97 protein-coding genes, 2 tRNA genes, 1 other RNA gene and 1 riboswitch (2 of these 101 running past the window's edge) are annotated in these 114480 nt (G+C 71.1%); of the genes, 66 read left to right on the plus strand and 34 right to left on the minus strand.

What is annotated here, in order from left to right:
• Positions 1-557, minus strand: the start of a protein-coding gene (locus tag ACZ4S3_RS17685) for an FHA domain-containing protein (protein WP_467935539.1). The gene continues 2764 nt to the left of window position 1, outside the view; 557 of the gene's 3321 nt are visible here — the first part of the coding sequence; the start codon lies at positions 555-557; its stop codon lies off the left edge, out of view.
• Between the two features lie 481 nt (positions 558-1038).
• Here ACZ4S3_RS17685 and ACZ4S3_RS17690 point away from each other — a divergent pair, with 481 nt between their 5' ends.
• The 4 genes from ACZ4S3_RS17690 to ACZ4S3_RS17705 all read left to right on the plus strand — a co-directional run bounded on the left by ACZ4S3_RS17690 (position 1039) and on the right by ACZ4S3_RS17705 (position 6622).
• Positions 1039-2706 (plus strand): serine/threonine-protein kinase, encoded by a 1668-nt coding sequence (locus tag ACZ4S3_RS17690; RefSeq protein ID WP_467934396.1) that lies wholly within the window; start codon positions 1039-1041, stop codon positions 2704-2706.
• A gap of 190 nt (positions 2707-2896) precedes the next feature.
• Positions 2897-4204, plus strand: coding sequence for a serine/threonine-protein kinase (locus ACZ4S3_RS17695; protein WP_467934400.1), 1308 nt, complete (start codon positions 2897-2899; stop codon positions 4202-4204).
• Between the two features lie 100 nt (positions 4205-4304).
• Positions 4305-5411, plus strand: a complete 1107-nt coding sequence (gene prfB, locus ACZ4S3_RS17700; protein ID WP_467934405.1) for a peptide chain release factor 2 — start codon at positions 4305-4307, stop codon at positions 5409-5411.
• Between the two features lie 320 nt (positions 5412-5731).
• Positions 5732-6622, plus strand: coding sequence for an LPXTG cell wall anchor domain-containing protein (locus ACZ4S3_RS17705; RefSeq protein ID WP_467934409.1), 891 nt, complete (start codon positions 5732-5734; stop codon positions 6620-6622).
• A 215-nt stretch (positions 6623-6837) separates the two neighbouring features.
• Here ACZ4S3_RS17705 and ACZ4S3_RS17710 read toward each other — a convergent pair whose 3' ends face one another.
• Positions 6838-7029: a hypothetical protein gene (locus ACZ4S3_RS17710; RefSeq protein ID WP_467934411.1), complete on the minus strand. Its 192-nt coding sequence runs from the start codon at positions 7027-7029 to the stop codon at positions 6838-6840.
• Positions 7030-7301: 272 nt separating this feature from the next.
• On the opposite strand from ACZ4S3_RS17710, the gene ftsE reads away from it, so the two are divergent.
• From ftsE to ssrA, 5 genes are all read left to right on the plus strand, one after another.
• Entirely contained in the window at positions 7302-7991 is a 690-nt protein-coding gene (gene ftsE, locus ACZ4S3_RS17715) for a cell division ATP-binding protein FtsE (RefSeq protein WP_030069385.1), read from the plus strand.
• 9 nt (positions 7992-8000) lie between these two features.
• A complete protein-coding gene (gene ftsX, locus ACZ4S3_RS17720; RefSeq protein WP_467934417.1) occupies positions 8001-8912 on the plus strand; it encodes a permease-like cell division protein FtsX in 912 nt (303 codons plus the stop codon).
• Positions 8913-8980: 68 nt separating this feature from the next.
• Positions 8981-10180: a S41 family peptidase gene (locus tag ACZ4S3_RS17725; protein WP_467934420.1), complete on the plus strand. Its 1200-nt coding sequence runs from the start codon at positions 8981-8983 to the stop codon at positions 10178-10180.
• Positions 10181-10198: 18 nt separating this feature from the next.
• A complete protein-coding gene (gene smpB / locus ACZ4S3_RS17730; protein WP_467934424.1) occupies positions 10199-10696 on the plus strand; it encodes an SsrA-binding protein SmpB in 498 nt (165 codons plus the stop codon).
• 277 nt (positions 10697-10973) lie between these two features.
• Positions 10974-11343: a transfer-messenger RNA gene (gene ssrA, locus ACZ4S3_RS17735) on the plus strand.
• 1117 nt (positions 11344-12460) lie between these two features.
• Here ssrA and ACZ4S3_RS17740 read toward each other — a convergent pair.
• Positions 12461-14203: an MFS transporter gene (locus ACZ4S3_RS17740; RefSeq protein ID WP_467934428.1), complete on the minus strand. Its 1743-nt coding sequence runs from the start codon at positions 14201-14203 to the stop codon at positions 12461-12463.
• 103 nt (positions 14204-14306) lie between these two features.
• On the opposite strand from ACZ4S3_RS17740, the gene ACZ4S3_RS17745 reads away from it, so the two are divergent.
• From ACZ4S3_RS17745 to ACZ4S3_RS17760, 4 genes are all read left to right on the plus strand, one after another.
• Entirely contained in the window at positions 14307-15305 is a 999-nt protein-coding gene (locus ACZ4S3_RS17745) for a LysR family transcriptional regulator (protein ID WP_467934432.1), read from the plus strand.
• Positions 15306-15496: 191 nt separating this feature from the next.
• Positions 15497-16033, plus strand: coding sequence for a DUF4232 domain-containing protein (locus tag ACZ4S3_RS17750; protein WP_467934436.1), 537 nt, complete (start codon positions 15497-15499; stop codon positions 16031-16033).
• Positions 16034-16290: 257 nt separating this feature from the next.
• Positions 16291-17709, plus strand: coding sequence for a nitrate/nitrite transporter (locus ACZ4S3_RS17755; RefSeq protein WP_467934440.1), 1419 nt, complete (start codon positions 16291-16293; stop codon positions 17707-17709).
• Between the two features lie 218 nt (positions 17710-17927).
• On the plus strand, positions 17928-19094 hold the full coding sequence (locus ACZ4S3_RS17760) for a uroporphyrinogen-III synthase (protein ID WP_467934445.1): 1167 nt from the start codon (positions 17928-17930) through the stop codon (positions 19092-19094).
• A gap of 256 nt (positions 19095-19350) precedes the next feature.
• Here the strand turns inward: ACZ4S3_RS17760 and ACZ4S3_RS17765 are convergent, their stop codons facing one another.
• Positions 19351-20130, minus strand: coding sequence for a class I SAM-dependent methyltransferase (locus ACZ4S3_RS17765; RefSeq protein WP_467934448.1), 780 nt, complete (start codon positions 20128-20130; stop codon positions 19351-19353).
• Positions 20131-20373: 243 nt separating this feature from the next.
• Between ACZ4S3_RS17765 and ACZ4S3_RS17770 the strand changes: the two genes are divergently transcribed.
• The 6 genes from ACZ4S3_RS17770 (at position 20374) to ACZ4S3_RS17795 (ending at position 27765) form a co-directional block, all read left to right on the plus strand.
• Positions 20374-20985, plus strand: coding sequence for a CGNR zinc finger domain-containing protein (locus ACZ4S3_RS17770; RefSeq protein ID WP_467934451.1), 612 nt, complete (start codon positions 20374-20376; stop codon positions 20983-20985).
• Between the two features lie 262 nt (positions 20986-21247).
• On the plus strand, positions 21248-21787 hold the full coding sequence (locus tag ACZ4S3_RS17775; RefSeq protein ID WP_467934455.1) for a sigma-70 family RNA polymerase sigma factor: 540 nt from the start codon (positions 21248-21250) through the stop codon (positions 21785-21787).
• Positions 21784-22530 (plus strand): zf-HC2 domain-containing protein, encoded by a 747-nt coding sequence (locus ACZ4S3_RS17780; RefSeq protein ID WP_467934456.1) that lies wholly within the window; start codon positions 21784-21786, stop codon positions 22528-22530. The genes ACZ4S3_RS17775 and ACZ4S3_RS17780 overlap by 4 nt, the downstream gene beginning before the upstream one ends.
• Positions 22531-22741: 211 nt before the next feature.
• Positions 22742-25267 (plus strand): HelD family protein, encoded by a 2526-nt coding sequence (locus ACZ4S3_RS17785; protein WP_467934460.1) that lies wholly within the window; start codon positions 22742-22744, stop codon positions 25265-25267.
• Positions 25268-25745: 478 nt separating this feature from the next.
• Positions 25746-27179: an NAD-dependent malic enzyme gene (locus ACZ4S3_RS17790; protein WP_467934463.1), complete on the plus strand. Its 1434-nt coding sequence runs from the start codon at positions 25746-25748 to the stop codon at positions 27177-27179.
• A 304-nt stretch (positions 27180-27483) separates the two neighbouring features.
• A complete protein-coding gene (locus ACZ4S3_RS17795) occupies positions 27484-27765 on the plus strand; it encodes an HU family DNA-binding protein (RefSeq protein ID WP_030069353.1) in 282 nt (93 codons plus the stop codon).
• Positions 27766-27927: 162 nt separating this feature from the next.
• On the opposite strand, the gene ACZ4S3_RS17800 is transcribed toward ACZ4S3_RS17795, so the two are convergent.
• The 3 genes from ACZ4S3_RS17800 to murA all read right to left on the minus strand — a co-directional run bounded on the left by ACZ4S3_RS17800 (position 27928) and on the right by murA (position 31356).
• Positions 27928-28599 carry an HAD family hydrolase gene (locus tag ACZ4S3_RS17800; protein ID WP_467934468.1) on the minus strand — a complete coding sequence of 224 codons (672 nt, stop codon included), beginning with the start codon at positions 28597-28599 and terminating at the stop codon, positions 27928-27930.
• A 190-nt stretch (positions 28600-28789) separates the two neighbouring features.
• Positions 28790-29530, minus strand: a complete 741-nt coding sequence (locus ACZ4S3_RS17805) for a GntR family transcriptional regulator (RefSeq protein WP_467934470.1) — start codon at positions 29528-29530, stop codon at positions 28790-28792.
• Between the two features lie 458 nt (positions 29531-29988).
• A complete protein-coding gene (gene murA / locus ACZ4S3_RS17810; protein WP_467934474.1) occupies positions 29989-31356 on the minus strand; it encodes a UDP-N-acetylglucosamine 1-carboxyvinyltransferase in 1368 nt (455 codons plus the stop codon).
• A 296-nt stretch (positions 31357-31652) separates the two neighbouring features.
• Here murA and ACZ4S3_RS17815 point away from each other — a divergent pair, with 296 nt between their 5' ends.
• Both ACZ4S3_RS17815 and ACZ4S3_RS17820 read left to right on the plus strand, forming a co-directional pair.
• Positions 31653-32321 carry a YqgE/AlgH family protein gene (locus ACZ4S3_RS17815; protein WP_467934477.1) on the plus strand — a complete coding sequence of 223 codons (669 nt, stop codon included), beginning with the start codon at positions 31653-31655 and terminating at the stop codon, positions 32319-32321.
• A gap of 161 nt (positions 32322-32482) precedes the next feature.
• Positions 32483-33163 (plus strand): hypothetical protein, encoded by a 681-nt coding sequence (locus tag ACZ4S3_RS17820; RefSeq protein ID WP_467934481.1) that lies wholly within the window; start codon positions 32483-32485, stop codon positions 33161-33163.
• On the opposite strand, the gene ACZ4S3_RS17825 is transcribed toward ACZ4S3_RS17820, so the two are convergent.
• Positions 33061-34089, minus strand: a complete 1029-nt coding sequence (locus ACZ4S3_RS17825; protein ID WP_467935543.1) for a LysR family transcriptional regulator — start codon at positions 34087-34089, stop codon at positions 33061-33063. The two genes, ACZ4S3_RS17820 and ACZ4S3_RS17825, sit on opposite strands and share 103 nt — an antisense overlap.
• Positions 34090-34325: 236 nt before the next feature.
• Here ACZ4S3_RS17825 and ACZ4S3_RS17830 point away from each other — a divergent pair, with 236 nt between their 5' ends.
• From ACZ4S3_RS17830 to ACZ4S3_RS17865, 8 genes are all read left to right on the plus strand, one after another.
• The gene (locus ACZ4S3_RS17830; RefSeq protein ID WP_467934484.1) at positions 34326-35507 is read left to right on the plus strand and encodes an MFS transporter; all 1182 of its coding nucleotides are present in this window, start codon (positions 34326-34328) and stop codon (positions 35505-35507) included.
• On the plus strand, positions 35494-35787 hold the full coding sequence (locus tag ACZ4S3_RS17835; RefSeq protein WP_026169910.1) for a DUF3039 domain-containing protein: 294 nt from the start codon (positions 35494-35496) through the stop codon (positions 35785-35787). The genes ACZ4S3_RS17830 and ACZ4S3_RS17835 overlap by 14 nt, the downstream gene beginning before the upstream one ends.
• Positions 35788-35926: 139 nt before the next feature.
• Positions 35927-37579, plus strand: coding sequence for a beta-N-acetylhexosaminidase (locus ACZ4S3_RS17840; protein ID WP_467935546.1), 1653 nt, complete (start codon positions 35927-35929; stop codon positions 37577-37579).
• Between the two features lie 304 nt (positions 37580-37883).
• Positions 37884-38780 carry an FAD binding domain-containing protein gene (locus ACZ4S3_RS17845; protein WP_467934488.1) on the plus strand — a complete coding sequence of 299 codons (897 nt, stop codon included), beginning with the start codon at positions 37884-37886 and terminating at the stop codon, positions 38778-38780.
• 100 nt (positions 38781-38880) lie between these two features.
• Positions 38881-41049, plus strand: a complete 2169-nt coding sequence (locus tag ACZ4S3_RS17850; protein WP_467934491.1) for a 2Fe-2S iron-sulfur cluster-binding protein — start codon at positions 38881-38883, stop codon at positions 41047-41049.
• Positions 41046-43382: a xanthine dehydrogenase family protein molybdopterin-binding subunit gene (locus ACZ4S3_RS17855; protein WP_467934495.1), complete on the plus strand. Its 2337-nt coding sequence runs from the start codon at positions 41046-41048 to the stop codon at positions 43380-43382. Before ACZ4S3_RS17850 ends, ACZ4S3_RS17855 begins: the two co-directional genes overlap by 4 nt.
• A gap of 395 nt (positions 43383-43777) precedes the next feature.
• On the plus strand, positions 43778-45817 hold the full coding sequence (locus tag ACZ4S3_RS17860) for an ATP-binding protein (RefSeq protein ID WP_467934499.1): 2040 nt from the start codon (positions 43778-43780) through the stop codon (positions 45815-45817).
• On the plus strand, positions 45808-47352 hold the full coding sequence (locus tag ACZ4S3_RS17865) for a type 1 periplasmic-binding domain-containing protein (RefSeq protein WP_467934503.1): 1545 nt from the start codon (positions 45808-45810) through the stop codon (positions 47350-47352). Before ACZ4S3_RS17860 ends, ACZ4S3_RS17865 begins: the two co-directional genes overlap by 10 nt.
• 1107 nt (positions 47353-48459) lie before the next feature.
• Here ACZ4S3_RS17865 and ACZ4S3_RS17870 read toward each other — a convergent pair.
• The 3 genes from ACZ4S3_RS17870 to ACZ4S3_RS17880 all read right to left on the minus strand — a co-directional run bounded on the left by ACZ4S3_RS17870 (position 48460) and on the right by ACZ4S3_RS17880 (position 51399).
• Positions 48460-48534: transfer RNA gene (locus tag ACZ4S3_RS17870), tRNA-Cys, on the minus strand.
• A gap of 144 nt (positions 48535-48678) precedes the next feature.
• Positions 48679-50319 (minus strand): hypothetical protein, encoded by a 1641-nt coding sequence (locus tag ACZ4S3_RS17875; RefSeq protein ID WP_467934507.1) that lies wholly within the window; start codon positions 50317-50319, stop codon positions 48679-48681.
• A gap of 216 nt (positions 50320-50535) precedes the next feature.
• Complete coding sequence (locus ACZ4S3_RS17880) at positions 50536-51399, minus strand: alpha/beta fold hydrolase (protein ID WP_467934511.1); 864 nt, start codon at positions 51397-51399, stop codon at positions 50536-50538.
• 169 nt (positions 51400-51568) lie between these two features.
• Here ACZ4S3_RS17880 and ACZ4S3_RS17885 point away from each other — a divergent pair, with 169 nt between their 5' ends.
• The 4 genes from ACZ4S3_RS17885 (at position 51569) to ACZ4S3_RS17900 (ending at position 57316) form a co-directional block, all read left to right on the plus strand.
• A complete protein-coding gene (locus ACZ4S3_RS17885) occupies positions 51569-53071 on the plus strand; it encodes an MFS transporter (protein WP_467934515.1) in 1503 nt (500 codons plus the stop codon).
• A gap of 566 nt (positions 53072-53637) precedes the next feature.
• Entirely contained in the window at positions 53638-55434 is a 1797-nt protein-coding gene (locus ACZ4S3_RS17890) for a DEAD/DEAH box helicase (RefSeq protein ID WP_467934519.1), read from the plus strand.
• A gap of 345 nt (positions 55435-55779) precedes the next feature.
• Positions 55780-56421, plus strand: coding sequence for an IclR family transcriptional regulator (locus ACZ4S3_RS17895; protein ID WP_467934522.1), 642 nt, complete (start codon positions 55780-55782; stop codon positions 56419-56421).
• A 115-nt stretch (positions 56422-56536) separates the two neighbouring features.
• Positions 56537-57316, plus strand: a complete 780-nt coding sequence (locus ACZ4S3_RS17900; RefSeq protein ID WP_467934526.1) for a S16 family serine protease — start codon at positions 56537-56539, stop codon at positions 57314-57316.
• Positions 57317-57418: 102 nt separating this feature from the next.
• Here ACZ4S3_RS17900 and ACZ4S3_RS17905 read toward each other — a convergent pair whose 3' ends face one another.
• From ACZ4S3_RS17905 to ACZ4S3_RS17925, 5 genes are read right to left on the minus strand one after another with little or no spacing between them, the layout of a single operon-like run.
• Entirely contained in the window at positions 57419-58429 is a 1011-nt protein-coding gene (locus ACZ4S3_RS17905) for a glycine betaine ABC transporter substrate-binding protein (protein WP_467934530.1), read from the minus strand.
• A complete protein-coding gene (locus tag ACZ4S3_RS17910; protein WP_467934534.1) occupies positions 58429-59322 on the minus strand; it encodes an ABC transporter permease in 894 nt (297 codons plus the stop codon). Before ACZ4S3_RS17910 ends, ACZ4S3_RS17905 begins: the two co-directional genes overlap by 1 nt.
• The gene (locus tag ACZ4S3_RS17915) at positions 59319-60608 is read right to left on the minus strand and encodes a betaine/proline/choline family ABC transporter ATP-binding protein (protein WP_467934538.1); all 1290 of its coding nucleotides are present in this window, start codon (positions 60606-60608) and stop codon (positions 59319-59321) included. Before ACZ4S3_RS17915 ends, ACZ4S3_RS17910 begins: the two co-directional genes overlap by 4 nt.
• Positions 60601-61248 carry an ABC transporter permease gene (locus tag ACZ4S3_RS17920; protein ID WP_467934542.1) on the minus strand — a complete coding sequence of 216 codons (648 nt, stop codon included), beginning with the start codon at positions 61246-61248 and terminating at the stop codon, positions 60601-60603. Before ACZ4S3_RS17920 ends, ACZ4S3_RS17915 begins: the two co-directional genes overlap by 8 nt.
• Before the next feature lie 16 nt (positions 61249-61264).
• Positions 61265-61732, minus strand: a complete 468-nt coding sequence (locus ACZ4S3_RS17925; protein WP_401469561.1) for an Lrp/AsnC family transcriptional regulator — start codon at positions 61730-61732, stop codon at positions 61265-61267.
• Between the two features lie 129 nt (positions 61733-61861).
• Here ACZ4S3_RS17925 and hppD point away from each other — a divergent pair, with 129 nt between their 5' ends.
• The 4 genes from hppD (at position 61862) to ACZ4S3_RS17945 (ending at position 66420) form a co-directional block, all read left to right on the plus strand.
• Positions 61862-63016, plus strand: a complete 1155-nt coding sequence (gene hppD / locus ACZ4S3_RS17930; RefSeq protein WP_467934548.1) for a 4-hydroxyphenylpyruvate dioxygenase — start codon at positions 61862-61864, stop codon at positions 63014-63016.
• Positions 63017-63117: 101 nt separating this feature from the next.
• Entirely contained in the window at positions 63118-64482 is a 1365-nt protein-coding gene (locus ACZ4S3_RS17935; RefSeq protein WP_467934552.1) for an FAD-binding oxidoreductase, read from the plus strand.
• Positions 64483-64589: 107 nt separating this feature from the next.
• Positions 64590-64880, plus strand: coding sequence for a hypothetical protein (locus ACZ4S3_RS17940; protein ID WP_467934555.1), 291 nt, complete (start codon positions 64590-64592; stop codon positions 64878-64880).
• A gap of 73 nt (positions 64881-64953) precedes the next feature.
• Positions 64954-66420, plus strand: coding sequence for a dihydrolipoyl dehydrogenase family protein (locus ACZ4S3_RS17945; RefSeq protein ID WP_467934558.1), 1467 nt, complete (start codon positions 64954-64956; stop codon positions 66418-66420).
• 18 nt (positions 66421-66438) lie between these two features.
• Here the strand turns inward: ACZ4S3_RS17945 and ACZ4S3_RS17950 are convergent, their stop codons facing one another.
• Entirely contained in the window at positions 66439-66912 is a 474-nt protein-coding gene (locus ACZ4S3_RS17950; protein WP_467934562.1) for an SsgA family sporulation/cell division regulator, read from the minus strand.
• Between the two features lie 239 nt (positions 66913-67151).
• Here ACZ4S3_RS17950 and ACZ4S3_RS17955 point away from each other — a divergent pair, with 239 nt between their 5' ends.
• The gene (locus tag ACZ4S3_RS17955; RefSeq protein WP_467934566.1) at positions 67152-68774 is read left to right on the plus strand and encodes an RDD family protein; all 1623 of its coding nucleotides are present in this window, start codon (positions 67152-67154) and stop codon (positions 68772-68774) included.
• A gap of 144 nt (positions 68775-68918) precedes the next feature.
• On the plus strand, positions 68919-69650 hold the full coding sequence (locus ACZ4S3_RS17960) for an RDD family protein (RefSeq protein ID WP_467934571.1): 732 nt from the start codon (positions 68919-68921) through the stop codon (positions 69648-69650).
• Positions 69651-69666: 16 nt separating this feature from the next.
• Here ACZ4S3_RS17960 and ACZ4S3_RS17965 read toward each other — a convergent pair whose 3' ends face one another.
• Positions 69667-69951 (minus strand): hypothetical protein, encoded by a 285-nt coding sequence (locus ACZ4S3_RS17965; protein ID WP_467934574.1) that lies wholly within the window; start codon positions 69949-69951, stop codon positions 69667-69669.
• Positions 69952-70380: 429 nt separating this feature from the next.
• Here ACZ4S3_RS17965 and ACZ4S3_RS17970 point away from each other — a divergent pair, with 429 nt between their 5' ends.
• On the plus strand, positions 70381-72771 hold the full coding sequence (locus tag ACZ4S3_RS17970; RefSeq protein ID WP_467934578.1) for an immune inhibitor A domain-containing protein: 2391 nt from the start codon (positions 70381-70383) through the stop codon (positions 72769-72771).
• A 122-nt stretch (positions 72772-72893) separates the two neighbouring features.
• Positions 72894-73256 (plus strand): hypothetical protein, encoded by a 363-nt coding sequence (locus tag ACZ4S3_RS17975; RefSeq protein ID WP_467935549.1) that lies wholly within the window; start codon positions 72894-72896, stop codon positions 73254-73256.
• A 46-nt stretch (positions 73257-73302) separates the two neighbouring features.
• On the opposite strand, the gene ACZ4S3_RS17980 is transcribed toward ACZ4S3_RS17975, so the two are convergent.
• Together ACZ4S3_RS17980 and ACZ4S3_RS17985 are read right to left on the minus strand one after the other, a co-directional pair.
• The gene (locus ACZ4S3_RS17980) at positions 73303-73899 is read right to left on the minus strand and encodes an isochorismatase family protein (protein WP_467934580.1); all 597 of its coding nucleotides are present in this window, start codon (positions 73897-73899) and stop codon (positions 73303-73305) included.
• Between the two features lie 109 nt (positions 73900-74008).
• Positions 74009-75337, minus strand: coding sequence for a nicotinate phosphoribosyltransferase (locus ACZ4S3_RS17985; protein ID WP_467934584.1), 1329 nt, complete (start codon positions 75335-75337; stop codon positions 74009-74011).
• Between the two features lie 109 nt (positions 75338-75446).
• On the opposite strand from ACZ4S3_RS17985, the gene clpS reads away from it, so the two are divergent.
• From clpS to ACZ4S3_RS18025, 8 genes are all read left to right on the plus strand, one after another.
• On the plus strand, positions 75447-75755 hold the full coding sequence (gene clpS / locus ACZ4S3_RS17990; RefSeq protein ID WP_467934588.1) for an ATP-dependent Clp protease adapter ClpS: 309 nt from the start codon (positions 75447-75449) through the stop codon (positions 75753-75755).
• Positions 75755-76345 carry a DUF2017 domain-containing protein gene (locus tag ACZ4S3_RS17995; protein WP_467934591.1) on the plus strand — a complete coding sequence of 197 codons (591 nt, stop codon included), beginning with the start codon at positions 75755-75757 and terminating at the stop codon, positions 76343-76345. Before clpS ends, ACZ4S3_RS17995 begins: the two co-directional genes overlap by 1 nt.
• A 404-nt stretch (positions 76346-76749) precedes the next feature.
• Positions 76750-78180, plus strand: a complete 1431-nt coding sequence (locus ACZ4S3_RS18000) for an amino acid permease (protein WP_467934595.1) — start codon at positions 76750-76752, stop codon at positions 78178-78180.
• 127 nt (positions 78181-78307) lie between these two features.
• Positions 78308-78733 (plus strand): M67 family metallopeptidase, encoded by a 426-nt coding sequence (locus ACZ4S3_RS18005; RefSeq protein WP_467934599.1) that lies wholly within the window; start codon positions 78308-78310, stop codon positions 78731-78733.
• A 108-nt stretch (positions 78734-78841) separates the two neighbouring features.
• A complete protein-coding gene (locus tag ACZ4S3_RS18010) occupies positions 78842-79015 on the plus strand; it encodes a putative leader peptide (protein ID WP_107426016.1) in 174 nt (57 codons plus the stop codon).
• Positions 79016-79154: 139 nt separating this feature from the next.
• A complete protein-coding gene (locus ACZ4S3_RS18015) occupies positions 79155-79433 on the plus strand; it encodes a MoaD/ThiS family protein (RefSeq protein WP_467934605.1) in 279 nt (92 codons plus the stop codon).
• 2 nt (positions 79434-79435) lie between these two features.
• Positions 79436-80386 carry a PLP-dependent cysteine synthase family protein gene (locus ACZ4S3_RS18020; protein ID WP_467934608.1) on the plus strand — a complete coding sequence of 317 codons (951 nt, stop codon included), beginning with the start codon at positions 79436-79438 and terminating at the stop codon, positions 80384-80386.
• Between the two features lie 419 nt (positions 80387-80805).
• Positions 80806-81558, plus strand: a complete 753-nt coding sequence (locus ACZ4S3_RS18025) for an MBL fold metallo-hydrolase (RefSeq protein ID WP_467934612.1) — start codon at positions 80806-80808, stop codon at positions 81556-81558.
• 180 nt (positions 81559-81738) lie between these two features.
• Here ACZ4S3_RS18025 and ACZ4S3_RS18030 read toward each other — a convergent pair whose 3' ends face one another.
• Both ACZ4S3_RS18030 and ACZ4S3_RS18035 read right to left on the minus strand, forming a co-directional pair.
• The gene (locus ACZ4S3_RS18030) at positions 81739-82992 is read right to left on the minus strand and encodes a PTS transporter subunit EIIC (protein ID WP_467934617.1); all 1254 of its coding nucleotides are present in this window, start codon (positions 82990-82992) and stop codon (positions 81739-81741) included.
• A gap of 225 nt (positions 82993-83217) precedes the next feature.
• Positions 83218-84543 carry a PTS transporter subunit EIIC gene (locus tag ACZ4S3_RS18035; protein ID WP_467935550.1) on the minus strand — a complete coding sequence of 442 codons (1326 nt, stop codon included), beginning with the start codon at positions 84541-84543 and terminating at the stop codon, positions 83218-83220.
• A gap of 289 nt (positions 84544-84832) precedes the next feature.
• Between ACZ4S3_RS18035 and ACZ4S3_RS18040 the strand changes: the two genes are divergently transcribed.
• The 4 genes from ACZ4S3_RS18040 (at position 84833) to rdgB (ending at position 87290) form a co-directional block, all read left to right on the plus strand.
• Complete coding sequence (locus ACZ4S3_RS18040; protein WP_467934621.1) at positions 84833-85072, plus strand: PTS sugar transporter subunit IIB; 240 nt, start codon at positions 84833-84835, stop codon at positions 85070-85072.
• 138 nt (positions 85073-85210) lie between these two features.
• Positions 85211-85942: a ribonuclease PH gene (gene rph, locus ACZ4S3_RS18045; protein ID WP_467934625.1), complete on the plus strand. Its 732-nt coding sequence runs from the start codon at positions 85211-85213 to the stop codon at positions 85940-85942.
• A 148-nt stretch (positions 85943-86090) separates the two neighbouring features.
• On the plus strand, positions 86091-86501 hold the full coding sequence (locus ACZ4S3_RS18050; protein ID WP_467934629.1) for a hypothetical protein: 411 nt from the start codon (positions 86091-86093) through the stop codon (positions 86499-86501).
• A gap of 153 nt (positions 86502-86654) precedes the next feature.
• Complete coding sequence (gene rdgB, locus ACZ4S3_RS18055; protein WP_467934632.1) at positions 86655-87290, plus strand: RdgB/HAM1 family non-canonical purine NTP pyrophosphatase; 636 nt, start codon at positions 86655-86657, stop codon at positions 87288-87290.
• Positions 87291-87342: 52 nt separating this feature from the next.
• On the opposite strand, the gene ACZ4S3_RS18060 is transcribed toward rdgB, so the two are convergent.
• The 3 genes from ACZ4S3_RS18060 to ACZ4S3_RS18070 all read right to left on the minus strand — a co-directional run bounded on the left by ACZ4S3_RS18060 (position 87343) and on the right by ACZ4S3_RS18070 (position 90088).
• Positions 87343-87424, minus strand: a tRNA-Leu gene (locus ACZ4S3_RS18060).
• 11 nt (positions 87425-87435) lie between these two features.
• Complete coding sequence (locus tag ACZ4S3_RS18065; RefSeq protein WP_467934636.1) at positions 87436-88251, minus strand: HNH endonuclease signature motif containing protein; 816 nt, start codon at positions 88249-88251, stop codon at positions 87436-87438.
• A gap of 301 nt (positions 88252-88552) precedes the next feature.
• Positions 88553-90088 (minus strand): MFS transporter, encoded by a 1536-nt coding sequence (locus ACZ4S3_RS18070; protein ID WP_467934640.1) that lies wholly within the window; start codon positions 90086-90088, stop codon positions 88553-88555.
• A gap of 497 nt (positions 90089-90585) precedes the next feature.
• Between ACZ4S3_RS18070 and ACZ4S3_RS18075 the strand changes: the two genes are divergently transcribed.
• Together ACZ4S3_RS18075 and ACZ4S3_RS18080 are read left to right on the plus strand one after the other, a co-directional pair.
• Entirely contained in the window at positions 90586-91092 is a 507-nt protein-coding gene (locus ACZ4S3_RS18075) for a hypothetical protein (RefSeq protein ID WP_467934642.1), read from the plus strand.
• Complete coding sequence (locus tag ACZ4S3_RS18080; RefSeq protein ID WP_467934645.1) at positions 91092-92351, plus strand: sensor histidine kinase; 1260 nt, start codon at positions 91092-91094, stop codon at positions 92349-92351. The genes ACZ4S3_RS18075 and ACZ4S3_RS18080 overlap by 1 nt, the downstream gene beginning before the upstream one ends.
• A 51-nt stretch (positions 92352-92402) precedes the next feature.
• Here ACZ4S3_RS18080 and bcp read toward each other — a convergent pair whose 3' ends face one another.
• Positions 92403-92870 carry a thioredoxin-dependent thiol peroxidase gene (gene bcp / locus ACZ4S3_RS18085; RefSeq protein ID WP_467934649.1) on the minus strand — a complete coding sequence of 156 codons (468 nt, stop codon included), beginning with the start codon at positions 92868-92870 and terminating at the stop codon, positions 92403-92405.
• 236 nt (positions 92871-93106) lie between these two features.
• Here bcp and ACZ4S3_RS18090 point away from each other — a divergent pair, with 236 nt between their 5' ends.
• The 3 genes from ACZ4S3_RS18090 to ACZ4S3_RS18100 all read left to right on the plus strand — a co-directional run bounded on the left by ACZ4S3_RS18090 (position 93107) and on the right by ACZ4S3_RS18100 (position 94366).
• Positions 93107-93427 (plus strand): DUF3618 domain-containing protein, encoded by a 321-nt coding sequence (locus ACZ4S3_RS18090; protein ID WP_467934653.1) that lies wholly within the window; start codon positions 93107-93109, stop codon positions 93425-93427.
• 72 nt (positions 93428-93499) lie between these two features.
• Positions 93500-93865, plus strand: a complete 366-nt coding sequence (locus ACZ4S3_RS18095) for a GroES family chaperonin (protein WP_467934656.1) — start codon at positions 93500-93502, stop codon at positions 93863-93865.
• 90 nt (positions 93866-93955) lie between these two features.
• Positions 93956-94014, plus strand: a riboswitch (guanidine-III (ykkC-III) riboswitch).
• A gap of 31 nt (positions 94015-94045) precedes the next feature.
• Complete coding sequence (locus ACZ4S3_RS18100) at positions 94046-94366, plus strand: DMT family transporter (RefSeq protein ID WP_467934660.1); 321 nt, start codon at positions 94046-94048, stop codon at positions 94364-94366.
• A 21-nt stretch (positions 94367-94387) separates the two neighbouring features.
• Here ACZ4S3_RS18100 and ACZ4S3_RS18105 read toward each other — a convergent pair whose 3' ends face one another.
• Positions 94388-96631 carry a transglycosylase domain-containing protein gene (locus ACZ4S3_RS18105; protein WP_467934663.1) on the minus strand — a complete coding sequence of 748 codons (2244 nt, stop codon included), beginning with the start codon at positions 96629-96631 and terminating at the stop codon, positions 94388-94390.
• A gap of 297 nt (positions 96632-96928) precedes the next feature.
• Between ACZ4S3_RS18105 and ACZ4S3_RS18110 the strand changes: the two genes are divergently transcribed.
• Genes ACZ4S3_RS18110 through ACZ4S3_RS18125 form a run of 4 tightly spaced genes read left to right on the plus strand, consistent with a single transcriptional unit; the run spans position 96929 to position 100239 of the window.
• The gene (locus tag ACZ4S3_RS18110; RefSeq protein ID WP_467934667.1) at positions 96929-97726 is read left to right on the plus strand and encodes an ABC transporter permease; all 798 of its coding nucleotides are present in this window, start codon (positions 96929-96931) and stop codon (positions 97724-97726) included.
• A gap of 58 nt (positions 97727-97784) precedes the next feature.
• Complete coding sequence (locus tag ACZ4S3_RS18115; protein ID WP_467935555.1) at positions 97785-98549, plus strand: ABC transporter permease; 765 nt, start codon at positions 97785-97787, stop codon at positions 98547-98549.
• Between the two features lie 10 nt (positions 98550-98559).
• Positions 98560-99552: an ABC transporter ATP-binding protein gene (locus tag ACZ4S3_RS18120; RefSeq protein WP_467934671.1), complete on the plus strand. Its 993-nt coding sequence runs from the start codon at positions 98560-98562 to the stop codon at positions 99550-99552.
• 9 nt (positions 99553-99561) lie between these two features.
• Positions 99562-100239 carry a DUF1707 SHOCT-like domain-containing protein gene (locus ACZ4S3_RS18125; protein ID WP_467934675.1) on the plus strand — a complete coding sequence of 226 codons (678 nt, stop codon included), beginning with the start codon at positions 99562-99564 and terminating at the stop codon, positions 100237-100239.
• 13 nt (positions 100240-100252) lie between these two features.
• On the opposite strand, the gene ACZ4S3_RS18130 is transcribed toward ACZ4S3_RS18125, so the two are convergent.
• Positions 100253-101563: an SGNH/GDSL hydrolase family protein gene (locus ACZ4S3_RS18130; protein ID WP_467934679.1), complete on the minus strand. Its 1311-nt coding sequence runs from the start codon at positions 101561-101563 to the stop codon at positions 100253-100255.
• Between the two features lie 248 nt (positions 101564-101811).
• On the opposite strand from ACZ4S3_RS18130, the gene ACZ4S3_RS18135 reads away from it, so the two are divergent.
• The 3 genes from ACZ4S3_RS18135 (at position 101812) to ACZ4S3_RS18145 (ending at position 105358) form a co-directional block, all read left to right on the plus strand.
• Entirely contained in the window at positions 101812-103149 is a 1338-nt protein-coding gene (locus ACZ4S3_RS18135; RefSeq protein WP_467934681.1) for a DUF445 domain-containing protein, read from the plus strand.
• Positions 103150-103673: 524 nt separating this feature from the next.
• Positions 103674-103853 (plus strand): DUF3311 domain-containing protein, encoded by a 180-nt coding sequence (locus tag ACZ4S3_RS18140; protein WP_467935558.1) that lies wholly within the window; start codon positions 103674-103676, stop codon positions 103851-103853.
• Positions 103850-105358: a sodium:solute symporter family protein gene (locus ACZ4S3_RS18145; protein ID WP_467934686.1), complete on the plus strand. Its 1509-nt coding sequence runs from the start codon at positions 103850-103852 to the stop codon at positions 105356-105358. The genes ACZ4S3_RS18140 and ACZ4S3_RS18145 overlap by 4 nt, the downstream gene beginning before the upstream one ends.
• On the opposite strand, the gene ACZ4S3_RS18150 is transcribed toward ACZ4S3_RS18145, so the two are convergent.
• The 3 genes from ACZ4S3_RS18150 to ACZ4S3_RS18160 form a co-directional block, all read right to left on the minus strand.
• Positions 105342-106307, minus strand: coding sequence for an SCO0930 family lipoprotein (locus ACZ4S3_RS18150; RefSeq protein ID WP_467934689.1), 966 nt, complete (start codon positions 106305-106307; stop codon positions 105342-105344). The genes ACZ4S3_RS18145 and ACZ4S3_RS18150 overlap by 17 nt on opposite strands.
• Positions 106308-106428: 121 nt before the next feature.
• Positions 106429-107967 carry an NADH-ubiquinone oxidoreductase-F iron-sulfur binding region domain-containing protein gene (locus ACZ4S3_RS18155; protein WP_467934694.1) on the minus strand — a complete coding sequence of 513 codons (1539 nt, stop codon included), beginning with the start codon at positions 107965-107967 and terminating at the stop codon, positions 106429-106431.
• A 47-nt stretch (positions 107968-108014) separates the two neighbouring features.
• Complete coding sequence (locus ACZ4S3_RS18160) at positions 108015-108800, minus strand: hypothetical protein (protein WP_467934699.1); 786 nt, start codon at positions 108798-108800, stop codon at positions 108015-108017.
• 596 nt (positions 108801-109396) lie between these two features.
• Between ACZ4S3_RS18160 and ACZ4S3_RS18165 the strand changes: the two genes are divergently transcribed.
• Positions 109397-110197 (plus strand): PucR family transcriptional regulator, encoded by an 801-nt coding sequence (locus tag ACZ4S3_RS18165; RefSeq protein ID WP_467934702.1) that lies wholly within the window; start codon positions 109397-109399, stop codon positions 110195-110197.
• Positions 110198-111040: 843 nt separating this feature from the next.
• On the opposite strand, the gene ACZ4S3_RS18170 is transcribed toward ACZ4S3_RS18165, so the two are convergent.
• The 3 genes from ACZ4S3_RS18170 to ACZ4S3_RS18180 form a co-directional block, all read right to left on the minus strand.
• Positions 111041-112489: a DUF1996 domain-containing protein gene (locus ACZ4S3_RS18170; protein WP_467935563.1), complete on the minus strand. Its 1449-nt coding sequence runs from the start codon at positions 112487-112489 to the stop codon at positions 111041-111043.
• Positions 112490-112587: 98 nt separating this feature from the next.
• Complete coding sequence (locus tag ACZ4S3_RS18175; RefSeq protein WP_467934705.1) at positions 112588-113235, minus strand: DUF4142 domain-containing protein; 648 nt, start codon at positions 113233-113235, stop codon at positions 112588-112590.
• 183 nt (positions 113236-113418) lie between these two features.
• Positions 113419-114480, minus strand: partial view of an AMP-dependent synthetase/ligase gene (locus ACZ4S3_RS18180; protein WP_467934709.1) — the 3' portion only. It continues 963 nt past the right edge of the window; 1062 of the gene's 2025 nt are visible here — the last part of the coding sequence; its start codon lies off the right edge, out of view — the gene reads right to left on this strand; it ends in the stop codon at positions 113419-113421.

A 114480-nucleotide genomic window follows, 5' to 3' on the forward strand; every position in this document is an offset into this window, starting at 1 on the left:
GCGCCGGGCCGCAGCGGGGCGGGCTGTTCGCCCAGCTCGACGCCGTCGACGGCGGTGCCGTTGGTGGAGCGCAGGTCGGCGACGTACACCGAGCCGTCCGGCTCGACCGTCACTGCGCAGTGCAGCCGGGAGACGTCCGGGTCGTCCAGGGGGACGTCCGCGTCGGCGGAGCGGCCGATACGGATCTGGCCGCCGTGCAGCAGATGGACGCCACCGGCATCCGGCCCCGAGACGACGCGCAGCCGTGCGGAGCCGTGCGGCAGGCCGTGTGCCGGGGCGGGCCCGGGGCCCTGGAGGGCGAGTACCGCGCCGTCGATCAGCGGCGGCTCGCCGATCGCCGCGCGCTGGGGGTCGAGCCGCTCATTTCCCGCGTACAGCACCACGGGGCCGCTGCCGCCCGCACCGCCGCCCACATCCGCGCCCGAGCCGGCCACGGAGGCCGCGAGGGAGCCCGCCACCGACGCCAGGGCGGTCCCGGCAGGGGCCGTCACAAGCACGTCGCAGGCCCGTGTGGTGTGGCCGCTGCGCGGCCCGAGGACGGTCAGCCGGATCTGCATCGCCGTCAACGGTCCCTTCTGCCGGGAATCCGGCAGGGGCTCCGTCACCCCCCACCGCGCCCGAGCACGTCGGCACGTACAAGTCCCAAGTGCACGTCGCGACGGAGACCGCGCGCCCCCACCACCGCGTGCTGGGTGCATCCTCGCACCTGCCACTGACAACACGCCCGCCGACCGCCGCTTGGTGATCTTGATTGGTCTTCTAAGGGCGAAAAAGTGCCGGGTTGCGCGCGGTGAACGGCCTGATTTCGATCGCCGCGGTCAGCTGCCGGCGCGGCCGGGACCCTGCGCCGCCCCTCCCGCGCTTCCCCCGGCGGGCGTCCGATGGCAACCATCCGCCCCGAACGCGCGTCTTCCCCACAAGCCTCGTCCGGCGGCCGAGCCGTGGATTGTGCCCGACGGCCTACAGTGGGTCGGACGGGCCGCGAGCTGACCCAGCGGGCCAGGCAAGAGATCCCCACACGACCAGGGAGCGCATGACGTGCGGCCGGTAGGCAGCAAGTACCTGCTCGAGGAGCCGCTGGGACGCGGCGCCACGGGCACCGTCTGGCGTGCCCGCCAGCGGGAGGCGGCGGGCGCCGAGGCCGCCGTGGCCGGCGAGCCCGGCGAGACCGTCGCGATCAAGGTCCTCAAGGAGGAGCTGGCGAACGATGCGGATGTGGTGATGCGCTTCCTGCGGGAGCGCTCCGTCCTGCTGCGGCTCACCCACCCCAACATCGTCCGCACCCGCGACCTCGTCGTGGAGGGCGATCTGCTCGCCCTGGTCATGGACCTGGTCGACGGCCCCGACCTGCACCGCTACCTGCGAGACAACGGCCCCTTCAGCCCGGTGGCCGCCTCCCTGCTCACCGCGCAGATCGCCGACGCCCTGGCGGCCAGCCACGCCGACGGCGTCGTCCACCGCGACCTCAAGCCCGCCAACGTCCTGCTCGCCGGCTCCGACGGCAGCAGCGAGATGCACCCGATGCTGACCGACTTCGGCATCGCGCGCCTCGCCGACTCCCCGGGCCTGACCCGCACCCACGAATTCGTCGGCACCCCCGCCTATGTGGCGCCGGAGTCCGCCGAGGGCCGCCCGCAGACCTCCGCCGTGGACATCTACGGCGCCGGAATCCTGCTGTACGAGCTGGTCACCGGCCGTCCGCCGTTCGCCGGATCGACCGCCCTCGAGGTGCTGCACCGCCACCTGAGCGAGGAGCCGCGCCGCCCCAGCACGCTGCCCGAGCCGCTGTGGACGGTCATCGAACGCTGTCTGCGCAAGCGCCCCGAGGAGCGGCCGAGCGCCGAGAACCTCGCCCGTGCGCTGCGCACCGTGGCGGCCGGTGTCGGCGTGCACGCCACCCCGGCCGCGGCCGAGGCCGCACTCGGCGTCGCCGCGCTGCTCGCCCCCGACCCGGCGCCCGCCACGGTCCCCGGTACGGGCACCGGCGGTCCGGGCACCGGTGACGCCGACCCCACCCAGGTCCTCCCGTCCAACGCCGGCTCGTACGACCCGGCGGCGGCCACCAGCGTGCTGCCCTCCACCGGGGCAGCGGGCTATCCGGGAGGCCAAGGGGGCCAGGGCTACGGCCAGGGAGGCGCCGACCCCACGCGCGCGATGCCCCCGATGCCCATGGGTGCCCCCGCAGGCGGCCCCCAGGAGCCCGAGGGACCGCATCCCTGGGAGTCCCAGCTGCGCGCCGCCCGCGACCGCAACGAACAGACCCAGGTGCAGTACCTGGACCCGGGCGACGACCCGCTGCGCCGCCGCCCCCAGCGCCGCCCGGCGGACCCCCAGCAGCCCCCGCCGCCGCAGTACCGCCGGCAGGAGCCGCCGCCGTACGCCCAGCAGCAGCGCCCGGCCCCGCAGCGGCGCCAGGAGCCGCCGCCGGAGCGATACGAGCCGCAGCGCCGGCCCGACCCGGAGCCCCGGCCCCGCCGCGAGCCGCGCCCGCGCAGCGCCAATCCGATGAAGATTCCCGGCCTGGGCTGCCTCAAGGGCTGCCTGTTCGCCCTGCTCATACTGTTCGTCGCGAGCTGGCTGATCTGGGAGCTGACCCCGCTCCAGGAGTGGATCGGTACCACCAAGGGCTTCTTCGCCCAGATCGGGGACATCTTCACGACCGTGAAGAACTTCGTCGACGGACTGGGCAACAGCAGCGGGACCTGACCCGGCTCCGGTCCCGGCCCGGCCCTGCCGTTGCCCACCTTGGGGATTTGTCGACTTCTGACGGGCAATTTCGCGCACAGAAGTGAAGGTTGCGGCTGTCGGGGGCACTGAACCCCTTGGCACCCGCGTAGCTTTGACGCCAACTTCAGTCCCCGCAGGACGCTCGGGGGCCCGACACGTCGGAGCAGTTTTGGCACGGAAGATCGGCAGCCGGTACACCGCTCACCAGATCCTGGGACGCGGCAGTGCCGGCACGGTATGGCTGGGCGAGGGTCCCGAAGGGGCCGTGGCCATCAAGCTGTTGCGTGAGGATCTCGCCTCCGACCAGGAGCTCGTCGGCCGCTTCGTGCAGGAGCGTACGGCGCTGCTGAGCCTGGAACACCCGCATGTCGTCGGCGTCCGCGATCTCGTCGTCGACGGCAACGACCTGGCGCTGGTCATGGACCTCGTACGGGGTACGGACCTGCGCACCCGCCTGGAGCGCGAGCGCCGGCTGGCCCCGGAGGCCGCCGTCGCCATCGCCGCCGACGTCGCCGACGGCCTCGCCGCCGCGCACGCCGCCCGGATCGTGCACCGCGACGTCAAGCCCGAGAACGTCCTCCTGGACATGCAGGGCGCCCTCGGCCCCGGTGGCGCGCACCCCGCGCTGCTCACCGACTTCGGCATCGCCCGCCTGGTGGACCTGCCGCGCAGAACCCTCCCCCAGCCGCCGGCCGGGGGGACCCCCGTCTCGCTTCGCTCGACCAAGGTCATCGGCACCCCCGACTACCTCGCCCCCGAGATCATCGAAGGCCTCCCGCCGCGCGCCTCCGTCGACGTCTACGCCCTGGCGACCGTCCTGTACGAGCTGCTCGCCGGCTTCACCCCGTTCGGCGGCGGGCACCCCGGGGCCGTACTGCGCCGCCATGTCACCGAGAGCGTCGCCCCCCTGCCCGGCATCCCCGACGAACTGTGGCAGCTGCTGCTCCAGTGCCTGGCCAAGGCGCCCGCCTCCCGGCTGCGCGCCCCCGAGCTGGCCGCCCGGCTGCGCGAGCTGCTCCCGGGCCTGGCCGGCATTCCGCCGCTGGACATCGACGAGCCCGACAGCGAACAGCCGGAGGACGACCCGGAGGGCGCGGCCGCCACCGGGGCCCGCGACTACCCGCAGGCCGCCCAAGCCGAGGACACCCCGCCGCGCGGCGCCGTCCCGCTGGTCCAGGGCGCCGCGCCGGACTCCAACCGGGACACCCACACCAGCATGCGGGTCCCCGGCCCGGACGAGCTCGCGGGCGGCGCCCACGGCACCGCCCGTACGCCCAGGGTCGCCGGCGAGCGGCGGGCCGGCTCGGCCCGGCACCGCTCCTCCGCGGAGGCGCTGCGCCGCCGCCGGATCAAACTCGGCGCGGTCGCCGCCGCGGTGCTCGCCGCGGCCGGCCTCGGCGGCTGGCTGGCCTCGGGCGACGACGAGCCGGGCGACGCCGGTCCGGGCATCCACCAGCCGGCCCCCGACGCCCCCTGAGCCCCACCGGCCCCGCCCGGCCCCCGTTCGCCGGGCCCCGGGCGGGGCCGAGCCACACCGGCCGCGACACACTGTCGGCGGTAGCCGTTAGGCTGGGTGCGTGGCAGTCGTCGATGTATCCGAAGAGCTGAAGTCCCTCTCCTCGACCATGGGGTCGATCGAGGCCGTCCTGGACCTCGACAAGATGAGGGCCGATATCGCCGTGCTCGAGGAGCAGGCCGCGGCGCCGTCCCTGTGGGACGACGTGGAGAACGCACAGAAGATCACCAGCCAGCTGTCCTACCTCCAGGGCCAGCTGCGCCGGGCCGAGGAGCTGCGCGGCCGGGTCGACGACGTCGAGGTGCTCTTCGAGCTGGCCGAGGCCGAGGACGACGAGGACGCCCGAGGCGAGGCCGAGGCGGAGCTGGCGTCCGTCCGCAAGGCGGTGGACGAGCTCGAGGTGCGCACGCTGCTGTCGGGCGAGTACGACGCCCGCGAGGCGCTGGTCAACATCCGCGCCGAGGCCGGTGGCGTGGACGCCGCCGACTTCGCCGAGAAGCTCCAGCGGATGTATCTGCGCTGGGCCGAGCGCCACGGCTACAAGACCGAGCTGTACGAGACCTCGTACGCCGAAGAGGCCGGCATCAAGTCGACGACCTTCGCCGTCCAGATTCCGTACGCCTACGGCACCCTCTCGGTCGAGCAGGGCACGCACCGCCTGGTGCGTATCTCGCCGTTCGACAACCAGGGCCGCCGCCAGACCTCCTTCGCGGGCGTCGAGGTGCTGCCGGTCGTCGAGAAGACCGACCACGTCGAGATCGACGACTCGGACCTGCGGGTGGACGTCTACCGCTCCTCCGGCCCCGGTGGCCAGGGCGTCAACACCACGGACTCCGCGGTCCGTCTGACGCACCTCCCCACCGGCATCGTCGTCTCCTGCCAGAACGAACGCTCGCAGATCCAGAACAAGGCCTCCGCGATGAACGTCCTCCAGGCCAAGCTCCTTGAGCGCCGCCGCCAGGAGGAGCAGGCCAAGATGGACGCCCTCAAGGGCGACGGCGGCAACTCCTGGGGCAACCAGATGCGTTCGTACGTCCTGCACCCGTACCAGATGGTCAAGGACCTGCGTACCGAGTTCGAGGTCGGCAACCCCAGCTCCGTCCTGGACGGCGACATCGACGGCTTCCTGGAGGCCGGCATCCGCTGGCGCAAGCAGCAGGAGAAGTAGCCGCTTCGGCCCTTTTGCGACCCGGACAACTGCCTCCCTCGGGGAGGCAGTTGTTTTTCGCTTCAGCGGTTTGGTCACAGTCGTATGTCCATGTACCGCCCAACTCTCAGCAATTCGGGCATCGGGCCTTTATTCGACCTTGACGATGTTGGCGGAACTGGGAAGGGTGGGCGCGGCATGCGTATGTCTGGGGCGCGTGTATGAACGGGGAGATGAGTGGCCTGCCCGCTGTACGGGCCGTGACTCGGGTACCCCCATCGGCTAGTCGCCCCGTACAGCGTTGCTCCAATGACGAGTTCAGCTACTGGGGGTAGCAGTACATGACGAAGAAGACGCGGCTGCGCGTAGCGCGCATTGCGGCGGGTGCGGTGATCGCGGCGGGTGCGTCGCTCACCGCGGCCGGCGCCGCCTCTGCGGCCGAAACCGGCCAGAACCAGAGTGCCGGTGACAACTGCAGCCCGCTCGACCCGCTGCACTGGTTCTGCGACGAGACTGGCGGTGGCGACTCCACCGGAGGCTCCACCGGCGGCGACTCCACCGGTGGCGACACCGGCGGTGACGACTCGACCGGCGGCGCGCTCGGCGGTCTGGTCGACGGCGGCCAGTCCGGCGGCCAGGACACCGGCGGCACCGACACCGGCGGCACCGACACGGGTGGCACCGACACGGGTGGCACCGACACGGGTGGCACCGACACGGGTGGCACCGACAACGGCGGCACCGACAACGGCGGCCAGGACAATGGCGGCCAGGACGGCGGCCACGACAACGGTGGCCAGAACGGCGGCCAGAACAGCGGCGGCCAGAACGGCGGCCAGGACACCGGCGGTCACAGCACCGGCGGCCAGAACACCGGTGGCCAGAATGGTGGCCAGAACAGCGGCGGCCAGAACGGCGGCCAGAACAGCGGCGGCCAGGGCACCGGCGGTCACACCACCGGCGGCGGCAACGGTGGTGGCGACAGCACCGGCACCGGCACCGACAACGAAGGCTCCAAGCCGATCGAGCAGCCGGGCCAGGGCAAGGAGGGGATGTCCGACACCCCCGGTCAGCCCAAGCAGCAGGCCAAGGGCGGAGAGCTGGCCGAGACCGGTTCCTCCGGCACGACCTTCCTGCTGATCGGCGCGGCAACCATGATCGCGGGCGGTGTCGGCTTCCGCCTGCTGCCCCGTCTGATCAACAAGAACGGTGGCGGCGCGGCCGCGGCCTGACGCTGACACGGCAGACAACGAAGGGCCCGGAGTGCAGCCAGCACTCCGGGCCCTTCGGGCGTTCTCGGAAGCACACCGCTCTCGCATCGGTACGCACATGGGTGATCACACTCGGTGACGTAACGCAACCCGGCCCGCCGCCCCTGTGGCGCCCCGTCCCCGCCGCCGCGCACCCGCCCTCAGGCGGCCCGTATGGCCCAGACGGCCCGGATGGCTCAGACGGCCTGGTGGAGCAGCACCGCGACCGCGATCAGCGCGATCAGCAGGGCCGCCAGAGCCACGGGGCTGAGCTGGCCGAATATGCTGTCTTGCTGCTGAAGCCGTTCCCGGCTCGCCCGGCACACAGGGCAGCGGCCCTCACTCACAGGGGCCGCGCAATTGGCGCACACCAATCGGTCGTACGTCATGCGACCTCCTTCTTCACTGCGCCAACGCACCGGAGGGCGCATTGGTTCCCCCTACCACTGTGCCAGCTTCCCGGCGGAACGGCGCGCCCCGCGGAATGCCGCTCCTCCTGCCTGCCCAGATGCCGAGAATGTCCGGCTAGATGCCGTGAATAAACGCACCAACCCCCTACGGCGACTGCGCCGCATCACGAGGTTCGCGTATGGTCACGCACACCGACGGGAGCCGCAACACGGCAACCCGTGCCCCTACCCAGGTCGACCGTGGTGCATCAGTGATCCGATTCGACAACGTCTCCAAGACCTACCCGAAGCAGAACCGCCCCGCACTCAGGGATGTCTCCCTGGAGATCGAGCGCGGCGAGTTCGTCTTCCTGGTGGGCTCCTCGGGCTCCGGTAAGTCCACCTTCCTGCGCCTGCTCCTGCGCGAGGAGCGCGCCAGCCATGGCGCCGTGCACGTACTGGGGAAGGACCTCGCGAAGCTGTCCAACTGGAAGGTGCCGCAGATGCGGCGCCAGGTGGGCACCGTCTTCCAGGACTTCCGGCTGCTCCCCAACAAGACGGTGGGGCAGAACGTTGCCTTCGCCCTCGAGGTCATCGGCAAACCGCGCGGACAGATCCGCAAGACGGTGCCCGAAGTCCTCGAACTCGTCGGCCTCGGCGGCAAAGAGGACCGTATGCCCGGTGAGCTCTCCGGCGGTGAGCAGCAGCGCGTCGCCATCGCGCGGGCCTTCGTCAACCGCCCGATGCTGCTCATCGCGGACGAGCCCACCGGAAACCTCGACCCGCAGACCTCCGTCGGCATCATGAAACTGCTGGACCGGATCAACCGGACCGGTACGACGGTGGTCATGGCCACCCACGACCAGCAGATCGTCGACCAGATGCGCAAGCGGGTCATGGAACTCGAGAAGGGCCGGCTCGTACGCGACCAGTCGCGCGGCGTGTACGGCTACCAGCACTGAAAGGACGCCATGCGCGCCCAGTTCGTCCTGTCGGAGATCGGCGTCGGTCTCCGCCGTAACCTCACGATGACCGTCGCCGTCATCGTCTCCGTAGCCCTGTCACTGGGCCTGTTCGGCGCCTCGCTGCTGATGCGCGACCAGGTCAGCACGATGAAGGGCTACTGGTACGACAAGGTCAACGTCTCCATCTTCTTCTGCAACAAGAACGACGCCGACACGGGTGCCAACTGCGCCAAGGGCGCCGCCACCCAGCAGCAGAAGGACGACATACTGGCCGAGCTGCACAAGCTGCCGATCGTGCAGAACGTGCAGCACGAGACCAGCGACCAGGCCTATACGCACTACAAGGAGCAGTTCGGCGACACGCCCGTCGCCGGGCTGGTCACGCCCGACCAGCTGCCGGAGTCCTTCCGGGTCAAGCTCAAGGACCCCACGAAGTACGACGTCATCAAGTCGGCGTTCTCCGAGCGGCCCGGCGTCCAGGAGGTGCAGGACCAACGCGACACCGTTGAGCCGCTGTTCAACCTCCTCAACGGCATGAATATCGCCGCGCTGTGCGTGATGGGGCTGATGCTCGTCGTTGCCCTGATGCTGATCGTCAACACCGTCCGGGTGTCGGCGTTCAGCAGGCGGCGGGAGACCGGGATCATGCGCCTGGTGGGCGCGTCCAGCTTCTACATCCAGATGCCCTTCATCCTGGAGGCCGCCATCGCGGGCCTGCTCGGCGCCGCCTTCGCGTGTGTGCTGATCGTCGGCGGCAAGGCCGTCCTCATCAACAACTGGCTGGCACAGAAGATCCAGGTGATCAACTTCATCGGCTGGGACTCGGTGGCACAGGTACTGCCGCTGGTCTTGCTGATCGGGCTGCTGATGCCCGCGCTCGCCGCGTTCTTCGCGCTGCGCAAGTACCTCAAGGTGTGAGCTTTGCCAAGGGGCGCCGTACGGTCAACTCGCCGTACGGCGCCCCTTTGTCGCCTAGACTCACCGGCATGTCGGGCCCGTGTTCGTACGACCGGCCCCGCCGCATTCGCCGCGGGGCAGCCCTGACGTTGATCTTCGCGAGTGTGCTCGCCACCGGGGTGGCGACCGGCACGTGGAGCGACCGGGCCGAGGGCGCCGTGGAGCGACCCGGCGCCGCCCGTCCGTTCACCGCCGCGGACCGCCCCCGCAGCCATACCGCTGACCGCGCGGCCGTCGAACGCGCCGCGGCCAAGGCCATGGAGGACGGCAAGTCCGGCTCACAGGCCGCCGCCGACGTCGTCAGCCGCAGCGGCGACCGCTGGTCGACGATCTACACCCCCGGCGAGTTCAAGGACTTCCAGCAGCAGTTGAACGGCTCCTACGTCGGCGTCGGCCTGTGGGTACGGCAGGCCGACGGCGGCCGGATCCAGGTCTCCCTGGTCCAGCCCGGCAGCCCCGCCGCGCGGGCCGGGATCGCCGTCGGCGACGGGCTGCGCGCCATCGACGGCCGGGCCGTCCAGGGCAGGCCCGTCACCGAGATCGTCGCCCGGCTGCGCGGCGAGCCCGCCCAGGGCGCCGGCACCCCCGTGGAGCTGGACCTGCGGCGTGGCACCCGCCACTGGAGCACGACCCTGCACCGCACCCGCCTGAGAACCCAGAACGTCACCGTCGGCCGGCCGGCCGGTCCGCACGGCCCGACCCGCATCAAGGTCGCCGCGTTCTCCCAGGGCACCGGCGAAGCGGTCCGCCGGGCGGTGCGCCGCGTCTCCCCGCACCGCGGCCTGCTCCTCGATCTGCGCGGCAACACCGGCGGCCTGGTTACCGAGGCCGTCTCCTCCGCTTCCGCCTTCCTGGACGGCGGCCTGGTCGCCACGTACGACGTCCGCGGCAGCCAGCGCGCCCTCTATGCCGACCGCGGCGGAAACACCCGCATCCCCCTCGTCGTCCTCGTCGACGGCGGCACGATGAGCGCCGGTGAACTGCTGGCCGGTGCCCTCCAGGACCGGGGCCGGGCGATCGTCGTCGGCTCACCGACTTTCGGCAAGGGCTCCGTCCAGATGCCCAGCCGGCTCCCCGACGGCTCGGTCGCCGAACTCACCGTCGGCCACTACCGCACCCCCTCGGGCCGCGCCGTCGACGGCCAGGGCATCACCCCCGACCTGGTGGCCGAGGACGGCGCGGAAAAACGGGCCCGCACAGTATTGAGTGGCCTCGGCACCGGGGCGTAGTGCGAAAATGGCCGCACTATGGCTAAGCAAAAGGGCAAGGACAAGGATCCCGGGCGCAAGCTCGTGGCGCAGAACAAGAAGGCGCGGCACGACTACCACATTCTGGACACCTATGAGTGTGGCCTGGTGCTGACCGGCACCGAGGTGAAGTCACTGCGGCAGGGCAGGGCGTCGCTGGTGGACGGATTCGTCCAGATCGACCGCAATGAGGCGTGGCTGCACAACGTCCACATCCCCGAATACGCCCAGGGGACCTGGACCAACCACAGCGCCCGCCGTAAGCGGAAGCTGCTGCTGCACCGCGTCGAGATCGACAAGCTGGAATCCAAGACCCAGGAGAGCGGCCACACGATCGTGCCGCTGGTCCTCTACTTCAAGGACGGCCGGGCCAAGGTCGAGATCGCACTGGCCAGGGGCAAGAAGGAATACGACAAGCGCCAGACCCTCCGCGAACAGCAGGACCGCCGCGAGTCGGACCGTGCCGTCTCCGCGGCCCGCCGACGCCAGCGGGCGTGACCCGCCGATGGGCCTGACCGGCCGGCCCTGGCGGGCGGCGCTGCGACGGTGCTGGAACGGCCCGGTGATGGCCCAGCGACGGCCCAGCGACGGCCCAGTGATGGTCCTGCCGGGAATACGCTGGCAACGCCCTGCGTTCTTCCCGTACGATGGCTTCGCACCCTACGAGGTGCAGGCATCACCCGGTAACAACTGGTATCGCCCGGTAGGCCGCTGTGTAGGTATAGGCGGCGCTATATAGGCGATATCGCTTGCTATCACCTTGATAAAACAACATGGGGATGATCGGTTTCGACAGCGGATGTCGAATCAGGGGAAGCGAGTCGAGGAAGCGGCAATGATCTCGTTAACCATATGTCGCAAACAATAATCGCCAATACCAAGCGCGATTCCTTCGCCCTCGCTGCCTAAGTAGCGACTTGCGAAGTGTCAGCCCGGGGCTGTTCCCGACCCGGATCCTGGCATCAGCTAGGGGACTAAACTTCTGATCCCGGTCACGGGGTTCAGGAGGAAATCAAACAGTGGCTGAGCCCGTCGGAGACTTGTTCGCGTGATCTCCGGGGCTGAGAAAATCGCAGCGAACTGCACTCGGAGAAGCCCTGATGCTGCACCGTTGGACGCGGGTTCGATTCCCGCCATCTCCACTCATCCCATGTAAGCCGCTGCCCCGCGAGATCCTCGCGGGGCAGCGGCTTTTTGTTTGCCTCGACGCAGCTCGACGGCTCGGCGGTGTCAACCCTGGGGTTGAGACCTCTGGGTTGATGTGCCCGACCGGGACTTCCCTCACACTGAGTTACATGATCGAGCTGAGAGAGTACGGAAAGTCATCAAGCCTTGCGGTCGGTTTTGGCGTGGGCCTCGGCCTGGCCGGCGCCGGGAGTCTGGTCGCGCAGCCGGGCGGCTGTGCTGGTCAGGGCGAATGCAGCGCCGGTACGTCGCCACAACCTCCGTGGCTCCGTTCCCAGTCCTGGTCCACGTCCTGTTCCACCTCCTGGTCCACGCCCTGTCCCGCGTGCTGTTTCATGACGGGCCACCCGGAGACGCGACCGAGAGCCGGGCCCCGACGGGATGTGCGCCGTGCGCATTCGGCGAATTTCTGGCAGCGAACGCGAGCATGTTTCCACCCTCTTCGATATCGGGCGTCGATACCGGGCGTCGATACCGGGCGTCGATATCTGATGTCGATATCTGATGTCGATATCGGGCGAATGAAGGGGATTCCCCAGTGGGTCACCCCGGAAAGTCCGCAGCCATCGGATGCAGTGCCGCGTAACTGCCGGGAAGCGCGGGGTGTGGTGCTTGCCCCTGGAGGTGGACTGTGAGGCCTGGCTGGACGCTTTGGGTCACTCTCCTCCATCTGCATCCCGATCTCCTGCATCACGACGAGCGCGGATGGCGACGGTGGGACACGGAGTTTCCTGACTCCCGGAGCATCGGGCTGTTCGTGCTGATCGTGCTGGTGTGCGGGCGTCCTTCTCGATGGCCGCGTTTCGCGTGGTTGGTCAGCCGATGCTGATTGACAGCGGCGGGGCCGATCGGCGCGGGGTTCTGCGTGGCGGCAGGGAACGGAGAGGGCCGTGCCGGCGGCGGGGGACGGCTGCCGGCAGTCATGAGGGCGGGCTGGGGAGTTGGTGTCCGAGCTGTGTCACGGGGCGGGGACCGGGAGAGCGAGGGAGGGGGCGGTTGGGTGCGGCCGGCGGCCGGCGGCCGATGGGCGGGAGGCGGTGGCGGTTCGGAGTGGAGGGAAGAGGTGTACGGAATCGGTCAGGTGGGGTCGGTGAGGCTGGTCGGGTGATGAGGGCGGGTGGTGAGCAGGGTGGCGGTGAGGGCGAGGGCGGCGGCTGTGGCGGGTACCGCGTAGGCGAGGCCCAGGCCTAGAGCGGGAACGGGGCCCTGGTCCGGTGCGGAGAGGTGGTCCACGGTCCAGCCGCCTGCTGCCGAACCGGCGGCGATTCCGCTCAGCAGGGCTGTGACGGCCAGGGTCATACCTTCGTTCAACCGGGCTGCTGGGGTGTGGGATTGGATCAGGCCCATGCCGGTGGCCATGGTCGGAGCGGTGGCCATCCCCGCCAGTAGGAGGGCGCAGGTCAGCGTTGTCAGGCTTCCCGTCGAGGCGGCGAGAAGGGGGAGCAGCATCAGGGCTGCCATGGCGCCGACACAGCCGAGGAAGCGGCGTGCGGGTTGCCCGGTCGGGCGGAGCAGGCCGTAAAGGAGGCCCGCGGCGCAGGAGCCGGCCGCCTGGAGGGCGAGCATGCCGCCCGCCGCGGTCCGGGCGCCGTGGTGGTCGGCGTAGGCGATGGTGACGACCTCCAGGGAGCCGAAGATCGCGCCGGTGGCGAGGAAGGTGAGGAGGAGAGGCGGCAGGCCGGGCAGGCGGAGCAGGGAACGGGCGCGGGGGGTGGTGGGGGCGGGCGTTGCGGTGGTGGCGGTGGTGGTGGTGGTGGAGACGGGCGCGGTGGCGGTGGGGGTGGGCGAGGGGGAGGGGGAAGGGGAGACCGGGTGGTGGAGGGCGCGGTTGGCGATGGGGGGCTCCGTCTTGCGCTGAGCTGTGAAGAGCAGGACGCCAGTGAGGAGGAGTGTCGCCGCTATTGCGGTGCCGGCCTCCGGGAAGAGGGTGGTGCACAGGAAGGTGGCGAGGACGGGGCCGAGCATGAAGCAGAGTTCGTCTGCGGACTGTTCGAAGGAGTTGGCGGTGTGCAGGGCGGCGGGGTCGTCGCGGAAGAGGTGGACCCAGCGGGCGCGGGACATTCCGCCGGTGTTGGGGGTGGTGGCGGTGGCGGCGTACGAGGCGAAGAGGGTCCAGGTGGGCGCTCCGTAGTGGACGCAGAGGAGGAGGGAGAGGGAGCCGAGTACGGCTAGGGCGGTGGCCGGGACGGCGATGCGGGCTTGGCCGTGCCGGTCGATCAGGCGGGCGGTCAGCGGGCCGACCAGCGCCGTTGCCGCCAGGCCGGTCGCGGTGACGGCTCCGGCCAGCGCGTAGGAGCCGCGTGATCCGGCGATCATCAGGACTGCGCTGACGCTGAGCATTCCCATCGGGAGGCGGGCCAGCAGGTTGGCGGCGGTGAAGGCGCGGGTGCCGGGGTGAGAGAACAGCCGGCGGTACGGGGCGAGGGGACGGAAGCGGGCCGGGCGGCGGCGGACGGCGTCGCCGAGGGGTGGTTCGGGGGCGGTGGGCTGAGCCTGGCTGTCGGTGGGCTGAGCCTGGCTGTTCGGGGGCGGCGTGGGGGAGAGGGGCTGGGCCTCGCCGGCTGGGGGCGGTGCGAGGTCGACGGGCTGAGGCCGACTGTCGGGCTGAGGCCAGCTGTCGGGGGGCGGTGCGGGAGTGGGGGGCTGCGCCTCGTTGGTTGTGGGCCGTGCGGAAGCCGTGAGGCGTGGGGGAGTGGCGGGCGGTGCGCTCTCTGCGGGCCGTGCGGGAGCCGTGGGGCGTGCCCTGACGGTCCGTCGTGCAGGGGTAGTTGGCCGTACCGGAGGAGCAGTTACCGGGCGGGAGGCGAGGAAGAGGATCATGTCTCTACGGTCGTGGGCCGGCCCCGGTGGCGTCCAACACCTGGTCGGCGGCCATTCACGCGGCTGGGTTGTTAATGGGTGGTGTGGCTGGGAGGCTGACGCGATGCCGTACGACATAGAGCCTCGGCTGCTGCGGGCGTTCGTCACCGTTGCCGATGAGCTCCACTTCACCCGGGCCGCGGCCCGCCTCTACGTCGCCCAGCAGGCGCTAAGCCGCGATATCCGGCGCCTGGAGCGGGAGTTGGGTGCCGATCTGTTCGTTCGGACCACGCGGCAGGTGGCGCTGACGGCGGAGGGTGAGCGGCTGCTCCCGTATGCGCGGCGGGTGTTGAGTGCGCACGATGAGCTGGTCGCCGCGTTCCGGGGAGCCGGCGAGCGGCCGCTGCTGGTGGATGTCGCGGTGCCGATCGGGACGGCGTACCGGGTGCTGGAGGAGGCACGGGAGCGGGTGCCGGAGAGCTGTGAGCTGGTTGCCCGTTTTCACAGTGGCCTGGCAGGGGCGGCGGGGGAGCTGGCGGCGGGGCGGCTGGATGTGTCCTTCGGCCGGTTCGCGGGGCTGCCGGCCGGGGTGCGGGCCGGGCTCGCGCATCAGCCCGTACGGCTGGAGCCGATGACGGTGCTGCTGCGCGAGGACCATCCGTTGGCCGCGCGGCCCGCCGTACCGCTCGCGGAGCTGGCCGGCGAGACGCTCTACGCGGGCGACGGGAATGCGCAGACGGCCGAGTGGACGGACCTGGCGGCGCGGTTGTTCGACGGGCGGGGGATCGCGATGGCCGCGCCGTTCCCGGAGATCGAGGGGTCGGAGGAATTTGTGCGGGTGGTACGGAAGCGGGGGTGGTCGGTGCTGGCGAGTGTGGAGTTCATGGCGGTGCCGGGCATGGTGTTGCGGCCGCTCGTCGATCCGGTCCCGTTGTCGCCGGTGTCGATGGTGTGGCGGCGGGGGCTGCGCCATCCCGGGCTGGAGGCGTTGCGGGCGGTCGCCAGGGAACTCGGCGAGCGGGACGGGTGGTTGTCGTTGCCGGGGGAGGGGTGGTGGCTCCCGGAGGACGACGCCGAGGTGATGAAGGTGAAGGTGAAGGGGGCCATGGGGGGAGGGGAGTGAGGGGGCGACGGGGGGATGGGGTGACGGGGCGTGTGCCCGGCGTGCGCAGAGAAACTCGGATGCGCGAGAAAGCTCGGGGTGCGCGGGAAACGCGGGACGCGCGGGCAACTAGGGGTGCGCAGGCAACCCGCGGCGCGTGAAACCCTTCCTTCATTGCAGGGAACCGTGTCCGATACGAATCAGGGGGAGTCGTGCGGCGACGCTCACTTCTCGCGGCGACCACGGCCGCGTTCATTTTGACCGCCACCCTCGGCCTGGCCTTGGTCGGCTGCGGCTCCGCCCGGATGGCGGCCCTGCACGCCAACTGCACGACGAACAGCCTGCGGTGGAAGCTCACCGTGCTGAAGAAGGTGCCGCGCAGTATGCATCGCCAGGCCCGGCTGTCGGTGGTCAACAAGAGTTCGCAGCCCTGCGTCTTTCACGGTTTCCCGGTGGTCCAGGTGCATGTCGGCAAGGGGCCGGAGTCCGACGGGAAGGGTGAGGGCCCGGCCATGCCGATCGACCTGCGGCGCGGCGGCACGGTGACGACGAGCCTGAGCTACCGGGATGCGTACCAGGGCCGGCCGACCGAGGCCTGCCTGGTCAGCAACGGTGAGGCCGTGGTCGCCGCCCCGCGCGACACCGCCGGCCGGGCCATAACGGTCCGGGACGAGAGGGGCAAGCGGTCCCGGATGAGTGTCTGCGAGAACACGATCTGGATGAGCCCGCCGCACGAGGTGGCCGAGTAGCGCACCGAGGCCGCAGCGCACCGATCACCACCACACCGATCACCACCACACCGATCACCACCACACCGAGCGGCAGCGCACCGAGCGGCGCGCCGGGTCCCCTCCTTCCCCCCCCTCGCCACGTTCCTTCCTCCCCTCACCACCCTCCGCCCCACCCCGTGAGTGCAAGGTTTCGTCGGCGTCACCGGGCGGCATCGGGTGGAAACCCGCCGTCCCTAGCTTCGTGGCACAGGAGCCAACGAGCTTTGGGAGGCGGGATGACGGCCGAGGCAGGCACGGATTCGGGTGGCGGCGCCCGTAGCGGGAGTCGTACGCGCAGGGGCGGGCGGTGGATCGAGCGGTGGGATCCGGAGGATGCGGGATTCTGGGCGGAGTCGGGGGAGCGGATTGCGCGGCGGAATCTGATCTTCTCCGTGGTTTCCGAGCACATCGGGTTCTCCATCTGGAGCCTGTGGTCGGTGATGGTGCTGTTCATGGGGCCGGAGTACGGGGTGGATCCGGCCGGGAAGTTCTTCCTCGTGGCGATGCCGACGCTGGTGGGCGGCGTGCTGCGGGTGCCGTACACCTTTGCGGTGGCGCGGTTCGGGGGACGTAACTGGACGGTGTTCAGCGCGCTGTTGCTGCTGGTGCCGACGGGCGCGGCGGCGGTGGTGATGACGCCGGGGACGTCGTACGGCACCTTTCTCGTGGTGGCGGCGCTGGCGGGTGTGGGCGGCGGGAATTTCGCTTCGTCCATGACCAACATCAACTCCTTTTATCCGCTGCGGAAGAAGGGGTGGGCGCTGGGGCTGAATGCCGGCGGCGGGAATATCGGGGTGCCGGTGATCCAGCTTCTGGCGTTGCTGGTGATCGGTACGGCGGGCGCCGCGCAGCCGCGGATCGTGCTGGCGGTGTATGTGCCGCTGATCGTGGCCGCGGCGGTGCTGGCGGCGCTGTTCATGGACAATCTCGGGCCGGTGACGAATGACACCGGGGCGGCCGTGGACGCGGCCAAGGAGCGGCACACGTGGGTGATGGCGCTGCTGTATGTCGGCACCTTCGGGTCGTTCATCGGCTACAGCTTCGCGTTCGGGCTCGTCCTGCAGAATCAGTTCGCGCGGACGCCTCTCCAGGCGGCGTCGCTCACGTTCATCGGGCCGCTGCTGGGGTCGCTGGTGCGGCCGGTCGGCGGGCGGCTGGCGGACCGGTTCGGGGGCGCGCGGATCACGCTGGGGAATTTCGTGGCGATGGGCGCGGCCACGGGGGTCGTGATCTATGCGTCGGCGGAACGGTCGTTGCCGGTGTTTCTCGTCGGTTTCATCGCGTTGTTCGTGCTGACGGGGCTGGGCAACGGCTCCACGTACAAGATGATTCCGGGGATCTTCCAGGCCCAGGCGGTACGGCGCGGGCTGGCGGGCGAGGCGGCCGCGGCGTACGGGCGGCGGCTGTCGGGGGCCGCGATGGGGCTGATCGGCGCGGTGGGTGCGCTCGGCGGGCTGGGCATCAATCTCGCCTTCCGGCAGTCGTTCCTGATGGCCGGGTCGGGGACGCCCGCCTTTGTCGCCTTCCTGGGCTGCTATGTGGTGTGCGGGGCGGTGACCTGGGTCGTATACCTGCGCCCCGTGACGCGCGGGCGGTCCGTGGCGGAGCCGGCGGTGGCCGACGGGGCCGGGCGGGCGGTATACGCAGAGGTCTGACGCGCCCCGCCCGCCACCGTGGCCACACAGGTCACCAGGGCCACCGGGCGGGCCGCGAGGGGCGTCCGTAACAGACGGGAAATACTGGGGGACCTGGGCTGTCATGCGCTGTTGGCAGTCTCGGCACCTGGGCACCCCAGCACTCCGTGCCGCCCGAGCCCTGGCGGTACGGCAGTACGACGCGGCACATCTCTCCGGGCGGAGCGGGACGGACGACCATGCACGAGCAGCAGCACGACCACGAGGACCCGGCCGCCGTGCGGGCGCTGGACGGGTTCACCATCGGGGTGACCGCGGCCCGGCGGGCGGCGGAGCTGGGCGCGCTGCTGGAGCGGCGCGGCGCGCAGGTTCTCCACGCGCCCGCGCTGCGCATCGTTCCGCTGCCGGACGACACCGAGCTGCTCGCCGCGACCCAGGACCTGATCGCGAACGCGCCGGATGTGGTCGTGGCCACCACCGCCATCGGGTTCCGCGGCTGGGTGGAGGCCGCCGAGGGCTGGGGGTTGGGCGAGGCACTGCTGGAGCGGCTGGCGGGGGTGGAGCTGCTGGCGCGCGGGCCGAAGGTACGCGGCGCCATCCGGGCCGCCGGCCTGCGCGAGCGGTGGTCACCGGCCTCCGAGTCGATGGCCGAGGTGCTGGACCGGCTGTTGGAGGAGGGCGTCGGTGGGCGCCGGGTGGCCATCCAGCTGCACGGGGAGCTGTTGCCGGGGTTCGTCGAGGCGCTGCGGGCCGGTGGCGCCGAGGTGGTCGGCGTCCCCGTATACCGCTGGATGCCACCGGAGGACATCACTCCGGTGGACCGGCTGCTGGACGCGCTGACCAGCCGCGGTCTGGACGCGGTGACCTTCACCAGCGCCCCGGCGGCGGCATCGCTGCTGCGCCGCGCCGGGGAACGCGGTATGCAGGACGAGGTGCTGGCGGCGCTGCGGCACGAGGTGCTGACGGTGTGCGTGGGGCCGGTGACCGCGCTGCCCCTGCAGGCGCAGGACGTGCCCACGCTCCAGCCCGAGCGGTTCCGGCTGGGGCCGCTGGTGCAGCTGCTGTGCCAGGAACTGCCGGGCCGGGTAAGGCCGTTGCCGATCGCCGGGCACCGTCTCGAGATCCGCGGGCACGCCGTCGTGGCGGACGGCGAACTGCGCCCGGTGTCGCCCGCCGGGATGGCGCTGCTGCGCGCGCTGGCCCGCCGCCCCGGCTGGGTGGTCTCCCGCGCGGATCTGCTGCGGGCGCTGCCGGGCGCGGGCCGGGACGAGCATGCGGTGGAGACGGCGATGGCTCGGCTGCGGGTGGCACTGGGGGCGCCCAAGCTGATTCAGACGGTGGTCAAGCGCGGGTACCGGCTGTCGCTCGATCCGCATGCGGAGTCCGAGAAGTACGGCGGAAGCTGACGGAGGGGCATCGCGGAAGCCGTCCAGAAATACGGCGAGCCTGACGCGGAAGTACGGCGAAGCCGGCCGGGGCGGACGGCCGGGCGCAGCCGCTAAGGGCTGTCCCGTAATCCCTGGCGGGCGCGCGACGACAGCTACGGCACCTCGCCGCGTTGTCGGAACATCCCGATACATCCAGTATCGGGACGCTCCTCCGCCTTGCGATGCACCGCATCTGACGCCGCGCGCTGATCCGTCAGGGATTACGGGACAGCCCTTAGGCAGCGGGGTTGCTGACGCGGATCTTGGACTGGCCGTGCTTGCGGGTCTCCCAGTCCTCCATGAAGCGCGCCGTGAGGCCGTGCTTTCGGGCCAGCCGCAGCAGCGTCTCGGTGCGGTAGTAGAAGTCCTCGCGCAGCACCTGGTGTTCGGCGCCCTCGGTGCGGTCGAAGGTGAAGTCGAAGAAGCCGCCGGGCGCCAGGATCCGGCCGACGTGCGCGAAGCACTCGTCGATGACGCCGATCGGCGAGTGCGAGAAGACGCTGTGCGCGTGGACGACGTCGAAGTGGGCCGTCGGGAGGAAGTCCAGCTTGAGGTCCTGCGTGATCGTCAGGTGCGGCAGCTTGTCCTGGAGCTCGTATGTCGTCAGGGTCTGCTTGGCGGATATCAGGATGTCCGGCGAGATGTCGATGCCGTAGTAGTTGCCGGTGTCGAGGTGGGCGATGAAGCGCCAGCCGGCCCGCAGATTGCCGCAGCCGATGTCGAGCATCCGGTGGCCGGGCCGCAGCCCGTGCGCCGTCAGGTAGTCGAACTGCATCTCGCCCAGCGCCAGCCAGCGTTCATGCGTGCGGCTGCCGACCGCGGCCTCCGGGTTGCGGCCGGCGTCCGAGGCCATCACCGCGCGGTAGTAGGCCACATGGTCGGGGTGCTTGAGACGCAGCCAGGTGTCGCGGGCGGTGCGCTTGACGTACGGGGTGATGCGGGCCGGATTCCGTACCGCGTAGCCGATCTTGTGCGTCAGGCTGGCGCGGTTCTTGAGCAGGGAAGTGGGCGACATGCCGACGGACTATACATGAGATGTATACGTGAAGTGTCTACTCTCCATGTCTACTCTCCATGTCTACTTGTCGTGTCCAGCGGCCGTGTCCAACCGCCGCGTCTGCTCGCCGTGCAGGGAGGTGAGGTGAGGTGCGGGGCGGCCGTGGCCGCGCCGACGAAGGCTTCCGGCCGGGCCTCGTGCCGGGCACTCTGGGGGAACACGCGTGTGTTCCGCGGCGGTTCTCTAAGGAGTGACAGGCACATGGCGGCGCCTTACGACCTGCGGTTCGACTGCGGGCGGATCTGCCTGGACCTGGTGGCCACGACCGGCGAAGGCGCCGAACGGCTCACCGGCCCCGAGCACTTGACGGCCTGGCTGACCGGCGCGGGAGTGGTGCCCTGCGGCATCCCGCTGGACGAGGTCGACGGGCAGTGGGTCCTCCGCTTCCGGGCGCTGCGCGAGCTGCTGCGCCGGGTGGTGCACGACGAGCTGCGGGGCCGGGCGGCCGACGCCGATCTGGAGCTGCTCAACGCCGCGGCCGGGGCCGCCGAACCGCCCGCCGTCCGCGTGGTGCGCGCCGAGGACGGCACGCTGGCCCGTACCTTCCCCGGGCCGCCGGACTGCGCCGGGCTGCTGGCCGCGGTGGCCCGGGACGCCGTAGGGCTGCTCACCGATGCCGCCGTGCGCGGGCAGCTGCGGCAGTGTGCGGGCGAGAGCTGCTCGCTGGTCTATCTGGACACTTCCCGCGGGCGGCGGCGCCGTTGGTGCTCCAGCGAGGTGTGTGGCAACCGCGAACGGGTGGCGCGGCACCGGCGGCGGACGATGGCCCGGGGCGGGCCGGGTGCTCAGGGCGCCGGACCACCGGCCAGGTAGCGCTCCGGAGAGCTCTCACCGGAGCTTCCACCGAAGCTCTCACTGGAGCGCTCGCCGGAATCCCCGCATCCCCGCCGGAACCCTCACCCGAATCCCGGCCCGAATCCAGGCCGGGATCCTCCCCGAAAAAAATCTGGCCGGAATTCTTCGCCGACCCCTGAGTAAACCCGCCCGTCCCGTCCGTATCCCTCCCCACAAGGCCGATTCATGGCATGGTCCCGGGCGCTCTCCGGTGATCCGCGCTATCGACCCGGGAGTTGGAGTGCGCAAGGATGCCGCCGTGGCAGACAGGACGACACCTGACGAGGAGCTCATGCGAGCCCTCTATGACGAGCACGCGGGCCCGCTTCTCGCCTTCGTCCTGCGCCTGGTGGCGGGCGACCGGCACCGCGCGGAAGACGTTGTGCAGGAGACGCTGGTGCGCGCCTGGCGCAACGCCGACCAGCTCCAGCGCGCCACCGGCTCCATCCGGCCGTGGCTGGTGACCGTCGCCCGGCGGATCGTCATCGACGGCCACCGCAGCCGCAGGGCGCGGCCTCAGGAGGTCGACGCGACGCCCCTGGAGACGATGCCGGCCGCCGACGTGATCGACCGGGCGCTGCGCATGATGACGATCTCCGAAGCGCTGAGCGACCTGAGCCAGGCCCACCGGGAAGCCCTTGTCGAGACGTACTTCAAGGAGCGTACGGTCAGCGAGGCAGCGGAGGTACTGCGCGTACCGGCGGGGACCGTACGGTCCCGGGTTTTCTACGCGCTGCGCTCCCTGAAGCTCTCGCTAGAGGAACGAGGAGTGACGGAGTGACCCCGCCCACGCAGCCGGACCGGCACACCGACGTCGGCGCCTATGCGCTGGGCGTCCTGGACGCTGTCGACGCGGACCGGTTCGAGCGGCATCTGGCCGGCTGCGATCGGTGTGCGGCCGAACTCGAGGAATTGCTCGAGCTGACCCCGCTGATGGCCGAGTTCAAGGAGACCGCGCCCACCACGGAGACGATCACCGCCGTACCCGGGCCGGGCCTCCTGGACGGGCTGCTCGACGAGGTGGCGGCCACCCGGCGCGGCCGCGGCCGGCGCCGGCTGTATCTCGTCGCCGCGGCCGCCGTACTGATCATCGGCGGGCCGCTCGCCACCCTCGCGCTGACCGGCGGGGGACCGAAGGAGGAGCCCGCCGCGCCGCCGCTGGCGAGCGCCGTCCGGGCGCAGTACGCCGCGGGCGAGAAAGTGACCTCCGTCGACCCCGTCACCAAGGTCTCGGCGGGCGTCTCCATGGCCGCCAAGCCCTGGGGCACCCAGGTCGTCCTCCAGCTCGCCGGCGTCAGGGGGCCGCTCACCTGCGACCTGGTCGCCGTCGGCAAGGACGGCCGCCGTCAGACCGTCACCACCTGGGCGGTCCCCAAGAGCGGCTACGGCATCAAGGGCAGCACCGCGAAGTGGAACAGCGAGCCCTTGTACGCCGCGGGCGGGGCGGCCCTCAACCGCGACGACATCGACCGCTTCGAGATCCGTACGCTCACCGGCGAGCGGCTGGCCGCGGTGGACGTCTGAGACCCCCGTGGGGGACGTCTGAGACCCCCGTGGGGACCGGACGCGGTCCCCACGGGGCGGTCCGGGGCAGTCATGCGGACTTCTGCCGTAGTTAAGGTCTAGGTCAACATCCGACCGGACACGCCCGCTTTTGTCCGTATGGCCAGGTGCGTACGGTGCGCTGTTCGCGTACGGTTGACGGCTGCCCTACGCACAGCAGAAGGGGGCCTGGGTGGCCGCGCAGAACGCCACGCACGCGCCGGATCACGCATCGGATTCCGTTCGCGACCGCGAGATCGAAGCCGAGCAGACGCACCTGGACCGCGTCTACCGGCGCCTCGAGGAGAAGATCCACGAAGCAGAGTTCCTGATGGACGACGCCGCCAAACGCGGCCAGGTCGGCACACCCGGCGCGTTCGCCGAACGCGACGCCCAGGTGTTCCAGGCCGGCGTCCATCTCCACCGCCTCAATTCCGAGTACGAGGACTTCCTCTTCGGCCGGATCGACCTGCTCCTCGGCAAGGACGGAAAGAAGGGGCCCGACGGCGCCTACACCTCCGTCGAGCCCGCCGACGGCGCGATCACGGACAACCGCGCCGCGATCGCCGAGACGCTGCACATCGGCCGCCTCGGCGTGCTCGACGCGGACTACTCGCCGCTGGTCATCGACTGGCGGGCGCCGGCCGCCGGGCCCTTCTACCGGGCCACCCCGGTCGCCCCCGGCCGGGTCGTCCGCCGCCGCGTCATCCGCTCCAAGGGCCGCAAGGTCCTCGGCGTCGAGGACGATCTGATGCGCCCGGAGGTCACCGCGACGCTGGACGGCCAGGAGCTGCCCGCGATCGGCGACGGCGCGCTGATGGCCGCGCTCGGCCGGGCCCGCAGCCACACCATGCGGGACATCGTCGCCTCCATCCAGGCCGAGCAGGACATGGTGATCCGGGCCCCCGCCGCCTCCGTCACCGAGGTCGAGGGCGGACCCGGCACCGGCAAGACCGCGGTCGCCCTGCACCGCGCCGCCTACCTCCTCTACCAGGACCGCCGCCGCTACGCCGGCGGCATCCTGATCGTCTCCCCGACCCCGCTCCTGGTCGCCTACACCGAGGGCGTACTGCCCTCGCTCGGCGAGGAGGGCCAGGTCGCCATCCGGGCGCTCGGCTCGCTCGTCGACGGTGCCGAGGCATCGAGCGGGGGCGGCCCGAAGGGCCTCGACGAGGGGCGGCGGTCGGGCGACGGGGGCGCATACGACCCGCCGGCGGTCGCCCGTATCAAGGGCTCCTCGCGCATGCAGAAACTGCTGCGCAAGGCCGCCCGCGGGGCGCTGGAGCAGGCGGCCCCGGAGGCGGCGGAGCCGGCCCGCGACCGTACGGCCGACGGCGGTGCCCAGCTGTCCCTGGAGGACCTCGTCACCCCCGCCCCCGAGCCCAGGGGCGGCCGCCGCAACCGGACCCGGACCCCGAGGCCCGCCCCGGCCGCACCCGCCCGGCTGCGGGTCGTCGCCTTCGGCGGCCGGCTCGAGCTGGACGCCGACGAGCTGCACGCCATCCGGCAGTCGGCGCTCGGCGGGACCGCCCCGGTCAACCTGCTGCGCCCGCGCGCCCGCCGGCTGATCCTCGACGCCCTGTGGACCAAGTCGGGCGCCGCCCGCCGCTACCAGGACCCCGAACTGGCCGCAGAGGTCCGCCAGGGCTTCGACGAGGACATCAGCACCGAGCCGGAATTCCAGGAGTTCCTGGACGGCTGGTGGCCGGAACTCACCCCGCGCGGGGTGCTGGCTGCGATGGCCGACGAGCGGCTGCTCGGCCGCTGGGCCCGCCGGATCCTCAACCCGCGCGAGGCCCGTCAGCTGGCCCGCTCGCTGCGCCGGCTGGACCCGGGCGGCAACGGCCCGCTGTCGGTGCACGATGTCGCGCTGCTGGACGAGCTCCAGCAGATCCTCGGCGCGCCGATGCGCCCGCCGCGCCCGCGCGAGGCCGACCCGCTGGACCATCTGACCGGCCTGGAGGAGCTGTCGACCTTTGCGGACCGCAACTCCGGCGGCCGCAGCCGGCGCGAGCGCCTGGAGGAGGAGCGCACCGACTACGCCCATGTCATCGTCGACGAGGCGCAGGATCTGACGCCGATGCAGTGGCGGATGGTCGGCCGGCGCGGCCGGCACGCCACCTGGACGATCGTCGGAGACCCGGCGCAGTCCTCCTGGTCCGACCCGGACGAGGCGGCCCTCGCCCGCGACGAGGCGCTCGGCACCCGCCCGCGCCGCCGCTTCACGCTCACCGTGAACTACCGCAACCCGGCGGAAATCGCCGAGCTGGCGTCCAGGGTGCTCGCGCTGGCGATGCCCGGTATGCAGTCGCCGAACGCGGTCCGCTCCACGGGGCTCGAGCCGCGGTTCGCCGTGGTCCCGCCGGACGGCACCGCCGAGGAGGAGCTGGCGCGGGCCACGGTGGCGGAGGCCGCGCGGCTGCTGGACGAGGTGGACGGCACGGTCGGCGTCGTGGTGGCCATGAACCGCCGCGAGCAGGCCCGCCGCTGGCTCGCCGGGCTCGGTGACCGGGTGGTGGCGCTGGGCTCGCTGGAGGCCAAGGGACTGGAGTACGACGCGACGCTGGTGGTCTCGCCGGCCGAGATCGCCGACGAGTCCCCGGCCGGACTGCGGGTGCTCTATGTCGCACTCACCCGCGCCACCCAGCAGCTGACGGTGCTCTCCACCGGGAGGGACGAGCCGGACGCGGCCGGGGTGCCCGACCTGCTGCGCGACTGACCGCCGCGGGCGGATGCCCGTAAGCCCCCTCGTGCGCCGCCGCACACGGCCGTACGAGGGGTCTTGAAATCGGCTGCCCGGGACGGGATTCGCATCCGGGGATGGTTTGTTAGCCTGGGTGACGGCACCGGCTCGATCCAAGCCCCCGGGCCCAACCATCGTCGCTACGAGCGACCACTTGCCGCGAGGCGAGCATGGCGGGCCGGTGTCATCAAGCAGTCTGCGGGCGTCTCTCCTACGGGAGGGGCGCCCGCAGTCGTTGGCGGACGTGCGCCGTCGTCCAACGGCGTGCCGTGACCCGGGAGGGGTTCCGCTCGCCCACTCCCTCTCGTATGGTGGAAGAGTTCTTCCGAATTTTGTAGCTGGTTACCGTGTACCGGCTGGTAGGTGGGACGATCGGACAACGCGCTCCGGACCTGGGTAATCCCCCTTCCGGAGCCGCTTAGAGAGAAACCAGGGAAAGCAGAGGAAGTCGGCCATGGCAACGGCGCCTAGCGTCTCGTATTCGATGACGGTGCGACTGGAAGTTCCCGCGAGCGGCACCGCCGTCAGCCAGCTCACCACGGCCGTGGAGTCCTCCGGCGGGTCGGTCACCGGCCTCGACGTGACCGCATCCGGCCACGAAAAACTCCGGATCGACGTCACGATCGCCGCGACGTCCACCGCGCACGCCGACGAGATCGTCTCCAAGCTGCGCGGCATCGAGGGCGTCACCCTCGGCAAGGTCTCCGACCGTACGTTCCTGATGCACCTCGGCGGCAAGATCGAGATGTCGTCGAAGCACCCCATCCGCAACCGTGACGACCTGTCGATGATCTACACCCCCGGTGTGGCCCGGGTCTGCCAGGCGATCGCCGACAACCCCGAGGACGCCCGCCGCCTGACGATCAAGCGCAACAGCGTCGCGGTCGTCACGGACGGCTCCGCCGTCCTCGGCCTCGGCAACATCGGCCCCAAGGCCGCACTGCCCGTCATGGAGGGCAAGGCGGCCCTCTTCAAGCGCTTCGCGGGCATCGACGCCTGGCCGCTGTGCCTGGACACCCAGGACACCGACGCGATCGTCGAGATCGTCAAGGCCATCGCCCCCGGCTTCGCCGGCATCAACCTCGAGGACATCTCCGCGCCCCGCTGCTTCGAGATCGAGGCGCGCCTGCGCGAGGCCCTGGACATCCCCGTCTTCCACGACGACCAGCACGGCACCGCCATCGTGGTGCTCGCCGCGCTCACCAACGCGCTGCGCGTCGTCGGCAAGAAGATCGAGGACGTACGGGTCGTGATGTCCGGCGCGGGAGCCGCCGGTACCGCCATCCTCAAGCTGCTGATCGCGGCCGGCGTCCGGCACGCCGTCGTCGCCGACATCCACGGTGTGGTGCACGCGGGCCGCGCCGACCTGGTCGACGCCGACCCGGACTCGCCGCTGCGCTGGATCGCCGACAACACCAACCCCGAGGGCATCACCGGCACCCTCAAGGAGGCTGTGGTCGGCGCGGACGTCTTCATCGGCGTCTCCGCACCCAACGTCCTGGACGGCGACGATGTCGCCAAGATGGCCGAGGGCGCGATCGTGTTCGCACTCGCCAACCCCGACCCGGAGGTCGACCCGGCCATCGCCCGGCAGACCGCCGCCGTCGTGGCCACCGGCCGCTCCGACTTCCCCAACCAGATCAACAACGTTCTGGTCTTCCCGGGCGTCTTCCGCGGCCTCCTGGACGCCCACTCCCGTACGGTGAACACCGAGATGATGCTGGCCGCGGCCGGTGCCCTCGCCGATGTCGTCCTCGAGGACGAGGTCAACCCGAACTACATCATCCCCAGCGTCTTCAACGAGAAGGTCGCGGGCGCGGTGGCCGGTGCGGTACGGGACGCGGCGAAGGCCGCCGACCCCGATGTGACTGCCGCCACGGCGCTCTGAGTACGGCGCGTCGCATGACATGGCGTCCGTAAGGCCCCCATAGGCTGGCGGTCAGCAACGTCCGCCAGCCCACGGGGCCGGCCCCGGAGCGGCGTGGTACGGAACGTCCCCACCACGAGGCAGTGGGGCTTTCGTGTGACCCTCCAGGGTTCCGGATTGGCTTTAGTCCCGCAGGTAGGGGCAGGATGCGTAATCGGGCGCGAGGGTCTGGCAGCAGACCCGGGTCCGGGGACTGTCCGAGGGCCCTGGCAGCATCGGCTTCGATCTCACGCCTCAATGGCAAGAAGAACACGGGAGTACAAACATGAACCGCAGTGAGCTGGTGGCCGCTCTGGCCGATCGCGCCGAGGTGACCCGCAAGGACGCCGACGCCGTTCTGGCCGCCCTCGCCGAGGTGACCGGCGAGATCGTCGCCAAGGGCGACGAGAAGGTCACCATCCCCGGCTTCCTCACCTTCGAGCGCACCCACCGTGCCGCTCGCACCGCGCGCAACCCGCAGACCGGCGACCCGATCCAGATCCCGGCCGGCTACAGCGTGAAGGTCTCCGCGGGCTCCAAGCTCAAGGAAGCCGCCAAGGGTAAGTAAGACCCTCAGGCACACGGCGCCACGCCACCACGGCGTAAAGCCATAAAGGGCGGCCATCCCTTCGGGGGTGGCCGCCCTTTCGTTGCTGCACCGTTGGAGTGGCCTGCGGGTGGTCTCGGGATGGCCGCCCAGGGGCCCTGCGGCCGGTTCTACGGCGCTTCCTCAGCCCGCCGGGGTGAACGGGAAGTCCGCCAGGTCCACGTCCTCCAGAGAGGCGATCACGGCCGTACGCGGACCGGGCGCGATGCCCGGCACGGTCGGTACGGCCAGCAGCCGGCAGCCCGCGGCCAGGGCGGCGGCCGCGCCGGTGGGGGTGTCCTCGACGGCCAGGCAGTCGGCCGGATCGACACCGAGACCGGCCGCGGCGGCCAGATAGGGGTCCGGGTGCGGCTTGCCGCGTGGCGTCTCGCCGGAGGTCACCGACAGCGCGAAGCGGTGTGCGCCGAGGGTGCGCAGCACCAGATCGGCCACATGCCGCTCGGAGGCGGTGACCAGGGCGGCCGGTATGCCCAGCGCCCGCGCCCGGTCCAACAGCCGCAGGGCGCCCGGCTGGAGGGCGACGCCGGCCGCGACCCGGGCGGTGAAGTCCCGGTCCAGGCGGGCGGCGGTGTGCCGGACGCCGAGGGTGATGCCGTGCTCGCGCACCAGGCGCTCGGCGGCGTCGTCCACCGGGGCACCGGCGAACGCCGCCAGCACCTCGTCCCCGGCCGGCGCACCCTGCTCCCGCAGAAATCCGGCCACGGCCGCCAGCCACTGGTGCTCGGTGTCGACGAGGGTGCCGTCCATGTCGCACAGAAGGGCGGCGGGGAGCGCGGGAGCGGGAAGAGGGGACATCTGGGCTCGCTGCTCGGTCGGGGGGAGGGGGAGGGGACGGGGAGGGGACGGGGGAGGGGGAGCGGTTCGGTGGTCTCGGGAATATCGCCCGGCGCCCGCCGAGTTGTGGCCCCGCAGGGGGCGCTCGTATCCCCTACGGGATCTGTTCGCCCACCCCGTAGGGGCCCGGACCGGGCGTGATGAGGGGGCGTCAGTCGGCAGGAGTGCGGGCCAAGGGGTTGGCCTGGGTGGAGTTGCGTACGGTGAAGACGACCGCGCCGGGGCGGTAGCGGTCGTCCGACGTCTCGACCGGCCGGCCCTCGGCGGTGGTCGTGGTGCGCCGTACGCGCAGCAGCGGACTGCCCCGTCGCACCCGCAACTCCCGGGCGTCCACGGTGCCCGCCGCCAGCGCGTCCAGCTGGTGCTCGCCGTGCGCACAGACCAGGCCGCGGGAGTCCAGCAGCGCCTGGGTGACGGACTCGCAGTCGGCCGGCAGCTTCTCGACCGCGTCGGCGATCCAGCCCGCGTGGACCGTGCGTTCCAGCAGTACGGGCTCGCCGTCCAGGGTCCGTAGCCGCAGTACCCGCAGCACCTCCGTGCCCGGCGCCAGTTGCAGCAGGGCCGCCTCCTCGCCGTCGGCGCCGCCCCGGGCGCTCTGCAGGACCTGGCCGCCGGGGGTGCGGCCGCCGGCCCGTGCCCATCGGGCGAAGCTGCGCAGTTCGGTGAAGCTCTGGCCGGGGGCGGTGCTCAGCACGATGTGGCGGGCGCCCCGGCGGGAGCCGATCAGCCCTTCGGTGGTGAGCGCGGCCAGCGCCCGACGGACCGTGCCGCGCGAGACGCCGTGGGCGGCGGCCAGTTCACTCTCCGACGGCAGCGCGCTGCCCACCGGCCGGGTGCCGTCGGAGAGGGCGTGGCGCAGGTTCTCGGCGATCTGCTGGTGGCGTCGGGTCAACGGGGCTCCTTGCGGCGGCACATCCCTCACCTGTGTGCAGGCGCAGGCATTCACGCATGTGTGGGATATGCGTCTAGCCGCTCCGCGAAGCCCTTAAACCCCTTCCAGCGCAACGCTGATGACCTGTGGTTCTTTTGTCGCCCAGGGTTTGCGCGGGGTCCATCTTGCAGTGGGTCGGGCGGGGCTTGCCTGGTGGCGACTTGTCCGAACAAGGAGTGGACAGCCAAAGAACCAGGAGGACTTGAGGACCAGGAGGACCAGGAGGAACAGGAGGACTTGAGGAACAGGAGGACTTGAGGGAGCAGGACGGCCTCAAGGGCTGGGCACCCTCGCGGGCTTCGAAACCGCCGTCGGCGCCATGCAGCGGCTGCCCGGTCCGACGGAACCGGCAGCGGGCGCGGGGAGGGGCACGGAGGGGGCGCGGAGGGGGGAGCGGAAGCCGCGCCCCCCTCGCGTCCTCAGCCCTGCGTGCGCGCAGGTTCGGCGCGCAGGGCCCCGTTCGGGAGCTCCACGTGGGCGCCGAGTTCCACGAGCTTCTCCATGAAGTTCTCGTAGCCGCGGTTGATCAGGTCGATGCCGTGCACCCGGGACGTGCCCTGCGCCGCCAGTGCCGCGATCAGGTACGAGAAGCCGCCGCGCAGGTCGGGGATGACCAGGTCGGAGCCCTGCAGCTTGGTGGGTCCGGAGACGACCGCGGAGTGCAGGAAGTTGCGCTGGCCGAAGCGGCAGGCGGAGCCGCCCAGGCACTCGCGGTAGAGCTGGATGTGCGCGCCCATCTGGTTGAGCGCGGAGGTGAAGCCGAGCCGGGACTCGTAGACCGTCTCGTGGACGATCGACAGGCCCGAGGCCTGGGTCAGCGCGACGACCAGCGGCTGCTGCCAGTCGGTCTGGAAGCCGGGGTGGACGTCGGTCTCCAGGGCGATGGCGTTGAGCGAGCCGCCCGGGTGCCAGAAGCGGATGCCCTCGTCGTCGATCTCGAAGGCGCCGCCGACCCTGCGGAAGGTGTTCAGGAAGGTCATCATCGACCGCTGCTGCGCGCCGCGGACGTAGATGTTGCCCTCGGTGGCCAGCGCCGCGGACGCCCAGGAGGCGGCCTCCAGGCGGTCGGGGAGGGCGCGGTGGTTGTAGCCGTCGAGCTTGTCGACACCGGTGATCCGGATCGTCCGGTCGGTGTCCATGGAGATGATCGCGCCCATCTTCTGCAGAACGCAGATGAGGTCCTCGATCTCCGGCTCCACGGCGGCGTTCGACAGCTCGGTGACGCCCTCGGCCAGTACGGCGGTCAGCAGCACCTGCTCGGTCGAGCCGACCGACGGGTACGGCAGCCGGATCTTGGTGCCGCGCAGCCGCTGCGGAGCCTCCAGGTACTGCCCGTCGGCGCGCTTCTCGATCGTCGCGCCGAACTGGCGCAGCACGTCGAAGTGGAAGTCCACCGGGCGGCCGCCGATGTCGCAGCCGCCCAGGCCCGGGATGAAGGCGTGGCCGAGGCGGTGCAGCAGCGGGCCGCAGAACAGGATCGGGATCCGCGAGGAACCGGCGTGCGCGTCGATGTCCGCGACGTTGGCGCTCTCCACGTGCGACGGGTCGAGCACCAGCTCGCCCGGCTCGTCACCCGGGCGCACCGTGACGCCGTGCAGCTGCAGCAGCCCGCGGACGACGCGGACGTCGCGGATGTCGGGCACGTTGCGCAGCCGGCTCGGGCCGCTGCCCAGGAGGGCGGCGACCATGGCCTTCGGCACGAGGTTCTTCGCACCACGAACCCGGATCTCGCCCTCGAGCGGGGTGCCGCCGTGGACAAGCAGTACGTCGTCAGTAGAGACGGTCATGGATCTCGCGTTCCTGGAGACGGGCAGGGCCAAGCAGAAATGGTAAGGGCGGCGGAGGGCGTGTCCGTAGGGCTGTGCAGGCTTCAGGCATGTAATGGCTTTGTCACAACACGCTCCGCTACGATCCGCCTTTGATTCGTAATCGACTTTTGGCTGGAAATGCCGCTAAATGTCTTGAATGGGCTATCTGTCGTCCCGCTCGTGCGCCGGTGCTGCCGCCGTACGCCCTGCCCTGCTCTCGCACGGGTCGGGCGGTTGACTCCCCGCTCCGGGCCGAAGTGCGGGATCATGTGGCCATGACCGAGGTGTCCTCGCTCACAGGCCGGCTGCTTGTCGCCACCCCCGCGCTCGCCGACCCCAATTTCGACCGCGCGGTCGTGCTGCTCCTCGACCACGACGAGGAGGGCTCCCTCGGCGTTGTCCTGAACCGCCCGACACCGGTCGGCGTGGCGGACATCCTCGCACCCTGGGCCGAGCTCGCCGGTGAGCCGGGGGTGGTCTTCCAGGGCGGCCCGGTCTCGCTGGACTCGGCGCTCGGGGTGGCGGTGGTGCCCGGCGGGCTGTCCGGTGACGGCGGTGTCGCGTCCGCGCAGAGCGGCGCGCGGGCCGGCGGCGCCGATGCGGCGGACGGAGGCATGGCGGCGGATACGGACCAGGCGCCGCCCGGTGGTGAGCCGCTGGGCTGGCGCCGGGTGCACGGCGCGATCGGCCTGGTCGATCTGGAGGCCCCGCCGGAGCTGCTCGCGGCGGTGCTCGGCAGCCTGCGGATCTTCGCCGGATACGCGGGCTGGGGCCCCGGCCAGCTGGAGGACGAGCTGGTCGACGGCGCCTGGTACGTCGTCGAGTCCGAACCGGGCGATGTCTCCTCGCCCGATCCCGAGCAGCTGTGGCGCGCGGTGCTGCGCCGGCAGCGCAACGAGCTGGCCATGGTGGCCACGTATCCGGATGACCCCTCGCTGAACTGAGACCGCGATCTGCGCCGCTGACCTGCACCGATCCGCGTCGGTCGCGTTGTTACGGGTTCGTCATGGGGAATTGTCGGACCCCGTCGCTATGGTTCGGGATGCAGGGGACGACGGTGCGCGGGCGCGAGGCGCGGCCGCGCGGAGACGAACGGGGGAGCGCCATGCACAGGCCGAGCGTGCCCGATGACCTGGATCATCCGCAGCGGCTGTGGGCGAGGGCCGCGACGCTGTCCGTGGTGGCGGCGGCCATGGATGACGTGGACGACTTCTCCTGGGGCCCGTTGGGCCTGCAGTGCTGGAACGGCGGCGGCGCCTACTGGTGGCGGCTGAAGCTGTACGACGACGGCCGGGCGCTGCTGTGCGGCCAGGACTCGGACGGCAGCTGCACGCACAGCGGAAAGCAGCGGATCGACTTCCTGGCCGGGGCGCCGGAATGGCTGCCCTGGAAGCAGATGCGCCATGACGCCGAGGGCAATCTGTTCGGTTTCGTCTATTGGTGGCAGGACGGCGCCTGGGCCCGCGCGCCGTATCCCGACGCGATGCCCGACGACGGCCTGAAGATGGCCCTGAGCTGGGCGGGGACGGGTGACGCGGCGATCGGGCGGATCGTCGACGACCTGGTGGCGGTCGCGGAGACCGAGGTCGATCCGGCGGCGGAGGTCCGCGCGTTCATAGCCGCCGCCGAGGCCCGTACGGTCGGTGCGGCCGATGTCGCCGCGCTGCTGGACGCCGTCTGCGATCAGGATTCCTGGTACGTGGTGCGCCCGGAGGCCGCGCTGGCGTTCGCGACGGAGCTGGGCCTGACGGCCGGGGACCGCGACGGGGTGCCGGTGGCGTCGTAGCGTGCGGGCCGCGGGGCGCACGGCCGCTGCGCGAGGGCGAAGAAGCGCTCGGCCAGCGGATGGGCATCGCGGGCGGGCAGGGCCAGGTGTACGGGCACCGGCGGCGCGTTCTTCAGCCGCAGGTACCGGATCCCGGGGTGGGTGTGCCGCCGGGCCACCGGCTCCGGGGCCACGCCGATACCGTGCCCGGCGGCCACCGCCTCCAGCCACTCATCGAAGTTCCCCGCGGTGCAGGCGAGTTGGGGGCGCCCGGTCTCGGGCCACAGCTCGGGCCGGGTGCTGCCGGTGACGGTGTTGACCACCAGCGGCAGCTGAGCCAGCTCGGCCCAGTCCAGCACCCGGCGGTGGGCCACCTCGCGCACGGCAGCTGCTGATTCCGTCCGCAGGGGCGTACGCGACACGGCGGCGACCCGCGGCTCCTGGAGGAGCACCAGGGTGCGCAGCCCGGCGTCCTGGGGGACCTCGCCGCGCAGCACCGCGACATCCGACTCCCCGGTCTCCAGCCCGGCGAGCGGGGCGTCCCGGCGCACCAGCCGTACGCCCGCGCCGGTCGCGGCCTCGAAGTCCGCGGTGAGCGCGGTGCAGGCGGCGGGCAGCAGCGAGGTGAAGCCCAGCCGCAGGACCGCCGGCCCGGTGGACGAGCGCAGCGCGGCGGCCAGCCGGGGCAGCAGCGGGGCGAGGTCCGCGTAGAGCCGGCGCCCGGCGTCGGTGAGCTCGACGCGCCGGGTCGTACGGTCCAGCAGCCGGGCGCCCAGCGCGGTCTCCAGTGCGCGCACGGTCCGGGTCAGCGCGGGCTGGCCGATCCGGAGCCGGTCGGCGGCGTGGGTGAAGCTGCGTTCCTCGGCGACGGCGAGAAAGCCGCGCAGGTGGCGCAGTTCGACGCCGTCGAGAGGGCTGTCGAGAGGGTCACCGAGGGGGTTGCCCAGTTAGGAGTCGCTTCCGGATCCGCTTCCGTATCCGCTTCCGTATCCGCTTCCTGAGCCGTTTTCGCTGCCGTGGGGAGCACTGCCGTCATTCATGCCGCCCCAGCATAAGTGCACCCTGCCGGGCATTTCCCGGACCTTCCGGAGACTGCCTACGTTTCCCTCGTTCCGTTTCACCCGGGCACCGGGGTCCCATCGGGGATCCCCACCGCCCGGGACGATCAAGGGAGTTGAGCGCGGTGCGCAAGGTAGGGCTGCTGACGCTGGGGGCCTTCACCCTCGGCCTGGACGCCTATGTGATGGCCGGGCTGCTGCCGGTCCTCGCGGACGACATCGGCACCCGGGTCTCGCTGGCGGGCCAGCTGGTCACGGTCTTCACCCTGGCGTACGCGATCTCCGCGCCGCTGGTGGCGGGACTGCTCTCCGGCGTACGGCCCCGCGCGCTGATCCTGACCGCACTGGCGGTCTTCACGCTCGGCAACGCCGCCACCGCCCTCGCCCCCTCGCTGCAGGCCCTGCTGGCCGCCCGGCTGATCGCGGGCGCCGGGGCCGGTGTCTACTCGGCGCTGTCCACGGCGGCCGCCGCCGCGCTGGTGCCGGACGGGCGGCGCGGGCGGGCGCTGGCCCTGGTGATGGGCGGGATGAGCGCGGGCACCGTACTGGGCGTGCCGATCGGCGTACTGCTGGCCGAGCACACCGGCTGGCGCGCCACGATGTGGCTGGTGACGGGGCTGGGTGCGGTCGCGCTCGGCGGACTCGCGGCCTTCCTGCCGCCGGTGCCGGCCGCACCCGCGGTGCCGCTGCGCGCCCGGCTGACGGCCATCGCGGACCGCGCCGTGGCCCCCGTCGTCACGGTGTCCTTCCTGGCCGCGGTCGCCAGCCTCGGCCTGTACACCTACCTCGCGCCGGTGCTGGCCGCCGCGGGCGGCGTCGGCGAGGTGGCGCCGTATCTGTGGGCCTGGGGCGTCGGCGGGGTGCTGGGCAGCGTGCTGGCCGGGCCGCTGGTGGACCGTACGGGCCGGGTCCGGACGCTGGTCGGCGGGGTGCTGGTGGTGATCGTCGTGGCGCAGGCGCTGCTGCCCACGCTGGCCGGGGCTGCGCTGCCCGGTGCGGTGGCCGCGCTGGTGGCGTGGGGCGCGGCGGGCTGGGCGCTGCAGGTGCCGCAGCAGCACCGGCTGCTGGAGCTGCGCGCGGACCGCGGCACGGTCGCGCTCGCCCTGAACAATTCGGCGCTCTATCTGGGCAGCGCCGTCGGCTCGGCGCTCGGCGGACTGGCGCTGGCCGCCGGGACGGCCCCGACCGCGCTGCCGTGGGCGGCGGCCGGCGTGGCGGCCCTCGGACTTGTCGTCCATACGGTGACGGGCCGACGCTCCCGGGTTGCGGCGGGCGTGAGTACCCTTGGCAGTTATGAGCACTCTTGAGCCCGAGCGCGGGGCAGGTACGGGGACCCTCGTAGAGCCGACACCACAGGTGTCGCACGGCGACGGCGACCACGAGCGCTTCGCCCACTACGTCCAGAAGGACAAGATCATGGCGAGCGCGCTCGACGGCACGCCCGTCGTCGCGCTGTGCGGCAAGGTCTGGGTACCGGGGCGCGACCCCAAGAAGTACCCGGTCTGCCCGATGTGCAAGGAGATCTTCGAGTCCATGGGCGCCGGTGGCGACAAGGACAAGGGCGGCAAGGACGGCGGCAAGAAGTAGCCGGCCCCTCCCCGCGGTCCGCTGAGATGGCTCCGGTGTGCGTATCCGCGCATACCGGAGCCATCTGCGTATCCGTCATGGCAGGTTCGTCCTCATGACACGCAGCGCCATCACAGGCAGCGCCATCACACCCAGCGCCATGGCATTCGGCTCCAGGACGTACAGCGCACAGACGGATCTGGTGCCGGCGCCGCGGCGCCTGGACCGGATGCCGCCCGCGCAGGGGCTCTTCACCCTCGACCACGGGACGCCGCTGGATGCGCGGCCCGGCACCGAAGGCGTGGCCCGCTGGATGCGGTCCACGATCGGCGCGGCCACCGGGCTGCCGCTCGCGCCGGGTGACCGCGACGGCAGCCGCATCGTCCTCACCCTCGACCGGGAACTGGCGCCCGAGGCCTACCGCATCGCCATGGACGGCGCGGCGCTCCGTATCGACGGCGGCAGCGCGGCCGGAGTCTTCTGGGGCGCACAGACCTTCCGGCAGTTGCTCGGGCCCGAGGCGCTGCGCAGGGCCCCGGTCGTGAGGCGGGACGAGTGGTACGTACCGAGGGTCGTCGTCGAGGACGAACCGCGGTTCGCCTGGCGCGGCATGATGCTCGACGTCGCCCGGCACTTCCTGCCCAAGGACGGCGTGCTGCGCTACCTCGACCTGCTCGCCGCCCACAAGCTCAACGTCCTGCATCTGCACCTCACCGACGACCAGGGCTGGCGCCTCGAGATCCGCCGCTACCCGAAGCTGACCCAGGCCGGCGCCTGGCGCGAGCGCACCAAGCTCGGACACCGCGCCTCCCCCCTCTGGGACGACCGCCCGCACGGCGGCTTCTACACCCAGGACGACATCCGCGAGATCGTCGCCTACGCCGCCGAGCGGCATATCACCGTCGTCCCCGAGATCGATATCCCCGGGCACTCGCAGGCCGCCATCGCGGCATATCCCGAACTCGGCAACACCGACGTCATCGACACCACCTCCCTGAAGGTCTGGGACACCTGGGGCGTCAATCCCAACGTACTGGCGCCCACTGACAACACCCTGCGCTTCTACGAGCAGGTGCTGGCGGAGGTCCTCGAGCTCTTCCCCTCGCCGTTCGTGCACCTCGGCGGCGACGAGTGCCCCAAGGACCAGTGGAAGGCATCGGCCACCGCCCGCGCCCGGATGGCCGAACTGGGCCTGGACGGTGAGGACGCGCTGCAGAGCTGGTTCATCCGGCACTTCGACCGCTGGCTCGCCGGGCGCGGCAGACGGCTGATCGGGTGGGACGAAATCCTCGAGGGGGGCCTCGCGGAAGGTGCCGCCGTCGCCTCCTGGCGCGGCTACGCGGGCGGTATCGCCGCCGCCCGCGCCGGCCACGACGTCGTCATGTGCCCCGAGCAGCAGGTGTATCTGGACCACCGTCAGGATCCCTCCCCGCACGAGCCGGTGCCGATCGGCTTCGTGCGGACCCTGGAGGACGTCTACCGCTTCGAGCCCGTACCGCCGGAGCTGACGGACGAACAGGCCGCGCGCATCCTGGGCACCCAGGCCAATGTCTGGACCGAGGTCATGGAGAGCCGGCAGCGCCTCGACTACCAGGTCTTTCCGCGGCTCGCGGCGTTCGCCGAGGTCGCCTGGGCGCGGCTGCCGCGGCCCGCCGAGCGCGACTACCAGGACTTCACCCGCCGGATGGGCGCCCACTACGCCCGCCTCGACGCGCTCGGCGTCGACTACCGCCCGCCCGGTGGCCCCCACCCCTGGCAGCGGCGCCCCGGTGTGCTCGGACGCCCGATCGACGGGGCGCCCCCAAACGTGTGAGCCCGTGCGCAAGGAGGGCGCCCGCGCGGCCGGAGCCTGGGACGGTAGTTGCCCGGCACCGCCGTACGGGCGATGAGCGCCCACCAAGCGCGCACCGCTCGCCGCACTCCGCGCGATGCCCGCCGCACCCTTGACAACCGGCGGACGAATGCGGACCAGTACGCCGCATGGGGACGGAACGCCGCTTCGCGGACCCTGTCGCCGTGGGTCCGGGAAGATGTGCCAGAGTTGCCACGTCCGGGCCGTGAACACGTACCGTACGGCGGAGCGGAACAGCCGGGACACCGGGGAAGGGGCAGCTGGCTTGACCACCCACGCACCGCAGGCGTCACGAACGGTGACACTGCCGGCCTCGCTCGACGAGGCGGTGGCGGCGCTCACCGCCATGCCTGCCGCCGTTCCGGTCGCGGGCGGCACGGACCTCATGGCGGCCGTCAACGCCGGACTCCTCAGACCTGCAGCCCTGGTGGGCCTCGGCCGGATCAGCGAGATCCGCGGCTGGCAGTACCAGGACGGCCATGCGCTGCTCGGCGCCGGCCTCACCCTCGCCCGTATGGGGCGCCCCGACTTCGCCGCGCTGATCCCGGGCCTGGCCGCCGCCGCCCGCGCCGCCGGCCCCCCGCAGATCCGCAACGCCGGGACGCTCGGCGGCAATATCGTCACCTCCGCCCCCACCGGCGACACCCTGCCCGTGCTCGCCGCCCTCGAAGCCACCGTGATCATCGCCGGGCCCGGTGGTGCGCGCCGCGAGATCCCGGTCAGCCACCTCCTGGCGGGCCGCGAGATGCTGCACCCCGGTGAACTCGTCGGCTTCGTACGGGTGCCGCTGCTGCACGCCCCGCAGACCTTCCTCAAGGCCACCGGCCGTACGGGCCCCGGGCGGGCCACCGCCTCGGTGGCGCTGGTCCTGGACCCGGCCCGGCGCGGGGTGCGCTGCGCCGTGGGCGCGGTCGCCGCGATGCCGCTGCGCCCCCTGGAGGCCGAGCAGTGGGTGGCCTCGCTGATCGACTGGGACGGCGAACGCGGCCTGGTGCCCGAGGCCCTGACGGCCTTCGGCGACTACGTGGCAGCTGCATGTATTCCCGATCCGGCGCCGCCACAGGACCCGTCGCAGCCTGCGGCCCTGCCGCCCGCCGCGCTCCATCTGCGCCGTACGGTGGCAGCCCTGGCCCGCCGCGCACTGGGGAGGGCGCTCTCGTGAGCGAGCGCAGAATGGGGGTCGCCCCGGCCGGAGGCTGGGGGAGATCAATCAGGAGGTGCGCGCCTCGCGAGTGCGAGGCCGAGCGAAGCGAGGTCTCGGCATGAGCGACGACAACCACACCGCGCAGCCGCCGCACCCCGAACAGGGCTGGCAACCGCTCCCGCAGGGCGGCGAGTACGAGTCGGAGGCGACGGCCTTCGTCCAGCTCCCCGAGGGCTTCACCACCGGGGCCTACGGAGGCAGGCTGCCCGGCGGCTACGGCACGCCCGGCGCCGACCCGCTCGCCGCGCCCGGACACGGCTACACCCCGCCGTCCTCCTTCACCCAGCACGCCGCCACGCCGCCGGTCCCGGATGCGGGCACCGACCCGGCGTCGACCGGCCAGTGGACGATGCCGTTCGCGGACCCGCAGGCCGGATACGTCGACCCGTCCGCCGGATACCCGGCCCACTCGGGCCACTCCGGCCACCAGGAATCCGCCGCGATCTACCAGGGCCGCGCGCCCGAGGCGGCGCAGTCGTGGGCCGGCGACCGGGTGGACTGGCCGGTCGCGGGCAGCGCCGAGGCGACGGGCGCGGCCGGCGGATGGTCGGTCCCGGCCGCGGCGGACGACGGCCTGGAGGAGTCCGGCGAGTATCTGGTCGGCGACGACGGCCTGACGGGGTACCAGGGGCAGCCGGGCCACCCGGGCCACCCGGAGCCCGGTGGCACCGCCGGCTATCAGGGCGGCGGATACCAGGACACCTACGGCGGCGCCGAGGCCCCGGCGGACTCCGGCGGGACCGGCCGCACCGGGCACTGGAACTTCGCGGCCGGACTCGGCGCCACCGGTGGCGTGCAGGGGCACGGCGGGGCAGCGGCCGACGATCCGTTCAGCGCTGCCGCGGAGGATCCGTACGCGACGGGCGGCGGCCCGGCGGGCGGCGGTGCGCCGGCCGGCGACGATCCGTACGGCGCGGGCACGGGCCACGCGGACGCCCCGGCCGCCGGCGCGACCGGGCACTGGTCGCTGCCTGCCGATGCGCTGGCCCAGTGGCCGCCCGCTCAGCAGGAGGAGGCGCACCGGCCGGAGGAGGCGGCGCCGAGCATAGGTGCCGATCCCTGGGTGATCCCGGTGGCCGAGGGGGAACAGCCCGACCATTCCGGACAGTTCGCGGTCGGCCCAGGGGCCGGCGCGGGAGCCGGAGCCGGACCCGGGGATGCGTACGGGGCCTATGAGGCGTACGAGGAGCCCCGGGCGGCGGCCGGCGACGAGCACCGGGCCGCCGCAGCCGAGCGGGCGGCCGAGGAGGCCGGCGCGGGCGTGGCGGCGGAGCCGGAACCGGCGGCCGTCCCGGAGCGCGTCGGCGCGGCCGAGGGCGGCGCCCTGCCCGCCCCGTCACCCGCCGAGGTCCAGGACGCGCCCCATGAGGCGCCCCAGGACGTACCTCAGGCGGCCGGACCCGGCGAGCCGGCCGAGGCGACCGGTCCCACCGCGCCGGCCGCACACACCGGCGAGCTCACCGACCCCACCGACCGCACGGCCCTCCCCGGCCCCGCCGTCACTCCCGAACTCACCGAACTCACCGGCCACGCCCCCGACGAGCACGCCCCCGACGAGCACGCCCACGACGAGCACCCCGCCGCCTCCTACGTCCTGCGCGTCAACGGCACCGACCGGCCCGTCACGGACTCCTGGATCGGCGAGTCGCTGCTCTACGTGCTGCGCGAGCGCCTCGGCCTCGCCGGGGCCAAGGACGGCTGCTCGCAGGGCGAGTGCGGGGCCTGCTCCGTCCAGGTGGACGGGCGGCTCGTCGCGTCCTGTCTGGTGCCCGCGGCCACCGCGGCGGGCAGCGAGGTCCGTACGGTCGAGGGCCTGGCCCAGGACGGCGTGCCCTCCGACGTGCAGCAGGCGCTGGCCGCGTCCGGGGCCGTGCAGTGCGGCTTCTGCGTACCGGGCATGGCGATGACCGTGCACGACCTCCTGGAGGGCAATCACGCCCCCAGCGAGCTGGAGACCCGTAAGGCGCTGTGCGGCAACCTCTGCCGCTGCTCCGGATACCGGGGCGTGCTGGACGCCGTCGACGAGGTCGTCAAGGCCCGCGCGGATGCCGCCGCGCAGGCGCACGCCGCGGCGGACACCCCGCTGGACGCGTCGCAGACGCTCCGCATCCCCCACCAGGCCGGACCCTCCGACCCCACCGGCCACGCCCCGCACGACCAGGATTCCCCCGGCCACCACCCCCAGCAGGGGCCGGGCGCCGATCCGCAGACGGGAGGCGCCGCATGAGCGGTACGACAGACGGCGGCGCCGGAGCCGCCACCGCGACCCCCGCGGCGGGTGTGCCGATCCCGCCCGTGGAGCCGCCGCCGCACGGCCTGGGCGTTTCCCTGCCGCCCGCGGACGCGTCGGCCAAGACCGAGGGCACCTTCCCCTACGCCGCCGACCTGTGGGCGGAGGGGCTGCTGTGGGCCGCGGTACTGCGCTCCCCGCACCCGCGCGCGCGGATCCTGTCGATCGACACCAAGCACGCGGCAGAGATGCCGGGCGTCCACGTCGTCGTCACCCATGAGGACGTCCCCGGCGACGCGGGACACGGCCGGGGCACCCCCGACCGCCCGGTCTTCGCCAAGGACGAGGTCCGCCACCATGGCGAGCCGATCGCCGCGGTGGCCGCCGACCACCCCGATACCGCACGGCTGGCCGCCGCCGCCATCGCCGTCGAGTACGAGGTCCTGGACGCCGTCACCGACCCCCAACTGGCCTTCGAGGCCGAGCCGCTGCACCCCGACGGCAACCTCATCCGGCACATCCCGCTCCGCTTCGGTGACGCCGAGGCGGTCGGCGACGTGATGGTCGAAGGCCTCTACCGGATCGGCCGCCAGGACCCGGCGCCCATCGGCGCCGAGGCCGGGCTCGCGGTGCCGCGCCCCGATGGCGGCGTGGAGATCTACACCGCCTCCACCGACCCGCACACCGACCGCGATCTGGCCGCCGCCTCCTTCGGCCTCGACCCCGAGCGCGTCAAGGTGGTGGTGACCGGCGTCCCCGGTGCAACCGCCGACCGCGAGGACCCCGGCATCCAGCTCTCCCTCGGCTTGCTGGCGCTGCGTACGGGCTGCCCCGTCAAGCTCGCCGCCACCCGCGAGGAGTCCTTCCTCGCGCACGCCCACCGCCACCCCACGCTGCTGCGCTACCGCCACCACGCCGACACCGACGGCAAGCTGGTCAAGGTCGAGGCGCAGATCCTGATGGACGCCGGCGCCTACGCGGACACCTCCGCCGAGGCGCTGGCCGCCGCCGTCTCCTTCGCCTGCGGTCCCTACGTCGTCCCGCACGCCGTGATCGAGGGCTGGGCGGTACGCACCAACAACCCGCCGTCCGGCCATATGCGCGGCGAGGGCGCGATGCAGGTCTGCGCGGCCTACGAGGGCCAGATGGACAAGCTGGCCGCCCAGCTGGGCCTGGAGCCGGACGAGATCCGGATGCGCAATGTGATGGCCACCGGTGATCTGCTGCCCACCGGGCAGACCGTCACCTGCCCGGCCCCGGTCGCCGAACTCCTGAACGCCGTCAAGGAAGCGCCGCTGCCCGAGCTGCCCAAGGACGCCCCCGAGGCGGAATGGCTGCTGCCGGGCGGCCCCGAGGGCGCGGGCGAGCCGGGCGCGGTGCGCCGCGGCGTCGGCTATGCGCTGGGCATGGTGCACATGCTCGGCGCGGAGGGCACCGACGAGGTGTCCACCGCCACCGTCAAGGTCAGCGGCTCGGTCGCCACCGTCATCTGCGCGGCCGTCGAGACCGGTTCGGGGTTCTCCACCCTGGCGCGGCAGATCGTCCAGGAGACGCTTGGCGTCGACGAGGTGCATGTCGCCGGCGTCGACACCGACCAGCCCCCGGCCGGCCCCGCCTGCCATGGCCGGCACACCTGGGTCTCCGGCGGCGCCGTCGAACGCGCCGCCAAGATGGTCCGTACGCAGCTCCTGCAGCCGCTGGCCCACAAGTTCGGGATGTCCACCGAGCTGCTCACCATCACCGACGGCAAGATCACCTCGTACGACGGGGTGCTCAGCACGACCGTCGCGGAGGCGCTGGACGGCAAGGAACTGTGGGCCACCGCCCAGTGCCGGCCGCACCCCACCGAGCCGCTGGACGAGGGCGGGCAGGGCGACGCGTTCGTCGGCCTGGCCTTCTGCGCCATCCGCTGCGTCGCCGACGTCGACATCGAGCTGGGCACGGTCCGGGTCGTGGAGATGACCGTGGCGCAGGACGTCGGCCGGGTGCTCAACCCGCGCCAGCTGCGGGCCCGGATCGAGGCCGGTGTCACACAGGGCCTGGGCGCCGCGCTGATGGAGAACCTGCGCACCACCCGCGGCCAGGTCCGCCACCCCGACCTGACCGGCTACGCACTGCCGACCGCGCTCGACGCCCCGGACATCCGCATCGTCAAACTCGTCGAGGAACGCGACGTGGTCGCCCCCTTCGGCGCCAAGCCCGCCAGCGCCGTCCCGGTCGTCACCTCCCCGGCGGCCGTCGCCTCCGCGGTCCGCGCCGCCACCGGCCGCCCCATCGGGCGCCTCCCGATCCGCCCGCAGGCGGCGGTGGCACAGGCCGTGCAGATGTAGCGCGGCTGGGCGGATGTAGCGCCCCGGTTGTTTTTTCCCCGCCGCCCACCCCCCTTCGGGGGGTGGGCGGGTGTATGAGCCCGGGTGTACCAGGCCGGGTGTACGAGCCCATGGGTGTACGAGCCCGGGTGTCGCCGCGAACTGGCCCCGCACCCCCACCCGACCCCCACCCACCCCCACCCGACCCCACGCTCACGCTCCGTCACGCCATTGTCAGTGCCGTCACTTACAGTAATTCTCGGTGGCGGATACGGCGTCGGACGCGTGGGGGGCGGGCAGATCGCATGGGGTCAAACGGCTTACAGGGCAAGGCAATTGGAGGATCCTGGGGCGGCCGGAGTGAGAGGTGGCCGGTCGCGAGGGGCGCGGGGATCACGGGGCCGAAGGGGAGCGGGATGCCTCAGGAGTGGGCGGGGGAGTCGGGGCGGGACCGAGCGGTGGAGCGGTACGTCCAGGAGCTGCTGGTACGGCGGCCGGGCGGCCGGGCGGAGTTGCCCGCCACGCTGCTGCTCGGGCCGCGGGGCAGCGGGAAGACCACGGTGCTGCGGCATCTGGAGGACTGGGCCCGGCGGGTGCCGGTGGCACGGCTCGATCTGGCGGCGTTGGGGCAGGAGGGCGGTAAGCCGATCGATGTGCTGGCGGCGCTGGTCTTTCAGCTCAATGAGAAGAAGCGCGATTTCGCGCGGTTGCGGTTCCCGGCGTTCGGGCTGCTGACCATTGCGGTGGCGGCCCGGATGGAGGCGGCGGACCGGGACGCCGCCGTACGCCAGATGGAAGCGGCCCTGGTCGGGCCGCCCGGCAGCCGTACGGAAGTCATCAACCAGCTGGCGCAGTACGCCGCCACGGTCCTGGGCGCGCCCGCCGCGGTGACCGCCGCGCTGCCGCTGCTGCCGGAATGGCGGCGCCACTGGGTGCGGCTGCGGATCCGCTGGCGGCTGGCCCGAATCCAGCGGCGCGCCCGCGGCGGCTCCGTGGACGGCTTTCTGATCAACCTCAACCAGCGATACGGCGACCGCGAGGAGGCCGAGCGCCAGCGGGCCGAGGCGGTGCTCTTCGACGCCTTCCTGGACGACCTGCGGCGGGCGTACGGCTCGCGCGGCGGCGACAAGCGGCGCACGACGCACTGCCTGGTGCTGCTGGACAACGTCGACAGTCCCCTGGGCAACGCCTTCCTGAAGACTCTGCTGGACGCCCGCAGGAAGGCGGAGACGCCCGATCCGCTGCTGGTGCTCGCCACCGCGGGGAGCTATCCGGCGGCGCTGGAGGGCTTCGCCTTCGGCGGCCCCCGGCGGCCGGGGGTGCTGCCCGGCCGGTGGCCGGCGGACGAGGAGACGTTCGTTCCCGAGCGGGTCGTCAAGGGCCTGGTCGTGGGCCGGCTGCGCGATCTGGCGCGGCATGAGGTCGAGCAGCAGGCCGAGGAGGTGCTGCGGTCGGCCGGCCGCCGGGTGGCGCCGCCGGCGGCCGGCAACGGCGTGCAGTGGCTGGGCTGGGTGGTGCACGAACTCACCCGTGGCCACCCGGCGGGCACCACCCAGCTGCTGGATGCCCTTCTGGAGTGCGATGCGGACGCCGACTGGGAAGCGCGGCTGCGACAGGTTCTGCAGCCGTCCTCGGACCTGGTCGACGCGCTGCTGGAGCGGCTGTTGCCGATGGACACCAGCGGCGAGCTGGCGCAGGTGCTGGCCCGTGCGTCGGCCGCCGTCGACCTGGCCCAGGCGCAGGCCGGACGCGCCCTGTGGGACGAGTCCGGCGCCCGCCTCCAGGAGGAGTACAACGACTTCTGCACGGACGTGCTGCGCACCATGCACCTCGACAGCGGCGACGAGGAGTCCGACGGCCGTACCGAAACGCCGCACCCACTGCTGCGCCTGCTGTTGCTGCGCCGCCTCGCCGCGGACCCGGCGCCCGACTCCGCCCGCGGCTGGAGCGCCGTGCACGCCGCGCTGCGGGAGCGGGCGACCGCGGCCGGTGAGCCGGGTGCCGCGGCCTATCACGCCCTCGCGGGCGGCGATCTGGCCGCCGCGGCCGCCTACCTGGACGACGCCTTCGAGCGGATCAGCCCCGAGGAGTGGTGCGCCGAGCTGTGCCGGCTGCGCCGCGCCCCGCTCGCCGCGGCCGGCGACGCCCTCGACCGGCCGCTGTGGGAGCGCTACGAACGGCTGGTGGACCACCTCAACGACGGCGCGGTCGACCAGCGGTTGCGGACCATCACCCGGCTGCTCGCCGCCGTCTGGATCGGCCCGGAGCCGCCCGACGACCCCCGCACGGACCGGGTCGGCGACCCGTACCGCGATCCGCTCGGCGATCCGGGCGCCGAGCTCTACGGCGAGATACAGGCCCGCTTCCACACCCTCGCGGTGCACGCCGACGGCGTGCCCTGGACGACTGCGCTGCTGCGCAAGGCCAAGCAGTACGGGAAGGAGCCATGGCTGTGAGCGAGCGGATCTTCGAACCGCCCAGACCGCCGCGGCGCTGGGGACTGTGGACGGGCTCGGCGCTCACCGTGCTGGCGCTGCTGGCCGCCGTCACCGTGTGGGGCATCGGCACGCTCGGCAGCTGCGGCGACGGCGTCCTGCACGCGGACGGCGGGGAGTGCGTGGGCGTCACGGACGGCTCGTACGCCTTCGAGAACATGCGCGGCCTGAGCGACAAGATCCGCACCGAGAACGACCGGGTCGCGAAGTCCGGCGATCCATCGGTCGCGATCGCCTATATCGAGGCCATGGCGGGCGGCTCCGAGGACCGTGGCCCGGAGGCCACCCGGCAGGCCGTCAGCGGCGCCTACGTCGCCCAGCGCGCACTGAACGCCGAGCGTTCCACGCTGCCCAAGATCCGGCTGCTGCTCGCCAACACCGGCCGCGGTGACCGCCGGTGGAGCCAGGTCGTCGACCAGCTGATCGCCATGAAGGACAAGGAGCATCTCGTCGCGGTGGCAGGTTTCGGGCAGAGCAACGCACGTACGGCGGGCGCGGTCAGGCGGCTGCGCGGCGCCGGGCTGCCGATGGTCGGGGTGACCGTCGCCGCCGATGGCCTCAGCTCCCCTCTGGCCGGGTTCTACCGTGTCTCCTTCCCCAACCGGGACCAGACCGCGGCCGCCGCCCGCTATCTCAAGGAGCAGCAGGACAAGCACCCCGGCTACCGCGTCCAGGTGATCCGGGACGGCAATGAGTCGGACGACTACAACACCTCCCTCTACAAGGACTTCTTCGCCGCGAAGGAGCGCGTGGGGCTGACCGTGAACGACGAGATCATCCCGTTCCGCTCCGGCGAAGGCGAGCAGGCGACAGTGGGCAATGCGCTGTCCCTGGTCGCCGACAAGGTCTGCGGCGCCACCAGGCCGCCGGACGCGGTCTACTTCGACGGCCGGGGCCGGGAGCTGCGCCGGTTCATCGAAGCGGCGGGCGAAGGCGGCCGGCAGTGCCCCACGACCGTGCTCTCCGGATCCAGCGCGTTCGGCGTCTACTTCGACACCGGAGGCAAGCGGCACCGCGACGAACTGGCCCGGCTCGCCAAGCAGTGGAAGGACAGCCGGCTGAAGGTCTACTACACCGCATTCACCCACCCCGAGATACCCAAGACGGTCTACGGCGGCGCCGACCGCGGCCCGTACGCCGGTTTCGTACGCGCCTACGGCGAAGAGGTCGGCGGCCCCACCGAGGACCTGGCCAGCGGCCAGGCGATGCTGGGCCACGACGCCGCGTACACCATCGGCAAGGCCGCCCGGAACGCCGTGAACGTCTACGGCACCCGGCGGGTCACCGCCCGCATGGTCCTGGCCATGCTGGAACAGACCAACGGCAAGGCCCGGGTCCGCGGCGTCAGCGGCTACATAGCTTTCGACCCCGACACGGGCGAGCCGTCGGACCGGCCGATGGCGCTGGTGGAACTGCTGCGCCCGACGGACGCGGGAGAGATGCGGGACACCTACCGGTTCGTGACGGCCCTCAGGGCGGACAGACCCAAGCCCTGAGAGACACCTGTCCCCGGCCCGCCGAAGAATCCGACGGACGTCATGAAAGATCGAGGTTAATCGCTGCTGCCGCCCCGGTAACAACGATTCGAAGGCGCCCCGCCCTTGCGCAGAAGCTGCCTCTTGGAAACCCGATGGCATAAAATTCAATCCGGGTTTCAAATGGTTCCTGTAGCACTGAACGCTCCAGCAGGGATGGGATGGCGTGCCTTTTGGGTGAGGCAATTCTGCCTACATCGCCATCGGTTGATTTAGCTCTTGATTTCCTGAAGTTGAAGATTGACTCTTGGTCTATGTTCTGCGTGGGGTCGCTGATACCCGATTGTGTTAAGTATTCAGTGGTGCGGCTCCAGATCAGGTGCCGGAAGCGTCGGGCCGACCGCCGTTTCGGGCGCGGGCCCGTTCTCTGTAGGCCCTGTGGCCTGCACTGGGGAACCGTCATCGGCAGGAAGTGGAGGAGCTGCTGCCGCCGTAGCTGCCGGAACGAGTGCGGCACAAGTAGCGAAAAGCAAAGGCGCCTCCCCGCAGGCGGCGAGGGCGCAGGGCCTAGCGGCGACACAGTCCAAGGCGGCAAGCCTCGGCCTGTCGCAGACCGTGATAAACCAAGTCACTACTCAGACGAACGCCACTCTGAATCAGATTATCAATTCGCCTGGTTCGAGCATTGGGGTAACGGGCAACACAACAACTACGGGCCAGCCGTCTGGCACTACGGGTGAGCCGCCCACTAAGCCTACTAAGCCCGGTGAGCCCACTAAACCCGCTGAGCTCGCTGCACCCACCACGCCCAACACGCCCAACACCCCGGGCACCGCAACCACTACACCCACCACACCCAACACGCCCAACACGCCCAACACCACGTCCAAGTGAAGAGGGACATCGGGTCCTGCCCGAGCGTCCGCGTTGAGGGTGGCGGCCGGAGGCAAGGCGCTTGCCGCTCTCCGCTCGGCGACGACACAAGTTCGTAAGCGGGGCGGAAGTTGGGCGCCACCTCGGCGCCGGACGCTGAGCCGCTGCCATTCCGAGACGTAAACCGAGACGAACGGCAATGGGCCGGTCCCCCTTCGGGAAGACCGGCCCATCGGTCGCTCCTGGAAGGAGCCATGGAGGCCGTGGCGGGATTCGAACCCACGTAACTCGCTTTGCAGGCGAGCCCCTGAACCACTCGGGCACACGGCCGGGTTGAGATGCGGTGCTGTCCTGACTCGGTGTTGTCCTGACTCTAAGGCGCGGGGTGGGGGCCGGGGCAAGGGTGCCCGGCGGGCTGCCATGAGGCTGCAATGTGGGGTTCATGAATCCCGCCGGGCCACCTGTGGGTGCGGGTCAGTCCTCCGGTGCGCTGTCCCGTACCGCGACCAGCCCGTTGAAGACGCCGGCATAGGCCGTGCCGTCCGGGCCGAGGGTGATCGGGGCCCAGTTGTTGTCGTAGAGCGGTCCGGTGCCGGTCAGGCGCTTGAAGCGGGTGTGGCCGGTGCGGAAGTCGACGGCGGTCAGGTACCAGGCGTCGATGCCCAGGCGGTTGGGGTCCTTTGTGTAGTAGTAGAGGAGGCCGTTGGCGGTGGAGAGTTTGGCGACGCTGGAGGGGGCGCGTTCCTTGCTCTCCCAGACGGTGTCGCAGCCGCTGCCGTCCGGCCGGATATCGACCCTGGTGATGCCGCCGACCACCGACTTGCCCAGGAGGAGCGAGGTGACGTTCTCGTAGCCGTAGTTGTTCTCGACGACGAGGCTGTTGCCGTAGCCGATGAGGGAGTTGTCGGTGGTGGAGGCGCCGGAGCCGAAGACCGGGATCTTGCAGACCAGGCGGTCGGCGTCGGGGCCGGTGCGGCGGTAGACCAGGATGTTCATCCGGTCGTCGGCGTTGTCGGTGATGGCCACGTAGGGGTGTGCACCGTCGCCGAGGAGGGTGGGGGTGGTGCCGGAGCCCTGGTTGATGGAGCCGGGTTTGCCGTCCGTACCGCGGTCGTAGGTCTGGCGCCACTGGACGCGCGGCGTGCCGTCGGCGTCCGCGCGCAGGCTGTAGAGGGCATGGTCGGAGACGATGGAGACGCCGTCCTCGGCCACCGAGAAGCTGTTCTGGATCTCCTCGCCGGGCAGTTGGGTGGTGCGCAGCGCGTCGGTGTCCGGGGCGATGGTGCCGATCCGGCCCTTACGGGTGACCCACCAGATCCGGCCGTCCCAGTCGGGCTGGACGGAAGTGACCGGATCGCAGTCACCGCGCGGATAGAGGTTGGTCCAGCCGACGCAGTCGTGCGGGACGTAGGGGGTGAGATCCCAGTCGTTGTCGACCGTGAAGTGCCAGGAGCCGTCGGCCGCCCGGGAGTGGGACAGCCGCAGGACGTGCTGGCGGGAGTCGGCGAGGACGACCCGGTCCTTGTTGTCGAGGTAGAAGTAGGCGCCGCCCGAGGTGTCCTTGAAGATCTTGGAGAAGTCCAGGCGGGTGATGGCCTCGACGGTGGAGGGGCGCTGCGGCAGCTTGTACTCGGCGAGGGTGGCCAGGCTCTTCGGGTCCAGCAGTTTGAGCCGGAAGCCCTGGAAGGTGCCGCAGACGGTCAGGATGCGGCCGTCGGAGTCGAAGGTGACGGTCGCGCATTCGCCGCCGAGCGCCGCCATCTTCACGCTGGTCACGGCGGGCCGGTCGCCCAGCGGGCCGGGGAAGGGGTGGGTGTCGCTGCTCGCGCCGTCGCCGTGCATCCCGGCCCGCCCGTTGGGCGCCAGGTACGGGTGCTGCGGCGGTGCCTGGCCGGCGGGGAGCGGGTCGGCGGTGGCCGGGGCGCCCTCGTACTGGGGGACCAGCCGGTGCCCGGGGGCGGGCGGTATCGGCGCCGCCTGCGCGGCCGGGGCGAGCGCCACGGAAGCGGGGAGGGCGAGAAGCAGGGCGGCCAGGGCCGCACCGGCGCGTGCCCGACACCACCGGCCGAGTGCCCCGTCCGCTCTGCTTCGTGCCCCAAATAGCCTTGTCTGCATACGAGTTCCTTCATCCGTCGGCAACGGCGGACGAGGCTAAGGCGGGGGAGTCGAGGAGTCCATGGCTTCCGGCGCCCTGGCATGGAGCGTTCATACGGCCGTCATGGGCGGCTCCACGGGGGTGAGCCGGCGGCCGCGCCGCGGGGCCGAGCCCGCGCCGCCCACCCCGTACGAGTCACCCCGTACGAGTCACCCCGTACGCGTCACCCCCACTCCTCACCCCGTATGCAGAAACTCCTCCACCACCGGCCCGAACAGCTCCGGCTCGTCCACCCACGGGTAGTGCCCCACCCCGTGCAGCGGCCGCACCCGCGCCTCCGGGAACGACGCGGCCACCAGCTCGCCCGCCCGCATACCGGTCACCGCGTCCCGGTCACCGGTCACCACCAGCGCCGGGCACGTCACCTGCCCCAGCCCGGCCAGCAGCGCGAGCCGGGCCGTCTCGTCCACGCCCTGCCAGAACCCGGCCCGCGGCACCGGCCCCAACTGCGCACCCTCCGTGGCCGCATGGGCCCGCTGAGGCTCCTCCCACCGCCCGTAGGCGAGCGGCGCCGCGGCGAACAGCAGCTCCCGTACCTCGCTCAGGTCCGACGCCTCGACCAGCTGCTGCACCGCCACCGAGGCCTCGGGCCACCACTCCTCGTGCGCCCGCGCCTCGAAGATCTCCTGCGCGTCGTCGGTGAGTTCGCCCTGCAGCCGGGAGCCGGGGCAGGCCAGCACCAGGCGGGTCAGCCGCTGCGGATGCATCGCCGCGTAGGCCTGCGCGAGGGTGGCCCCCGCACTGTGTCCGAACAGCGCGAACCGCTCCAGGCCCAGATGCGTGCGGAGCGACTCGAGGTCCTCGGCGAGCCGGGGGAAGGCGTACCGGGACGGGTCGGCGGCTGGCGGGGAGGCGCCGGTGCCGCGGCTGTCCGGGATGATCAGCTGCCGGTGCGCGGCCATGCCGCCGAGGTCGCCCAGATAGGCGGCGTCCCGCCCCGGCCCGCCGGCCAGGCACACCAGCGGCGGCAGCGGGGAGTCGGCCGGGCCGAGCACGCGGAAGTGGAGCTCGGCATCGTCGTACGTACGGAAGTGCGGCATACGGACAGCTTGCCCGATATGGATCCCGCCGCCCGCTTGCCCGCCGCCCGCTGCCCGCTTGCCGCCGCCCGCCGCCCGCCGCCCGCCGCCCCGGCGTAGGACCCATGACCGAGGCGATCCCCGCCCATGGACAGGGGTGCAGCCGCACTGCGGCTCTTACTCTGGCCCGATGACCGCTGACCACCCCCACCCGGGCGACACCGGCGTCGCCCCCGATGCCCCCACCGCCGCCCCCGGCGACCGCCCCGCCATACCCGGTCCGCGTCACGGCCCGGCAGCGGACGACACCGGCGGCGGGGTCCTGTCCCGCCCCCACCGCGCGCTGACCCTCGGCATCATCTCCGTCATCTCGCTGGTCGCCTTCGAGGCGAGCGCCGTGAACACCGCGATGCCGGTCGCCGCCCGCGCCCTGGACGGCATCGGGCTCTACGCCTTCGCCTTCTCCGCCTTCTTCACGGCGAGTCTGTTCGCCATGGCGCTCTCGGGCGAGTGGAGCGACCGGCGCGGGCCGCTCGCGCCGCTGTTCACCGGGATCGCCGCCTTCGGTGCGGGACTGCTGCTCGCGGGCGGCGCGGGGACCATGGGGATGTTCATCGCGGGCCGGGGAGTGCAGGGCATCGGCGGCGGGCTGGTGATCGTCTCGCTGTACGTCGTGGTCGGCCGCGCCTACCCCGAGCGGTTGCGCCCGTCGATCATGGCGTCCTTCTCGGCGGCCTGGGTGGTGCCGGTGATCGTCGGGCCGCTGGTCGCCGGCACCGTCACCGAACACCTCGGCTGGCGCTGGGTCTTCCTCTCCCTCCCCGTCCTGATACTGCTGCCGCTCGCGGTGATGCTCCCGGCGCTGCGCAAGCTGCCGCGTACGGACCCGGGCGACGGTGCCGGAGCGCGGCACATCCTGGGCAACCGGCGCTGCCGGCTCGCGCTGGCCGTCGCGATCGGCGCCTGTCTGCTCCAGTACGCGGGCCAGCACCCGACGTGGCTCGCGCTGGCGCCCGCCGTCGCCGGGGCCGCGCTGCTGGTGCCGGGCACAGTGCGCCTGCTGCCCCGGGGCACTTTCCGGGCGGCGCGCGGCCTGCCGTCCGTGGTGCTGATCCGCGGCCTGGCCGCCGGGGCGCTGGTGGCCGCCGAGAGCTTCATCCCGCTGATGCTGGTCACCCAGCGCGGCCTGTCCACCACCCTCGCCGGCCTCTCCCTCACCGGCGGCGGGCTGACCTGGGCGCTCGGCTCGTACGTACAGAGCCGCCCCCGCCTCGAGCCGCACCGCGAGCGGCTGATGGGCCTGGGCATGGCCTTCCTGGCCGTCGCCATCGTCATGGTCCCGCTGGCGCTGTTCGACGGGGTCCCGGCGTACATCGTCGCGGCGGCCTGGACGCTCGGCGGCTTCGGCATGGGCCTGAACATCTCCAGCGGCGGCGTACTGCTGCTGAAGCTGTCCCGGCCGGAGGATGCGGGCACCCACTCCGCCTCGCTGCAGATGGCCGACGCACTGGGCAACGTCACGTTCGTCGGCGTGAGCGGCGTGCTGTTCGTGGCCTGCGGCGGCGGGTCGATCGCGGCCGGCACGGCCGCCCCGGGAGCCGCGAGCCATCCGGCGGCCTTCGTAGCGGTGTTCGCGGCAATGGCCATGGTCGCCGCGGCCGGCGCCGGTGCGGCCGTGCGGCTGCGGGTTTAACCCCACGTTGTCGGCTCTCCCGCCGGTCCGCTGCGCTTTGCCGGCGCCCCACGTTTTCGGCCGTCCCGCCGTGGTGGTTTCCCGCCGTTGCTCCCCCACTGCCTGAAGGGCGTGGGAGGTACCCCCACGCGGCGGGCGGTGCCGCTGCGCGGGGCTGTTCGGCTGCGGGACCGGCCCTACACGGCTCCGCCGCTACGGCCCGCCCCCTCCCCGTTGAGGGTGGGGGAAAAGCAAGGCCGGTGGGAGTGCGCGTGAGCGGTCGGCTGTGCCTTGTGGATCCCAGGCGCACCTGACCCGCAAGACAGGCCCCCACCGGCCTCTCTTGCCCCCCACCCGTGGGAGGGGCCGCGCCGCAGGACGGAGTCCGGAGGCGTGGCACCGCACCCGACAAACCCCCGCCCGCCGCAGGCGTCATGGCGAAACACCACCACGGCGGGAAAGACAAAGACGTGGGGCCAAGGCAAAGCGCAGCGGAACGGCGGAACGGTGGGACGGCCGACAACGTGGGAGAGACCAGCCGTTAGGCTGGGCCGGTTGCCGATCGCCGAGTCAGCCCGACGGAGACCGTGACTACCACCACCAGCGCCACCAACAACCACCACCTGTCCCCGGCCTTCCCGGGACGGGCCCCCTGGGGTACCGCGAACAAGCTGCGCGCCTGGCAGCAGGCGGCCATGGACCGGTACATCCAGACGCAGCCCAGAGACTTCCTCGCCGTCGCCACGCCCGGCGCGGGCAAGACGACCTTCGCGCTCACCCTTGCCTCCTGGATGCTGCACCACCACGTCGTGCAGCAGGTGACGGTCGTCGCACCGACCGAGCATCTGAAGAAGCAGTGGGCGGAGGCGGCGGCCCGGATCGGGATCAAGCTCGATCCCGAGTACAGCGCGGGCCCGCTGGGCCGCGAGTACCACGGCATCGCGATCACGTACGCGGGTGTCGGCGTCCGGCCGATGCTGCACCGCAACCGCATCGAGCAGCGCAAAACCCTGGTCATCCTGGATGAGATTCACCACGCCGGTGACTCGAAGTCGTGGGGTGAGGCGTGCCTGGAGGCGTTCGAGCCGGCTACCCGGCGGCTCGCGCTGACCGGTACGCCCTTCCGGTCCGACACCAACCCGATCCCGTTCGTGACGTACGAGGAGGGGAACGACGGGATCCGGCGGTCCTCGGCCGACTACACCTACGGCTACGGGAACGCGCTGGGTGACGGCGTCGTCCGGCCCGTCATTTTCCTCTCCTACAGCGGCAATATGCGCTGGCGGACCAAGGCGGGCGACGAGATCGCGGCCCGGCTCGGCGAGCCGATGACGAAGGACGCCATTTCGCAGGCGTGGCGTACCGCGCTGGATCCGCGCGGCGACTGGATGCCGAATGTGCTGCGCGCTGCCGACCGGCGGCTGACGGAAGTACGCAAGTCCATCCCGGACGCGGGTGCCCTGGTCATCGCCTCGGACCAGGAGCAGGCCCGCGCGTACGCCAAGCTGATCCGGGAGATCACCGGGCAGGGCGCCACCCTCGTGCTGTCCGACGACTCCGGTGCCTCGCAGCGCATCGACGACTTCGCGGGGTCCGAGGACCGGTGGATGGTCGCGGTGCGGATGGTGTCGGAGGGCGTCGACGTCCCGCGGCTGGCGGTCGGGGTGTATGCGACCACCATCTCCACTCCGCTGTTCTTCGCGCAGGCCGTGGGCCGGTTCGTACGGTCGAGGCGGCGGGGCGAGACGGCCTCCGTCTTCCTGCCGACCGTCCCGATGCTGCTCGGCTTCGCCAATGAGATGGAGGTCGAGCGCGACCACGTGCTCGACAAGCCGAAGAAGGACGGGGAGGAAGACCCCTACGCCGAGTCCGAGAAGGAGATGGACGAGGCGAACAAGGAGCAGGACGAGGACACCGGGGAGCAGGAGCAGTTCTCGTTCGAGGCGCTGGAGTCGGAGGCGGTCTTCGACCGGGTCCTCTACGACGGCGCCGAATTCGGCATGCAGGCGCATGCGGGCAGCGAGGAGGAGCAGGACTACCTCGGCATCCCCGGGCTGCTGGAGCCCGACCAGGTGCAGATGCTGCTGCAGAAGCGGCAGGCCCGGCAGATCGCGCACAGCAGGAAGAAGCCGGACGCGGAGGCCGATCTGCTGGAGCTGCCCGCCGAGCGGCGCCCGGTGGTCTCGCACAAGGAGATGCTGGAGCTGCGCAAGCAGCTGAACACGCTGGTCGGCGCCTATGTGCACCAGAGCGGGAAGCCGCACGGTGTGATCCACACCGAGCTGCGGCGGGTGTGCGGCGGGCCGCCGAGCGCGGAGGCCACCGCCGGGCAGCTCCATGAGCGGATCAAGAAGGTACGGGAGTGGGCCACGCGGATGCACTGAGCCCCACCGGCCCCACCGGCTCTACCGGCCCCATCGGATGAGCCCGGCCGGCCGGACGGCCGCTCCGCCGCGTCTCACGTAGTGGGCGGCGCACCTTTCACGGTGTGCCGCCCTGCGTCATTCCTGGGACCATCACGGACATTCTGGGCGCGAAAGACCGGATTCTGGACGGACTCTTCCGCTGACCGGACTTGCTCGCTACTGTCCCGGTCACGCACACGCCCCGTGGCAGCGCCGCCGCGGAGCGCAGCCGTGCCATGCGGCCGGCGGCCTCTGGAGCGCGCTGCATCGGAACATGCAAGCGCGTCGCGCACCAGCGCCGCCACTCACACCAGGAGGGGCGTCGTGACCGCGGAGACCTCTCAGACGCTTGACCGGGGACTGCGGGTCCTCAAACTTCTCGCCGACACCGACCACGGGCTGACCGTCACCGAGCTGTCCAACAAGCTCGGGGTCAACCGCACCGTGGTCTACCGGCTGCTCGCGACCCTGGAGCAGCACGCTCTGGTGCGCCGCGACATCGGCGGCCGGGCCAGAGTCGGCCTCGGGGTGCTGCGCCTGGGCCGGCAGGTGCATCCGCTGGTCAGAGAGGCGGCGCTGCCCGCGCTGCGCTCGCTCGCCGAGGACGTGGGGGCCACCGCGCATCTCACCCTCGTCGACGGCGCCGAGGCGCTGGCCGTCGCCGTGGTGGAGCCCACCTGGACCGACTACCACGTCGCCTACCGCGCCGGTTTCCGCCACCCGCTGGACCGCGGGGCCGCCGGCTGGGCCATCCTCAAGGCCCGCCAGGGCCGCATCCAGGACGCCGGACTCGCCCTGACCCACGGGGAGTTGGAGGCCGGTGCGAGCGGGGCGGCGGCGCCGCTGCTGGGGGTGAGCGGCATCGAGGGCAGCGTGGGCGTGGTGATGCTCGCGGACACCGTCTCCGAGCGGATCGGGCCGCGGGTGGTCGAGGCGGCCCGGGAGGTTTCCGAGGCGCTGCGGTGAGGCCGCGGGTGGCGACGCGGGCACCGGGCCTCGTCCTGTGAAGGCGCGGTGGCCGTGTGGTGAGACCACAGCGCTTCGCGAGGCTGGTGGGGCGGGGGTCATCTAGGCTGGCGGGGTGTCTGCACGCACCCGGGCCCTGGCGGTCTGCACCACTCTCGTTCTCGGCCTCCTCCTCACCGCGGTCCTCGCGCCGCTGCCGTACTCGGTCGCCTATCCGGGGATGACGGCGAATGTGCTCGGTGACGACAAGGGCAAGCCGGTGATCACGATCACCGGAGCCGGCACCCGGAAGACGGGCGGCCAGCTGCGGATGACCTCCATCGTCGCCACCGGACCGGATGCCTCCGTCCATCTGTCGGACGTCCTGCGGGCCTGGTTCCGTACGGACGAGGCGGCGATGCCGCGCGAGGCGGTCTATCCGGTGGGCAGCAACACCGAGGAGATCGCGGAGCACAACGCGAAGCAGATGCGGGAGTCCCAGGACACCGCCACCGCCGCCGCGCTGGGCCGGCTGGGCAAGTCGCCCAAGGGCATCAAGGTGAAGCTGAGTCTCGCGGACGTCGGCGGGCCCAGCGCCGGGCTGATGTTCGCCCTCGGCATCGTCGACAAGCTGGCGGGCAACGGCAAGGGCGGCGATCTGACCGGCGGGAGGACCGTCGCGGGCACCGGCACCATCACCGCGGACGGCAAGGTCGGCGCGGTCGGCGGCGTCCCGCTCAAGACCCAGGCGGCGCGCCGCGACGGCGCCACCGTCTTCCTGGTCCCGAAGCAGGAGTGCGCGGATGCCCGTGCCGAGCTCCCCCGGGGCATGCGGCTGATTCCTGTCACCACGCTCGACGGCGCGGTGGACGCCCTCAAGGCCCTCGACTCGGGCGGCCGGGTCCCGCACTGCTGACCGGTCCGTTTCCCCCGATTTTTTTGCGCCGCACCGCGATGCCGCGGCCGCCCTGCGGCCCGATGCGGCCGGTGGCGCCGCCTTCGGGCGCGGCCGCCGCCCTCACCCCGCCGTCTTGATGAACCCCTCCTTGACCAGCCAGTCCTTGGCGACCTCGTGCGGGTCCTGGCCGTCCACGTCCACCTTGCGGTTGAGCTCCTGGGCGACGCGGTTGTTGAGCGCCTTGGTGACCGGCGCGAGCAGCGGCGCGATCTGGGGGTATTTCTTCATCGTCGCGGCGTTCATCTCGGGCGCGGCGTTGTAGTTCGGGAAGAAGTGCCTGTCGTCGGCGAGGACCTTCAGGCCCATGGCCTTGATCCGGCCGTCGGTGGTGAAGACCTCCCCGAAGGTGCAGGACTTGCCCTGCGAGGCCTCGGTGTAGACGACGCCGCCGGTCATCTTGCGGATGTTGCCGGAGGGGATTTTCATGCCGTACGTCCTGGCCATGCCGGGCAGGCCGTCGTTGCGGGTGGCGAATTCGTTCTCCACGCACAGGGTGACCGCGCCGGGGTTCTTCTTCAGCAGCGCCGCGACGTCCGAGAGGTTCTTGACCGGGTACTTCTTGAGGTTGGCGGCGTTCAGCGCCAGCGCGTAGGTGTTGTTGAGGCTGGACTGCGGCAGCCAGACGATGCCGTTCTTGCGGTCCGCGTCGCGCACCGCCACCCACTGCTTGTGGACATCGGGGATCGGCTTCTCGTGGCCGAGGTGGGTGATCCAGCCGGTGCCGGTGTACTCGTACATGCCGTCCGCGGTGCCGGTGCGCACGGCCTCGCGGGCGCCGATGGTGCCCTGGATGTTGGTCTTGTCGATGACGGTGGCGCCGGCCGCCTTGAAGACCAGGCCCATGATCTGGCCGAGGATGATGTTCTCGGTGAACTCCTTGGATGTCACGGTGAGGGTGGCGCCCTTGAGCGGCAGGCCCCGGCCGACCGTACCGGGCTTGACGTCGTCGGTCATCGGGCTGCCGCTGACCAGCCCGCAGCCGCTCAGCGCGGCCGCGGCGAGCAGCAGCCCGGCCAGCGCCGCGGCGGCGGTGTGCGGGCGCGGGCGTCGGGTCGATCCGCGGAGCGCCATCAGTTCGTCCCCTCCAGGCCGCGCGGCCGCAGCAGCAGTTCGGCCAGCGAGGCCAGCCATTCGACGAGCAGCGCCAGCACCACGGTCAGCACCGAGCCGAGGATCAGTACGGGCATCCGCTGGGTGATGATGCCCGCCGAGATCAGGTCCCCCAGGCCTCCGCCGCCGCCGAAGGTGGCCAGCGTCGCGGTGCCGACGTTCAGCACCAGCGCGGTGCGCACCCCCGCCAGGATCAGCGGTACGGCCAGCGGCAGTTCGACCTTGGCCAGCACGCCCAGGGGGGACATGCCGATCCCGCGGGCCGCCTCGGTCAGCGTCGGGTCGATGCCGCGCAGTCCGGCGATGGTGTTGGCCAGCACCGGCAGTACAGCGTAGATGACCATGCCGACGATGGCCGAGCGGGCGCCGATGCCGAGCCAGATGACCAGCAGGATCAGCAGACCGAGAGCGGGGATGGCCTGGCCGAGGTTGGCGACGGCCATCGCCAACGGGGTCGCCTTGCGGAATCTGGCGCGGGTCAGCGCGATGCCCAGCGGGATCGCGATGATCAGTACGAAGAAGGTGGAGACGGCGGTGAGCTGGATGTGCTGGCGCAGCGCCAGAGCGACCTTGCCGTTGTCCACCGCCTGGTGGGCGATGGAGTCCAGGCGGGCGCCGCGGAACCACAGCCAGGTGGCGAGCAGCGCGGCCACCAGGAAGACCGGCATGAAGGTCCACTTCTGCCAGCTGATCCGGCGGGCGCCGGGGCCCGGGGCGCGGGCCGGCGCCTCCCCGGTGGCCGTCTCCCGTTCCTCCATGTCGGTGTCGTCCAGGTGGGCGAGCCCGTCCGGCGTGTGCCCGCCCGGTGGCCGTTCCCCGCCGCCCGACGGGCCGCCGCTGCCGCGCGAGGTCATGCCTTGACCCCCGTGGCGCCGTCCGCACCGCCGTCCAGGCCTTCCTGGGCCAGCTGCGTCTGGTGACGGCGCTGCTCCTGGAGCTCGTGCTGGTGCTCGAGGGCTTCCAGACGGTCCGCCTCCAGCAGCTCATGGACGTTGTTCATCAGCGTCTCCATGTCGACCACGCCGATGTACTCGCCGCGCCGCCCGGTGACCGCGACCCGCCCGGCGTTGTCGGTGAGCACCGCCTCCAGGGCGTCGCGCAGCGTGGCGTCCCGGGTGACCGTGTCGGTCACCAGCGTCCCGGCCCGTGCCAGCGACTGCTTGGCCCGTGAGAGGTCGCCGCGGCGCAGCCATTTGTACGGGCGGCGGTTGCGGTCGAGCAGCAGCATTTCGTTGGTGGAGCCGGCGCGCAGCGTGTCGAAGATGTCCTGGAGGGGGTCGTCGATACCGGCGGTGGGGAAGTCGACGACGCCCACGTCCCGTACGCGGGTGAGATTCAGCCGCTTGAGGGCCGCCCCCGCGCCCACGAAACCGGAGACGAAGTCGTCCGCGGGGTTGGTGAGGATGGCCTCGGGGGTGTCGAACTGCGCGATGTGCGAGTGCTCGCGCAGGACCGCGATGCGGTCGCCGAGCTTGATGGCCTCGTCGAAGTCGTGGGTGACGAAGCAGATGGTCTTGTGGAGCTCGTGCTGGAGCCGGATCAGCTCGTCCTGGAGGTGGTCGCGGGTGATCGGGTCGACTGCGCCGAACGGCTCGTCCATCAGCAGGACGGGCGGGTCGGCGGCGAGCGCGCGGGCGACGCCGACGCGCTGCTGCTGGCCGCCGGAGAGCTGGCGCGGGTAGCGGTGGTGGAATTCGCCCGGGTCCAGGCCGACCAGGTCGAGCATCTCCTCGACCCGGCGGCTGGTCTTCGCCTTGGACCAGCCGATCATCTTCGGTACCAGCGCGATGTTCTGAGCGACCGTCATGTGCGGGAAGAGGCCGGAGGCCTGGATGGCGTAGCCGACCTTCCGGCGCAGTTTGACCGGGTCCATGTCGGTGACGTCCTCGTCGCCGATCCGGATCCGCCCGGAGGTCGGCTCGATCAGCCGGTTGATCATCTTCAGGGTGGTGGATTTTCCGCACCCGGAGGGGCCGACGAAGATCACGATCTCCCCGGCCTTGATCTCCATGTTGACGTTGTCCACCGCGGGGTTGGGGTTCCCCGGATAGATCTTCGTCAGGTTCTCCAGCTGGATGCGGGCGCCGGTCGTGGGCGCCTGCGAGGTCTTGCCGGTGCTGGTCCCGGACGGCTCAGGCACGGATCCCCCTGGAGATGGTCAGACGTCCCAGCAGGACGTATGCGGCGTCGAAGACAAGGGCGAGGATGACGATCCCGACGGTGCCGGAGAGCACCTGGTTGAGGGAGTTGGCGCTGCCCAGCGAGGCGATGCCGCGGAAGATCTCATTGCCCAGGCCAGGGCCGGAGGCGAAGGCGGCGATGGCGGCGATGCCCATCAGCATCTGCGTGGCGACCCGGATGCCGGTCAGGATCGGCGGCCAGGCCAGCGGCAGTTCGACGCGGAAGAGCCGGGCCAGGCGCGACATCCCGATCCCCTTGGCGGCATCCACCAGCGCCGGGTCCACCCCGCGCAGCCCGACGATGGCGTTGCGGACCACCGGCAGCAGCCCGTACAGGGTCAGTGCGATGACCGTCGGGGGGACACCGAGGCCGACGACCGGGATCAGCAGACCGATCAGGGCCAGCGAGGGGATGGTCAGGACGGTGGCGGTCGAGGTGGTGGCGAGACTGCCCGCCCATTCGCTGCGGTACGAGATGACGCCGATGAAGACCCCCAGCACGGTGGCGAGCACCATGCACTGGAAGACCGCGCTGGCGTGCTGATACGTATCCGTCAGCAGCTGGGCGTGCCGGGTGCCGACGTACTCCCAGAAGCTCACTCGGCGCTCTCCTCGGTCAGTCCCCCGATGCTTGCTTCACCAGGGGGATGATGCGCAACGGAACCGGATTTTCCATGACGATTGCCGTCGAAGCCCGCACAATGCCATCAAAACCCACGACGCGGTCGATCACACGCTGCAGATCGGCGTTGGAACGCGCGACCAGCCTGCAGAGCATGTCCCCATGTCCCGTCGTTGTATGCAGCTCGAGCACCTCGGGAACGGTCGTCAAGTGGGCGCGCACATCGCTGCCTTGTCCCTGTTTGATCTCCAGCGTCGCGAAAGCGGTCACCGGATAGCCGAGCGCGGCCGGGTCCACGTCCGGCCCGAAACCCCTGATCACTCCATTGGACTGAAGCCGGTCCAGGCGCGCCTGGACCGTCCCGCGCGCCACCCCCAGCCGCCGCGACGCCTCCAGGACCCCGATCCGCGGCTCGCGCGCGAGAAGCTCCAGCAGCGCGCCGTCCAAATGATCGATCGCCATCGCCGACACCTCCGATTGTGATGGTCATCATGTACAGATAGCCCGGCAAAACCGCCTGGTCGCTATACAGAATGCCCATCCCTTACGGAAACTATTGCGCACCTTGTGGATCGGGGGGACTCTGCCGCCATGGCAGACACCACGATGCACACCAAGCCCACCACCCCCGGCACGGCCCGACAGGCGGACCCTTTCCCGGTCAAGGGGATGGATGCGGTCGTCTTTGCCGTGGGCAATGCCAAGCAGGCCGCCCACTACTACTCCACCGCCTTCGGCATGACCCGCGTCGCCTACTCCGGACCGGAGAACGGCAGCCGCGAGACCGCCAGTTACGTCCTGGAGTCCGGCGGCGCCCGCTTCGTGTTCACCTCCGTCATCAAGCCCACCACCGACTGGGGCCGCTTCCTCGCCGACCACGTCGCCGCCCACGGCGACGGTGTCATCGACCTGGCCATCGAGGTCCCCGACGCCCGCGCCGCCTACGCCTACGCCCTCGAGCACGGCGCCACCGGCCTGCGTGAGCCGTACGAGGAAAAGGACGAGCACGGAACCGTCGTCCGCGCCGTCATCGCCACCTACGGCCAGACCCGCCACACCCTCGTCGAGCGCACCGGCTACGACGGCCCCTACCTGCCCGGCTTCGTCACCGCCGACCCGGTCGTGGCCCCGGTCCCGCGGAACTTCCAGGCGATCGACCACTGCGTCGGCAACGTCGAACTCGGCAAGATGAACGAGTGGGTCGCCTTCTACAACAACGTCATGGGCTTCACCAATATGAAGGAGTTCGTCGGCGACGACATCGCCACCGAATACTCCGCCCTGATGTCGAAGGTCGTCGCGGACGGCACCCGCAAGGTGAAGTTCCCGCTCAACGAGCCGGCCATCGCCAAGAAGAAGTCGCAGATCGACGAATACCTGGAGTTCTACGGCGGCCCCGGCGTCCAGCACATCGCCCTGGCCACCAACGACATCGTCGCCTCGGTACGCGCCATGCGGGCGGCCGGCGTCCAGTTCCTGGACACCCCCGACTCCTACTACGACACCCTCGGCGACTGGGCGGGCGAGACCCGGGTGCCCGTCGAGACGCTGCGCGAGCTGAAGATCCTGGTCGACCGCGACGAGGACGGTTATCTGCTGCAGATCTTCACCAAGCCGGTCCAGGACCGCCCGACGGTCTTCTTCGAGATGATCGAGCGGCACGGCTCCATGGGCTTCGGCAAGGGCAACTTCAAGGCCCTCTTCGAGGCCATCGAGCGCGAGCAGGAGCGCCGCGGCAATCTGTGACCGCCGGCCTCCCCCACAGCCCTGAACGGGCGGGGGAGGCGCCCCCACCCCGGGCCGTACCCGATCTTCCGTGTACGGCCCACGGGTGCGAGGCTGAGGGTATGGACCTCATCGCACGTCTGCGCGCCGGGCTCCCCGGCGAAGCGATCCTCACCGACCCGGACGTCACCGGCTCCTACGCCCACGACATGGCGAGCTTCTGTGAGGCCGGCACGCCCGCCGTCGTCGTCCTGCCGCGCACCGTGGACCAGGTCCAGCACGTCATGCGCACCGCCACCGAGCTGCGCGTCCCGGTGGTCCCCCAGGGGGCGCGTACGGGCCTGTCGGGCGCCGCCAACGCCTCCGACGGCTGCATCGTGCTCTCGCTGGTCAAAATGGACCGGATCATCGAGATCAACCCCGTCGACCGGATCGCGGTGGTCGAGCCCGGCGTCATCAACGCCACCCTCTCCCGCGCCGTGAACGCACACGGCCTCTACTACCCGCCCGACCCCTCCAGTTGGGAAGAGTGCTCCATCGGCGGCAACATCGGCACCGCCTCCGGCGGCCTGTGCTGCGTCAAGTACGGCGTCACCGCCGAATACGTCCTCGGCCTGGACGTGGTCCTTGCCGACGGGCGGCTGCTGACCACCGGCCGGCGCACCGCCAAGGGCGTCGCCGGCTACGACCTCACCCGCCTGTTCGTCGGCTCCGAGGGCAGCCTCGGCATCGTCGTACGCGCCGTCCTCGCCCTCAAGCCGGAGCCGCCCCAACAGCTCGCGCTGGCCGCCGAGTTCCCCTCCACCGCCACCGCCTGCGAAGCGGTCTGCGAGATCATGGCCCGCGGCCACGCCCCCTCGCTGCTGGAGCTGATGGACCGTACGAGCGTCCGCGCCGTCAACGCCATGGCCCAGATGGGCCTCCCCGACACCACCGAGGCCCTCCTCCTGGCCGCCTTCGACACCCCCGAGCCGGCCGCCGACCTCGCCGCCGTCGGCGCGCTGTGCACCGCGGCCGGCGCCACCGAGGTCGTCCCCGCCGAAACCGCCGCCGAGTCCGACCTGCTGCTGCAGGCCCGCCGCCTGACCCTGACCGCGCTGGAGCAGGTCAAGTCGGCCACGATGATCGACGACGTCTGCGTACCGCGCTCCCGCCTCGCGGAGATGCTCGAGGGCACCGCCGCCATCGCCGAGAAATACGGCCTCACCATCGGCGTCTGCGCCCACGCCGGCGACGGCAACACCCACCCCACCGTCTGCTTCGACGCCGCCGACCCCGAGGAATCCCGCCGGGCCCGCGAGTCCTTCGACGACATCATGGCCCTCGGCCTCCAACTGGGCGGCACCATCACCGGCGAACACGGCGTCGGCGTCCTGAAGAAGGAGTGGCTGGCCCGCGAACTGGGCCCGGTGGGAGTGGAGTTGCAGCGCGGCATCAAGGACGTCTTCGACCCGCTGGGGATCCTCAATCCCGGCAAACTGTTCTGAGTCCGCCACGCCGCGGCGGCCCGCCCGGGGCGGTTCCGGGGACGCGGGCGGGCACACCCCCTGACGTGGCCATGCTCCCGACCGCGGCGGTGTGAGAAAGTCCCGCCATGGAGACCTTGATCCCCGGCATAACCCTCGTCGTGCTCACCTTCGGCATCGTGGCCTCGGCCACCGACCGCCGTTCCAAGACCATGGACCGCAGACTCCAGCGGCTGGACCGCAAGGTGGACCTGCTGCTGGAACACCTCGGCGTCGAGGACCCCGATGCCACCGACTTCAAGCCGATCGACGAGCTGCTGGTGCAGGGGAAGACGATCCAGGCGATCAAGCTGCACCGTGAGCTGACCGGCTCCGGTCTCGCCGAGGCCAAGGAAGCGGTCGAACGCCGGATGCGCTGACGGCGCCCCGCACCGAGGATGTCCTCAAGGGCCCGCCGGGCCACCCCGCCCACGCAGGGAGAGCGACGAGCCGATGGCAGCCACCGAAGCCACCCGAGCGGCCGAAGCGGCCGACACGTACGACGTCCTGGTGCTGGGGGCCGGGCCCACCGGCGAGAACGTCGCCGACCGCGCCCACGCCGCCGGACTGAGCGTGGCGATCGTGGAGAGCGAACTGGTCGGCGGCGAATGCTCCTACTGGGCCTGTATGCCCAGCAAGGCCCTGCTGCGCCCGGTCGGCGCCCGCTCCGACGCGAGCCGCGTCGCGGGCATCGCGGACGCGGCGGCCGGCCCGCTCGACGCGTCCGCCGTGCTCGCCCGCCGGGACGCCTTCGCCTCCTACTGGAAGGACGACGGCCAGGCGCGCTGGCTGGACTCGGCCGGCATCGATCTCGTACGGGGCCACGGCCGGCTGGCCGGACCCCGTCAGGTGTCCGTCGACGGGCGGATGCTCGGCGCCCGGCACGCCGTCGCGGTGTGCACCGGCACCCGCGCGGTGCTCCCGCAGATCCCCGGCCTGGCCGACGCCAAGCCCTGGACCAGCCGGGACGCCACCAGCGCCAAGGCCGTACCGGGCCGCCTGGTGGTCGTCGGCGGCGGCGTGGTGGGCGTGGAGATGGCCACCGCCTGGCGGGCCCTGGGCGCCTCGGTGACCCTCCTGGTACGCGGCGACGGACTGCTGCCCCGGATGGAGCCGTTCGCCGGGCGTCTCGTCGCCGAATCGCTCGCCGAGGCGGGCGTGTTCCTGCGTACCGGGGTCGAGGTCACAGAGGTCCGCCGGGAGGCGCCGGGCGGCCCGGTCACCGTCGTCCTGGACCCCGACGACTCCAGCGACTCCGGCGACGAGATCATCGCCGACGAACTGCTGATCGCCACCGGCCGCGCCCCGCACACCGACGACATCGGCTTGGAGACCGTCGGCCTGGAACCCGGCTCCTGGCTGACGGTCGACGACAGCTGCCGGGTGACGGACGTGCCGGGCAACTGGCTCTACGGCGTCGGCGACGTCAACCACCGCGCCCTGCTGACCCACCAGGGCAAATACCAGGCCCGGATCGCGGGCGCCGTGATCGCCGCCCGCGCCCGGCAGGTCCCCATCCTGGACAACGGCCGCTGGGGCGCCCACGCCGCCACCGCCGACACCGCCGCCGTCCCCCAGGTCGTCTTCACCGAACCCGAAGCCACCTCGGTCGGCCTGACCGCCGCCGCGGCCGAACGCGCCGGCTACCGCATCCGCGTCGTCGACCAGGACCTGGGCGCGGTCGCCGGAGCGTCCCTGTACGCCGACGGCTACCGCGGCCGCGCCCGCATGATCGTCGACCTGGACCGCGAGGTCCTGCTCGGCGTCACCTTCGTCGGCCCCGGCGTCGGCGAACTCCTCCACTCGGCGACGATCGCCGTCGTGGGCGAGGTCCCGATCGAGCGACTGTGGCACGCGGTGCCCGCCTTTCCGACGATCAGCGAGGTGTGGCTGCGGCTGCTGGAGGCCTACCGGGGCTGAGGCCGAAGCCGCCACCCGCTACGCCCCGGCCTCGGGAAACTCGTCCGACGTCCAGGTCTCGCCCCGCACCTCGTCGCGCGGCGCCATGGCGAGCAGGTCGCTCAGCCCTTTGTCGATGCCCAGATGCCCCTGCTCGGAGCCCGGCGGCACGACCCGGAGCGTCCGCTCCAGCCAGGCCGAGACCGCCGTGGCCGGCGCCTCCAGCAGCGCGTCACCATCCGGCGACGTCAACGCCATACAGACCAGGCTGCGGCCGTCCAGCTTCGTCGGCCACACCCGTACGTCCCCCTCGCCGCACGGCCGGAACACCCCCTCGACGAGCAGTTCGCGGGCGAATGTCCAGTTGACGGGGGAATCCGAACCGACGTGAAAGGTGACATGGACGGCGTAGGGGTCAGCCGTCCGGTACGTCAGCCGGGCCGGCACCGGAATGCTGCGCTCCGGCGACAGGACCAGGCCCAGTTCGAGTTCTCGTTCCACCACGGTGTCCATCGCGTCCGCCTCTCTTCGCTCCCTGTACGGGCGTCCGTGACGGGGCCCGCAGAGGAAGAGAGCCGCCACCCGCCGGACCCTTACACGACTTCGCACAACTTTTTTCCCGGGCCTCTTCCAGGTGTTCGTGGCCGGGCATCCGTACAGATGCACCCCGGGGTCTGATAGATGTGGACGCCGCGTTGCGGCAGACTGCACCCCACACCCACCAAGCCGAGTACAGATACGGGACTTCGGACATGAGCGCCCCTACCTCAGGATCCGCCGGCGACAGCCCCACGCCAGGCTTCTACCCGGACCCGTCCATTCCCGGCTATATCCGGTACTGGAACGGAGCCGCATGGGTGCCGGGCACCAGCCGGCCGGCCCCGGCCGAGGGTGAGGCGATGCCCGCACCGCCGCCCGGAGCGGCCCCGGCCCCGCCCGCAATCGAGGAGACCGGCCCGGTCTTCCTCGACGAGACGACGGGCGGCGCCTCGCTGCCGGCCGTACACCGAAGCGGCCCGGCTGAGGCGGCACCCGCCGTCGCGAGCTGGGACGACCCGGCCCGGCTGCACGGCACCAGCCCGGAAGCGGCCTCTGCCTGGACGGCCGACGCCTCCCGGCAGGGCGGCCTCGGCGGCGAGAGCGACCAGCGGATCTCCTGGGGTTCGCCCGAGCCCGGTCAGGCCCCGGCCGGCACCCCCTCCGGTGCGGCCTCCTGGGGCGCGGTGCCGCCGCAGCGCGCGGACCAGGGCGCCGCGGACTCCGGTGACCTGCCCGGCACCTCGTCGTCCGCCACGCCCGCGCCCCGTCAGCCCGGGGTCCCCGCCGACGGGACGGTCGCCATCCGCGCCGTGAAGCCGGGCGGTGACGCGGGCCGCGGGTCCGCCGCCGACCAGGGCACCACCGCGATCCGGGCCGTCAAGCCGGGCCGCGGATCCGCCCCGGACCAGGGCACCACCGCGATCCGGGCGGTACGGCCGGAGGAGGGCGCGCCCGCCAAGGGCAACCAGACGATGGCGTTCCGCCTGCCGCCCGGCGGCGCCGCCCCGCAGTCCGGTGCCCCGCAGTCCGCCGCGCCCCAGAACGCCGCCCCGCAGGCCCTGCCGTCCGTCGGCGGGCAGCAGCAGGGCGGGCAGCAGCACAGCGGGCAGCAGCAGGGCGGCCGGCAGCACAGCGGCCCGGCGCAGCAGCACCCCGGCGGGCAGGGCGCCCCCGGCCGGCCGGGGTTCCCGGGCCAGGCCGCCCCCGCCCCGCAGGCGTCCGCCCCGCCCGCCGGCTTCCCGCCGCAGGGCGGTGCCGCCCCCGGTGCCGACGGCGTCATCCCCTGGAAGCCGCCGGCCGCCGATGTCTTCTTCGCGGCCGCGCAGGCGCAGCAGGGCCATCCGGCGGGCCTCGGCCGCCGCCTCGTGGCCCGGCTGATCGACTCCGCGGTGCTGGGCGCGGTCACCGCCGCGGTCGCCGTCCCGATGTGGGGCACCGTCACGGACCACCTCGACGCCAAGGTGACGGCGGCCAAGCAGTCCGGCCGCCAGGTGACGGTCTATCTGCTCGACGGCACCACCACCCCGGTCTTCGCCATCGTGCTGGCCGTCCTGCTGATCGGCGGCGGGCTCTACGAGATCCTGCCGACCCTCAAGTGGGGCCGCACCCTGGGCAAGAAGCTGTGCGGGGTGCGGGTGCTGGACATCGAGAGCCATGACACCCCGATGCTCGGTGCGGCCGTCAAGCGCTGGTTCGCCTACAGCGTGCTGGGGGTCCTGGCCATCGGGATCGTCAACGCCGTGTGGTGCGTGTTCGACCAGCCGTGGCGGCAGTGCTGGCACGACAAGCTCGCGCGGACGTTCGTGGCCTCCGACGCGGCCGACGCCTCGGACTGACGGGGCCTCACCCGGAGTGTGCACGGGGGCGTGTCCGGCGAACGGACGCGCCCCCGTGACCCTTTGGAGGGCTGTTCGCGGCGGGCGTCCCCCGAACGGACTTCGCCGGATGCGGCGGACCGCCCGAGGCGGTCGACTCGGGCCATGAGCAGCGATCAGCCTCCCGGCCCCGGCTCCGGTGAACCGCCGGAGAACGATCCGTTCCGGAAGAAGGCCCCGGAGCCGCAGGAACCGCCGGAGCCGCCGGACGGCGGCGGCCCCTACAACGGCGCTCCTCGCCACGACGGCGCCGGCGGCGAAGGCGGCGGCCAGGGCGGCGCCGGCGGCCAGGGCGGCGGCCCGCATTCCGGGCAGCCGTATTCCGAGAGCCCGTACGCCGAGAACCCCTACGGCGGCCAGTACGGCGCGGCCGATCCGCTGGCCGGTATGCCGCCGCTGGCGAACCGCGGCCGCCGGCTCGTCGCGCGGATCATCGACGCGATCATCATCGGCGTACCGGTCACCCTGATCATGAACCTGATCGTCGGCTGGGTGAACTACACCAGCACCAGCAGCGTCGAGACCAGCAAGCAGGCCACCGTCTCGGGCGTGACCATGCTGGTGTATCTCCTCTACGAGGGGCTGATGCTCACCAGCCGGGGTCAGACCGTCGGCAAGATGGCGATGAAGATCCGGGTCGCGATGCTCTCCAACGGCGCGGTGCCGGCCGGGCAGGCGGGCTGGATCCGGGCCGCGGTCTATACGCTGCCGGAGATCGTGCCGTGCTGCGGCTTCCTCTTCTGGCTGGTCAACGTTCTGTGGTGCACCTGGGACAAGCCGTATCAGCAGTGTCTGCACGACAAGGCCGCCAAGACGGTGGTGGTCTCGACGGCCTGATGAGCAACTGGCCCGCTCAGCCCGAGTGTTCGCTGACCCCGGCTTCGACGGGCGTGGGCACGGCCCGCAACGGGGCGGGCGCGGCGGTCGGCTCGGCCCGCAGGGCGGGGCGGCGGGCGCACCGCGGCGACCCCGGCATCGGGACCGTCATGGCAACGAGCAGTCCGAGCCCGAGCCCGGCGATGGCGATGACCGCGACCCCGATCCCGGTCTGCGTCTGCGAGAGCAGCAGCATGGCGAGGGTGGAGAGAAAGACGGTGGCCGAACCGTAGACGAGCTGCGTGGCGGTCGGACGAGGCATGGCGGGATCCGTCCTCGGAGGGTCGGCAGGAGGTGTAGGTCAAGGGCGCGCCATCAAACGAGCCTACGGTCCTTACTGCCCGAGCGGAACGGCAAGTAAGCGTGACCTAACCCACGGTCGGGTGCGCAAGGGGCGCACACGGTTCTCCGGGGCGGGCGCGCAAAGAGTCGGGACGCGGTGTCCGGCCTGCTGGAGAGGGGGCGCATGTCCGAGAGGCATATGCACCGGCGAGCAGAGGAGAGTCGAAGGATGACGGGAACCGCTCTCCGTGCGGCCGCATGGCCCCGCCGTCCGGTGTCCGATAGCCGTAACTCGCAGGCCGAGTAACGTACTTCGCCGAACATGTCCAAGTCAAGATCTGTCTTTTTCACCGCGCTTCCGGTCGAATGCCGTCGAACAGTGACCGCTCGAAGGGGAGGACAGCGCCAAGTGAGAGACCACAGAAGGGTGTTCAGACCGGCCGCCCTGGCCACGGCAGTTGCCGCGATCGGGGCGGCCGTTTTGTCGTCGGGGGTGGCCACGGCCGACGCGCAGGCGCCGTCGCCTGTCGCCAGGAGCCATGACCCGGCTCCCGAGCGGAGTGTGAACCACGACCTCAAGGGCCCGTTCAGCGACCGGCAGGCCGCGCAGCGCAAGGAGGCGCTCGAGCAGGTCATGGCCGGCACCGCGCGGCCGACCGAGCGCGGCGGCTCGCAGATCGTCAAGCTGGACCGGCGCAAGTACGTGGAACTGGCCCGGCAGAAGACCGACAAGATCTTCACGATCCTGGTGGACTTCGGCGACAAGGTCGACGACACCACGATGTTCGACCCGGACGGCGACGGCCCCCAGCCGCCGGTGAAGAAATACGGCGGCGACCCGGGCCCGGCGCACAACCGGATAGCCCAGCCGGACCGCAAGAAGGACAACAGCACGGCCTGGCAGAAGGACTTCAACCAGAAGCACTTCCAGGACCTCTACTTCTCGCACGACAAGAAGAAGGAGTCGCTGGCCAAGTACTACGAGAAGCAGTCCTCGGGCCGGTATTCCGTCGACGGCGAGGTCTCCGACTGGGTCAAGGTCGACTCCAACGAGGCCCGGTACGGTTCCAACTACTGCGGCCAGACCAACTGCGCCAATGCCTGGGACCTGATCCGCGACGGCGTCAACCAGTGGGCCAAGGACCAGAAGGCCAAGGGCCGCACCGACGCCCAGATCAAGGCCGACCTCGCCAAGTACGACCAGTGGGACCGCTACGACCACGACGGCGACGGCAATTTCAACGAGCCCGACGGCTATATCGACCACTTCCAGATCGTGCACGCCGGTGAGGACGAGTCCGCGGGCGGCGGCGCCCAGAAGACCAGCGCCATCTGGGCGCACCGCTGGTACGCCTACGGCACCGACGCCGGCAAGACCGGCCCCACCGGCAACAAGGCGGGCGGCACCCAGATCAGCGACACCGGCATCTGGGTCGGCGACTACACCATGCAGCCGGAGAACGGCGGACTCGGCGTCTTCGCCCATGAATACGGCCATGACCTGGGCCTGCCGGACGAGTACGACACCACCGGCGCCGGCGAGTCCTCGGTGGACTTCTGGTCGCTGATGTCGTCCGGCTCCTGGCTGGGCACCGGCAAGAACTCCATCGGCGACCTGCCCGGCGACATGAGCGCCTGGGACAAGCTGCAGCTGGGCTGGCTCAACTACGACAAGGCGAAGGCCGCGACGAAGTCGGTCCACAAGCTGGGCGTCGCCGAGTACAACACCCGGCACAAGCAGGCCGTGGTCGTCGAACTGCCCGCGAAGGCGGTGAAGACCGACATCGTCCAGCCCGCCGAAGGCACCAAGCAGTGGTGGAGCGGCATGGGCAACGACCTCAAGAACACCCTGACCCGCCCGGTGGACCTGACCGGCAAGTCCAAGGCCGCCCTCAACCTCAAGGGCTGGTGGGACATCGAGAAGGACTACGACTACCTCTACGCCGAGGTCTCCACCGACGGCGGCGCCAACTGGACGGCCCTCGACGGCACCGCGGGCGGCAAGGCCATCCCCCGCGACGGCAGCGACAAGCCCGCCCTGACCGGCACCGTCGCCGCCTACCAGGACCTCGTCTACCCGCTGGACGCCTACGCGGGCAAGAAGATCGACCTCCGCTTCCGCTACCAGACCGACGGCGGCGCGGCCCAGAAGGGCTTCGCGGCCGATTCGATCGGCGTGGTCGCCGACGGCACGCCGCTGTTCACCGACAACGCCGAGGACGGCGACAACGGCTGGACCAGCAACGGCTTTTCGCGCGCCGGCGCGTCCTTCACCAAGGACTACCCGCAGTACTACATCGCCGAGAACCGCCAGTACGTGTCGTACGACAAGACCCTCAAGGCCGGCCCGTACAACTTCGGCTGGACGACGGCCAAGCCGGGCTGGGTGGAGCACTTCCCGTACCAGAACGGCGTCCTGATCTGGCTGTGGGACACCTCGCAGCCGGACAACAACGTCGGCAAGCACCCCGGTTACGGGCAGATCCTCCCCGTCGACGCGCACCCCGGGGCCGAGAAGTGGGCCGACGGCAAGCTGATGCGCAACCGCTTCCAGTCCTACGACTCGACCTTCACCCGCTCCCGCACGGACGCCCTCACGCTCCACAAGGACGGCCAGGTCACCAAGATCAAGTCCAAGCGCGGTGTGACGGTCTTCGACGACCGGCACGGCGTCTACTACGACAAGACGAACCCGACCGGCGGGGTGATCGTCCCTGACACCAACACCCGGATCAAGATCGCCAAGGAGGCCCCGAACGGCTCCGCGGTGATCGTCCTCGTCGGCCCCGCAGGTAAGTAAACGATAAAACCGCAGGTCAGAAGCGAATCGGCCGTTACCCCTTGGCGGGTGGCGGCCGTTCGCGTTTAGATGCGTCTTACGAGTTCCTTGTTGACGCGAAGTCTCACGGGGGAGATATGACAATGACCGGCGGCGGCTTCATCAGGCTTCCTGGCGGAAGCGTGGTGGTCGCCCTCTCGCTGCCCAGACCGCCCCACGGCGCGCGCTCGGGCCTGTACGACTGCGGCTGCCGCGTACGGGTCCTGGTCCACGCCGCGAACCGCCAGCGCGCCCTGACCAGGCTGCGCAACCACGGACTGCGGGCCGTCTACCTGCGCGGCAATTCCGAGCCGCCGACACCGGACGAGGTGACGGCCGTACTGCACCATCCCGACGGCCTGGTCTGGCGCGAGGCGCCGGACGACGACACCGAGTCCTGGCATCCGATACGGGCCCTGCTGCGGGCGCCGGTGGCCCCGGCGGCGCCGGTGCGGGCGGCCGGCTGAGCTCTCCGGGCGGCGCGGCCGTCTCCGGCCCCGCCGCCCGCGGCGCTCAGCCGCCGACGATCACCGGCTTCCCGGTCAGCTCCGCGCCCGCCGCCCGCAGCTCCTCCAGCGCCCGCTCCGTGGTCGCCGCGGCCACCCCCGCGGTCAGATCCAGCAGGACATGGGTGCGCAGCCCGGCGCCCAGCGCGTCCAGGGCGGTGGCCCGGACGCAGTGGTCGGTGGCTATGCCGACCACATCCACCTCGGTGACCGCGCGGTCGCGCAGCCAGTCCGCCAGCGAGGTGCCGTTCTCGTCCGCGCCCTCGAAACCGCTGTACGCGGCGGAATAGGCACCCTTGTCGAAGACCGCGTCTATGGCGCCCGAGGCGACGGCCGGCGCGAAGTTCGGGTGGAAACTGCTGCCCTCGCTGCCCGCCAGGCAGTGCACCGGCCAGGTGCGCTCGTAGTCCGGGGTGTCGGAGAAGTGGCCGCCCGGGTCGATGTGGAGGTCCCGGCTCGCCACCACATGGCGGTAGCAGCCGCCGGCCGCCTGGCCCACCAGATCGGTGATGGCCGCGGCGACATCCGCACCCCCCGCCACCGCGAGGCTGCCGCCCTCACAGAAGTCGTTCTGCACATCGACGACGATCAATGCCCGGTGCATGAGTGCGTGCCTTCCGGCTGGGAATCGGGGGAGGGGCGCGGAACGGTGATGTGACCGAGGGTAGCCACTCGACGCCGATTGCGGGAGTGGCTTACCGCGCCCCTGTGGGTCAGACGTACTCGGTGGGCAGCACGGGCTCGCCGCGCGAGAGCTGGGTCGCCGACAGCGGCAGCCCGCCGCGGGCGGCGATGTGCCGTGCGCGGGCGGCGTCCAGCGGCTCACGGGCCACCACCTCGCCGCCGCGCACCAGCGGCACCAGCAGCTGGTGCGCCGCGAGCTCGTCCGGCACCGGGCCGGTGCCGATGACCTCGGCCTCCGCCACCCCGTCCGGGTCCGGCCGCCGGGCCGCCCACTTACGGCCGCCCACGGAGGTCTTGCCGCCCAGCGACTTCTTCGCCACCGGCCGCAGCGGGGCGCCCGGCTCGTCGCTGTCGGCGCGGGCGACCAGCTTGTAGACCATCGAGCAGGTCGGGTGGCCGCTGCCGGTCACCAGCTGGGTGCCGACGCCGTACGCGTCCACGGGGGCGGCGGCCAGCGAGGCGATGGCGTACTCGTCCAAGTCGCTGGTCACCACGATCCTGGTCTTCTCGGCGCCCAGCTCGTCCAGCTGCTGACGCACCCGGTGGGCGACCAGCAGCAGGTCCCCGGAGTCGATCCGTACCGCGCCCAGGCCCGGCCCGGCCACCTCCACGGCCGTACGGACCGCCTCGGTGACGTCGAAGGTGTCCACCAGCAGCGTCGTCCCGCTGCCCAGGGTCTCCACCTGCGCCGTGAAGGCGTCCCGCTCGTTGTCGTGCAGCAGGGTGAAGGCGTGCGCGCTGGTGCCGACGGTGGGGATGTTGTAGCGGAAGCCGGCCGCCAGGTCCGAGGTGGTGTGGAAGCCGCCGACGTACGCAGCGCGGGCCGCGGCCACCGCCGACAGCTCGTGGGTGCGCCGGGCGCCCATCTCCATCAGCGGCCGGTCGCCGGCCGCCACCGCCATCCGGGAGGCCGCCGCGGCCACCGCCGAGTCGTGGTTGAGGATCGAGAGGATCACCGTCTCCAGCAGCACCGCCTCGGCGAAGCTGCCCTCGACCCGCATGATCGGCGAGCCGGGGAAGTAGACCTCGCCCTCCGGGTAGCCCCAGATGTCCCCGCTGAAGCGGTAGTCGGCCAGCCATTGGAGCGTCGGCTCGTCCAGGATGCCGCGGTCCCGCATAAAGCCGAGGATGGTCTCGTCGAACCGGAAATTCTCCACCGCGTCCAGCACCCGGCCGGTGCCGGCGACCACGCCGTAGCGGCGGCCCTCGGGCAGCCGGCGGGTGAAGACCTCGAAGACGGAGTGCCGGTCCCCGGTCCCGGACCGCAACGCGGCCTGCAGCATGGTGAGTTCGTACTGGTCGGTGAAGAGCGCAGTCGACGGCACGGCCACCGGCAGCCCCAGGTCTGCTGTGTTCATGGGAGCGATGCTACCCCCATTACTCGTCACTTTGACGATTTCAGGTGCGGGTGCCCCGACGCGGCCCGCGCGAGGGGTATTTGTGCGCTGCCCGCCCCCGGGTGGCAGCATGGGGCGTGTGAGTGTCCCAGTGGAGATCGAGCGTCCCGAATCGAGCGAGGCACCGTTCGAGGTCCCCGAACCAGACGTCCCATGGGTGACGATCGTCCACAACGACCCCGTGAACCTCATGAGCTATGTCAGTTACGTCTTCCAGTCGTACTTCGGCTACTCCAAGGACAAGGCCCACCAGCTGATGCTCGACGTCCATCACAAGGGCCGCGCGATCGTCTCCAGCGGCAGCCGCGAGGAAATGGAGCGCGACGTGCAGGCCATGCACGGCTACGGCCTGTGGGCGACCCTTCAGCAGGACCGCTGATGGCCGGCCACTTCGAGCCCCTGCCCGACGGCGGTGCCGCCGTCGCCCTCGACGAGGTCGAGATCTCCATCCTGCGCAGCCTCGCCGTGCAGCTGATGGAACTGATCGGCCCGGGGGAGGAGAGCGACGACACCGACGACCCGCTCGCCGCCATCTTCAACGACGGCCCCAGCGAACCGCCCGCCGACCCGGTCCTGGCCCGCCTCTTCCCCGACGCCTACGGCGGCCCCGACCTCGTCCCCGACGACGACGTACGCGCCGCCGCCGCCGAATTCCGCCGCTACACCGAGAACGACCTGCGCGCACGCAAACGCGAGGACGCCCTCGCGCTGGTCCGCGCGCTGGATGCGCTGAGCCCCGGCCTCGACCAGGGCGCGGTGCTGCGGCTGAAGCCCGACGAATGCCGCCGGTGGCTCGGCGCCCTCAACGACCTCCGGCTCGCCATCGGCACCCGCCTGGAGGTCACCGACGAGGAGGACGGCGGCGAACTGCTCCGGCTGCCGGACACCGACCCGCGCAAGCCGATGGTGATGGCCTACCTCTGGCTCGGCGGCCTGCAGGAGACCCTCGTCGAATCCCTCATGGGCTGAAGCACTCATGAGCTGAAGCGCTCAGGGCCTGAATCGCGCATGGCTTGAATCCATCGGACCGAGGTTGCGGAAAGCCGGGCGTTTCGCCCGGCCGATGCGCCCCGGCCGTTCGCCTGGTGTTCGCTCAGCGGATGCTCAAATCCGGATAACGATCGCGTCACCAGGGGCGCACGCCTTGCCGCCGTCCTTGACCTTTGTCCCGATTTTCATGTGAGCTGGCGCACGCCAACATTAGTTGATCTCCGTAGGACCGTGATAAATGTTCACGACCTGCCGCGCGTGACGCCACCCCTGTCACCGCGGGAGCGCTAGCCGGCCGACCGTCGGCGTACAGGAACTCCATCCGGGGGGATCGGGACCCGATCCGGACAGACCGGGTCGGTATGGAGAAAGGCGCACCACTCATGACCTCTGTGCAGGTCGACAAGCAACACGACAGCAACGAGGCTGCTGGAAAGGCCCCGGAAGAGGGCTACCAGCGGGGTCTGGGAAACCGCCAGATCCAGATGATCGCCATTGGTGGCGCCATCGGTACAGGCCTGTTCCTCGGAGCGGGCAAGGCGATCTCCAAAGCCGGACCGAGCATCATCCTGGCCTACGCCATCGTCGGTCTGGTCATCTTCTTCATCATGCGGGCCCTGGGCGAACTGCTCATGTACCGGCCCGTTTCCGGCTCCTTCTCCGAGTACGGCCGCGAATTCCTCGGCCCGTTCATCGGCTTTGTGACCGGATGGACGTACTGGCTTTTCTGGGTCGTCACCGGCATCACGGAAGTGACCGCGGCAGCCCACTATGTGCAGTACTGGAACAAGGGCATACCACCCTGGGTCTCGGCCCTGGTCTTCACCGTCGCGCTCTTCGGCATCAACCTGATTTCCGTAAAGCTCTTCGGCGAGCTGGAATTCTGGTTCTCGATGGTCAAGGTCACCGCGATCATCGGCATGATCCTGATCGGCCTCGGCGTCATCATCCTCGGCTTCTCCGACGCCGGTGACACCGCCTCCTTCTCCCTCCTGTGGAACGACGGCGGCTTCTTCCCCAAGGGCATCGGCGGCACGCTGATGACGCTGCAGATCGTGATGTTCGCCTTCCTCGCCGTCGAACTCGTCGGCGTCACCGCGGGCGAGGCGACCAACCCGAAGAAGGTCCTGCCCAAGGCGATCAACACCGTGCCGTGGCGGATCGGCCTCTTCTACATCGGCTCGCTCGTCATCATCCTGTCCGTCGTCAGCTGGAAGTACTTCACCCCGGACGTCAGCCCGTTCGTCGCCGCATTCGGCAGGATCGGCCTGCCGGCCGGCGCGGCCATCGTGAACTTCGTCGTGCTGACCGCCGCGCTCTCCTCGGCCAACTCCGGTATGTACTCCACCGGCCGGATGCTGCGCGACCTCGCGCTCAACGGCCAGGGCCCGAAGCTCTTCACCAAGCTCAGCAAGACCGGCCTGCCCACCTGGGGCACCGGCGTCTCGGTCGCGATGATGCTGGCCGGCGTCTGGATCAACTACCAGTGGCCCGGCGACGCGTTCAACTACGTCGTCTCCTTCGCCACCATCTCCGGTATGTGGGCCTGGATCGTCATCCTGCTCTCGCAGCTGCGCTACCGCGCCAAGGCGAACCGCGGCGAACTCCCGCAGTCCGAGTTCAAGGCCCCCGGCGCCCCGTACACCTCGATCTTCGCGCTGGCCTTCATCGGCATGGTGATCGTGATGATGGGCATCGACCCGGACGCCCGGATCTCGCTCTACGCCGCCCCGGTGTGGGCCCTCATCCTGGCCGCCGGCTACCTGGCCATCAAGCGGCGGGACGCGGCCGCCGCCCTGGCCAAGAAGGACTGACCGGCCAGAACCGTCCAGCATGCGGGCCCGTACGTACCATCCCTCGGTACGTACGGGCCCTCTGCTGTCCGCCCGCCGCCCGCCACCACCCTCAACCGAGCTTGCGTGCCCCTCTTATCCTGGCCGCATGCTGACCCTCACCAAGGCTCTCCACGACCAGATCGTCGAGCACGCCCGCCAGGACCACCCCGACGAGGCCTGCGGTGTGGTCGCGGGCCCGGCCGGCAGCGGCCGCCCCGAGCGGTTCATCCCGATGCTGAACGCCGCCCGCTCGCCCACTTTCTACGAATTCGACTCCGCCGACCTGCTCAAGCTCTACCGCGAGATGGATGACCGGGACGAGGAGCCGGTGATCATCTACCACTCGCACACCGCCACCGAGGCCTACCCCTCGCGCACCGACCTCTCGTACGCCAACGAGCCAGGCGCCCACTATGTCCTGGTATCCACCGCCGACACCGACGACGCCGGACCCTTCCAGTTCCGCTCGTTCCGGATCGTCGACGGCCAGGTCACCGAGGAAGAAGTCGAGGTCGTGGCGGCATACTCCTGACGCCCCCGCCGCCGCATCCCAAGATCGCGTCCCACCTGACGTACACCGACCGTCCGCATCATGGGACGAGGTTCCAATACCCGGACCGGGAATCGATACGATGACCGCATGGTTGACCACGACGTGAGCGAGAAGAGGCCGGGCATGCTGCTGCTCGCTCCGCTCGCCACGCGTCGCTCCGCATCTGCCCTGCTGGGCGCGTTCGGCTGCGGAGCCGCACGGCTGCACGTCGATCTGTGCCGCCTTTCCAGCGCCATCTGTCCGCGCTGCGCCGCCGCCTGACCCGGTCCACGCCGACGCACGGCGCGCGCCCACCCGGCACCCCGCACCTCCCGCGTCACCCGACGCCCCCGGCACGCCCGTACCGCCGTGCACCCGGGACGCACAGCCCCCACCACCACCCTCCGACAGGAGCACTCCCATGGCCATCGAGGTCCGAATCCCGACCATCCTGCGCACCTACACCGACGGCGAGAAGGCCGTCGAGGGCAGCGGCGAGACCCTCGCCGACCTCTTCGCCGACCTGGAGACCCGGCACGCCGGCATCCGCGAGCGCCTCGTCGACGGCGAGCAGCTGCGCCGCTTCGTGAACGTCTACCTCAACGACGAGGACGTGCGCTTCCTCGAGGGCATCTCCACCAAGCTGGCCGACGGCGACAGCGTCACGATCCTCCCGGCCGTGGCCGGCGGAATGGTCTGACAGTGCGGTACGACTCCCCGCTGGCGGCGGTCGGGAACACCCCTCTCGTCCGCCTCCCGCGCCTCTCGCCCTCCGACGACGTCCGCATCTGGGCCAAGCTGGAGGACCGCAACCCCACGGGCTCGGTCAAGGACCGGCCCGCGCTCCACATGATCGAGCAGGCCGAGAAGGACGGCCGGCTCACCCCCGGCTGCACGATCCTCGAGCCCACCAGCGGCAACACCGGCATCTCGCTCGCCATGGCGGCCAAGCTCAAGGGCTACCGCATGGTGTGCGTCATGCCGGAGAACACCTCCTCCGAGCGGCGCGAGCTGCTCGCCATGTGGGGCGCCGAGATCATCTCCTCGCCCGCGGCCGGCGGCTCCAACACCGCCGTCCGGGTCGCCAAGGAGCTGGCCGCCGAACACCCCGACTGGGTGATGCTCTACCAGTACGGCAACCCCGACAACGCCGGAGCGCACTACGCCACCACCGGCCCCGAAATCCTCGCCGACCTCCCCTCCGTCACCCACTTCGTGGCCGGCCTGGGCACCACCGGCACCCTGATGGGCGTCGGCCGCTATCTGCGCGAGCAGGTCCCCGGCGTCCAGATCGTCGCCGCCGAGCCGCGCTACGACGACGTCGTCTACGGCCTGCGCAACCTCGACGAGGGCTTCATCCCCGAGCTCTACGACGAGTCCGTCCTGACCACCCGCTTCTCGGTCGGCTCCGAGGACGCGGTCCGCCGCACCCGCGAACTCCTCGCCGAAGAAGGCATCTTCGCGGGCATCTCCACCGGCGCGGCCCTGCACGCCGCGATCGGCGTCGGCAAGAAGGCCGTCAAGGCGGGCGAGAGCGCCGACATCGTCTTCGTCGTCGCCGACGGCGGCTGGAAGTACCTCTCGACCGGCGTCTACACCGCCGAGTCGACCCAGGCGGCGATCGCCGCTCTGCACGGGCAGCTCTGGGCCTAGCCCCGTACAGCCGTACGCGGCGCCCCCGCCGCCCCGCCTTCCCGCAGACCCTCGCCGCCGTGGCGCCTCGCCGCGGCGGCGGGCCATTTCCGGCGCCGCGCCGCGCCACGACGGCGCAGCCCCGGGGGCACCTCCGGGCGTGCGGCGGAGGTGCTTCCCCGCGCGGGCCGGACAAGGAATCGAAGACCGCCGGAACCACGACGCATGGCCCCACCCGGACTGGTGATTCCGCCCACAGCTCGCCCCGCTGAAGGCGCCACCGGACCTTTTGCGCCTTACGCTCGTGGGCACTGCAAGGACCACCCAAGACCTGGCACACACCGGCAAGGACCCGCCGAGAAGCCCCGCATGGACTTCCCCGAGCTGAGCAGGGGAGCCCCCTACCCCGCCGCCCCTTGCCCACGGAGGTTCACGCCCGCATGAAGCTCACTGTCGTCGGATGCTCGGGGTCGTTCCCTTCCACGGAATCGGCCTGCTCGAGCTACCTCGTGGAGGCCGACGGCTTCAGGCTGCTCATCGACATGGGCAATGGCGCCCTTGGCGAGATGCAGCGCCACATCGGTCTCTACGACCTGGACGCCGTACTCCTGTCGCATCTGCATGCCGACCACTGCATCGACCTGTGCGGCTATTTCGTCGTGCGCTACTACCGCCCGGACGGCGGACGTTGCGCCCCGATGCCGATCTACGGACCGGCCGGAACCGAGCGCCGGCTGACCGTCGCGCACGCCGACCTGCCGTACGACGGGGCGATGAGCGAGGTCTTCGACTTCCGCACGCTCGAGCCCGGTACCCAGACCATCGGCCCGTTCACGATCCGTTCCGAACGGGTCCGCCACCCGGTCGAGGCGTTCGGCTTCCATATCCGGCACGGCGGCCGCTCCCTGACCTACTCCGGCGACACCGGCCCCTGCGAGGCGCTCGACACCCTCGCCGCCGGCACCGACTTCTTCCTGTGCGAGGCGTCCTTCACCCACGGCAAGGAAGACATCCCGGACCTGCACCTCAACGGCCGCGAAGCCGGCGAACAGGCCCGCCGCGCCGGCGTCGGCCGCCTGGTGCTGACCCACATCCCGCCGTGGACCGACCCGGACATCAACATCCGCGACGCCCAGAAGGTCTACGACGGCCCGGTCGAGGTCGCCAAGGCCGGCGCCACGTACGAGATCTGAACGCACCGCGGCGTACGAGATCGGAACGCACCGCGACGTACGGGATCCGCACGGACCGCGACGTACGAGATCCGCACGCACCGCCCGGAACGCCGCAGCACGACAGGGCCCCGGAACCGAGTACCGGTTCCGGGGCCCTGTCGTGCGTATCGGCGGGCGTGCCTGCGCCGTCGCGGGGTCCTACGCCTTCGTCAGGTCCTCGACCTCTTCCTCGGGCTCCCGGCCCGGGGTGGTGAGGTTGAACTTGGTGATCGCGAAGCGGAACAGCACGTAGTAGACCGCCGCGAAGACCAGGCCGATCGGAATGATCAGCCAGGGGTTGGTGGCGAGGTTCCAGTTCATGACGTAGTCGATGGCGCCGGCCGAGAAGGTGAAGCCGTCATGCACGCCAAGGGCCCAGGTCACGGCCATCGAGATGGCGGTCAGCACGGCGTGGATGGCGTACAGCACCGGGGCGATGAACATGAACGAGAACTCGATCGGCTCGGTGATACCGCAGACGAAGGAGGTCAGCGCCAGCGAGACCATCATGCCCATGACTGCCTTGCGGCGCTCGGGGCGGGCGGTGTGCGCGATGGCCAGCGCGGCGGCCGGCAGACCGAACATCATGATCGGGAAGAAGCCCGACATGAACTGTCCGGCGGACGGGTCCTTGGCGAAGAAGCGGGCGATGTCGCCGTGCACGACGTGGCCCGCGGCGTCGGTGAAGTCACCGAGCTGGAACCACGAGACGGTGTTCACGAACTGGTGCATACCGATCGGCAGCAGTCCCCGGTTGATCAGGCCGAACAGGCCGGCGCCGCCCGCTCCCAGGCCGGTCATCCACTCGCCGAAGCTGGAGATGGCGTCGCCGACGGGGCCCCAGATCAGCAGGAAGAGCACGCCGACGGCGGTGCCGACGAAGGCCATGATGATCGGTACGAGCCGGCGGCCGTTGAAGAAGCCGAGCCACTCGACCAGCTTCTTGCGGTGATAGCGCTGCCACAGGACCGCGGCCAGCAGACCCATCACGATGCCGCCGAGGACGCCGGGGTTGTTGAGGACCGGCTCGACCCACTCGCCCTTTTCGATGTGGCCCTCGGTGACCGGGAACGCCTTGAGGACATTGCTGTAGACCAGGAAACCGACCAGGGCGGCGAGCGCCGTCGAGCCATCGGCCTTCTTCGCGAAGCCGATGGCCACGCCTATGCAGAACAGCAGCGGCAGATTGTCGAAGACCGCGCCGCCGGCCGCGCTGAAGACCTTGCTGACGCTCATCCAGCCAAGGCCCTTGGCGCCGAAGACGTCTTCGTAGCCGAGGCGGTTGAGGATGCCGGCGGCGGGCAGGACGGCAATCGGCAGCTGGAGGCTGCGGCCGACCTTCTGCAGGCCCTGGATCAGGCCCGCTCCCCGCTTCTTTGCGGGGGCCGCCTTCGCGGCCGTGTCCGAACTCATCGGATTCCTCCTGGTGAGGCGGGCACTCGGAAAGAGGGGGACGGCCCGCTGATTGGTCTACCCTGGTCTTTGGTCTACACCTTGGTCTACACCACTGGTGGTTTAGACCATTCTTAGCACGCCGTCCCGGCACAAAGGAATCCGTTCTTCCAAGTGGCGTGGGCCACACGACGAAAGCCCCCGAGTCCGCAGACTCGAGGGCCTTCACCACGGGGCACCGGCCGCCTACTTGACGTTCGCCTCCTCCATGGCATCCCCCACCTCGTCCGGCTCGCGGCCCGGCGTCGGCAGATTGAATTTCGTGATCACGAACCGGAAAACCGCGTAATAGACGACCGCGAAACACGCCCCGATCGGCAGGATCAGCCAGGGCTTGGTCGCCAGCCCCCAGTTGATGACGTAATCGATCAGCCCCGCCGAGAAACTGAAGCTGTCGTGCACGCCCAGCGCCCAGCTCACCGCCATCGACACGCCGGTCAGCAGCGCATGGAACACGTACAGCACCGGCGCGACGAACAGGAACGAATACTCGATCGGCTCGGTCACACCCGTCACGAACGACGTCAGGCCGACCGACAGCATCATCCCGGAGATCTCCTTACGGCGATGCGGCTTGGCGCAGTGCGCAATGGCCAGCGCCGCCGCCGGAAGCGCGAACATCATGATCGGGAAGAAGCCGGTGGTGAACTGGCCGGCGGTCGGATCGCCCGCCAGGAACCGGTTGATGTCACCGTGGACAACCGTGCCGTCCGGCTCCGTATAACTGCCGAACTGGAACCACACAAAGGTGTTCAGGAACTGGTGCAGGCCGATCACCAGCAGCGCCCGGTTCGCGACACCGAAAAGCCCCGACCCGAGCCAGTCCAGGCCGGTCAGCCATTCGCTGAAGCTGGTCAGCGCGTCGCCGATCGGCGGCCAGACCCACAGGCACACCACCGCGAAGGCCAGGCCGATGAACGCCATGACGATCGGTACGAGCCGGCGGCCGTTGAAGAAGCCCAGCCAGTCCACCAGCCGCACCCGGTGCAGCCGCTGCCAGAACCAGGCCGCGAGAAACCCCATGACAATGCCGCCGAAAACCCCCGGATTCTGAAAGGTCGCCTGTGCGGCCTTCCCGCCCTTGTCGACGCACACCCCGCCCCACGGCCCCGCCTGCGTGAAGGTCTGCCCCGCACCGCAGATCACCGGGAACTGATGCAGCACCGAGTAATAGACGAGAAAGCCCGCCACCGCGGCCAGCGCCGTCGAGCCGTCCGCCTTCTTCGCCATCCCGATCGCCACACCGATGCAGAACAGCAGCGGCAGCCCCAGCCCCGAATCCAGCAGCGCGCCACCCGCACCCGCGAACACCTTGGCGACGTCGTCCCAGCCCAGCCCGTCCGCACCGAACACATCCGGCTGGCCGAGACGGTTGAGAATGCCCGCGGCGGGCAGAACGGCAATCGGCAGCTGAAGGCTGCGGCCCAGCTTCTGCATGCCCTGAAAGAGAGCCGCTCCCCATGTCTTCGCCGGCCGCTTCCTCGGCTCCGCCGCCGCAGCATTCGAACTCATCGCCGTCCTCCCTGCGGCCGGCCCCGCGATGCGATCCGTCGACACGGTCCCTCGATACGGCCTGTCGACAACCGCCCTGGTGCTTGCCGCATACTGGTGGTGTAGACCACTTGGGAGCACGTGCCGGCAGCTCGGCACGCACTCCGAGTGATCGCCATCTTTCGCCAGATGGCACACAACCGCCCATGGAGATGGGCTGAACGTGCACAGACGTATATAGGCGCCCAGGTACGTGCATTACGGTGGAAAAACCGCTCGGCGGAGCCGCCGACGGCCGAGACATGCAGGAGTGGACATGGCCACCAAGGCTGAGAAGATCGTCGCCGGGCTCGGCGGACTCGACAACATCGAAGAGGTCGAGGGCTGCATCACCCGCCTCCGCACCGAAGTCGCCAACCCCGACCTCGTCGACGAGGCCGCCCTCAAGGCCGCCGGCGCCCACGGCGTCGTCAGGATGGGCACCGCGATCCAGGTCGTCATCGGCACCGACGCCGACCCCATCGCCGGCGAGATCGAAGACATGATGTGAGCTGAGCACCGAGCTCACCCGGCCAACCCCGGCAGTCCACAGCGGCCGCCGCTGAGCGCAGCCGACCGCAGGGCCCCGATCCGGCCGCATCACCACCACCGGAACGGGGCCCTCGCCATTCCCGATAGGGTCTACGCCATGTCTCGCATCGACGGCCGCACACCCGAACAGCTCCGCCCGGTCACCATCCAGCGCGGCTGGAGCAAGCACGCCGAAGGCTCCGTCCTCATCTCCTTCGGCGACACCAAGGTCTTCTGCACCGCCTCCGTCACCGAAGGCGTCCCGCGCTGGCGCAAGGGCAGCGGCGAAGGCTGGGTCACCGCCGAATACTCGATGCTGCCCCGCTCCACCAACACCCGCGGCGACCGCGAATCCGTACGCGGCAAGATCGGCGGCCGCACCCACGAGATCAGCCGCCTCATCGGCCGCTCACTGCGCGCCGTCATCGACTTCAAGGCCCTCGGCGAAAACACCATCGTCCTCGACTGCGACGTCCTCCAGGCCGACGGCGGCACCCGCACCGCCGCCATCACCGGCGCCTACGTCGCCCTCGCCGACGCCATCACCTGGGCCCAGGGCAAAAAGCTCATCAAGCACGGCCGCCAGCCGCTGACCGGCACCGTCTCCGCCGTCAGCGTCGGCATCGTGGCCGGCATCCCGCTCCTCGACCTCTGCTACGAGGAAGACGTCCGCGCCGAAACCGACATGAACGTCGTCACCACCGGCGACGGCCGTTTCGTCGAGGTCCAGGGCACCGCCGAAGCCGAACCCTTCTCCCGCGACGAACTCAACGCCCTCCTCGACCTCGCCGTCACCGGCTGCGCCGAACTCGACACCCTGCAGCGGGAGGCGCTGGCGCGAACGCTCTGACAGGACCGGGACCGGGGCCGCCCGCCCTTCTGTTCGACCTGTCCGGTCTTCGCTCCTCCCGTCGTTTCTCCCTGGCGCCCCGTCAACCAAAACGGGGCGCCACGCGTTTCTTTCTTTGCCCGCTCATGACCAAGGAAGGAACCGCCCCATGTCCCCGCGTACGCCCCGCCACACCCGCCGCCGTCCCGCCGCCGCACTCGTCGCACTGACCGCCGCGGCCCTCGCGATACCGCTGCTCTCCGCCTGCGGCGCGGTCAACAAGGCCATGGACTGCGCCGGCACCGCCACCGCCGTCGTCAACGCCGTCGACAAGCTCCAGCAGGCCGCCCAGAACTCCCTCGACGACCCGCAAAAGGCCGAGCAGGCCCTCGACGACATCGACCAGAACCTCAAAAAGGTCCGCGACTCGTCGAGCGACCCGGACCTCTCCGCGGCCATCGACAAGATGAACACCGGCATCAAGAACGCCCGCAAGTCCATCAAGGACGCCAAGGCCCCCGACCTGCAGCCCATCACCGACGCGGCCGGCGACATCACCAAGGTCTGCACCCCCGGCTGACCCCTCCCACCCCGGGGTCAGCCCCTTCCGCCCCGGGGTCAGCCCCACCCACCGCAGGGACCGCCTCTCCCGCCCCAGGAACAGCCCCCCGCCCCGGGGAAATCCAACCGCCCCGGGGATATCCACCCCCGCGCCTTGGGATAATCACTCCCCATGCAGCCACAAACCGGCGGGCACCGCGCATCCCGCACCCGCCTCATCCTCGCCACCCGCAACGCAGGCAAGATCACCGAGCTCCGGGCCATCCTGGAAGCCGCCGACCTCGACGTCGACCTTGTCGGGGCCGACGCCTACCCCGACGTCCCCGACGTCAAGGAAACCGGCGTCACCTTCGCCGAGAACGCCCTCCTCAAGGCCCACGCCCTCGCCCAGGCCACCGGCCACCCGGCCGTCGCCGACGACTCCGGCCTCTGCGTCGACGTGCTCGGCGGCACCCCGGGCATCTTCTCCGCCCGCTGGGCCGGCACCCACGGCGACGACCGGGCCAACCTCTCTCTCCTCCTGGCCCAGCTCTCCGACATCGCCGACGACCACCGCGCCGCCCACTTCGCCTGCGCCGCGGCCCTCGCCCTCCCCGACGGCACCGAGCGCGTCGTCGAGGGCACACTCGAGGGAACCCTCCGCCACACCCCCTCGGGCACCGGCGGCTTCGGCTACGACCCCATCCTCCAGCCCCTCGGCGACACCCGAACCTGCGCCGAACTGACCCCGGACGAGAAGAACACGATCAGCCACCGGGGGAAGGCGTTCCGGGCGTTGGTGCCGGTGGTGCGGGAGTTGTTGGGCTGAGATCTGCGAATGCACATCGGCCGTGGCCCCGAGAGGGACCACGGCCGAGGGGTGCGCGAGGGGGGAGTCGAACCCCCACGTCCGAAGACACCGGCACCTAAAGCCGTCCCGTCTACCAGTTCCGGCACTCGCGCGCACGAAAATCCTACTCCTGTCTGGTGGAGCTTCGCTCAGGCGGTTCGACGGTCGGTGTCTTTCTGCGCTTGCACCAGGTAGCGGTGAGGGCGTGGCAATTGGGGCAGAGGTATCGCAGGTTCTCCGCTCGGTTGTCGAGCCAGTTGCCGCTGATGTGGTCGATCTGCAACGTGATGGGCCGGCCGCGCCATTCGCCGGGATTGCCCCAGAAGGAGCAGGTGTATGGGACGCCGACCTCGCTGAGCGCGCGATGCAACCGATCGCGGTTGATGCGTGTCGAACCTTCAGGGCGCACGATAAGCACCTGTCGCGCGCTGGGCTTGGCGCGCTGGGGCTGGATGGCGCGTCGTGACTTTCGCGTGAAATGGGTTACATCCAGGCGGAGTTCTGCGATCTTGCGTTGAATGCGGCGATGGCTTGCATCGTTCTCGGGCAGGTTGAGCGAACGCATGACATCGGCATAGCTGGACGCGGTCGCCACTGCCTCACGAAGCCGACCTTCGGGCAGTGATCTCCGCGCGTGGGTGAAGTGACTGGTGTCCACGTTGAGTTCTGCGAGCAGGCGACGTAGCGCGGCGCGGGTACGGCCATCGTCAGGAGCGCCAAGTGCGCGAGCCACGGCCCGGACGCTCGTCGCCGATGCGGCGGCTGCGCGTAGCTCCTCTGGTGCCCAGAAGAGTTCCGGTCCTGAGCGGTTCAGACCCGGAATGTGGCTCGTGTCGATCCCGGCCGTGGCGATGCGCCGCCGGATGTGCGAGAGCGTCCCCGTGGCTGGTGTCGCGCCCAGCTTCCGCGCGACCTCGCGCAGTGTGGTCGATGACGCCACGGCCCTGGCGATTGCCTCGTCGGGATATTTGCGCCACGGACTCCGCCGCGTGAAGTGGCTGGTGTCGATACCGCACCACACCGTCGTACGACGACGAGGCGCGCGCCGCTTCCGTGAGCTGCTCGCGGGTGTACTTGACCGGCATGGTTCCCCCGTTTCCCCGTTCCGCGCACCGGGTCCGCCCCCGTGTGCTCCCGAACTGAACAACGATCGAACGGGCGGCCGATTGCGTGAGGGGCGAAGAAACGGAAAGGGGCCTCGGGGTGCGAAACCCCAAGGCCCCATCAGTCACAGCCGTTTCTCAGAACCGCGGTTCCGGTGTCTGGGCCTCGATCAGTTCCACCGCCTCTTCCTTGGTGGCGACCGAAGGGGGCGAGCCTTCCAGGGGCTGCTGGGCGGTTTCCTTCATGCAGGCCACGGCGATGACGCCTACCAGGGCGGCGCCCATTGTGTAGTAGGCGGGGACCATGACGTTCTTGTCGGAGACGTCCATCAGGGCGGTGATCACCAGGGGGGTGGTGCCGCCGAAGAGGGATACGGCGAGGTTGTAGCCGATGGAGAGGGAGCCGTAGCGGACGTTGGTGGGGAAGAGGGCGGGGAGGGCGGCGGACATGGTGCCCAGCAGGCAGACCAGGGAGAGGCCCAGGAGTGCCATGCCGCCGATGACCGCGGCCATGCTGCCCTGCTTGACCAGGAGGAAGGCGGGGATGGCGGTGATGAAGAAGCCGAGCATGCCGGTCATCAGCAGAGGCTTGCGGCCGTAGTGGTCGTTGAGTTTGCCGATGCTGCTGATGATGCACATCAGGACGATCATGGTGCCGAGGAGGATCAGCAGCCCGTGGGACTCCTCGTAGTGGAGGGTGTCCGTCAGATACGTCGGCATATAGGAGAGCAGCATGTAGTCGGTGATGTTGTAGGCACCGACCAGGGCGATACAGAGAATGAGCGTGGGCCACTGCTGGGCGAAGATTTCGCCCAGCTTCTTTTTCGGGGCGTTTTCGGAGAGGTGGGAGAATTCCGATTCCGCCTCGACGACGGATCCCGTTGCGGAGTGTGTCTGGGAGGCTTCCAGTTTCTGGAATGCGGGGGTCTCGTCGAGCTTGATCCGGAGGTAGAGGCCGACCAGGCCCAGGGGGCCGGCGATCAGGAACGGAATGCGCCAGCCCCAGTGGAGCATGGCGTCGGAGCCCAGGGTGGTGTTGAGGATCAGCACGATGCCGGCCGCGCCGGTGTAGCCGATGAGGGTGCCCATCTCCAGGAAGCTGCCGAAATAGCCGCGCTTTTTGTCGGGGGCGTATTCGGCGATGAAGGTGGAGGCGCCGCCGTATTCGCCGCCCGTGGAGAATCCCTGGACGAGGCGGAAGAGGATGAGGAGGGTGGGGGACCAGAAGCCGATGGTGGCGTAGGAGGGGATCAGGCCGATGCAGAGGGTGCCCAGCGCCATCATGATCATGGTGAGGGCGAGGACTTTCTTGCGGCCGACGCGGTCGCCGAGCGGGCCGAAGTAGGCGCCGCCGAGAGGCCGTACGAGAAAGGCCACGGCGAAGGTCGCGAAGGAGGAGAGGAGGCTCGTCGTGTCGCTGCCGCCGGGGAAGAAGACCTGGCCGATGGTGACCGCGAGATAGCTGTAGATCCCGAAGTCGAACCATTCCATGGCGTTTCCGAGGGCGGCCGCCTTCACGGCCCGCTTCACCACCTTCTCGTCGGTGATGGTGATGTCGGTGCGCCGCAGCTTGGGATTCCTGCGCCGGGCGACGGCGCGGAAGAGGACGCGGTGGCGCCGGAGCGCCTCTCTGTCCTCAAACGGCTGTTCTGCTGCGGTGCTCCCGTGGGCCACGAGGCGGTCCTCTCGGTCGGTCGGCGCGTGATGCGCGGTGGGTATACGACAGATACGACAGGTGCGCCTGCGCAGTGGAGCGCGGATCAAACCACTCTGGCCGAAATTCGCGAGGCAGGTCACGTAGGGCGCGCGGGTGTTCACGGGGTGGCGTGGTGCTCACGGGGCGGGCGTGGTGTTCGCGGGGCGGGCATGGCGGTCATGGGCCGAGTGCGGCGGTCACAGGGCGGCGTGGCCGTCATGGGACGGAGTCCGTGTGCCAGGGATCGGCGGGTCTGTTACAGGACTGGTACACGGTTGCGTCATTACTGCCGTGTTCAAGCAATCAGGTTGTGTGGGACAGAGGGGAACGTGGCGGCCGTGAAACCGCTCTTTTGTAGCGTGTGGCGCTTTTCGTCGGGGCCGCCGGAGCCCGTTCGGGGCCTGTGCGGGTGATGCGGGCGCGCCGCCTGTCTGCTGGTGGGGGTACGGGGCGTGAGTCCCGGGAGGAGAACGTGATGACCGACCGCGCGGGGTCCCGCTGGGCCCGTGGGCGTACCGCTCTGGCGACGTTTGTCGTGGTGACGGCGCTGGCGGCCGGCGGGGTGTGGTTCAGCCAGGCGGCGGACCGCGCGTCGGCGGTGGATGCGGCGCCGAAGACGGCGGCGGTGCAGGACGTGAAGGAGGACGCCCAGGGGATGGGCGGCCTGCCGGGGGTGCGGGACTGCGGGGTCGGCCAGGCGGCGGTCAAGCCGCATGTGATCACGCTGGCGTGTGCGGATGCGGGGATGGTGGCCACCGCGATCACCTGGGACCGCTATGGCGCGCGGGAGGCGGAGGGCACCGGTGTGGTGCAGGTGGAGAAGACGGCCGCGGGGGCGGGGGCGGATTCGGGGTTTCCGGCGACGTTCCGGCTGTACGGCGTGAAGACGATCGATGGTGCGCGGGCCTTTACGGGGCTCGAGGTGACGTACGAGGGCTCGACGCCGCTCGGTGACACGACGGAGATGTACAACCTCGCGTGATGGGCATTCGAGGCCGGATCGCCCTGGCCATTTCTTGTGTGACGGCGCTGGCCGTGGTGGTGCTCGGGTTCGCCGTGCATCACATAGCGGACGCGGAGCGGGAGCGGTCGGCGCGGGCGTATCAGGACGACCGGTTGAGTTCGGCGCTGCAGATCTACGAGCGGGACCGCAAGCTGGTGCTGGGCGCGCAGCTGGACGATGTGACGTTGCCGTCGCCGTTGCGGGAGGCGGTGTTCAAGAACCGGTCGGGCACCTATGTCAGCGGTGGGGAGGATCCGCGGGTGTGGGCGGCGACCGGCGTCGGTGACGGCGGTGGAGGCCGGCCGCAGCGGTCGTTGTCGGTGCAGGCGGCGTATCCGGACGACGATCCGGCGCAGGTGGCGCTGGACCGGGCGCTGCTGATCGCGGGGTTCGGCACGGTCACGTTGATGGCGGTGGTGTCGTGGTTCGTGGCGCAGCGGCTGTCGCGGCGGCTGCGGTTGAGTGCGGCGGCGGCGCGGCGGATCGCGGCGGGTGCGGCGCCGGATGCGAATGCGCTGGCCAGTAAGGGCCGGGACGAGGTGGCCGAGCTGGGCCGCAGTGTGCATCACATGGCGACGTCGCTGGCGGCCCAGGCGCAGGCGGAGCGGGAGTTCACCGCGGATGTGGCGCATGAGCTGCGGACGCCGGTGGCCGGGCTGGTGGCGGCGGCGGAGCTGTTGCCGCAGCCGCGGGCGGTGGAGATGGTGCAGGACCGGGCGCAGGCGATGCGGCGGCTGGTGGAGGATCTGCTGGAGGTTTCGCGGCTGGATGCGGGGGTGGAGCGGGCGGATCTGGATGCCTGTGAGCTGCCGTCGCTGGTGCGTGGGATCGTCCGGCGGGCGGCGCGTCAGCGGGGGGTGGACGAGGTGTCGGTGTCCGTTGAGGGGGAGCCGGTGATCGTGGAGACGGACCGGCGGCGGGTGGAGCGGGTGCTGGTGAATCTGCTGGCGAACGCGGCCAAGCACGGGAAGCCGCCGATCGAGGTGGTGGTGCGGGGTACGCGGATCGTGGTGCGGGATCACGGTCCGGGGTATCCGGCGGAGTTGTGCGCGGAGGGCCCGCGGCGGTTCCGTACGGCGGCGCCGGAGCGGGGGACCGGGCACGGTCTGGGGCTGACGATCGCGGCGGGCCAGGCGGAGGTGCTGGGGGCGCGGCTGGACTTCGGCGCCGCCGCGGAGGGCGGCGCCGAGGCCGTGCTGGAGCTGCCGGACCGGGCGGTTACCGTGCCGGGCGCCTGATCAGGGAGTGATGGGGGCGGCCGGGAGGTCCGGGAGTCCGGGCCGGTCGGATCAGAGCCCGAGATCCTTGATGATCTTGGCGACGTGGCCGGTGGCCTTGACGTTGTAGAGGGCGCGCTCGACCTTGCCGTCCTCGTCGAGGATGACGGTGGAGCGGATGACGCCGGTGACGGTCTTGCCGTAGAGCTTCTTCTCGCCGAAGGCGCCGTAGGCCGTAAGGACCGTCTTGTCGGGGTCGCCGAGCAGGGTGACCTTGAGGTCTTCCTTCTCGCGGAACTTGGCGAGCTTCTCCGGCTTGTCGGGGGAGATGCCGATGACGTCGTAGCCGTGGCCGGCGAGGAAGTCGAGGTTGTCGGTGAAGTCGCAGGCCTGCTTGGTGCAGCCGGGGGTCAGGGCGGCGGGGTAGAAGTAGACGATGACCTTGCGGCCCTTGTGGTCGGCGAGCGAGATCTGCTTGCCGTCCGCGTCGGGCAGGGTGAAGGCGGGTGCGGTGTCGCCGGTCTGCAGTCGCTCGCTCATGACTCTCCTTCTACGGGCACTGATACGGGGATGCGTACGTCCCGACACTAGCCAGCCGGGCCGGGGTACGGCTGCGCGGGCGCCGCGGCTGCCCGAAACGGGGGTGCTGTGGGGCGCGGGCGGGTGTGAGCTGACAGACTGTCCATCACAAATCGGCATGGATCAAGGCGGCCGGTTCCGTACGGGGGCTTGTCCCGTCCTCGTACGCATCGGCCCGAGACGACGGAGGCAGCGCGGTGTCGGAAGCCAGGACCCCTGCGCAGATCGAGGCGGACATCGCCCGCAGGCGGCAGGAGCTCGCCGTGACGCTCGACGAGATCGGTGTGCGGCTGCACCCGAAGACGATCATCGGCGATGCGAAGGCGGCGACCGCGGCGGCGGTGGACCGGACGGCGGGGCGGGCGTATGTGGCCGCGCAGCGTGCGGTGTCGGATGTGCGTGCTCAGATGGTGTCGGAGGACGGGGTGCCGCGGCTGGAGCGGATCGTTCCGGTGGCCGTGATCGGTGTGGCGCTGGTGGGTCTGCTGGCGCTGAGCGCGAGGCGGCGCCGCGGCTGATGTGTCTTCACCGACCGTAACCGACCTTGGCTCCCGCCCCGGCCCACCACGACGCGGGGTGCCGCGCCGGGCATGTACGGTCATGCCGTGAGCCCGAATAACACCAAGGACACCCACGACAAGCTGCCGATCCGGATGCTGCACGACCGTGTGCTGGTCCGGACGGACATCCCCGAGGGCGAGCGGCGCTCGACCGGGGGCATCGTCATTCCGGCGACCGCGGCGGTCGGCCGCCGCCTGGCCTGGGCCGAGGTGGTCGCGGTCGGCCAGAACGTGCGGACCGTCGAGGTGGGGGACCGGGTGCTGTACGACCCGGAGGACCGCGCCGAGGTCGAGGTGCGGGGCGTGGCGTACGTGCTGATGCGGGAGCGCGATCTGCATGCGGTGGCCGCGGAGCGGCTGGAGGGTGCGGAGGATTCGACGGGGCTGTATCTGTAGCTGATGCGGCTGTATCTGTAGCTTTTGTCGTCCCTGGCGGGCGGTGACCGAGGTCACCGCCCGTTCTGTCTGCCGTCTGTCTGCCGCTTGCTAGCCTCGTGAGTACCCGACGAGACGCGCCGTACCGGGTCACGACAAGACGACGCACCCCTGTTGAAGCGTTTTCACGGAGGTGCCGTCATGGCATGGATTCTGCTGGTCGTCGCCGGTCTGCTGGAGGTCGGCTGGTCGATCGGGATGAAGTTCACCGAGGGTTTCACCCGGCTGTGGCCCAGTGTGTTCACCGGCGCGGGGATCGTCGTCAGCATGCTGCTGCTCTCGTCCGCGGCCCGGACGCTGCCGATCGGTACGGCCTATGGCGTGTGGGTGGGCATCGGCGCGGCCGGTGCGGCGGTGGTGGGCATGACCGTGCTCGGGGAGCCGGCGACCGCGGCCCGGATCTTCTTCGTCTGCCTGCTGATCGTGGCGGTGGTGGGGCTCAAGGCGACGTCGGGTCACTGACCCGGGTACCGGGAATCGCCGTCAGTCGTCCCACCACCCCTGCCGCCCTCTGGTGTCCGCCCCTTCCGGGCCCACGGTCGGGAATTCCTCCGTGGGCTCGTCGGTGGGCGGTGTCTCGGTGGGGAAGGTGGGGGTGGGCGGTTCGGCGGTCGGCGTGGTGGGGGCGCCGGTCGGCGGAGCGGACTCGGTGGGGGGTGCGGTCGGTTCGCTGCCGGTCGGTGGGGCGGACTCGGTGGGGGGCGCGGGGGCGCTGGTGTCCGGTCCGGGCGGCGGGGATCCGACGCCCTCTTCCGTCCGGAGGTCGAAGTCGGTGACCGGCCGGCCTTCCAGTGCGGCTGCGGTGTAGTCGGCCCAGATCTGGGCGGGGAAGCCGCCGCCGTTGATGCGCGGCAGCCCCGCCGCCCCGTACAGCGGTTCCTGCGCGGCGCTTTCCGGGTTCTGGCCCAGGACGGCGACCACGGTGGCGAGTTCGGGGGTGTAGCCGGCGAACCAGGCGGCCTTGTCCTTCTCCGCGGTGCCGGTCTTGCCGGCCGCCGGGCGTCCGGCGGCCTGGGCGGCGGTACCGGTGCCGCCGTCGACGACGCTGCGCAGGATCGAGGTGGTGGTGTCGGCGGCGCTGCGGTCGATGGCGGTGTGCTCGGCGCGTTCGGGCAGCGGGAGGTCCTCGCCGCTCTTGGAGACCTTGTCGACGAGGGTGTAGGGGCGTTGTCTGCCGTGGTGGGCGAAGCCCGCGTACACCTGGGTCATCTCCAGCACGCTGGGGGTGGCGGTGCCGAGCGAGATGGCGCCCTGGGACGAGGAGAGACTGGGGGTGTCCGGGGGGATGCCCAGGTCGATGGCGGTGCGCTTGACCCTGCTGGGGCCGACGTCGATGCCCATCTGGGCGTAGACGGCGTTGACGGAATTGTCGGTGGCCTCGGAGACGGTGATCGGGCCGTAGGAGCGGTCGTCCTCGTTGGCCGGGGCGAAACCGGTGGGGGAGCCGTGGTTGACGGTCATGCGTCTGTTGGTGCTGTCGTAGAGCGTGTCGGGGGTGATCGGCTCGCCGTCCTGGGTGACGGAGCGGTTCTGTACGGCGGAGGCGAAGACGATCGGCTTGAAGGTGGAGCCGACCTGGTAGTCGCGGCGGGTGGCGCTGTTGACGTACTGCTTGGCGTAGTCGATGCCGCCGTACATGGCGACGACCCGGCCGGTGGCGGGGTCGATGGAGGCGCCGCCCGCCCGGACATAGGTGTCGACCTCGCGGGAGCGGTCGAGCTGGCCCATCAGGCGGGTGTCGACCGCCTCGACGAAGGCGTTCTGGCGGCCCTTGCCGATGGTGGTGGTGATGCGGTAGCCGCCGGCCCGCAGGGTGTCCTCGTCGAGGATTTTGTTGCCGGTCAGGTAGTCCTTGACCGCTTCGACGAGATAGCCGCGCTGGCCGGAGAGCCCGGCGGAGGCCTTGACGGGGCCGGGCTCGGGGAATTTCATGGCGGCGCGCTCGGCCCGGCCGAGCCACTTCTTCTTGACCATGCCGTCCAGGACGTAGTTCCAGCGTGCCATCGCCCGGTGCTTGTTCTCGGGGTGGGCGGTGATGTCGTATGCGCTGGGGGCGTTGAGGAGGGTGGCGAGGTAGGCGCCCTGGGGGATGGTGAGCTGTTCGGAGTTCTTGCCGTAGTAGGCCTGGGCGGCGGCCTGGATGCCGTAGGCGTTGCGGCCGTAGTAGCTGGAGTTGAGGTAGCCCTCCAGGATCTGGTCCTTGGTCTCCTCGCGGTCCAGCTTGATGGCGATGAAGAACTCCTTGGCCTTGCGGGTGATGGTCTGTTCCTGGCCGAGGTAGTAGTTCTTGACGTACTGCTGGGTGATGGTGGAGCCGGACTGCTTGCCCTTGCCGGTGAGGGTGTTCCAGGCGGCGCGGACCATGGCGGCGGGATCGACGGCGGACTCGGAGTAGAAGTCGCGGTCCTCGGCGGCCAGTACGGCCTGCTGGGTGGACTTGGGGATCTGGTTGAGCGTGACGTTCTCGCGGTTGACGTCGCCGTCGCGGGCCAGGAAGGTGCCGTCGGAGTAGAGGTAGACATTGCTCTGCGCCTGGGCGGCACTGTTGGCGGGCGGGATGTCGACAAGCAGATATCCGGCCACCAGGCCGCCCACGATCACCAGCAGTAACAGCACCACGGTGGCGAGCACCATGCGCCAGGTGGGGATGACGCGGCGCCAGCCGGTACGCCGGGGGCGCGACGTGGTGCCCTGGGCGGTTGACCCGCCTTCCCGATCGTCGCTCATGACTGTATGGACTCCTCGGCGGCCGTCGAAGGTTGTGCTGCGGCGGGATCGGTGTGATGTCAGGGAATCGCGCGGCGCCCGAAAAGGTGTGCTCGCCCGATAAGCCCTTGTTGGAGAACTCTCGCATCATGCGTCCCGGCCACCAGGGGTGTCGCACACCTGTGACCGCCCCGCGACCGGCCGAATGGCGCCCCGGACTCACCCGAACCGGCGATAAACCGATGGTGCGGTCCCCGTTCGCCCTACTAGGCTCCAGTGCTTTGCCGCCCGATGACAAGAGGCTGGGGGAACGCGGAGGTGTGGTACACGGCCGTCGCGGCCGGCAGCTTCCGCCGGTACGCGACCTATCGGATCGCCACCGCGGCGGGCGTCTTCACCAACACCGTCTTCGGCTTCATCATCGCCTCCACCTATATCGCCCTGTGGACCGAGCGCCCCCATCTGGGCGGCTACGACCAGGCGCAGGCGCTGACGTACGTCTGGATCACGCAGGCGCTGCTGGCGGCCTCGGCGCTGATGGTGGGCGGCGGCCTGGAGGAGCTGCAGGAGCGGATCCGCAGCGGCGATATCGCGGTGGACCTCTACCGGCCCGCCGATCTCCAGCTGTGGTGGCTGGCCGCGGATCTGGGGCGGGCCGCGCTGCAGCTGACCGCGCGCGGGGCGGTGCCGATGGCGGTGGGCGCGACGTTCTTCGAACTCGCCCTGCCCCGCGATGCGTTGACCTGGGCGTGTTTCCTGCTCTCGGTGGCGCTCGGCGTGGTGGTCAGCTTCGCGCTGCGCTATCTCGTCGCGCTGGCGTCCTTCTGGCTGCTCGACGGCTCGGGCCTGGCCCTGATCAGCGGCCTGGCCTGCATGTTCTTCTCGGGCATGGTGCTGCCGCTGCGGGCCTTCCCCGGCGACCTCGCCGGCCTCGCACAGCTGCTGCCGTGGGCGGCCATCCTTCAGGTGCCGGCCGATGTGCTGATCGGCACGCGGACCGGCGTACCGCTGCTGCGGGGACTGGTCTTCCAGGCGGTGTGGGGTGCGGCGCTGCTGGCGCTGGGCCGGCTGGTGCAGGCGGCCGCCACCCGCAAGGTGGTGGTGCACGGTGGCTGACGGGGCTTTTGCCGAGCGGACGGCGCACGGCCTGCGCGCCTACGGCCTGATCGCGCAGATGTGGATCCGCTCCGCCCTCGCCTACCGGGCGTCGTTCGTGATGATGGCGGCCGGCAACTTCGCCGCCAGCGGCCTGGACTTCGTCGCCATCGTGCTGATGTTCGCCCAGACCGACGTCCTGGGCGGCTTCTCGCTGCCCGAAGTCGCCTTTCTCTACGGCACGTCCAGCACCTCGCTGGGCCTGGCGGATCTGCTGTTCGGCAGCATGGAGCGGCTCGGCCGGCGGGTGCGCGACGGCACCCTGGACATCCTGCTGCTGCGCCCCGTACCGGTCTTCGCGCAGGTCGCCGCCGACCGCTTCGCGCTGCGCCGGCTGGGCCGGATCAGCCAGGCGCTGCTGGTGCTGGGCTGGTCGATGACCCGGCTGGACGTTCACTGGACGGTGGGCCGGGTGCTGCTGGTGCCGCTGATGGCGGTGTGCGGCGCGGCCATCTTCGCGGCGGTGTTCACGGCCGGCGCGGCCTTCCAGTTCTGGGCGCAGGACGCGGCCGAGGTGCAGAACTCCTTCACCTACGGCGGCAACGCGCTGCTCCAGTACCCGCCGACGGTCTTCGCCAAGGACCTGGTGCGCGGCGTCACCTTCATCATTCCGCTGGCCTTTGTGAACTGGCTGCCCGCGCTGCGCCTGCTGGGCCGCCCCGATCCGCTGGGGCTGCCGGGCTGGGTGGACTTCCTGGGTCCTGCGGTGGCCGCGCTGATGTGCGCGGGCGCGGGGCTGGCGTGGCGGCTCGGGCTGCGCGCGTACCGGAGCACGGGGAGCTGAGGAGAGGCGTATGACGGCGGAGCAACTCATCGAGGTGGACGGCGTCGAGAAGGTCTTCTCGGTACGGCGCAAGGCGGGCCGGCTGCGCAGGGTCCGGCACGAGGTGCGGGCCGTGGACGGCATCAGCTTCCAGGTGCCGCGCGGCGAGATGGTCGGCTACATCGGGCCCAACGGCGCCGGGAAGTCCACCACGATCAAGATGCTGACGGGCATTCTGGTGCCCAGCGGCGGCCGGCTGCGGGTCGCCGGCATCGACCCCGCGCGCGAGCGGACCCACCTCGCCCGCCGGATCGGCGTGGTCTTCGGCCAGCGCACCACCCTGTGGTGGGACCTGCCGCTGAAGGACTCCTACGAACTGGTCCGGCGCATGTACCGGGTCCCGGACGCCACCTACCGCGCCACCTTCGACCGCTGTGCCGAACTGCTCGACCTGGGCCCGCTGCTGGATGTACCGGTGCGTCAGCTGTCGCTGGGGCAGCGGATGCGCGGCGATATCGCGGCGGCGCTGCTGCACGACCCCGAGGTGCTCTACCTGGACGAGCCGACCATCGGCCTCGATGTGATCAGCAAGGCGAAGGTGCGCGAGTTCCTGCGCGAGGTGAACGCCGAGCGCGGCACCACCGTCCTGCTCACCACCCACGACCTGACCGACATCGAGCAGCTGTGCCGCCGGGTGATGGTCATCGACCATGGCCGCCTGGTCTACGACGGCGCCCTGGACGGGCTGCGTGCGGCCGGGGACGGCGAGCGCACGCTGGTGGTGGACCTGGCGCGGGAACTGCCGCCGATCGAGGGGGTGCCCGGGGCCCGTACGGTCAAGGTGGAGGGGCCCCGGCAGTGGCTGGCGTTCCCGGCGGCGCAGAGCGCGGCGCCGCTGGTCGCGGCGGTCGCCGAGCGCTATCCGCTGGTGGATCTGTCGGTGCGGGAGCCGGACATCGAGGATGTGATCGCGAAGCTGTACGCGGGTGACGGAAGACACCCCGATCGGGTCGCCGCCCCGTAATCTGTTCGTATGACTGACAAACTCCCCGAGTTGCGTGCCGCCGACAGTGACCGGGAGCGGGTGGCCGAGATCCTGCGGGACGCCGTCGCCGAGGGACGGCTTGTCATGGAAGAGTTCGAGGAGCGGCTCGATGCGGCGTACGCGGCTCGGACGTATGGGGAGTTGGCGCCGCTCACCGCGGATCTGCCGGCCGTCGCGACGGCGCGGCCCGCCGGTGCCCCGCTGTCGCTACGCAAGGACGACGCCGAGGCGGCGGCCTGGTCCGAGCGGATCGTGAACCATACGGACGGCTCCTCGGTGGGCGTCGCCGTCATGGGCGGCTTCCAGCGCAAGGGGCGCTGGACGATCGGGCGCCGTTTTCACGCCTGGTGCTGCATGGGCGGCGGCGAGATCGATCTGCGCGAGGCGAACTTCGCCGGGCCCGAGGTCGTCATCAGCGTATGGGCGCTGATGGGCGGGGTGAACATCGTGGTGCCGCCGGGCGTCGAGATCGACGTCCGCGGCCTGGGCATCATGGGCGGTTTCGACTCACGGGAGGACGGGCTGCCGGGTGAGCCGGGGGCGCCCCGAGTGATCGTCAAGGGTCTGGCGCTGATGGGCGGCGTCGGCGTGGAGCGCAAGCACACCAAGGCCGAGCGGCAGCGGCTCAAGGAGCTCGGGGAGCGGCCGCGCAAGGAGCTGAGCTGAGGGCGCCGGGCCTTCAGAGCTGGGCGGGCGCCGACCGCTTGAGCCGGTTCAGGTCCAGCGCATGGGCCATCGCCCGGAAGCCCTCGTCGCTCGGGTGCAGATGGTCACCGGAGTCGTAGACGGGCCGCAGCCGCACCGGCGCCGCCGGATCCCGCAGCGTCTTGTCCCAGTCCACGACCTCGTCGTAGACCGCGCCGGACCGGATGATGCGGTTGACCTGTTCGCGTACCTGGTTCATCCGCGTGGAGTAGCCGCGGTGTCCCCCGAACGGCGTCAGGGTGGAGCCGGTGACGCGCAGCCCGCGGGCGTGCGCCTCGCGTACGACCGCTCGCATGCCCGCGACGATCTTCTGCGGATCCCACTGCCGCGGCGACTTGAACAGGTCGTTCAGCCCTATCTCGACCACCACCGCCTTCACCCCGGTACGCGAGAGCGCATCGCGGTCCAGACGGGTCAGGACACTGGGCCCGTTGTTGGGCGAGAAGCGGCTGCCGTTGACCAGCAGGCGGTTGCCGCTGATGCCCTGGTTCAGGACGCCGTAGTGGGGCGCGCCGGGCTCGTCGCGCAGCCGCTCGGCGAGGAAGTCCGTCCAGCGGTGGTTGGCGCCCGCCGTCGAGGTGATCCCGTCCGTGATGGAGTCGCCGATGGCCACGACCGTGCCCTGCGCCTCGGTGCTCCACACGTCCACGCCGGTCAGATAACGCCAGTACGGGCTCTGCTCCGTATAGGCGGCGCCGGTGGCGTCCTCGGCCCGGTCGCCGCGCGCCAGGTAGGAGGTCTGGCGGGCGTAGGGGTGGTAGGTGGCCGGGCCCGAGGGGGAGGGGGAGTAGGTGGTGACCAGGAGGTCGGCGTTGGCCGGGACCTTGAGCCGGACCGGGTCGCTGGTGACCGCCCCGCCCGCCGGGATGGTCACCGCGGGCCTGCCGCCGAAGGCCAGCCGCCGCATGGTGCCGGCCGCGGCCGTCGGGTTGCTGGGGGCGCTGGCCACCGCCAGCGAGGCGTGGCTGACGATCAGCGGCCGGGTGCCGTAGAGGTTGGAGAGCTGGATCCGGGCACCGGAGCCGCCGACGCTGGTGTGCACGACATTGCGTATGGACATCCCCGCGTAGCCGTCCAGGGTGCCGGGCTCGGCGGCCGCGGCCGCCGCCGACCAGGTGCCGACCCACTGCCCGGAGACCGCAGGCGACGCAGGATTGCGGGGCTTGTGCGGGTCGCTGCCCAGGCCGCCGTGGTCGCCGCCGAAGCCGACGAATATGGCGGTCGAGATCAGCACCACCACTGCCGCCAGACCGGCGAGCAGGGCGTAACCCACACCTTTGTTCATGCGGGAGGGGTCTCCTGGGGCAAGCGGAGCGCGGCGCTCCGGGCGGGCAAAGGGCAGCGAGTGATCAGCGGCACCGTTGCGGTCCGATCGTTTCTGCATGATCCCACGGACCTCCGGGACACCGCCCGGCGCCCTGGCGATGCCCCTCATGACGTAGACGCGGGGAACTCGTGGTTCGTTCCGGGAGTAGGTCACAGTGGGACATACGGCGTAAGGATGGTGGGGGCACGGTGGGAACGGTGGAGCGCATGGAACGTACGAAGGCGGATACGGCGGCGAGGCCGGACCCCGCGCCGGCACCGGCGGGCCGCGCCGCGCCGCCGGCCGGGTTCGGCTACAGCGCCGCCGACGCGGAGAAGCGGCGCGGCGTACGACGGATGAAGACGCTGGCCACCGGCCTGCTGCTGTCCGTGGCGCTGATCTATGTCCTGGCGAAATGGGCGCAGTCCTCCGGGGCGGGCGGCTGGACCGGCTTTGTCGCCGCGGCGGCTGAAGCCGGCATGGTCGGTGCGCTGGCCGACTGGTTCGCGGTCACCGCCCTGTTCAAGCGGCCGATGGGCCTGCCGATCCCACACACCGCCATCATTCCTACCAAAAAGGATCAACTGGGGCGGAGTCTGGGTGATTTCGTCGGCGAGAACTTCCTCTCCGGCGAAGTCGTCCGCAGCCGGCTGCGCTCCGTCGGCATCGGCCGGCGCCTCGGCGGCTGGCTCGCCGAACCCAAGAACGCCGACCGCGTCACCGCCGAGCTCTCCACTGCGCTGCGCGGCGCGCTGACCGTACTGCGCGACTCCGATGTCCAGGCGGTCGTCGGCGAGGCGATCACCCGGCGCGCGGACGCCCAGGAGATCGCGCCCGGCATCGGCACCATGCTGGAGAAGATCGTCGCCGAGGGCGGCCACCGGCGGGTGGTGGACCTGGTCTGCGCCCGCGCCCACGACTGGCTGGTCGAACACGGCGACTCCGTCATGGAGGCGGTCTCCGGCGGCGCCCCCGGCTGGACCCCGCGCTTCGTCGACCGCAAGGTGGGCGACCGCGTCTACAAGGAGCTGCTCCGCTTCGTCACCGAGATGCGCGACATGCCCGGCCATCCGGCCCGCGGCGCGGTCGACCGCTTCCTGACCGACTTCGCGGCCGATCTGCAGAGCGACCCGGAAACCCGGGCCAAGGTGGAACGCCTCAAGTCCGAGGTGCTGGGCCGCGGCGAGGTACAGGACCTGATCGCCTCGGCCTGGGGTTCCGTCCGCGCCATGATCGTGGCCGCCGCCGAGGACGAACGCAGCCAGCTGCGCCTGCGGGTACGGGCATCGCTGCTGTCCCTGGGCGGGCGGATGGCCTCCGACGGACGACTGCAGGGCAAGGTGGACGGCTGGCTGGAGGGCGCGGCCGTCTATGTGGTGACGACGTATCAGGGCGAGATCACCTCCCTGATCACCGACACCATCGCCGGCTGGGACGCCGAACACACCTCGAAGAAGATCGAGGCCCACATCGGCCGTGACCTGCAGTTCATCCGCATCAACGGCACGGTCGTCGGCGCGCTGGCGGGGCTGGCCATCTATGCCGTGTCGCTGGCGCTCGGCTGACGCCCCACGTTTTTGTCTTTCCCGCCGTGGTGGTTTCTCACCGTGGCGCCTGCGGCGGGCTGGTGCCGCTGCGCGGGGCTGTTCGGCTGCGGGACCGGCCCTACACGGCTCCGCCGCTACGGCCCGCCCCCTCCCCGTAGAGGGTGGGAAAAAGAAAGGCCGGTGGGAGTGCACGTCAGTGGTCAGCTGTGCCCTGTGGATCACAGGTGCAACAAACCCTCAACGCGCGCCCGCACCGGCCCGTCTTTTCCACCCACCCGTGGGAGGGGCCGCGCCGCAGGACGGAGTCCGGAGGTGTGGCACCGCACCCGACAAAACCACGCCCGCCGCAGGCGCAACGGCGCGAAACCACCACGGCGGGACGGCCAACAACGTGGGGCCAAGGCCAAGCGCAGCGACTAGGCTCGGCCGACGTGCGAAAACAGTCCGACGGCGGGAAAGCCGAAAACGTGGGGCGCAGGCCAAGCGCAGCGAAGAGGCCAAGCGCAGCGAATGGGCCAAGCGCAGCGAACAGGTTGTGGCTGCTGCTGCCGTATGTGTTGTTCCTGGCGGTGCTGCCGCTGGTGAACCGGGTGACGCCGACCGTCCTCGGGCTGCCGTTCCTCTTCTTCTGGATGCTGGTGGCGACGCTGGCCACTCCGGTGTCGGTGTGGCTGGCGCGTCGCGGTGACCTCAAGCGCGGGCTCGGGCGGGGGCGTTCATGAACGCCACAGTGGCAACCTCCGTCTTCGGCGTCTTCATGGTGTTCACCGTCGTCCTCGGCCTGCTCGCGGTGCGCGGGCGCGGCTCCGGCGGAGGGCTGACCGAGTGGTCGGTGGGCGGCCGCAGCCTCGGCACCGTCTTCATCTGGGTGCTGATGGCCGGCGAGAGTTATACGAGCTTCAGCTATCTCGGCGCGGCCGGCTGGGGCTACAACTTCGGCGCCCCGGTTCTCTACGTCCTGGCCTATATGTCCTGCGGCTATGCGATCGGCTACGTCGTCGGCCCGATGCTGTGGGCCTACGCCCGCCGGCACGGCCTCGTCGGCATCACCGACATGGTCGCCCACCGCTACGGCCGCCCCTGGCTCGGCGCCGCCGTCGCCATCCTCGCCACCGTCTGTCTGCTGCCGTACATCCAGCTGCAGATCACCGGTATGGGCGTGGTCGTCTCCACCATCTCCTACGGCGCCATCAGCCTCAACTGGGCCTACTTCATAGCCTTCGCCGTCACCACCGCCTTCGTCGTGATCAGCGGCCTGCGCGGCAGCGCCTGGGTGTCCGTACTGAAGGACATCCTGGTCATCGCCACCCTCGGCTTCCTGGCCATCTACGTACCGCTGCACTACTTCGACGGCTACGGCCCCTTCCTGCACCGCATCGTCGCCGAGAAGCCGCAGTGGCTGACCTTCCCCGGACACGCGTCCGGCGGCCTCGGCCAGGTCTGGTTCATCACCACCACCGTCGTCAACTCCCTTACCGTGGTCATCTTCCCGACGACCGTGGCCGGCTACCTCGGCGCCCGCAACGCCGACGTGCTGCGCCGCAACGCCATGTATCTCCCCTTCTACAACGTGCTGTTGTACGTGCCGATGCTGCTGGGCCTGGCTGCGCTGTTCGTGGTGCCGGGGCTGGTCGGCGCGGACTCCAACCTCGCGCTGTTCAAGCTCGTCGTGGACTCCCTCCCGGCCTGGGCGGTGGGCGTGATCGGGGTGGCCGCCGCCCTCTCCTCCATCGTGCCGATGGCCGTGTTCATGCTGGTCATCGGCACGATGTGGGGGAGGAGTGTGCTGGGCGCGATCCCGCGGCTGGCGAACCACCAGAAGCTGTCCTCCCAGCTGGTCGTGGTGGCCGCCGGATCGCTCGCCCTCCTGCTCACCTATCTGGCCCCCACCACCCTCGTCCGGCTGTCCTTGATTTCGTACGAGGGCATGGCGCAGCTGGTACCGATGCTGCTGCTGGGGCTGGTGTGGCGGCGGCTGACGGTGCACGCCGCGGTGAGCGGCCTGGTGGCGGGCTTCACGCTGGTCTGTGTGCTGGTGTTCACCGAGCACGACCCGCTCTGGGGGATGAACGCGGGGATTGTCGGGCTCGCGGTGAATGTGGCGGTGGCGCTGCTGGTCACCTGGCTGGGGCCGGGGGAGAGGGACGAGCGGCCGGATGCCGAGGTGCTGGCGCTGGACGACGAGTTCCCGCGGGAGGAGGCCGGTCAGGTCAGGGCGTTGTCGTGATCTTCTTGCCGTCCTTGGAGACCGCGAACCACAGGCCCATCTTGCCCTGGCCGTTGATGTCCCCGGGCTCCTTGTCGCCGGTGAACCAGTAGACCGGCCAGCAGTCGACGGCCAGCTGCCGGGTGCCGTCGGGGCGGGTGACGGTGGAGATCAGCTTGGGGGTGATTCCGGCGAGCTTGGAGCGGTCGGCGGGCTTGGCGGGCTTCCAGGTGTCCAGGCAGGCGTCGTTGCAGCCGAACTTCATCGGCCAGGCGCTGTCCTTGTTGAAGCGGTAGAGGGTCATGCCCTTGCCGTTGACGAGGATCTGGCCGAGGTCGGGCTGGTTGAACACCGAGACGTCGCCGGGCTGCTGGGCGCCGGCCTTCTTGCCGTCGGCGGCCAGCGCGTTCCACGTGCCGCCGACGCCCTGGCCCTTGGTGTCCCCGGCCTTGGTGTCCTTGATGTACCGGTAGGCGGGCCAGCCGCCGATGGTGAGCTGCTTGGTGCCGTCGGCGCGGGTGACCGAGCCCAGCGCGCTCTTGGCGATGCCCGCGGGGGCGCTCGAGCCGTCGGCGGGGACCGGCGGCCAGGTGGTGGCGCAGGAGCCCGAGCAGTTGGACTTGGGCGGTTTCGCGGTGTCGTTGTCGAAGCGGTAGAGCGTCATGCCCTTGGAGTCGGTGACGACGGGGCCCAGTGACGGCGACTGCCACAGCGCGAGCTTGCCGGCGCTCGGGCCCTCCTTCGTCGCCTTGCCGTCGTCGCCGCCCGCCTGTCCGCCGTAGCCGTCGTCGCCCTGGCTGCCCCCGGAGGAGCCGTAGCTGTAGTCGCTGGTGCCCTGGCCCGCGGGCTGGACGGTGTCGGTGGTGGGGGTGCCGGCGCTCTGGTTGCCGCTGCTGCCGCAGGCGGCGGTGAGCGCCAGGGTGGCGAGCGCGGTGGCCGCGAGTCCTGCACGACGTCGGGTGATGGTCACGGTCTCTCCTCTGTCGGTGGCGTTGCTCGTGCTGTTGTGAGGGGGGATACGCGGCGTGGGTGGTGCCGCGTTCAGCGGGCGGGAAATTTTCTCCCGCATGACAAAAGCCGTTCCTGGCTGGTCAGTTGGCGTTCTGGACACGCAGCGCCAGCGCCGGACAGCGGCGTACCGCGAGCTGTGCCCGGCGCCGCATCCGGGCCGGCATCGGCATGCTGGCCTCCTGTGGATAGCCGTCCTGGCCGAGCTTGACGATGCCGGGGACGACATCGGCGCACAGGCCGTGGCCGCGGCACAGCGTCCAGTCGACCAGCAGCCGCTCCTGCGGCGGTGCCGGTGTCCGTGACGGCGTGGGTTCGGGGGACGGCGGCGGCTGGTGCCCGGTGACCGGCAGGGCCCCGGTCACCGGGCGACCGCACCCGAACCCCCGCGCATGGCGCTCGAACTCCTCGGGGAAGGCGGCGAGAGCCGAGGCCACGAAGCGCGAGGTGCCGTCCGGGTGGCTGCAGGCGCCGCGCTTTTCCACGGCCCGCATACGGGCCCGCACGGCGTGAAGGGCGGTGTCCCCGCCGCCCCGTACGGCACGGTCGAGCTGGTCGGCGAGGGCGGGCAGGCCCAGTACGCACGGCCCGCACTGCCCCGCCGACTCGGCGGCCATCCAGCGCGCCACCCGTACGGTCTCGCCCGCCGGGCAGGTGTCGTACGGCAGCGGCAGCACCGCCCCGGCGCCGAGGACCGCGTCATGGGCGGCCAGCGCGGCACGGGAGAGGGTCGCGGTCTCCGCGTCGGCCGGGGAGATGAACGTGCCGTGGTAGCCGCCGATCAGCACGCCCTGCCCCTGGTCCAGCCCGCACAGCGCGAGGACCCGGGAGAGCGGAACGCCGTACGGGGCCTCCACCACACGGTTGCCGGCGACGGTGAGCATCAGCGTGCCGGGCTCGGCGGGCAGCCCGGTGGTGCGGTAGCCGAGCGCGCCGAGCCGGGCGGCCACGGCGAGCTGGGCGTAGGTCTCGGTGTTGGACAGCAGGGTCGGGACACCGTTGAGGCCGCGTTCGCTGGAGCGGATCTTGCGGCCCGAGGGCAGTCCGGGACCGCCGCCCAGCCCGTTCGTCATGGCGGACCCCTCGCCGGTGACGAACCGTTCCGTGAGCAGGGTGACCCGTAACGCCGGGCGCACCGGGCCGCGTTCATCGATGGCGCGCTGCACCGAGTCCGCCACATCGGGCCGGGTCACGCCGACCGCGACCTCCTGCGCGCCGAGGGCGTCGGCCGCCAGCAGGGCGCCGTCCAGCACCAGATGCGGTACGTGCAGCAGCAGCGCCGTGTCCTTGAGACAACTGGGCTCACCCTCGCTGCCGTTGACGACGACCGCCGCCTTTCCGTCGGAGCGCCGCATACCGTCCAGGACGGCGGTCAGCTTGCGGGCGAAGGGGAAGCCGGCGCCGCCGCGGCCGCGCAGATCGGTGTCCTCGGCCAGCGCCACCAGCTCCTGCGAGTCGAGCTGGGGCAGGCCGCCGTGCCGGGCCAGATGCGCCACCCGGTCCAGGCGCGGCGCCTCGTCGAGACCGGCCAGCAGTCGCGGCGGCCCCAGGGACGCCAGCGTCGGCAGGGGCGCGCCCGCGGGGACGACGGGCAGCGGGCGGGTGGGAGCGGGGGCGGTCATGGGGTTCTCCTGAGTTCCTGCTCTGTGTGCCTGCGATCCTGAGAGCGTCAGCCGCGGCGTGCGGCGCGCAGCCGCAGAACGAGCCGTACGGCCACCGCAGCCAGGCACAGGGCATATCCGGCAATGGCCCAACCAGCGGCCGGGCGGCCGGATTTGATGCCGTGCACGAGGGCCAGCGCCCAGGCGGCGTACGCGCTCATGTGCAGCGCCCGCCACCAGCGGGAGCCGGTGATGCCGGTGAACGCGCCGCGCACCGCGCCGGTCACCGCGACGGCGAGGAAGATGTAGGCGGCGAGCGTGCCCAGGCCGATGAGGAAGGGCCGGGCGCCGTCGGTGAAGGGCACCGCGGCGGACAGTGTGCCGGTGTGGCCCTCGGCGACCTTCACCCAGATGTGCAGGCCGAGGAAGCCGAGCCCGGCGACGCCGGTGCCGCGGTGCACGGCCTGCGCGAGCAGCCGGTGGCCGGAGTGCAGCACCATCCGGTCGGTGGCGGCCAGCCCCCACAGCACCGTGACGGACAGCGCGACCAGGGCGAGCACCCCGGCGCCGAAGTCCAGGAACCGCATCGCGGTGTCCATCGCGCCGGAGTGCACGGTGACCGCGAGGAAGAGCAGCAGGGCGGCCGGAAGTGCCGGACGCAGTACGGCGGTTGTGGTGGCCGTGGTGGCCGGGCGGTTGCCGGCGGAGCGACGACGCGGTGGCGCTCCGGGTTCTCGGGGCGGCCGCCGGGGGCGGGGCACGGTCGGCGAGGACCGCCCCCGATGCGCATGACGGCTGGTTCGGCCCTGCCGGCTCTGATTGCTCTGCCGGATCTGCAGACGAGGGACAGGCATCGGACCTCCCGATGGCGAACACGATTGCGAGTGCAAATTTCCCGGAAATCCCCGGCGGTGGCATTTGTGCCGGACTTTTGTTCCGGTAACCCCCGGTAACCCTTCCGTGTGACCCCCGGTAACACTGAACATTCCGTGACCGAGTGAATACGCAGGGCCGTTAAACGGGATGTGCAAAAGCATCTACGAACGCCGTGGAGATTTCGTAAGGTTTAGCGCGCTGTGACAAATTCCTGCACCGGCATCGCGGTCACACGGACCGACTCCCGATGATGCCGACTCAGGCGTACGGGGGAGTTCAGCGCCTTTCCAGCCGCATCCCCGCCAGGATCGAGGTAGCGATGTGTGATCTCCTGAACCGCATCTGGTCGCGCCCCCGAGGCGAGTGGTCCCGCGTAGTGAGAATGGAACTCCCGGACTTCACAGAGAAGGTTGTCGCGGAGTTGCAGCGCGGTTTTCCCGCATTGTCGGCACTTCTCGGTAATACTCCCGTAGAAGAGGCACAATGGGCACTGGAACAGGCCCTGCTGACATGTCTTGGGTACCAAAAAGAGTCGCAAAGTAAACGTCCGGCGGTATCGTCCGTGGTCACGCCCATGCCGGTCGCAAAGGCACGGCAGGACCTCTTCGACGTACTCGCCGGACAGCGGGACCTGCCGCCGGGGGGCCTGGACGGCCTGGCCCGCGCGGCCGGCTGGCCGGTCCCCGAGACCGTCCAGGCCGTCGTCCTCGCCACACCGGCCGAGGCACCCCAACTGGCCGCAGCCCTGGGGAATGCCCTCATCGGCACCGTCGAGGGGGACACCTGTCTGTTCGTCCCCGACCCGGCCACCCAGACCAGGGCCCGCCTGGAGGCGGCGCTCAAGGGCCGGGCGGCTGCCGTCGGACACGTCGTACCGGCCACCGACACGGCGTCCTCGCTGCGTTGGGCCCGCTACCTGCTGACACTGGCCCCGAGCCGGGTCGGCCCGGAGGTGCGCGCCGCATTCGTCGACGACCACCTCTCGGCGCTGCTGCTCCTCCAGGACGAATCGCTCGCCGACGCCCTGACCTCCCGCTGGCTCGGTCCGCTGAGTGAACTGACGCCACGCCAGAGCGAGCGCCTGGAAGTGACCTTGCTGGCCTGGCTCGAGGGCGGTGGTGCGCCCGAAGCGGCCAAGCTGCTGCACGTCCACCCGCAGACGGTGCGCTACCGCCTGCGCCAGATCGAGAAACTCTTCGGCCCGGTGCTCCGCGATCCGCGCAGCCGCTTCGAGCTGGAGATGGCACTGCGCAGCCGCCGCCTGATGGCTCACGTCCGCAGCTACCGCGCCCGCGCCGGCCGCCGCGCGCGAGCCGTCGCCTCCACCATCCGACCACTTGGCATGGCGAGGGAGGCCCGGGTGAACGGGCTCTGACGGGCGTCACGTAATCGGTTCCACGGGGGGGCCGAGGAGCCTGCCTGCAGGGCGGTCTCGCGGGGCGGCCCTACGGGGCGGTCTCGGGGGGCCGCCCGCTGCCCTGTAGTCGGGCGTGATGCGGGGGCGTCGGGCCGGGCCTGCAGCCGGGCCTGCTGAGAGGGTGTCGGGCGAGGCCTGGCACCGGGTCTGCTGGCGGCCCTGTAGTCACGCCTGCTGACGGATCGGCAGGAGTACCTGCAGTCGGTCTGCCGGCGGGCCGTTGGGCCGGCCTGTCGCTGGATCTGCTGACGGACCTGCTGACGAACCTGTAGCCGGGCCTGCCGACGGGGCCGGTGACTGTGTCTGCCCGTCGGTCTGCCGACAGGGGGCCGGTGGCTGTCTCTGTCCGTCGGTCTGCTGACGGGCCGGTGGCTGTCCCTGCAGTCGGCCTGCTGACGGGGCCGTTGGTGAACCGTTGGACGGACCTGTCGACGGGGTCGGCCGACGGGCCGGCCGACGGGCCGGCCGACAAACCCTGCGGAAGAACGTTTCCGCGTGACGCCCCCCTCGGGACCATCAGCGGCGGCCCCGGGTCTCGGTATTCCCCAGTTGCAGCCGGCTGCAGCGGGAATACCGGCCCGGGGCCGCCGCGTTGTGGATCCCGTAGGGGGCCCTCACACCCCCTACGGGATCTGTTCCCCCAACCCCTAGGGCCCGCCAACCCCACGGCCCGCTCGCGATGGGGGAGCCACGAGCGGGCCATGGGGTGCGAGCGGGGTCAGGTCCTCCTGAGCCCGGAGTTCGTCTGCCCGGAGTTCATCGGTCCGGACCTCATCGCCCCGGACTTCACCCGCCCGGTCCTCACCTGCACTCCCGCCCGCCGTTGATGCAGTCGACGGCCTTGTTCATCAGGTCCTCAGGCATCACATTGATGAAGTCACCGTGGTCGGTGACGGGTTTGTGCAGCTGCTCGGGGAAGCTGTCCACCGCGAAGCTGTCGCCCTGCGGCACGTCGTAGGTGATGCGTTCCACCAGCTGGGGAATCGCCGTGAACCCTTGCGGGCACAAGCCGTTGCGGTCCGAGAAGGTCACGTGGGTGCGGTGGTTGGCGCTGTCGGTGCTACGGCCGTCCCAGCAGTTCTGGAAGGCGAAGGTACGGACCACCTGCGAACCCTGCGGGCAGAGCGGGTACTTGTCCTTCAACTGCCGGTCCTCGAAACCGGTGCAGCTCCAGGAGGCGTTGGCGTTGCCCGTCCCGTTGGTGAAGGCCTTGGCGTCGCCGGTGATGATGCGCAGGAAGCGCGGCATCGCCCGGACCTGACCGGCCTGGCTGCCGCGGTAGGTGAGGGTGACGGTGGCAGGGGTCAGCACCGAGCCGACGTTGGCGTCCTGTGCGGCGCCCGGCTTCTGCTCCGCCTGGCCGTCGAGCTTGCGCAGCACCGGCCAGTAGTAGGTGGACAGGTCGCCGTTGTCGCAGGTGGTGTCGGAGGCCGCGAGGGACTCGTCGGTGGAGAAGCCATCGGTGGATTTGTTGCCGACGTAGTCGTGGGTGTGGTGGGCGCCGTTGCTGACGCCCGGGGTGACGATGACGTTGTCGGGGTTGAAGTGGCCTTCCTCATTGCGGCCGCATTCGGTGGTGAACGTACCGGTCGTCGCGTTGTCCCCCTTGGGGGCGGCGAACGGGGGGGCGTCCGCGTTCGGCTGGACGGTGTTGATGTCGATGAAGTCGTCGGGGGAGGGGCCGCCGGGCTGACCTTGCTGCTGGCCCTGGCCCGGCTGGTGGCCCTGGTCCTGGCCCTGCTCCTGCCCCTGGTCCTGACCCTGTTGCGGCTGCTGGCCCTGCTGCGGGCTCTGCCCCTGGTACCAGCCGTTCGTGGTGGACTTCGTGGAGTCGAAGCCGCCGGCGCCCGCGCCCTCGTCGACCGGCTTGGTCGTGCAGCCGCTCATCTTCAGCAGGTAGCCCGGTCGTTGTGCCTTCTTGTCGATGGCGGTGACCATCGTGCTGATGGTGCGCGAGCGCTGCTGCTTGAGCGCGGTGAGGACGGCGTTGTCGCTGCCCGCCATCCACTTGTGGTACGCGTCGTGGACCTGGCGGTCGAGGGTGGCCAGGCCCTTGGAGACCTGGAGCTGGGCGCTGTGCGGTACCTGCCGCAGCTTTTCGCCGACGTCGGGACACGAGATGGTCGTGGTCACGGCGGTGTGCTGATGGCCGGCGGTCTCGTCGGGCTCGGCGTTGCCGGCCAGCGCCGTGGTGGCGACCGCCGCCAGCCCGCCGCCGCCCAGCAGGAGCGCGGCGGCCCCCACCATCATTCTGGTCGTCAGACGCGAGCGTTTGTGGCCCTGTTGGCCTTGACGTTGCTTCATGAGATCACTTCGCTTCGTCCGGTGTGAGGGGTGTATCGAGCGGCTCAGCTGCTGTGCAGCGTGTTGAAGTCGACCTGGCCGGTCTTCTCCAGAACCGTGATGTGGTCCAGCACGGTGGAGTTGGTCTTGTCCGCCAGCGCGCGCACCATCGAGTTGCGGGTCTGGTCGCGGACCAGCGCGATCAGCCCGAAGACCTTGCCGTGGGACCGGCGCAGCAGCTTGGCGAAGAGGGCGGGGTAGTCCGCATCCGAGGCGGAGTTGAGCTGCGCGAGCCAGCCCTGCTGCTCGGCGGTGGGCTGGTTGGGCAGCGAGATGCCCAGCGCCCTCCCGGCCTCCACCGACCGCCGGTCCAGTTCGGTGTGGCCGGCCACGAGGTGGTTGCCCGCGGTACGCATCGCGGCGGTCTTCCCGCGTTCCTGGGCCTGCCGGCCCGCGGGCATCTCCCACAGCCCGGCCAGCCTGACCTTGCGCACGAAGTCCCGGTCCATGGGGCTGAGCGGCCCGAAGCGGGTGTTGACCGTGCCGCCGCCGTCGTCGTCGTACGAGACGGTGTTGGTGGCCGCGGCGGCCGTCTCGCCGAAGAGCTGTACGGGCAGCAACAGCGCCGCGAGCGTGGCCACGAGCGCCGCGACGACCAGTCCGGTGGCGATGGTCCGCCCGGATGCTGCGGAGTTGCTGATGATCGACCGCACATGGCCTCCCGGTTTCGTCTCCGTGGTGGGCCCCCGGGTGGGACCCACCGGAATGCCACCGGACGCTAGGCGCCGGGCCGGGTCCGTGGCCCGGGGTCCTCACCCCTGGACAAATAACGGCCGGGCCCGGCGCGGCGCTGCTACGGTTCGCGTGCGGGCCCGGTCGGCCGAGCCGCGCGGGCGTCAGCGCGCGTACGGTCCCGCGGCCGCCGCCTTCCGCCGTTCCGCGCGGGATTCGAGCAGGTCGTGCTTCCCTTGCGCGTACAGGGCGTCGATCTCCGCGGCATAGGCCCGTACGATCGCCGCCCGGCGCAGCTTCAGCGACGGTGTCATCAGCCCGGACTCCTGGCTGAACTCGCCCGGCAGGATGCGGAACGCGCGGATGGACTCGCCGCGCGAGACTGCGCTGTTGGCCCGTGCCACGGCCCGCCGGACCTCCGCCCGCACCTGCTCCTCCGGGGACGGTTCCCGGACGGCGGTCTCCTCGCCGTACCCGTCGTCGTATGCCCCGCCGGAGCCGTCCCTGTACGCCCCGCCGTACGCGCTGCCAAGCCCTCCGCCGTACGCCCCGCCGTGCCCGTCGTCGCCTGCGTCCTCGTATCCGTCGTCGCGCCCGGCCCTCAGCCGCCGCCAGTGCGCCAGCGCCTCCGGATCCAGCGTGATCAGCGCCGTGACGTAAGGGCGGTTGTCGCCGACCACCACGCACTGGGAGATCAGCGGATGGCTGCGCAGCCGCTCCTCCAGCCCCTGCGGGGCCACGCTGTTGCCGCCGCTGGTGATGATCATGTCCTTCTTGCGGCCGGTGATGACCAGATAGCCGTCGTCGTCCAGACGGCCGAGGTCGCCGGTCGCCAGCCAGCCGTCGTACAGCCCGCCGCCCGGCGCGTCCCCCTCGTCGAGATACCCGGCGAACACCGCCGGCCCCCGCACCCACACCTCACCGTCCAGCGCCAGATGCACCGCGTTCCCCGGCAGCGGCAGCCCCACCGTCCCGAACCGCACCCGCCCCGGCGGCTGCACGGTGATCGCCCCGGTGGTCTCCGTCAGGCCGTAGCCGTCGTAGACGGTGATCCCGGCGCCCGCGTAGAGCAGCCCCAGCTCCCGCTGCAGCGGTGAGCCGCCGGAGACCCCGGTGCGCACCCGCCCGCCCAGCAGCTCCCGGATACGGGAGTACACCAGCCGCTCATAGACCGCGTGCCGGGCCCGCAGGAACGGGTCCGGGCCGCGCCCGGTGCCCTGTGCCTG

This window comes from Streptomyces sp. NPDC028368 (assembly GCF_055565615.1).

Coding starts and splice junctions, on each gene's coding strand:
- ACZ4S3_RS17705 (WP_467934409.1), top strand. CDS start 5,732: ATGACGAAGAAGACGCGGCTGCGCGTAGCGCGCATTGCGGCGGGTGCG.
- ACZ4S3_RS17710 (WP_467934411.1), bottom strand. CDS start 7,029: ATGACGTACGACCGATTGGTGTGCGCCAATTGCGCGGCCCCTGTGAGT.
- ftsX (WP_467934417.1), top strand. CDS start 8,001: ATGCGCGCCCAGTTCGTCCTGTCGGAGATCGGCGTCGGTCTCCGCCGT.
- ACZ4S3_RS17725 (WP_467934420.1), top strand. CDS start 8,981: ATGTCGGGCCCGTGTTCGTACGACCGGCCCCGCCGCATTCGCCGCGGG.
- smpB (WP_467934424.1), top strand. CDS start 10,199: ATGGCTAAGCAAAAGGGCAAGGACAAGGATCCCGGGCGCAAGCTCGTG.
- ACZ4S3_RS17740 (WP_467934428.1), bottom strand. CDS start 14,203: ATGATCCTCTTCCTCGCCTCCCGCCCGGTAACTGCTCCTCCGGTACGG.
- ACZ4S3_RS17745 (WP_467934432.1), top strand. CDS start 14,307: ATGCCGTACGACATAGAGCCTCGGCTGCTGCGGGCGTTCGTCACCGTT.
- ACZ4S3_RS17755 (WP_467934440.1), top strand. CDS start 16,291: ATGACGGCCGAGGCAGGCACGGATTCGGGTGGCGGCGCCCGTAGCGGG.
- ACZ4S3_RS17760 (WP_467934445.1), top strand. CDS start 17,928: ATGCACGAGCAGCAGCACGACCACGAGGACCCGGCCGCCGTGCGGGCG.
- ACZ4S3_RS17765 (WP_467934448.1), bottom strand. CDS start 20,130: ATGTCGCCCACTTCCCTGCTCAAGAACCGCGCCAGCCTGACGCACAAG.
- ACZ4S3_RS17770 (WP_467934451.1), top strand. CDS start 20,374: ATGGCGGCGCCTTACGACCTGCGGTTCGACTGCGGGCGGATCTGCCTG.
- ACZ4S3_RS17790 (WP_467934463.1), top strand. CDS start 25,746: ATGGCAACGGCGCCTAGCGTCTCGTATTCGATGACGGTGCGACTGGAA.
- ACZ4S3_RS17795 (WP_030069353.1), top strand. CDS start 27,484: ATGAACCGCAGTGAGCTGGTGGCCGCTCTGGCCGATCGCGCCGAGGTG.
- ACZ4S3_RS17800 (WP_467934468.1), bottom strand. CDS start 28,599: ATGTCCCCTCTTCCCGCTCCCGCGCTCCCCGCCGCCCTTCTGTGCGAC.
- murA (WP_467934474.1), bottom strand. CDS start 31,356: ATGACCGTCTCTACTGACGACGTACTGCTTGTCCACGGCGGCACCCCG.
- ACZ4S3_RS17815 (WP_467934477.1), top strand. CDS start 31,653: ATGACCGAGGTGTCCTCGCTCACAGGCCGGCTGCTTGTCGCCACCCCC.
- ACZ4S3_RS17820 (WP_467934481.1), top strand. CDS start 32,483: ATGCACAGGCCGAGCGTGCCCGATGACCTGGATCATCCGCAGCGGCTG.
- ACZ4S3_RS17835 (WP_026169910.1), top strand. CDS start 35,494: ATGAGCACTCTTGAGCCCGAGCGCGGGGCAGGTACGGGGACCCTCGTA.
- ACZ4S3_RS17840 (WP_467935546.1), top strand. CDS start 35,927: ATGGCATTCGGCTCCAGGACGTACAGCGCACAGACGGATCTGGTGCCG.
- ACZ4S3_RS17850 (WP_467934491.1), top strand. CDS start 38,881: ATGAGCGACGACAACCACACCGCGCAGCCGCCGCACCCCGAACAGGGC.
- ACZ4S3_RS17855 (WP_467934495.1), top strand. CDS start 41,046: ATGAGCGGTACGACAGACGGCGGCGCCGGAGCCGCCACCGCGACCCCC.
- ACZ4S3_RS17860 (WP_467934499.1), top strand. CDS start 43,778: ATGCCTCAGGAGTGGGCGGGGGAGTCGGGGCGGGACCGAGCGGTGGAG.
- ACZ4S3_RS17865 (WP_467934503.1), top strand. CDS start 45,808: ATGGCTGTGAGCGAGCGGATCTTCGAACCGCCCAGACCGCCGCGGCGC.
- ACZ4S3_RS17875 (WP_467934507.1), bottom strand. CDS start 50,319: ATGCAGACAAGGCTATTTGGGGCACGAAGCAGAGCGGACGGGGCACTC.
- ACZ4S3_RS17880 (WP_467934511.1), bottom strand. CDS start 51,399: ATGCCGCACTTCCGTACGTACGACGATGCCGAGCTCCACTTCCGCGTG.
- ACZ4S3_RS17885 (WP_467934515.1), top strand. CDS start 51,569: ATGACCGCTGACCACCCCCACCCGGGCGACACCGGCGTCGCCCCCGAT.
- ACZ4S3_RS17905 (WP_467934530.1), bottom strand. CDS start 58,429: ATGGCGCTCCGCGGATCGACCCGACGCCCGCGCCCGCACACCGCCGCC.
- ACZ4S3_RS17910 (WP_467934534.1), bottom strand. CDS start 59,322: ATGACCTCGCGCGGCAGCGGCGGCCCGTCGGGCGGCGGGGAACGGCCA.
- ACZ4S3_RS17925 (WP_401469561.1), bottom strand. CDS start 61,732: ATGGCGATCGATCATTTGGACGGCGCGCTGCTGGAGCTTCTCGCGCGC.
- hppD (WP_467934548.1), top strand. CDS start 61,862: ATGGCAGACACCACGATGCACACCAAGCCCACCACCCCCGGCACGGCC.
- ACZ4S3_RS17935 (WP_467934552.1), top strand. CDS start 63,118: ATGGACCTCATCGCACGTCTGCGCGCCGGGCTCCCCGGCGAAGCGATC.
- ACZ4S3_RS17940 (WP_467934555.1), top strand. CDS start 64,590: ATGGAGACCTTGATCCCCGGCATAACCCTCGTCGTGCTCACCTTCGGC.
- ACZ4S3_RS17945 (WP_467934558.1), top strand. CDS start 64,954: ATGGCAGCCACCGAAGCCACCCGAGCGGCCGAAGCGGCCGACACGTAC.
- ACZ4S3_RS17950 (WP_467934562.1), bottom strand. CDS start 66,912: ATGGACACCGTGGTGGAACGAGAACTCGAACTGGGCCTGGTCCTGTCG.
- ACZ4S3_RS17955 (WP_467934566.1), top strand. CDS start 67,152: ATGAGCGCCCCTACCTCAGGATCCGCCGGCGACAGCCCCACGCCAGGC.
- ACZ4S3_RS17960 (WP_467934571.1), top strand. CDS start 68,919: ATGAGCAGCGATCAGCCTCCCGGCCCCGGCTCCGGTGAACCGCCGGAG.
- ACZ4S3_RS17965 (WP_467934574.1), bottom strand. CDS start 69,951: ATGCCTCGTCCGACCGCCACGCAGCTCGTCTACGGTTCGGCCACCGTC.
- ACZ4S3_RS17975 (WP_467935549.1), top strand. CDS start 72,894: ATGACCGGCGGCGGCTTCATCAGGCTTCCTGGCGGAAGCGTGGTGGTC.
- ACZ4S3_RS17980 (WP_467934580.1), bottom strand. CDS start 73,899: ATGCACCGGGCATTGATCGTCGTCGATGTGCAGAACGACTTCTGTGAG.
- ACZ4S3_RS17985 (WP_467934584.1), bottom strand. CDS start 75,337: ATGAACACAGCAGACCTGGGGCTGCCGGTGGCCGTGCCGTCGACTGCG.
- clpS (WP_467934588.1), top strand. CDS start 75,447: ATGGGGCGTGTGAGTGTCCCAGTGGAGATCGAGCGTCCCGAATCGAGC.
- ACZ4S3_RS17995 (WP_467934591.1), top strand. CDS start 75,755: ATGGCCGGCCACTTCGAGCCCCTGCCCGACGGCGGTGCCGCCGTCGCC.
- ACZ4S3_RS18000 (WP_467934595.1), top strand. CDS start 76,750: ATGACCTCTGTGCAGGTCGACAAGCAACACGACAGCAACGAGGCTGCT.
- ACZ4S3_RS18005 (WP_467934599.1), top strand. CDS start 78,308: ATGCTGACCCTCACCAAGGCTCTCCACGACCAGATCGTCGAGCACGCC.
- ACZ4S3_RS18010 (WP_107426016.1), top strand. CDS start 78,842: ATGGTTGACCACGACGTGAGCGAGAAGAGGCCGGGCATGCTGCTGCTC.
- ACZ4S3_RS18015 (WP_467934605.1), top strand. CDS start 79,155: ATGGCCATCGAGGTCCGAATCCCGACCATCCTGCGCACCTACACCGAC.
- ACZ4S3_RS18025 (WP_467934612.1), top strand. CDS start 80,806: ATGAAGCTCACTGTCGTCGGATGCTCGGGGTCGTTCCCTTCCACGGAA.
- ACZ4S3_RS18030 (WP_467934617.1), bottom strand. CDS start 82,992: ATGAGTTCGGACACGGCCGCGAAGGCGGCCCCCGCAAAGAAGCGGGGA.
- ACZ4S3_RS18035 (WP_467935550.1), bottom strand. CDS start 84,543: ATGAGTTCGAATGCTGCGGCGGCGGAGCCGAGGAAGCGGCCGGCGAAG.
- rph (WP_467934625.1), top strand. CDS start 85,211: ATGTCTCGCATCGACGGCCGCACACCCGAACAGCTCCGCCCGGTCACC.
- ACZ4S3_RS18050 (WP_467934629.1), top strand. CDS start 86,091: ATGTCCCCGCGTACGCCCCGCCACACCCGCCGCCGTCCCGCCGCCGCA.
- rdgB (WP_467934632.1), top strand. CDS start 86,655: ATGCAGCCACAAACCGGCGGGCACCGCGCATCCCGCACCCGCCTCATC.
- ACZ4S3_RS18075 (WP_467934642.1), top strand. CDS start 90,586: ATGACCGACCGCGCGGGGTCCCGCTGGGCCCGTGGGCGTACCGCTCTG.
- ACZ4S3_RS18080 (WP_467934645.1), top strand. CDS start 91,092: ATGGGCATTCGAGGCCGGATCGCCCTGGCCATTTCTTGTGTGACGGCG.
- bcp (WP_467934649.1), bottom strand. CDS start 92,870: ATGAGCGAGCGACTGCAGACCGGCGACACCGCACCCGCCTTCACCCTG.
- ACZ4S3_RS18095 (WP_467934656.1), top strand. CDS start 93,500: ATGTACGGTCATGCCGTGAGCCCGAATAACACCAAGGACACCCACGAC.
- ACZ4S3_RS18100 (WP_467934660.1), top strand. CDS start 94,046: ATGGCATGGATTCTGCTGGTCGTCGCCGGTCTGCTGGAGGTCGGCTGG.
- ACZ4S3_RS18105 (WP_467934663.1), bottom strand. CDS start 96,631: ATGAGCGACGATCGGGAAGGCGGGTCAACCGCCCAGGGCACCACGTCG.
- ACZ4S3_RS18115 (WP_467935555.1), top strand. CDS start 97,785: ATGTGGATCCGCTCCGCCCTCGCCTACCGGGCGTCGTTCGTGATGATG.
- ACZ4S3_RS18120 (WP_467934671.1), top strand. CDS start 98,560: ATGACGGCGGAGCAACTCATCGAGGTGGACGGCGTCGAGAAGGTCTTC.
- ACZ4S3_RS18125 (WP_467934675.1), top strand. CDS start 99,562: ATGACTGACAAACTCCCCGAGTTGCGTGCCGCCGACAGTGACCGGGAG.
- ACZ4S3_RS18130 (WP_467934679.1), bottom strand. CDS start 101,563: ATGAACAAAGGTGTGGGTTACGCCCTGCTCGCCGGTCTGGCGGCAGTG.
- ACZ4S3_RS18135 (WP_467934681.1), top strand. CDS start 101,812: ATGGAACGTACGAAGGCGGATACGGCGGCGAGGCCGGACCCCGCGCCG.
- ACZ4S3_RS18145 (WP_467934686.1), top strand. CDS start 103,850: ATGAACGCCACAGTGGCAACCTCCGTCTTCGGCGTCTTCATGGTGTTC.
- ACZ4S3_RS18155 (WP_467934694.1), bottom strand. CDS start 107,967: ATGACCGCCCCCGCTCCCACCCGCCCGCTGCCCGTCGTCCCCGCGGGC.
- ACZ4S3_RS18160 (WP_467934699.1), bottom strand. CDS start 108,800: ATGCCTGTCCCTCGTCTGCAGATCCGGCAGAGCAATCAGAGCCGGCAG.
- ACZ4S3_RS18165 (WP_467934702.1), top strand. CDS start 109,397: ATGCCGGTCGCAAAGGCACGGCAGGACCTCTTCGACGTACTCGCCGGA.
- ACZ4S3_RS18170 (WP_467935563.1), bottom strand. CDS start 112,489: ATGATGGTGGGGGCCGCCGCGCTCCTGCTGGGCGGCGGCGGGCTGGCG.